This is a genomic window from Agarivorans sp. MS3-6, assembly GCF_054112545.1.
Window position 1 is genome coordinate 2,145,001 of sequence record NZ_CM134202.1, and the last position, 115,343, is coordinate 2,260,343.

Below are 115,343 nucleotides of genomic sequence, written 5' to 3' on the forward strand. Positions count from 1 at the left end.
GCTTCGCTTTGTAGCGCTGCGTGCCGTGTCAGTGGAGTCGCATTATAGGGATCCGCGTTTTCAGTGCAAGCGTTTTTTGAAGAAAAATTAAAATAATTGAGTTTATGACCAAAAAAAGCGCTAAAGGCTCAAAATTCACACTTTTCCAAGCTGATTTAGGCCTAATTGGCGAGGATAAACCTAGAAATGTTTAAAGCAGTCTCACGTTTAAGAAGAGTTGAAGCCCATGATTGAACGTTACTCTCACTCCAGCTCGTTAATTAGTCGTAATTTCGTTTGTAGGACTGATTAGTTTCTTTGTATTAATAAAAGGATGTCGTAAGCTGAAACCTTAATTGAAGATAACACCACTTTTGGAGAACCGACATGAGCGTAAAATCCTTTTCCGGCTTTAGTCCTATTTTAGGTAAAGAAGTGTGGGTTGATCCTAGCGCTGTTTTATATGGTGAGATTAAATTAGGCGATGACGTCAGTATCTGGCCTCTTGTGGCAGCCCGAGGCGATGTTAATCATATTCAAATTGGTGCCCGCAGCAACGTGCAAGATGGCAGTGTATTACATGTTACCCGCAAGACTGAGAATCCACCGCATGGTTACCCATTGATTATAGGTGAAGACGTCACGATTGGGCACAAGGCAATGTTACACGGTTGCACTATTGGTAATAGAGTACTAGTAGGTATGGGCGCCATCGTTCTGGACGGAGTCATCGTAGAAGACGAGGTTATGATTGGCGCCGGTAGTTTAGTCCCGCCTCACAAACGCTTGGAGTCTGGTTATTTATATATGGGCAGCCCGGCTAAGCAAGCGAGGCCATTAAACGATAAGGAACGCGCCTTTTTGAGTGAATCAGCCGATAATTACGTGCGCTTAAAACAAAAATATATAGAGCAGCAGACTTAAACCACAATATCACCGTTTTCCTCAAAGTCTTCTTGTTGTAGTTTTTGCTCTAACAGCTCTTCGATATCAAATTGAACACTGTGATAAGCCTCGAGCATTTTGTCGTCATTATTTAGCGGTAAACCGACTAAATGTTCGAGGGTTGCTTTTCGCACCGCACACTGAACTTTAGCGCCCATCACTTGGGCACTAAACTCGATTCGTTGATTGACAGCCTGCCAGCGCTGATCATCACTAATAATAATGGTTTGATTCATAAGCTACTCCAACATTAACGGCTTAGTTGTATTTTCTAGAGACTATTCTTAAAGTGTTGTCATTGAACAGACAAACTGCAAGTGGATAATCAATGATTAAATGGCAATGGTTGCGTTTCGAACAGCTTTCTACTGAACAGCTTTACCAAATTATTGGCTTGCGTGAAGCCGTGTTTGTGGTTGAGCAAAATTGCCCCTATCAAGATGTGGATGGTCGAGACCAAAACGCCTGGCATCTATTAGGCACTCAAAGCAATCAGCTACTCGCATACGCCAGAGCATTTGAACCGACCGAGCTAGATTCGAGTATTGGTCGAGTGGTTACTGCCGCTTCTGCTCGCGGCCAAGGTCTGGGCCAACAACTTATGCAGCATGCCATCCACTTTTGCCAAGCGCAGTGGCCTAAAGCTAATATTCATATATCAGCCCAGCGCTATCTAGAGAATTTCTATCAAGGCCTAGGTTTTGCTGTTTGCAGCGAACCTTACCTTGAAGACAACATTCCCCATATCGGTATGGAAATAGTGGCAAAACGCTAAATAAATTGACCAGATTAAATACTGGTCTTATCTAGCAATAAACACTAACAACTGAGGTTACGGCGTAACTCTCGCAATACTTGACGAGCACCAGGGCGAAGACCACGCCATACCGTAAAACTCTCTGCGGCTTGGCCCACCAGCATACCTAAACCATCGACCACTTTAGCGGCACCATGTTGTATTGCCCACTGATTAAAAGCGGTAACATCAGCTGAATAGGTCATATCGTAACAACGGGTATTGGCTTGAATCAGCGTTGATTTCACCGGTGGTAAATCACCTTTCAATCCTGCTGAAGTAGAGTTGATAATAATGTCGAATTCGCCAGCTAAGTCAGTAAATGAACTCGCTCTGATTGGTCCAAACTCAGCAAAACGTGCTGCTAGCGCTTCTGCTTTGCTAACCGTTCTATTCGCTATAATCAACTCATTGGGTTGTGCGAGTAATAAGGGATGTAACACTCCGCGCGCTGCGCCACCAGCCCCCAGTAACAAAATGCGTAAACCTTTAAGCTCGCCAAAATTGGCCACCAGATCAGCGACTAAACCCGCACCATCAGTATTGTCTCCCAAAATCACACCATCATCGGTCAGTTTTAAGGTATTCACCGCACCCGCGAGTAAGGCCCGCTCGGTGTGTTGCTCGGCAGCCTGATAAGCCTGCTCTTTAAATGGCGCAGTAATGTTACAGCCTTTCCCGCCCTCGCGCCAAAACTGTGAGAGGGCCTCAGCAAAACCATTGTCTGCTGGCTCAATTGCGGTATAGGTCAATTTCTGTTGAGTTTGACGGGCAAAAAGGGTGTGAATAAAAGGCGATTTTGATTGGCTAATTGGGTTGCCAAATACTGCGTATAAATCCATTAGGTGCACTACTTAAAACAAAAACAATAACGCACCTTAACAAGGCTTTAAGCAAAAGCCAAAGTACAAAAAATAAAAAGCAGCCTGCGCTGCTAATTATTAATCATCGTCATCCAGTTCTGGTGCATCATCGTCTAAATCGCTAGTGTCATCATCGTCACTATCAACTACTTTTGCAGCTAGCTTAGGCGGATTACTCACCAAACCATGAAAGGCCTTACGACCGGTAAGCTTTTTGTATTTTAGCCAAAGCTTTTGCTCGGCAGTTTCTGGCTCGGCGTCACCGCGGCACACCGACACAAATTCAGACTCAATCTCATCGATTGGCTGACGCAAGGCTTCGTCGAGCTCTTTAAAAGCGCTGCCACAACGCTCAAGTAACTCGGCTTCTTTTATCGTAAAGGCACCACTGCGAGAAAAGCCGCGGCGAAAGTTTTTATCATCGAAAAATCGACGTGTTGCTGAAAACGATCCATTCATAGCGCAAGACTCAACGATTAAAAATCATTAATATTATTTGTTAGGTATTCGCTACCAATGAGTAGCCAACAAATAAAATATTTAATCCATAGCTGGGATTGTTGCAAGAAAATAAGTCATTTTTTTTACAGCCGCTACATCGATTGATTTAACCAATCGCGGGGGACCAAATAACGTTGGTAAAGCTGCTCTTCTAAACTACCGACTTCAGGCCGCCAATTGTAACGCCATTTCACTAACGGCGGCAAAGACATCAAAATCGACTCAGTACGGCCACCCGATTGCAAGCCAAACAAGGTGCCACGGTCATACACCAAATTAAACTCAACATAACGACCACGTCGATATAGCTGAAAATCACGCTGCGCCTCAGTGAAAGGAATACCTTTGCGACGCTCTACAATGGGTAAATAAGCCACTAAGAAACCGTTGCCTACTGCTTGGGTAAAAGCGAAGCTTTGCTCAAAGCCATCTTCGTTTAAATCATCAAAAAAAAGTCCGCCTACACCACGGGTTTCATTACGATGTTTTAAAAAGAAATAGCGGTCACACCACGCCTTATAATTAGCATAAACTTCTTCACCAAAAGGCTGGCATAAGTCGGCAGCCGCTTGATGCCAAGAAATACAATCTTCATCAAAGCCATAATAAGGTGTTAAATCAAAACCACCGCCAAACCACCAAATAGGCGCTTCTCCTTCCTTTTCTGCGACAAAAAAACGCACATTGGCATGCGAGGTGGGCACCATTGGATTGTTGGGGTGAATAACCAAAGAGACCCCCATGGCCTCGAAATGCCTGCCCGCTAATTCAGGCCTCTGAGCGGTAGCTGAAGCGGGCATTTGCTCACCACAGACATGCGAAAAATTGACCCCCGCTTGTTCAAAAACTCGACCATTGGTTAATACTCGAGTACGGCCTTCACCGGTTAAGCCTTTATGTTCCGCAGGATCGCGTTGCCAATCATCGTGTAAGAAACGGGCTTGACCATCTTGTTGTTCCAATTGCTGACAAATAGTTTGCTGTAGTTGCAGAAAAAATTGTCGCACGGCTTCGATGTTTACGTCTTGCATGTTAGTTCCTTGAATCAATGTTATGCACGAATCACAGCACCAGTGAAAATGTCTTTAATTTGGCTCGTTTGCGTTGCCCCACCCAAAGGACCATCTAAGACTATATCTACACCACTGAGTTGGGTGGCTTGGTTCGCAGTGACCGCAGGGGGTTCTCCACTGTAATTGGCCGAAGTAGAGACTAAAGGTTTACCCCATACATCACACACAGCGCTCACTACGGGATGAGAGGTTAATCGCACCGCAACACTGCTAAATTGACCACAAATCCATTTAGGTGTTAGCTCTGACACCGGCACTAACCACGTGGTGGGACGCGATTGCGGGGTAATCAATAATTGTCGCTGCTCGGCACTTAGCGCCGCATACTCAATATATGGCAACAGCTGGGCTAAATCTGAGGCTAACAAAATCAACCCTTTTTCAACTGGCCGATGTTTTATTTTCAGGATTTTTTCCACCGCACTTTGCTGGTCAGGATCACAACCTAATCCAAACACCGCTTCGGTCGGGTAAGCCAATACCTGGCCTTGTTTTAATGCACTTATCGCCGTTTCGGCAACAGTAGTAATTGCTACTGTTTGAGAGTGAGAATGAGTCATTATTTTTGCACTTTAACTAAACTATGGATCAATACAAACTGTAGAGCGGCACACACCACCACTGAGGGCCCTGCAGGCGTATCTTGATACCAAGATAAACACAAGCCTAGCACCACCGATATAGCACCAAACACAATAGCAAATATAGCCATTTGCTCAGGTGACCGGCTTAAGCGTCGCGCCGTAGCCGCAGGAATTAATAACAGAGAGCTAATAATTAGCGCACCGACTATTTTCATCGCAATAGCAATCACCACCGCCAGCAATAGCAATAACAAGGCCCGCATAACAGCAACGTTCACTCCTTCAACTTCGGCGATTTGTTCATGTACCGTTGCCGATAGCAGTTTGTTCCACTGGCTCAGTAAAATAGCCAGTACGACTGCACCACCGCCCCAAATCCATAACAAGTCTTGTTGAGTTACCGCTAATAAATCACCAAATAAGTAGGCCATCAGATCGATGCGAACATTATCCATTAACGCCACAACTACCAAACCGAGGGACAAGGCTGAATGCGCCATAATGCCTAACAAAGTATCACTCGCTAATTGCTTATAACGCTGTAGCGACAACAAGATAATCGCCAACATCACACCGCTAAACACCACCGCGATTATCGGGTTAATTTGTAGCCACAAACCTAAGGCAACCCCCAGTAAAGATGCGTGCGCTAAGGTATCACCAAAATAGGCTAAGCGCCGCCACACCATGAAAGAACCCAGCGGGCCGGCTAATACAGCGATACCTAAGCCAGCCAATAAGGCATTGATTAAAAAGTCATCCATGATTTAGTTAATCTCTTGAGTACTTGGCTGATTATGATGATGCTCATGGTCATCACATACGTGATGATGGGTATAAACGGCTAACTGCTGACGTTCATTTTGAGCAAACAAACGCGCGAATTCAGGATGCTGAGCAACACTCTCTGGTTCGCCATGGCAGCATACATGGTGATTTAAACAAATCACATGGTCCGTGCCCGCCATCACTAAGTGAAGGTCATGAGAAACTAACAATACTCCACAATTAATCTGTTGCGCGATATCGGCAATTAACTGATAAAGCTCAATCTGTCCGGAGATATCAACACCTTGTACCGGCTCATCTAGTACCAGCAACTGCGGTTCACCTAATAAGGCTCTTGCTAATAATACTCGCTGCATTTCGCCACCCGATAAACGCACCATTTGCCTTGTCAGTAAGCTATCAATGCTTAATTGACGAATCACTTTAGCTAAACCTTGCTTAGATGAGCGACGCGCTAATTTTAAGAAACGCTCAACCGTCAAAGGAAAGGATTCATCTAAACTGATTTTTTGCGGTACATAGCCAATACGTAACTTTGAGGCCTTGGTGATATTACCTGAATCTGCCGAAATCAAACCTAGGATCACTTTAATTAAGGTGCTTTTACCCGCGCCATTGGGGCCAATCAAGGTGGTAATTTGACCTCGATTTAGCTCTAGCGAAACATGGTCTAATACCAAGCGCTGATCGAAGCTAACGCAGATGTTGCTTAATGACAGTAAGGTGCTCAATCTCAGCTTCCTATTGAAAAATCGTTTGTAAAAACCCAGCGAGTTTTACTTGGGGGCGCTATTCTACACTAGATGTTACACTATCGTATTATTTAACCAAATCACCCCAAAAAGTCTTTATGCGTAAACTGTTCTTTGCTTTATTGTTAATAGCCGCACCTAGTTGGGCAAGCAAGCCTAACATTTTGGTTAGCATTAAACCCCTTCAGCTAATTGTTACTAGTCTAACGGAAGGCCAATTAGAGGTGGATTATTTAATTAGTCCTAACGTATCCCCCCATGATTATGCATTGCGTCCATCTGACGTTCGACGTATTCGCCAAGCAGACCTGGTCATTTGGGTAGGGGAAGAGCTAGAACCTTTTTTAACTAAGCCACTCAGTCAAACCAATACCCTTCAACTCACCTTACTTCAATTAAAAGGCTTAAATTTGATTGAAGGTCAAGAAGGACACGACCATCATCAACATGGCGATCATCACCATGAGGTTGACCCTCACATTTGGTTAGGCCTTGCTGAAACTCGCGTTATCGCCGCTGCCATTAGTCAGCAGTTGATGGCCTTGCAGCCACAATCAAAAAAACTATTAGAGCAGCAATTAGCTCGATTTAACCAACGCTTGGACAGCTTAGAACAAGAGATAATGGAGCAGTTGGCGCCAGTGAAGCAACAAGGATACTTTGTCTTTCACGATGGCTATAGCTACTTTGAACGCCAATTTGGTTTGAATCGTTTAGGTGAGTTTACCATCAACCCGCAACGCCGCCCTGGGGCAAAAACACTGCAAAGTATTCGCCAACAACTAGAACAAGGTTCGGCTCGCTGTATTTTTGCTGAACCGCAATTTGATGGTGCCTTACTAGAAAACATAAGTAAGGATAGTGGCGCCCAAATTAGCCTACTAGACCCTTTGGGTATTAGTGTCGAACAAGATGCGCAAGGTTATTTTGCGCTACTAAGACAACTGGCTAATACCTACCATGAGTGTTTGAGCAACTAACAACAAGCGGAGCCTAAGCTCCGCTTTGTTAAATCACTCTTGAGAACTGCTGCCGCCGTGCTTGAGTGCGGAAGTACACATCAAAACACATACAAATATTGCGGATCAGCAATCGCCCCTTATTCGTCACAGTAATCGCTGCTGTGTTGATGGTGACGAGGCCATCTTCGACAAAAGGCTGTAGCAACTGTAAGTCTTCAGCAAAATAGTCGTGGAAGTTAAGGGTAAACTGCTGCTCTATATCGCTAAATTGCAGCTGGAAGTTACATATTAATTTTTTGATTAATTCACGACGAATCAGGTCGTCTTGATTTAAGGCTATGCCTTTCCACTGGGCGTGACCTTGCTGGTCAATTTGTGCGTAATAGGTTTTTAAGTCTTTCTGATTTTGGCTGTAAGCATCACCCAGCATAGAAATCGACGACACGCCTAAACCCAGCAGATCGGCTTCACCTTGGGTGGTATAACCTTGAAAGTTACGGTGCAACTCGCCTTTGTTTTGCGCGACGGCTAATTCGTCATTTGGCTTGGCAAAATGGTCCATACCTATAAACTGATAACCGTGGGTTGTGAGAAACTCAATACTGTCACGCAAAATACCTAAGCGCTCATCACTGCTTGGCATGGCAGATTCATCAATTTTACGCTGCGCAGCAAAACGACTAGGTAAGTGCGCATAGTTAAATACCGAGAGGCGATCTGGGTCTAGATCGATCACACGAGTTAATGTTTTGCTAAAGCTGTTGCGACTTTGATGGGGTAAGCCATAGATTAAATCAATGTTGACCGAGTTAAAGCCCACAGCTTTGGCCCGTTCAACCAAGGCAAAAATAAAGTCTTCGTCTTGCTCACGATTTACCGCTTGTTGCACTTGCTTATTAAAGTCTTGCACCCCTAGACTTAAACGATTAAAGCCTAACTCAGCCAGTAAATCGATAGTCGATAGCGCTATCTCGCGAGGGTCAACTTCAATACTGATTTCAGCATCTTCAGCAAAGCTAAACTGCTTAAACAGCTGGCCAGTAAGACGCTTTAGTTGTTCGGGTTCTAGATAGGTTGGGGTACCACCACCCCAATGCATTTGACTCACTTTACGCTGCTTAAAGCGCGGTGCTTGCAACAAGATTTCTTGCTCTAAGTAATCCAGATAAATATCGGCCTTATGTTGATGACGAGTAATCACCTTATTGCAGCCGCAGTAATAACAAAGCTTATGACAAAACGGGATATGCAGATACAGTGATAAGTCCCGTTCAGGGAATTTTTCACTTGCCACCTTAAATTGGGCTTCACCAAACTCTTCGCTAAACTCTAGCGCGGTTGGGTACGAAGTATAACGCGGCCCTGAGTAGTTGTACTTCTCGATCAGTTGTTGATCCCAATCTACACCAAGTAGTGACATGTGAGTGTTCTCCTAAAGCGTATCTAGATTCAGTTGGGCGATAACAGCGGCTTCTTGCAAGATTTGCTCGGCCAAGGCTTTCTCTTCAGCTTCACGTTCGAGATCTTGACGCATCCGCTGTTGCAAAGGCAGCGTATTGCGCGCCTCATGAGTGGGCAATTCTTTAACCGCATTATATAACTGAAACACAGACGGAAATCGCTGCGCCCAATCAATCACAGCAGGCGTTTGCAGGGCAATTAACAAATTACAGAGACGGATCACACCTTCTGATAAGCCACAGCGGTCCTCTTGCATCGCTTTCGCAATATAGCGAATATCGGTAAGTAAGTGTTGGTTACGCTTTTCAACAGCCTGTTTAATGACCTTACGTTGTCCAAGCAAACGCCCCACTAATACTGCAGCGTAAATAGCTAAAACCGAAATAATAGCTAGCCCTGCCAATACCCACCAAAACATACGACTTAATCCTTATATTGATCTAGAGAAGAGCTGTTGAGTGAACGCCATAACTGTTCGTCTTCATCTAATGCGTCAACTTCTTCAGCTTCTTCTGATAAACCTAGCTCAGCCAACAACTCTGCATGTCGGGCAAGTTGTTGATCAACCCACTGCTGCTCTTGCTTACTGATTTCAGCGCCCTCATCTAATAGGTCAATCAGGTTTTCCAAACGAGTGTTGGCCTCTAACAACGCTAACTCTTTCTCAGGAGTAAGTGGCTGCTTGGCTTTTACCGGTTTAATGTCTTTCTTAACTGCTGGTTTAGCCACACCCAAAACAACCGGTGTTTTACTGCCTAAACGCGGATCTTGCTTCTGTTTAGCGCCAGCCTGATTGGTGACCAGTTCAGCTTCTTGCTGACGGCTACCAGAGCTATTACCTTTACCTTTGGTTACACGATCGGGAACGGCAATACGCTTTGCTTTAAAATCTGGATCTTTACGTACCCCAATCAAACCACCTTTACGATTCTTTTTTCTAGCCATGTTAATTACCTTCACCTCTATGGAATAGCGCCACGTCGGGACCCACTATGTCCAATCTAATCTGATAACGATCGGCTAACCAATGCAATGTTTTATCGCTATAAAACACCACATGAGTCGGATCGTTTTTATAATGCCAATGGGGAAATACATCCATTCCCCAATGGCGCTTAGTCATTACGGCTAGCAAACCAGGCCTCTGCAACAAGTCCATTAAGCACTGCCAAGCTTTGGCCGGGTAGTTAAAATGCTCAACGACTTCAGTACAAGTTATAAACCGATACGTCTGCTGTAAACGCTGCTCATCTGGGTAGTATATTGGATCATAGTTCAGTAACTGATGTCCTGCTTGTGCTAACAAATGGCTTAACGCGGGCCCAGGACCACAACCAAAATCTAAACCAATAGCTGGCTGTTTCAAGGCAGCAATCACAGGCTCACTCACTCGTCGCAAAAAGTTTAAATATGCTTGATCTTGCGGGTCGTTATTATGCAAGTTGTAATGGGCGTGTTCAGCAGCAGCACTTAGCACATCATTCGGATCAACAAATATCAAATCACATACTGCACAATGCCAATACTGACGCGCTTTGTTACGATAAAAATCGTTGGGTGATGGGGTACTACAGAGTAGACATTTCACCGATCAACACCTTGCCGTATTTTTAGGGGCGCAAGTGTAACACTTAGAGCATCGATGGCGAATAATAAATCAAGCAGATATGGGCAGCCTGAGCTGCCCATTTATGTCTTAGTGCAATCCACCAAGATATTGCGACAAGATTTCAATGTCTTTATCGCTTAGCTTACTCGCAACATCTTGCATCATGCCATTCATATCGTTATTTCGTTCGCCACTGCGGAACATTTCTAGTTGCGACTTAATATAACCAGCATACTGCGAAGAGATACGCGGGAACTTAGCCAAACTTTGGCCTACACCTCGTGGCCCGTGACAAGCAGTACAAGCCGCGATGCCGCGTTCTAAATCGCCACCCATGTATAACTTCTGACCAGCTTCCACGTATTCTGGCGCAGTGGTATTTGGGCTCATAGCTTGCGCTGAGAAGTAAGCCGCTAAATCTTCCATGTCTTGTTCAGATAATGGCATTGCCATACCACCCATCACGGCGTTATTTCGGCCTTCAGTTCCACCGCTAGTCATAGCGGCTTTAAATTCTTGCAACTGTTTAACGAGGTATCCGGCGTGCTGGCCTTCTAATTTCGGATAGCCTGCAGCTTCACCTTGCTCGTTGTGACAAGCTTTACACGTTGCCGCTTTCTGCTCCCCAGCTGCTGCATCTCCCTTTGCCCATACTGGACTGGCTAAACCCGCCATTAACATTAAAACTACGGTAAGTTTTTTCATGACATTCCATTTATTAGTATTATTCCAAACCACACACTGGTGCCCCGTGATACACTTAGCGAGTCCAGTAACGGCATTATTTTACACAATTTTGCCAAAAACGTAATGTATTACCCTAATTTCCTTGTGGAGCTCAACATCACCATGGCGCAATATCATTTTCAAAACACCCACTTTATTACCAGTGCGCCCGATATTACGGCCATGCCGGAGGATAGCGGGATTGAAATAGCTTTTGCAGGACGCTCAAATGCTGGTAAATCTAGCGCATTAAATACTTTAACTCGCCAAAAAAGTTTAGCGCGAACCAGTAAAACACCTGGACGAACCCAACTAATTAACGTTTTTGAGATAAGTGAAGGCTTTCGTTTAATCGATTTACCCGGCTACGGTTTTGCCCAAGTTCCCGAAGAGGTTAAAAAGAAGTGGCAAAAGTCACTCTCTGAATACCTACAAGATCGCCAAAGCTTAAAAGGCATTGTGGTGTTGATGGACATTCGTCATCCATTCAAAGACACCGACCGCGGCTTAATTGAATGGGCAGTAGATTGTAATTTGCCAGTACTGGCATTACTCACTAAGTCCGACAAACTTAAGCAGGGCGCACGTAAAGCCGCTATTTTAAAAGGCCGCGAAACAGCCTCCGAGTTTGGCGGCAATGTCCGTGTAGAAGGTTTCTCATCGTTAAAACGAACTGGCTTAGACTTACTACAAAATGCGCTAGTGGCTTGGTTTGACCAACATCAGCAAGATAGTGACCCAAGCGAGACATCTGCCGAAGAATGACAATGACAGGCTTGTCGTTTTTCTGCAGGCCTTAACTTTCCCCTAAGCAAGCAATACTCCATTTAGTTACAACCACTGCTTTCGCTCATTTTCATCTGCATGCCGCCTCTTCATCCGCTTTTCACAGCTGTGAGCTGTGCGCTAGCTCATAAATTTATGAGAAACATCGTCTAGTGATAAATTTTGCAATTGAGCTACAGAAGAACGTAAAGGTTATGCCAAGCCAGACCATTATACTGAGCGCAAAACTAAATGAGGAAACAACATGAGCGTGAATGACACGACCAAAGCCAATGCTCTAGAGCCTAGTGAACTCAGTGATGCAGAAGCCGTAACCGCAGCAGACAAAGCACGAGCCGATCAATTAAAGCCAATTAGCGGCGCGCTAGTCACCCACATGTACACCGCCGATCCTTCTGCACACGTATTTAATGGCAAAATTTATGTTTATCCTTCGCACGATGTTGATAATGGCCAACCCTTAAATGATAACGGTGACCATTTCGATATGCGTGATTATCACGTATTTTCTCTAGACCGTCCGTTTGGGGTTGTGACAGACCATGGCAATGCGCTAGACGTTAAAGACGTTGCTTGGGCTGAGAAACAAATGTGGGCACCAGATGCTGCAGAAAAAGATGGCAAATACTATTTGTACTTCCCAGCACGCAACTACGACGGTATTTTCCAAATTGGAGTGGCGGTGGGCGACCAACCTGAAGGGCCATTCACACCACAAGATAAAGCGATTGAAGGCAGCTTCAGCATTGACCCTGCGGTATTTAAAGACGACGACGGCAGCCACTATATGTACTTTGGTGGGTTATGGGGTGGTCAGTTACAAAATTGGCGCAATGGTGAATTTGGTGAAGATCAATTCCCTGCCGATGATCAACCTGCGCTTAAACCACTAGTAGCAAAACTGACTGACGACATGTTGGAGTTTTCTGAGACGGTTAAAGAAATCGACATTGTTGACGAAAATGGCGAGCTACTGCTTGCTGGCGATAACGAGCGCCGTTACTTCGAAGGGCCTTGGATGCACAAACACAATGGCCGCTATTACTTCTCTTACTCTACAGGTGATACCCATAAAATTGCCTACGCAAGCAGTGATTCACCTTATGGGCCATTCCGCTATGAAGGGGTCATACTTGAGCCGGTATTAGGTTGGACCACCCACCACTCAATTGTTAAGTATCAAGATAAGTGGTTCTTGTTCTACCATGACAGTACCCTTTCTGCTGGTCAAACGCACTTACGCAGCATCAAAATGGCTGAGTTGAACATTGATGATAATGGCAAAATTGAAGTGATTGAGCCTTACTACACATAGGCCAACATTTTTAGCCAGTAGAACGCCACAACCGTGGCGTTTTTTGTGTCTGTAATAAATGTTCCGCTCAGCGCATAGTGACCAATCTACTGCACACCGAAATCCAGACAAAAAAAAGCCTCATCGTCCGATGAGGCTTATAAGAAATGAAATTCTTAAAACTGAAAGCACTATTCCAATTGCTTTAATTATGACTCGCAGAAAATGAATTAGTTCACAAAGTTTTTCAAAAAAATGCGTTTTTATTTCATGAGCTTTTCAAAATGTGTTTATTCCGCTGGCTTAACCTAGCAAAACAGACTTGCAAAGCTTCAATTTCAGAGGGAAAGCACTCAATAAAATGTAATTTAACAACTCAAAAAGAGAAATAAAGCAACAAAATGAGAGAGGAATAACGAAGAACGGATAAAAATCACAAACCCACAAGATCAACTGGGCGTATCCACTTAATTTTAAACAAAAAAACGCCCCGACAGATGACTGTCGAGGCGGCAAAATAGCCTGTTTCAACTACGTGAAATAAAGGTCTGAAAGATAGAACATCTTACCTCTGTACCCTACAACGGTTACTCTAGAGTATCACTGCTGAAAAATAAAGCACTTTTTGTAAGGGAATTTCATTTTTTAGGGCTAGGCGAGTTTTTAAATTACGCGAAAAGGTTTTCAAAATTACCATGACTAGACTCGAATTTTTGGCACAAAAAAAGAAGGCCTAAGCCTCCCTTTTGCCAACACCGCGATAACTTAGTGGGCTTCATCCCAATTGTTACCAACACCAGACTCAGCAACTAAAGGTAAATCTAAACTTACCGCTTGCTCCATCAGTTGAGTCAGTTTAGGCACTATACGTTCTATTTCACTTTCCAATACTTCAAACACTAATTCATCGTGCACTTGCATTAACATGTTGCAATGCTCGCTGGGCTGGGTGTCTAACCAAGCAGCCACCGCAATCATCGCCTTTTTAATAATATCGGCGGCGGTGCCTTGCATCGGTGCATTCACCGCTGCACGCTCGGCAGCTTTCTTACGCATACCATTACGTGAATTAATCTCAGGTAAATACAAACGACGGCCAAACACCGTTTCAACATAGCCGTGTTCTTGGCAGAAATCTCGTGTACTGTCCATGTAGTCTTGAACAGCAGGGTAGCGCTCAAAATATCGATTCATATAGTGTTGGGCGTCAGCACGGCCAATACCTAATTGCTTCGCCAAACCAAAGGCACTCATGCCATAAATCAACCCAAAGTTAATTGCTTTAGCACTACGGCGCTCATCACTGCTAACTGCCTCAAGTTCTTTGCCAAATACTTCCGCGGCAGTGGCTTTGTGAACATCTTCCCCCGCGGCAAAGGCTTTCAGTAAACCAGGATCCTGCGAAAGGTGCGCCATAATACGCAATTCAATTTGCGAGTAATCAATCGCCACCAATTTATAGCCATCGGCAGGGACAAAAGCCTGCCGAACTTTGCGCCCTTCTTCATGACGAATAGGGATATTTTGTAAGTTAGGATCAGTAGACGAAAAACGCCCCGTAGCCGTTACCGCTTGATGATAAGAGGTATGTACTCGACCAGTACTTGGCTCCACCATTTTAGGCAATTTATCGGTATACGTAGACTTAAGCTTAGATAAACTACGGTATTCTAAAATCACTTTAGGCAGGGCGTAATCTAAGGCTAATTCTTGTAATACTTCTTCCGCCGTTGAAGGGGCACCTTTTGGCGTTTTCTTAACGACTGGCAGTTCCATTTTCTCAAATAAAATAGTTTGTAACTGCTTAGGCGAGCCCAAATTAAATGGTTCGCCAGCCAACTCGTGCGCTTGCTTCTCTAAGCCATCAATGCGTTCGCCTAAAGACAAACTATGCGCCGCTAAACGAGAGCTGTCGATGCGTACACCTTGGCGCTCGGTTTGCGATAATATACTGACAAGCGGCAACTCAACATCTTCAAACAAGCTTTTCAGCTTAGGTTGCTGCTCTAATTTTGACCATAGGGTTTGATGCAAGCGTAAAGTAACGTCAGCATCTTCTGCCGCATAAGGCGCGGCGACTTCAAGTTCAATTTGGTTAAAGGTGAGTTGCTTAGCCCCCTTACCCGCGATGTCTTCAAATTTAATGGTTTTATGCTGGAGGTATTGTAATGACAGTGAATCCATATCATGACGAGTCAAGGTGCTGTTAAGCACGTAAGACTCTAACATGGTGTCGTACTTGATGCCTTTCAGGGCAATATCATAACGCGCTAAGACGCTAGCATCGTATTTTAAGTTTTGACCGACTTTAGCTTTGTTAGGATCTTCCAACATCGGCTTCAGTTTCTCGAGTACCCAATCGCGGTCAAGTTGCTCAGGGGCATTAAGGTAGTCATGAGCAACCGGTAAATAAGCAGCTTTACCCGCTTCTACTGCAAACGATAAACCGACTAACTCAGCCTGCATATAGTTTAGCGAGGTGGTTTCGGTATCAATGGCAATCAGTTCTGCGCCCTCTAATTGCTTAAACCACTGTTCAAAATGTTGCTCAGTTAAGATGGTTTCGTATTCACCTTTCAGTTCAACGACAACCGCTTCAGCGGCATCACTCGTCTGCTCCAGTTCACCACCTGTGGGCAATGCTAAGCTAGATTGATTGCTCAAAGCCTCACTTAACCAGCGTTTAAATTCTAATTGACCAAACAGCTTAATTAAGGCGTCTTTATCCTCAGGGCTGCGCTGCATGTCATCCATGCTAAAGCCAACATCGACATCACATTTGATGGTTGCCAATAGGTAAGACAAGCGGGCATCTTCGCCATGTTCGCGAAGTTTTTTCGGCATGGTTTTAGAACCGCGAAAGCCCAAGGGGGCAACCGCATCAGGATCGGCAAGCAGCGCATCAACACCGCCAATACCTTGTAACATAGCCAAGGCTGTTTTTTCGCCCACACCGGGTAAACCAGGAATGTTATCTACCTTGTCACCCATCAATGCTAAGTAATCAATAATTAGCTCTGGCGGTACGCCAAATTTGTCAATTACACCCGCACGATCCATCACCGTATCGGTCATGGTATTGATCAAAGTGATGTTCTCATCCACCAACTGAGCCATATCTTTATCGCCAGTACTGATCACCACCGCTTTGTTTTCAGCGGAAGCTTGTTTGGCTAAGGTGCCAATCACATCATCAGCTTCTACGCCTGGCGTTGCCACCAAGGGCAGCCCCATGGCTTTAATAACCGCATGTAAAGGCTCGATTTGACTGCGCAAATCATCAGGCATTGAAGGACGATTAGCCTTGTACTCTTTATAGATGTCATCTCGAAAGGTTTTCCCCTTGGCGTCAAACACCACCACTATGTGCTCTGGCTTAAATTGCTTAAGCAAACTGCGTAGCATGTTAATTACGCCATAAACGGCACCGGTAGCCTCACCTTTTGAGTTAGTCAAATGTGGCGGAGAATAGTACGCGCGGTACAGATAAGATGAGCCATCAACTAATACCAAAGGCTGCTCGGGGAGGGTTGCCATAACCGTGATCCATAGTTCTGATTTTGATTGCGCTCGATGATGCCACAGCCACTCTAAATGCACCAGAGCTAAGCGATTTAGCTATCGATAAATTGTGGATAAGTCTGTTGACAAACAGCAGTGATTCTCTCGCGAAATATTCACAAGCTTATTAAAAATGCATTAACATTATTTATTTCAACAACTTACAGAAAAAGAAAGGCAACAAGTAGGGGCAGCAAACACTTTCCTTATTGTGGAAAACATCATTCCATGACATTGCTTTTCGGGCCTAGCTGAACAATTAACAAACAACCCAAGCTAGGCAGGTGGAATAATATAGAAGATTATACTGGGGGAAACCTTGGAATAGATCACATTTTAATCAGCCTAAAAATTTAATTTCGTTTAACTAAAACTGGCATGTTTTAGTGCTGCCAGTAATGATGGGTAACTGGCCTGAAAATGTTCACTATTGGCGCATTCAAACCAAGTACTTTCGCTTAAGCCATCGAAACGCCACCACCATAATTGTGGGCCAAGATAAAACCCTAAGACTTGCCAATCGGCGCCTTGTTCAGTCACTGAGATTGGCCAAGATTGCTGCTCAACAAACTGTTTAGCTTGAGCTAAAAAATGCGCCTCACTAAACACTAGATTAAGTTTAATAACCGCATGTTCTTCAAGAATGTCTACGCGACCACTTAACTGCTGCATGATATTTCCAAACACTTGCCCCAGCTAGGCGGCGTTTCGGCAAAACGTTGCATATCTGCTTGCTGACTAAAAGGCTGGCTAAGCACCTTATGTAGCAATTGTAGATTCGCATAATCGCCGCCTTCAGCTTGCTCAATCGCGTGTTGCGCTAAATAGTTACGTAATACGTATAAAGGTACGTGCTGCTGAATATGTTCGATACGTTGTTGCTGGCTCAGCGTGCTATGCTGACAACGCGCAGTATAAAGCGTTAACCAAGTTTGCCATGGCTCAGCTAAGCGCTGCGGTAATTCTTCTAAGGGCTGCGCTAGGGCGCGTAAGCTTTGATGATAGTCGGCTTTTTGCTCGGCCAAGAGTTTAAGCAATTGCGCCAATAGTGCTTCGTCTCCATCCTGCCAAACCTGCAATCCCAATTTATTTAGCATCAAGCTTTGGTAATGTTGATTAATCTTCTGTTGATACCGCACCCACAGCGGTTCTGTTTGGTGGCTTGGTATGCAATCAGACAAAGCCTGCGCTAAACGCTGTAAGTTCCACAACCCTATTCCCGGCTGCTGATTAAAGGCATAACGACCATAGTGATCGCTGTGATTACAAATATGTAACGGGTCGTAATCATCAAGGAATCCATAGGGGCCGTAATCCATGGTGAGCCCTAGTATCGACATATTGTCAGTATTCATGACGCCATGACAAAAGCCTTCAGCTTGCCACTGGGCAATCATCAAGGCGGTGCTATCTACAACTTGTTCCAGCATTGCTAATACGGGGTTTGATTGTTCAAGACAATCGCTAAAGTAATGCTCCAAGCAAAAATCAACTAAGCGCTTTAAGGGCTTAGTTTGCTGCTGGTGATAAAGGTATTCAAAATGACCAAAGCGAATATGGCTGGGTGCCATACGCACCAACATCGCTTCTTTTTCAAAACGCTCCCGTTGCACTAGGCCAGAACCCACCGTTAAACTCAAGGCTCGCGTAGTAGCAATCCCTAAAGCCGCCATGGCTTCACTAGCCAAAAATTCACGTATGCTAGAGCGTAATACCGCTTTACCATCACCTTGTCGTGAAAAAGGGGTTAATCCAGAACCTTTTAATTGCAGCTCCCAGTAATCACCTTGCGGCGTTTTCACTTCACCGAGCAATAAGGCTCGGCCATCACCAAGCTGCGGTGAATAACCACCAAACTGATGCCCTGCATATACCGTAGAAGCAGGTTGCATACCATCAATCAATAGCTTACCAGCGCTTAAACCCAAGGCCTGCGGGCCTGCCATAAAACCGCTGTCTAAGCCAATTAACTGAGCCGCATCGTGACTAACAATGGCCATTTCAGGATCTTTTAGTGGCGTAGGTTGCTGCTGATGGCATAGATCCGGTAATTCAGTGGCAAAACGATTCACAAATTCCATGTGTGACCCTTGATTAGCAAATGATAAGTACTTAGCTTGCCTGATATTGATCGATAAGGCCCAAGAATTGATACCCATATCGTTCTAGTTTCTTTAAACCCACACCACTAATGGCCAACATTTCATGTTGCGTTTGCGGTTGTTGCTGCGCCATTTCAATCAATGTCGCATCGTTAAAGACCACAAATGGAGGTACCGATTCTTCATCAGCCAAGCGCTTTCTTAAATTACGTAGCAAAGCAAACAAACGTTTATCATAAACCCCATAACTGGCGGTTTTTTTGCTTTGCTTGGTGGTATTTAGGCGCGGTACCGCCAACGATAATGGTTGCTCACCCTTGAGAAACGGTCGTGCGGCTTCGGTAAGTTGGAGCACAGAGCTACGAGCAATGTTTTGCTGTAACAAGCCCAAATGGATCAATTGACGTAAAATGCTCATCCAATGCTCATGACTGGCACTTTTTCCGATCCCATGCGTAGACAGTTTGTCATGACCTTGTTCAAGTATGCGCTGTCCCATACTGCCACGTAATACTTCGATAACGTAACCAATACCAAAGCGCTGACCTAAGCGATAAACGCAAGATAGTGCCTTTTGTGCATCTTGCAGACCATCATATTGCTTAGGAGGGTCTAAACAAACATCACAGTTACCACAAGGTTTAGCGAGATACTCACCGAAATAATTCAACAATACTTGGCGACGACAGGTTTGTGCCTCAGCAAAGGCCACAATGGCATTAAACTTATGGCTTTCCACTCGCCGCTGTTGCTCGTTTTCATTTTCTTCAATCATCCGCCACACCCAATTCGCATCGGCAGGATCATACAAAAATACCGCTTCGGCTTCGGTGCCATCTCGCCCTGCGCGACCGGTTTCTTGGTAATAAGCTTCAATATTTCGTGGAATATCGTAGTGAAATACATAGCGCACATTGGGTTTATCAATGCCCATTCCAAAGGCGACTGTGGCAACCACCACTTCTATTTCATCCCGCTGAAACTGTTCCTGCACCAACTGGCGTTGTGCTATTGGCAAGCCCGCATGATAGGCAGCACTGCGCAAACCTTCTGCGCTCAGTTTCATCGCCAACTCTTCGACGCGTTTACGGCTACTGCAATACACAATACCGCTGTCTTCTCGGCGTCGTTTTACATAATCACTAAGCTGCTGCCAAGGGCGATATTTTTCTTGTAAGGTATAACGAATATTAGGGCGGTCAAAACTAGATATATGGGTGAAGGCTTCACCCAGCCCCAATCGCTGAACAATATCTAAGCGTGTTGTATCATCGGCGGTCGCGGTTAAAGCGACCAAGGGTATGTTAGGAAAATTCTGTTTGAGGCAACCCAGCGCATTATATTCAGGCCTAAAATCATGACCCCATTGCGAAATACAATGCGCCTCATCAATGGCAAACATAGCCAAAGGCAATGCTTGCAAGCGTTGTATAAAGTCACCATTAATCAATCGCTCGGGCGAAATATACAGTAATTTCAGCTCACCCTGCTGGAGGCTTCGGTAAACTTGGTATTGCTGATCACGCGCTAAGCTAGAGTTTAAGTAGGCTGCATTCACACCATTATGCTGCAAACTGTCTACTTGATCTTTCATCAACGAAATGAGTGGTGAAATGACCACTGTTAAACCTGACTTAACTAAAGCAGGAATTTGGTAACACAAGGATTTTCCACCGCCCGTAGGCATAATGGCAAGGCAATCTTGGTCTGCCAACAAACGCTGAATAACCGCCGCTTGCCCGCTTCTAAATTCGGCAAAACCAAAAACATCTTGTAGAACTTGCTGGGCGCGCTGCATTCGGGGTGAAATCCAAAACTGTGTTGTTGGCTAATCGGTCGGCTATTGTAATCAAGCGCCACGGTCTTGTCTTGGTTTGCCTTTATTCTTTTCTCGCTATATTGTATTTAAACAGGCGTTTAACTTTTAAGGATTAATGATGACCACCCTACGACAACAAAAATGGCGTAAAGCCATCGCCGACACCTTCATCAATCAAATGCCTTTTAATCAATTACTTGGTATTGAATTGGTAGAATACAGTGCTACCGGAGTCACCCTAAAACTCGCCATGGCCCCCAAATTAATCGGTAACCCCATTCACGGCATCTTACATGGCGGAGTCACTGCCACTATTTTGGATGTAGCCGGAGGAATGACCGCGGCCGCAGCGGCAGTACAACGTTTAGAAAACCTATCCAGTAAAGAATTGTCAGTACGGATGAGCAAAACCGGTACCATAGATCTGCGCATTGATTACTTACGCCCGGGAGTAGGAGAGCTATTTTATGCCTCTGCAGAAGTGATCCGTTCAGGCAATAAAGTGACAGTAACTCGCATGGAGCTACATAACCAAGAGGGTACCCATATTGCTTTTGGTACCGGTACTTACTTAGTTGGCTAGTCCAGTTCGCTTGCCACTGGGTAACTATTTTCTCATTTTCCTTAAGTAAATATTGATATCTCACTGTCAGTTATGACTATACTAAGGACATTAACTCTTCTGTTAAATAGGCTATCAGGCTAATGAGCGCTCCGACTATTTCGCCCAGTGTAATCAGTTTACTACAAGCTATTCTGCAAACCGTGCGAGAACACGCCCACAGCTTAAGCATAGAAGATATCGATCAATGGTTAGAGCACGAGCTTGAAGGGTACGGTGATTTTGCTCACTTCCCTGATTACCGAATCGTAGAATGTAAACTGTTCGGCATTTTTAAGAAACCGGGCCAAGAGTTGCAGCATTTTGAGCAAATTCACGATGACTGTCTAAATGAACGAGACCGTTGCCAACTCCGTTATTTGCACCTTCAGTTATCGTTAAGCGACTGCTTAAGCACAGAGGAAGAAATTCAACGCGCTTGGCCTACTCGGCTTTTAGCCAGCTATGCCGAGGATATTATTCCCGGCTACCAGTGTGTACGTGCTTGGCAAAGTTTCCATGCTCCACTAAATGAACGCTTAATTAGTGGTGTGCTCGGCCATTTAATTCACTTGTTACTGTTATCTGATAACCCCAAAGGTGCGGTACTCATCGCAGAGGTGGCTGAGCAGTGTAAGCAACACCCCCAACTAGATTTGCTATGGGCTAAACTTTACAAAGATGCCACCTCAACCGCATAAACAACTTGAGTCAATCATCCTAGCAACCGCGCAATTGAATATATGGCTGCATATCCATTCACCTGATACACTACACTGACTTTCTCGCCAAACTCCCAACTTAATGCCTAATCAAACCACTAAGCACGGTGTAATCTTTGCCCTTGCCGCCTATGTTATGTGGGGCTTTGCTCCCGTATATTTTAAAAGCCTGACTCAAGTACCTGCCTATGAAATTTTAGCGCATCGCGTCATTTGGTCTTGTGTATTTGTGGCAGCCTTGCTCGGTTTAGGTAAGCAATGGGGGGCGGTAAGTGCGGTTATCAAACAACCCAAGCAATTAGCTACGCTAGCACTAACCTCAGTGTTAATAGGCTTAAATTGGTTGATTTTCATTTGGGCGGTCAATAATGACCGCATGTTGGACGCTAGTTTGGGTTACTACATCAACCCCTTATTTAATGTTGTGTTAGGCATGCTGTTTTTGGGGGAGCGCTTTCGTCGCGCTCAATGGGTTGCGATTGGTTTAGCCCTCAGCGGCGTGTTAATTCAGGTTATAAGCTACGGCTCTCTGCCGTGGATTGCGATCAGTTTAGCGGTGAGTTTTGGCTTTTATGGTTTACTACGCAAAAAAGTCAACCTAGCAGCCTTGCCAGGATTATTTGTGGAAACCCTATGGTTATTTCCGCTAGCGCTGGCTTATCTAGGGTTATTTGCCGATTCAGCTACCAGCCATTTACTCGGCAATACTAGCAGTTTAAATATATTGTTATTAAGTGCAGGCATCGTCACGACCCTGCCCTTATTGTGTTTTGCTGCGGCCGCTACGCGCTTACGCCTGTCTACTATTGGTTTCTTTCAATACATTGGCCCCTCGCTGATGTTCATTTTAGCCACCAGTGTATATGGCGAAGAGCTAGAGCCCATGAAGCTACTCACCTTCGCTTTTATTTGGCTAGGTTTAAGCGTATTTACCTGGGATGCCTTACGTAACCAACGCAGACAAAAAAAAGCAGCCAAATAATGGCTGCTTAGACCTTACCCATTAGATTTTTTCGAGTCGGGCGTAAGCGAGTACCAGCCATTTCGCGCCCGCTTCTTCAAACTGCACTTGCACCCGACTTTGTTGCCCAGAGCCTTCATAATTCAACACGATACCCGCACCAAATTTAGGGTGGGCAACTCGCTGCCCTAAACTAAAACCACTATCATCAAAGGCTGCTTGTTGTATTTGGTGAGAAAAGCGTCCTTGTTGCACTGGTCGGCTAACAGCGGTATTCAAGCGGATTTCATCCAAGCATTCACTGGGTAGCTCACGCAAGAAGCGTGAAGGCGGATGAAAAACCTCTTTTCCCCACAAACGACGGCTCTCAGCATGGCATAAATATAATTTTTGCATGGCTCGGGTCATGCCCACGTAACACAGTCGGCGCTCTTCTTCGAGTCGTCCAGACTCTTCCGCCGACTGCTGGCTTGGGAACATGCCTTCTTCGACGCCCACTAAAAACACCACTGGGAACTCTAAGCCCTTGGCACTATGCAAGGTCATGAGCTGCACCGCCGCTTCATCAGCTTCAGCTTGATTGTCACCCGCCTCTAAGGCCGCATGTGATAAAAAAGCCACCAGAGGCGAAAGATCTTGGTCTTCTTCCATTTGCGTGAATTGCTGGGTGGCGGTGACCAGTTCATCTAAGTTTTCTACACGAGCTTGGGCTTTTTCGCCCTTTTCAGCTTGATACATCGCTAGTAGACCAGAGCCCTTAACTACGTAGTCAGTTTGCTCGCCTAGGGCCATTTCTTGAGTTTGTAACTTAAGCTGTTGTAGCAACTGTACAAATTGACTCACTGCATTGGCCGCACGCCCCGACAGGGCATTTTGTTGCAAACAATAGTCTACCGCTTGCCACAGGCTTAACTGCTGCTCACGGGCAGCTTGACGCAGCAACTCAATGGTTCGCTGCCCAATCCCACGGGTAGGGGTATTGACCACACGTTCAAATGAGGCGTCATCGTGAGGATTACTGATTAAACGTAAATACGCCAAGGCGTCTTTGATTTCTTGGCGCTCGAAGAAGCGTAAGCCACCATAGATGCGATAAGCCAAACGCTCTTGCATTAGCGCTTCTTCCAATACCCGCGACTGAGCATTGTTACGATACAAAATGGCACAATCAGCGAGGCTAGCGCCATGCTCTTCAACACGCTGTTGAATACGCGCCACCACAAAGCGGGCTTCGTCGATATCATTAAAAGCGGTGTAAATAGAAATCAACTCGCCATCTTTATCATCGGTCCAGAGACTTTTACCCATACGACCTTGGTTGTTTTCGATAAGCTGATTAGAGGCTTTTAGAATATTGGCGCTGCTTCGATAATTTTGCTCAAGACGAATAGTATTCACCTTTGGTACATCTCGTTCGAAGCTTTGAATATTTTCAATTTTAGCACCACGCCAGCCGTAAATAGACTGGTCGTCATCGCCTACGATAGTGATGTTATTGTGGTCGGTAACCAACATTCGTAGCCAAGCATATTGAATGGTGTTGGTATCTTGAAATTCGTCCACCAGAATATGGCGAAAACGCTGTTGGTAATGGTGCAAGATATGCGGCTGTTTTAGCCACAATTCGTGGGCGCGTAACAACAATTCAGCAAAATCGACCAAACCAGAACGATCACATGCCTGCTGATACGCTTGATAAATTTCTAACTGCTGACGCTCAATGGGATTGTTACTGTAGTCTACATGTTCAGCCCGTTGGCCCTCATCTTTACGCGCATTGATATACCATTGAACTTGCTTGGCGGGCCATTGTTTCTCATCTAGATTCATCGCCTTGATTAAGCGACGCAATAGGCGATATTGATCGTCAGAATCGATGATTTGAAAGTCATCGGGCAGGCCTGCATCACGAGAGTGGGCACGTAATAGGCGATGCGCCAGCGAGTGAAAGGTCCCCATCCACATACCTTGAAAGCGATTGCCGACTAATTTCTCAACCCGTGAACGCATTTCTGCTGCCGCTTTGTTGGTAAAGGTGACCGACAAAATTGATAGTGGAGAAACATTTTCCACCTGCATTAGCCATGCAATGCGATGCACCAAGACACGCGTTTTACCGCTACCAGCGCCCGCGAGTAATAACATATTGCTAGGTGCAGCGGCGACGGCTTCGCGCTGCTTATCATTGAGGCCGTCTAACAGCTCAGAAATATCCATGGTGCTCTCTTGAGGGGTAAAAACACCTGTATATTATAACAGGTATTGAAGTTGTGCCAGTTGGCTTATCTCGATATCGGGTAAAGCGGTCAGTTTTCTTGGTTGTTGGCTATTTTGATTAAGCCAAATAGAGCGGTAACCCGCCTTAGTGGCCCCCGCAACATCGGTAATGCAGTGATCGCCAACGTGAGCAATTTGCTGCGGTGCCAACTGTAACTGTTGACTGGCATAGTGGTACATATCAGCCGCTGGCTTGGCGCTAAACTTGCCACCAGCCTTTAGCTCTAGCTCGAACAATCCACCTAAGCCAATTTGGAGAATATCAACATTACCATTGGTGATCGCGACGAGACGATAGCGGCTGGCGAGCTGTTGCAGTAACGCCAAACTGGTTGGCGGCACCACAAAGTCACTACGTACCGCTAAGAACTGCTGAAATATTTGCTCGGCTAAGTGACTCGCCGCTACTTGCTCCAGGCCGTGCTCAACAAAGGCCAAGCGCAACCAAGCTATACGGCAGGCGCTCACATCACCTTTCAATTCTGGATTATTCTTAATAATACGGCGTTTATACTGCTGCCACTGACTCGTGGTCAAATGTGCAGTGGCATGCACTTCAGATTTAAGATAATCCATTAACCACTGTTCGGCGCGGTGAATATGCGGCCAGTTATCGTATAAAGTATCATCTAAGTCGAAAGACAGCGCCTTTACAGGTGACCAACTTCGGTAAAAAATCATCTGCTTACTCGCTTAAGGTTTACGTTTAGCACGTGGGTGAGCCGCATCATAAGTACTCGCCAAGTGGGCAAAATCTAGATGGGTATAAACTTGGGTAGTGGATAAGTTAGCGTGCCCCAATAACTCTTGAACCACACGTAAGTCACCACTACTTTCTAATAAATGCGTAGCAAAAGAATGGCGCAACTTATGAGGATGAAGGGTGCTGCTTAGTTGCATTTGCTGCGCCCAGTGTTGCAAACGCTTTTGCACAGTGCGGTGGCTAATTCGCTGTTGGCGAACACTAACAAACACCGCCGGCTCCGCTTCGTCCATGACCAATAAGCGCCGCTGCTTAAGCCAGTGTTTTAGTGCTTGTTCCGCTTTAGAGCCAAAAGGCACCAAACGCTGCTTGTTACCTTTACCGGTGACCAACAACTGCTGTTGTTCAAAATCGATATCCGAAACATTTAAACTCACTAGCTCAGCCAGTCGAATACCGCTGGCGTACAATAATTCCATCATAGCTAAATCACGGCAACTGACTAAATCACTGCTATCTAAAGACAATAACTGCTCAATAGAATCAATGTCTAAGTTCTTGGGTAATGGCTTGCTTTGCTTGGGAGCAGAGATACCAATCACCGGATTGAGCGGGACTATTTGTTGACCCAGTAAATAGTTAAAAAAGCTTCGCAAGGCCGACAATTTATTCGCCATAGAGCGGGGCGATAAGCCGGCTGTTTTTAGTTTAACTAACACGCCACGCAAGATCTGAGAATCAACCGATTGCCATGACTGGCAACCCAGTTCATTTAACAGTTTTTGATGTTGTAGCAAGCTACGTTGGTAGGAGCTAATGGTGGCGGGGCTATAGCGACGCTCAACCTCTAGGTAGTGGAGAAAAGCGTCAATATCATCCTGCATATAACGCTTATGGCTCTTGTTTCAATGGCACTAAACGTATCAATAAGCTGGCGATTACCTGGCAGAGTTGGGTAAGTAATAAACTATCCATACCAGCCACGTAGTGGTCTGCATCGCGGCTCGCCGCAATGAAAAAGCCTAACTCAGCATTGTGGCCTAACGGCATCATTGCCACTGAGGCTATATCGTCAGTGTGCTCAAACAATAGCTCCAATTCTCCTTTAGTCATACGACCAAAATAGTGAGGCTGATGACTTAAACGAGTTACCCGTACTCGCTCGATTTGCTCATGCTCTAAACCATATTCATCAGTTAAATCACCCGACGCAAACAAGCTTTTACTCAAGCGTAAAGACACTCTTTCTACACCTAAGTCATCCACAAGCGCACGGCTTAAACGATGCTGTAATTCGGCAAAAGAATCACAGGCCATTAAATCCGGTAATAAATCTACATATACGTTGTAAATGCGTTCATTAAGACTAGCGACGGCCATTAAGTCGGTGATTTCTTGTTCGAGGTTGAGCACTTTGTCGCGCAACCGCTGTACTTGTAACTCGACTAAAGACACCGCCCCTTTCTCTTTATGTGGCAAACGCAATTGCTTTACTAAGCTGGGGTGACGCATAAAGAAATCAGGATTATCTAATAAGAACTCCACCACCAAGGTTTCGTCAATTAGCAAGGGTTGAGACAGATCGAACTCACTCATAAATGCACCTGACCATCAAACACCATGACTGCAGGGCCAGTCATTTTGACTGGTTTACCTTCTCCCTGCCATTGAATGCGTAAGCGTCCACCGGGTAAATCAACATTCACATTTTCAGCTAATTTACCTTGCTGACGCCCAACAACAACCGCCGCACACGCTCCCGTACCACAAGCAAGCGTTTCACCAACACCACGCTCATAAACACGTAGTTTAATGTTGTTCTCGTCGATAATTTGGCTGAAACCTACATTCACTTTTTGCGGAAATCGCTCATGTTTCTCTAGGCTTTTTCCTAGCGTGTCTAAAGGCGCTTGAGTGATGTCATCGACATCGATAACACAATGTGGATTGCCCATAGAGACCACACCGGCAAAAACGGTTTGCTCTTCACCCCTTAAGATGTAGGTTTTTTCTGCTTTTTTAGCGCGAAAAGGGATTTTACTTGGTTCAAACTCTGGCACCCCCATATTCACGGTGATCTGGCCATCACTCTCGACATGCAAGACGATTTTCCCCGACTTGGTACTCACCCCAATACTGCGTTTATTAGTAAGGCCTTTACTCACCACAAAGCGGGCAAAACAACGGGCGCCATTACCACACTGCTCAACTTCACTGCCATCGGCATTAAAAATTCGATAGTGAAAATCTAAATCTGGATCATAGGGTGGCTCAACCACTAAAAACTGGTCAAAGCCAATACCAAAATTACGATCTGCCAGACGGCTAATCACTTCTTGGTTAAAAAACACATTTTGGGTGACATTGTCGATAACCACAAAGTCATTACCCAAGCCGTGCATTTTAGTAAAGTTTACTAACATTATTTTTATCCTTTAGGCAACAGCGTTTCGCCGGCCCAAAGAGACTCGAGGACTTCACGCTCACGCACAATATGCGCGCTATCACCGTCAACCATCACTTCGGCTGCTCGACAACGAGAGTTATAATTTGAGCTCATGGTAAAGCCATACGCGCCAGATGAGCGCACTGCGATATAGTCGCCCGCTTCAATGGCTAATTCGCGGTCTTTACCTAAGAAATCGCCAGTCTCACAAATAGGCCCCACCACATCATAGCTAGTCGCGATAAGTTCAGGACGCTTAATCACTGGCACAATACGTTGCCAAGCGCTATATAAAGACGGACGCAACAAATCGTTCATCGCAGCATCAACAATGGCAAAATTTTTACTGTCTGACATTTTTAAGAATTCAACTTTAGACACTAAAATACCCGCATTGGCCATAATGGCACGGCCAGGTTCAAACAGTAGCTTTAATTTTCGGTCACCTAAGCGTTCAGCTAGAGCGCTAGCATAATCTGCAGGCTCGGGTGGGGTTTCATCGTCGTAATTAACGCCTAAGCCTCCACCAACATCAAGGTGCTCAATCACAATGCCCTGCTCGGCAAGCTGGTCGATTAAAGCCAGTAATTTATCGATAGCTTCGACAAAGGGCGATATTTCGGTTAGCTGCGAGCCAATATGGCAATCTAGACCTACGACATTCAACGACGGTAAATCCGCGGCATAAGCATAGGCGGCGGCAGCTTTTTCAATCGCGATACCAAATTTGTTTTCTTTTAATCCGGTAGAGATATAAGGGTGTGTGCCAGCATCAATATCTGGGTTAATACGTAATGAAATAGGCGCTACTTTGCCTAAACCTTGAGCCACTTTACTGATTCGATCTAGCTCAGGCTCAGATTCTACGTTAAAACAGTAGATACCGTGATTGAGCGCATCGGTAATTTCTTGCTCGGTTTTACCCACACCTGAAAAGACCACTTTAGCAGGATCACCCCCCGCCTTTATGACTCTTGCCAGTTCACCACCAGATACAATATCAAAGCCAGAGCCCATTCGCGCCATCACATTAAGTACCGCTAAGTTTGAATTAGCCTTTACTGCGTAACAGATCATGTGTGGACGTTTACCCGCCGCTTTGTCAAAGGCTTGCCAATGACGCTCAATCGTGGCGCGTGAATATACGTACAAAGGTGTACCGTAAGTGCTGGCTAAGTCAGCTACCGAGCATTGTTCTGCGTTTAATTGCTCGTTTTGATAACTAAAGAAATCCAATGATCTGTCCTTTTTTGTGTTGCAGTGCTTACTCTGTAGGTTCTGCTTGTGCGGGGGCCGCCGGGGTATTTTCCGGTGTCGCTTGCGGGTGAGTAAGAGGTCCTTTTTGACCGCAAGCACTAAGCCCAATACTCAGCAAAATAACAGCTATTGCCTGTTTGTTCATGATAAAGCCATGATTCTTTTTTGAATGCCCTCTATAATCCGCATTCGAAGCAAGAAAAGCAATAGGACAGGATGATTGTGATGAATGATAGTCAATATCACCAACTGGTGGATAATGCCTTTGAAAAGATCGAAACGACCACGGATAGCGATGACTTCGATATTGAATGTGATGTTAATGGTGGCGTGCTTACCTTAGAGTTTGAAAATCGTTCTAAAATGGTAATCAACAAACAAGAGCCATTACATCAGCTTTGGTTGGCGACTAAATTTGGTGGCTTCCATTTTGAGTGGCATGAAGAGCAAGGCTTGTGGATTTGTAATAGGAGCGGCGTAGAGTTTTGGTCATTCTTAACTGAATCGATTACTAAGCAGAGTGGCGAACAGCTGTCTTTCTAAGCATGCGACCCAGTAGCAGCACAATTAATTGTTAGCTGCTACGATATGACTTAACTTGCCACTGCCCTTCGACAACAACAATGTCGTAGAACTGAGGCAAGTTAAAGTTTATCACCTCATTACGAGTACCATATTGCTCTCGAGAAGAGGTGTAAAACCGATTAATTCCTTGCACTAATTCTTCTTTACTCCCTTCAAAATCTTGATACATCTCAATACGGTTGTGTTCATCAACAATATAGATGTTAAAACCAGTATTAAGATTTTCAAAGAAGTACTGTACCAATCCTTCGCTAGCATGCGCTTCTACAACGTTAGGTACTTTTTTGGTGTTTCCCGCGTTTAACTGCAAAGGCATACGTTGTAGTTTGTTATTAGAAAGCTGACGATAAAACTCTACGCCATTTTCTAATTTTTTAACCGATACGCCACGGTCTTCAATGAACAAGCCGTATTTGTCTCTACCTAATACAATGGTTTTTACAATGCGTTTATCCAAGGGTTGTAAGCGACTCTGAATACTCTCAACTAACAAGGTTTTAAAGTTACTACATATCTGTTCACGCAAGTTTTCACTGTAGCAAAATACGTCAATGTGTTCGGGAACATTGGCATCGCGATGCATCTTGCCCAATACGGTCGTTAAGGCATCAACCACCGCACTATCCCCCTTAAAATGCAGGGTTCTAATCTCATTCCAAGTATTGCGGTAGACCAGATCAACTGAGCCCACTAAACAATCAGAGTCTCGACCAAAACTAAATACGTCAGTAGCAGTAGCATCAAACTCGATCACTTTACCCGCCCATTTAGCGGTAGGATCTTTCTCTAAATTGATGAATACCCCTAAATGGCGTATTTCACAAGGACGCGTTAAGGCCGTATTACTGGCCGCATCAACATTGACTGGAAAAGCTCGGCGTAAGTCTTCAGCAAACTGTTTTAGCGTCTCAAGATTCAAATCACCTTGGTGTTTATGCAAACTTAACTGGGTTTGGTCGGTTTTAAGTTGATTAAAGTAGCTCCAGGCCATCAATTTAGAAATATAGCTGGCGTGCTCAAGTGGAGCTTGTCCGACAATCGATAAACCAGTAAGAGGCTGTTTATATAAGTACCAACCTTCAGCGCAGCTTCGCCCCTTGGGAACATGAATAAAGCTGAGATTTTCCTCTGATAAATCGGGAGAAATTTGCGGATTAATCAGGGTCACTTTGCCCGGCAAGCTTTCAAAGGCCGCATACAACTTACGTGACAATATGCCGATATCTTCAGGGTTAATTGACTCACTAATATCGTTACGGCGGGCAAAGCGAATCAAGTTTCGGTAACTTAGCATGAGTGCGTCGAGTAATTCACTGTGCGCTTGGCGAACATCTTGTACTTTCCAAGCACGGCGCAGATTAAGGTGCTCAATTTTATGTTGTGGCCAATCCCATTGCTTAACGAGCTTAGCCATGAAGCGCTGTTGCCAAGTTAACGAGCGCACGTCAACTAAATCACTCGGTAAGGGACTACATTCGCAGTTTTTCAGATAGAAACAGCGCCTAACCAAATCCAAGCGGGCGCTATCTTTAATTGATTCAAGATACTTGGTTACCTTATCCAACATCAGATAGTAAGCATCATGTTCTAGTGCAAAGGTTTGGTCTTGCTGCATGAGGCGTTTGGCTTCTACCGCCAATAAACTTGGCCTTGGGTAATCCGCCGAATACGCTTCCATTAGCAATGTTTTTAATACCGCTTTATAGGGCGAGTCGATACCCTTGTAAAGTTGCCATAAGCCAGAGCCAAAATACTCTTCTGCCGGAATGGTATCTAAGCCACCTAAATCTAACCACTCTTGATGATTAAATACACCTAACTCGAACTGAGCAGCCACAAAACTCTCATAGCTCTGCTCCAAATTAGTGGGGACGGCAAACCAGACCAACTGTTTACCGGCAAGCGGTAACGCGGTGCGATAAAATTCATCCAGCAATAACAGGTGTTGAGCACTGCCACAATTGTCTTTAGACAGCTCGCTGATAGAACCGGTCTTAAATTGGTTTTCTTCAACCATGAAGAAATTAAGCTCAACCCCTTGGTGGGCGGCCCAAGAAGAAATCTGTGCGCACTTTTCAGTGAGTAAGGCGACGCGTTCCACTGCTAAGTCGGCATTGTGACAAACCCAAATATCCAAATCGCTTGATTCAGTTTGCCCCACCGTGGCGGTACTCCCCATAGAGTACAGGCCTAAAATTTCACACTGATTAGGTTGTTCAGGGCTACATAAGAAGTGTTGCTGTAAATAAATGGCGTGCCGAGCACTAGGCTCAAATTGACAAACACCACTAGGTACTTGCCCTTCAATAAACCCAGGTACGCAAGGATGCGAATAATGCAGCATCAACGGCAACAGCTCAAATACCTGCTGAACAGCGGCAGGCATGGTCTGCAATGCGAGTTGCTTACGGTGCTGATTTGATCGCGTCACCTTCTCTAATAGAGAGGCAATTGTTTCTTGCAAAGTTTTTATTACCTGTGGCTTAGTGGGTTAATATTGACTGAATTTCAGTGATAACAAAATGTGATCATCTTAACAGTTAGTATAATACCGGTAAATACAAACGCACAATTTTTGTGCGTATATTTAGACTAGTACTAATTGTTGTAACTCAAAGAGATAGTCTTTACTCAACCATCCCTGTTAGTAATGCTTGCTTGGGCTAAAAACTATCCAGTGGTACTATTTGTTACCCAAATCAAGAGGTTTATTCCAGTGAAGAAAGTGAGAATCGCAACTCGCAAGAGCCCTTTAGCTATGTGGCAAGCCCACTTTGTTAAATCAGAGTTAGAGCGTCACCACCCCAGTTTAACCGTTGAACTTTTAGCGATGAGTACTCGAGGCGACAAGATTCTAGATACTCCCTTAGCCAAAATTGGTGGTAAAGGACTATTCATTAAGGAGTTAGAGGTGGCCATGCTGGATGGCTTGGCCGACATAGCGGTGCACTCGATGAAAGATGTACCGATGGAATTTCCGCAAGGTTTGGGCTTGCATTGTATTTGCCAACGAGAAGATCCTCGTGATGCCTTCGTCAGCAATCACTACGCCACCTTAGATGCATTACCACAAGGGGCGATTGTTGGAACCTCTAGCCTACGTCGTCAATGCCAACTCAAAGCGCAGCGCCCAGACCTAACCATTAAAGACTTGCGTGGCAATGTGAATACTCGCCTAGCAAAATTAGATGCCGGGGAGTTTGATGCCATCATTCTGGCCAGTGCCGGACTGATTCGCTTAGAAATGGCCGAACGGATCAGCGCGTATATCGAGCCCGAGCAAATTTTACCTGCCGGCGGACAAGGCGCTGTAGGTATCGAATGTCGCAGTGACGATAGCGAATTACTCGCTTTGCTTGCCCCGCTAAATCACCTAGCTACTGCAATGAGAGTGAGTGCTGAACGAGCAATGAACCGTCGTTTAGAGGGGGGATGTCAGGTGCCTATTGGTTGTTACGCCGAGCTAGAAGGTGAGCAATTATTTGTTCGCGGTTTGGTCGGGGCGATAGATGGCTCTCAAATCATTGAAAAGCAGCTTCGAGGGGCCTGTAAAGACGCCGAGCAGATCGGTTTAGCCTTAGCTGAAGAACTATTAGAAGCCGGTGCCGCGCCCATCTTACAGGCGGTCTACCAAAAATAAGGATGCCTTGTGCAAGTACTTGTTACTCGACCTAAGCCGCACAACCAACAATGTGTCAAAACGCTTCAAGCTTTTGGCTACTCAGCGATTGCGGCTCCTATGGTAGATATTAAAGCCAGCCAACAACTGGCTCAATTAAACACGATACTTGCAGCTGACAGTACTGTCGACTTAGTCATTGCGGTCAGCCAATATGCGGTTGAGTCCTGCCAACAGTTTGTCCAACAACAGCGACTAAATTGGCCAAGCTCATTACAATATTTAGCGGTTGGAAAAGCCACCGCTGAATGTTGGCAACAATATGGCGTTAAGGCCTTAGTTCCTGCACGACAAGATAGTGAAGGTATGTTGCAACTGATTGACCAACAATTGCAGGGGGTGACTCGAGCCACTATCTTACGTGGACAACAAGGTCGCGAATGGCTAGCGCAAAAACTACAAGCCAAAGGCATAGAGGTGAGCTATGTTACTTGTTACCAAAGAAATTTAATTAGTTACTCAGAGCAACAACTTGAACATTGGCGCTCACAGATCAACACTATAATTGCTACTAGTGGTGAAATTTTGAAACACCTTACTACCCTTACTAGTACACCAATGCAACGAGCTTGGCTTAAAGGCGTTACTTTATTGGTGCCAAGTCAGCGTTTGCTTGAATACGCGAAGAGTTTGGGTTTTGTGCACATTGTATTGTGCGAAGGCGCATCAGATATGGCTTTTATTAACGCATTAGCGCAGATATCGTCATCGGCAAGGAATAAAAATGACCAAAGATAAACAATCAGATAGCCAAACCAAGGCTACTCCCTCTAATGATTCAACGGCCACTAATACCCATGCCGCAGCGCCTGAGCTAGCGTCCCCTGCAACATCGAACGACTCAGGAGACAAAACAGCTAAACTACTGGCGATTATTGCGATTATTCTTAGTATTGCAATGGCCATAGGCTTATATTGGCATGGCCATCAGTTCCGCGAGCACTCAGAGACCCAAATTCAGCTAATGAAAACCAGCCTAGCGGCCAAAGAGCAAAATTTAATTAGTGGTGTGAGTTCAAATAAAAGCCAGCTCAGTAATATCGATGACAAACTGGCAGAGCAGCAACAAGCCTACGTTGCTTTGCAAGCTCAGTTAGCATTAACCGAGCAAAACCGCAAAACCATTGAGCGCCAATTAGCACTGCTGAATATTAAAGATGCTAATCATTGGCGACTCAATGAAGCCAACTACTTACTAAAGTTAGCCGCACACAAGTTATGGCTAGAACAGGATCCCGCCACAGCCATCGCTCTGTTGTTAGAAGCCGATAGCAGTATTAACAACGCCGATGACCCTCATCTGTTGCCGCTTCGTCGTGCCATAAATAACGATATTCAATTGCTAAAAGCGATACCTTTGGTCGATAAAGATGGTATTGCCTTTCAGTTAGAGAGCATTTTGCATCAAGCCGAAAACCTCCAGCTAGCAGAAATTGAACTGCCAGAAGCCGTACAACAGCAGAATAATGAACTCAGTGCCGACAGTGCCGATTGGCAGGAAAATTTAAGTAAAAGCTGGCGCAAGTTTAGTGAAAACTTCATTACCGTGCGTCGCCGTGACGGCCAAGTTGAAGCCTTAATAGAACCTCAGCATGCTTGGTACTTAAAAGAGAACCTAAAGCTACAACTACAACAAGCCGAACAAGCGCTATTTCGTTCCCACGGGGAGCTCTTCAAAGCTAAGCTGCAACGCGCTGAACTTTGGGTGACGGATTTTTTCATTCAAAACAGTCAAGCTCAAGCGATGATTGCAGATTTGCAGCAACTGCAGCAACTGAACATTGTCGATAAGTTACCGGAACAACTCTCTAGCTTAAGCGCAGCCGAGCAAGCCATTAAAGATCGCCAACAACGGCTATTACCTTCTTTAGGGGAGGGCGAGTAATGTTTAAAATACTTATCCTGCTAGTGTGCATTGCCATTGGCTTATCCCTCGGCCCGCAACTCGCGGGAAATAAAGGATACGTACTGATTGCCTTTGACAATTACACCATCGAAATGTCGGTAACCAGTGCTATTTTCCTCAGTTTTATCTGTTTCTGTGTGTTGCTACTTAGTTTATGGTTGGCTCGATGGTTATGGCTAAGTGTCTCTCGCAGCGGCAACTGGTGGGGCCAACGACGCAAACAAAAAGCCATTAGTAACACCCAACAAGGCATGCTGGCGATGATGAGAGGTGATTATCAAAACGCAGAAAAATTAGTCAGTAAAGGGGCCAGTTTTAGTGATGCTCCTGCATTAAACTATTTAGCCGCCGCCGAGGCAGCTCAGGAGCAAGGCCAAGATAAGAAGCGCGACCAATATTTGGAGCAAGCCAATAAAACATCAAACAATGAGTCGGCAGTACTGATTACGCAAGCTCGCCTGCAAATCAAGCAGCAAAACTTCCAAGCTGCGCTGAACAGTATCGAGCAATTACCACATGAAAGTATCAAGCAAGCGCCAGTAAAACGTATGCTGTTACAAATATTGCCCCAATTATCGCTTTGGCAACGCTATATTGACTTGTTACCGCTTGCCGCCAAGGCAGAATTGATTGACGCGGCCCACTATCACAGCGAGCTATCAACCAGCTATCAAGCATTATTCTTGCAGCTGGCTAATAGCAGGGGCTCAGAGGCCGTCGCTGAGCATTGGAATACCATGCCACGCAAGCAGAAAAAATCGATGACCATTGCGGCTGCCGCATGCCAAGCCTTAATTACCTCTGGTGATAACACAGCTGCGTATCAATTACTCGGTGATTTACTGAATAAACACGCCGATAAAGAACTACTAGCAGTGGCTGCAGAATTACATTTAGCTGATCCTCATCCGCTACAACAGCAACTCAGCGGCTTGCTTCGTAAACACCCTAATAATACAGCGCTATTAAACCTTATTGCTCAGTTACATATGCAACAACAACAATGGCAAGAAGCGAAAAAATACTATGAAGAGAGTATGCAAATAGCAGCCACTAGCGAGTGTTATAAAGGCTTAGCTGAAACCTGTCGCCAATTAGACGATCCTGAACAGGCAATTCATTACTACCGCCAAGCGTTGGCCATTTAGCAAGGGCTTAGCGAGACGACGTAAAGGTGTGGCAAAGATAAAAAAGCAAAATGGCGAGCTTAGCTCGCCATTTTTATACCCGCGAAGGTGCAGTAATGAGTGATTCAAATTACAACATTCACAGCACTATTCGCCTCTATTTTCGCCCTTACAATACTGAGCGAATAAGTGGCAAAGTATTAGATGAACTCGTAAGCATCACCATGTAATTGGTCTAAGGGTAAACCTTGCTGAGTAAAAGCAGTACGCGCTACATCGGCCATCTCAAAACGACCAGCAATATAAACCTCTAAGCCACTCATATCGGCAAAGTCTTCTAATACCGCTTCATGTACTAAACCTTTTTTCCCTGTCCACTGTGGCATAGCTTGTTCAAGCACAGGAACAAAAGTGACTTGATCAAGTTCAGCCCATTGATAGGCAAGTTCGTGTAAGTACAGACCGCCTAAATTACGGCCGCCCCAATACAAATAGATCTCGCGATCTTGTTCGCTATCCACAATATGTTCAACGATAGACTTAGCGTAAGAAAAGCCGGTTCCACCAACCATAATTAGGATCGGCCGTTGGCTTGATTCATCAAAACCCGCATGACCAAAAGGCATTTCCACCTCAATTTCACCGCTAATTTTTAACTTGTCGATGACTTGGCGGGCATAAGGGTTGCCTTCGGGGGCGCCAATATGTAATTCGTAAACCCCCGCCTGCTCTGGCGAACTGGCCAGAGAAAATGGTCGTTTATCATCTTCAGCCATTACTATCTGTAGATACTGGCCCGCCACAAATCCTTGTGGCTCAGATGGCTCTAATTCTACATTAAAAATGTCATCCAAGATCGGCGAGACCGATGCAACCTTGCAACTAATGCGCTTCATACTTTCACCCTTCTAAACTGATATAGAGATCTGTTTCTGCACTCGCTAAGCAGGCCGCAAACCATCCTTGGGTTTGCTCGGCTTCGCTTAGCATTGGCGCCATTCCATGGTAACTCACTGTGCCTGATATACATCGGGCTAAGCAGCTTAAGCAAGCACCTTGACCACATCTATATGGCCATTTTACTCCCTGCCTTGTCGCTGCATTTAGGAGTGTTTCTTGCGGTTCAACCCAAAAAACGGTTTGCCCCATTTCGACTTTATAGCTCTTTGCCACTAGTCTATGCCTAATTGCTGCCAAATACTATCCACTCTCTGCTTCACTTCTGGAGCCATTTCAATCACTTCCCCCCACTCTCGATTAGTTTCACCGGGCCATTTATTGGTCGCATCGAGACCCATTTTTGAACCCAAGCCAGACACCGGCGAGGCAAAATCTAAATAATCAATGGGAGTATGGTCTATTAACGTAGTATCTCGGCTAGGATCCATACGTGTGGTGATAGCCCATATTACATCCTGCCAAGAACGCGCGTTGATATCATCATCACAAACAATAACAAACTTGGTATACATAAACTGGCGTAGATATGACCAAACCCCAAGCATTACCCGCTTAGCATGACCAGGGTATTGTTTCTTAATCGTTATCACCGCCATCCGATAAGAACATCCTTCGGGTGGCAAATAAAAATCAACAATTTCTGGAAACTGCTTTTGTAGAATTGGAACAAATACTTCATTTAAGGCAACGCCCAATACAGCGGGCTCGTCGGGCGGCCGCCCCGTATAAGTACTATGGTAAATAGGGTCTTTTCGCATCGTCATATGGGTAATCGTAAACACCGGAAATTCGTCTACTTCGTTATAATAGCCGGTGTGATCACCGTAAGGGCCCTCGGGCGCATTTTCATTCGGCTCCAAATATCCCTCAAGCACTATTTCAGCACTCGCTGGTACTTCCAAATCATTACTAATACACTGCACGGTTTCGGTTCTTCCGCCCCGTAATAAACCGGCAAAAGCATATTCTGATAAGGTATCAGGGACCGGAGTTACCGCCCCCAAAATAGTGGCAGGATCAGCGCCCAAAGCAACCGCTACAGGGTAGGGTTTACCTGGGTTAAGTTCTTGAAACTCTCGAAAATCAATAGCTCCACCACGGTGTGACAACCAACGCATGATAAGTTTGTTTTTAGCCAACTTTTGCTGTCGATAGATACCCAAGTTTTGGCGTTTCTTATAGGGGCCCCGAGTAATAGTCAGCCCCCAGGTAACCAGTGGTGCAACGTCTCCAGGCCAGCAGTGTTGAATAGGCAATTTGTCTAAATCAACCTCCTCGCCACTCCATACAATTTCCTGGCATGGCGCCGAACGCAGCTTTTTAGTGGGCATATTAAGAACTTGTTTGAATATAGGCAGTTTTTCCCACAGTTCTTTCAAACCTTTTGGTGGCTCAGGCTCTTTTAGGTAAGACAGCCAAGTACCCACCTCGCGCAAGGCTGATACAGAGTCTTGCCCCATCCCTAAAGCCACGCGTTCTGGAGTGCCAAAAAGATTGCCCAACACCGGCATGCTGTGACCTTTAACATTTTCGAACAATAAAGCAGGGCCACCCGCTTTTAAAGTTCGATCGCATATTTCGGTCATTTCTAACTCGGTAGACACTTCAACGGTAATACGTTTTAGCTCTCCGCGCTTCTCCAGCAAGCCAATAAAGTCTCTTAAATCTTTATATTTCATTACATTAACCCAAGGTCGATTGGTCTTTCTTTCACCGCTGCGGTGAAGTCATTAATAGCTTTTAAACAAGACGAAAATGAAAAATATGCTTATTCTACATCAATATAGAACAACGCTGCAGACTAACCAAGGGTTCACTAAGCCTAATGAATAGCGCCTATGCGGTGCCTTTAGATTACCGAGATTGCATCTCAATCATCACAATTGCAGCCAACTCTTTATGCTCAGAATCACGGAATTGCTCCAAAATAAACTGAGCAGCGGGCGGGTAAACTCTGCCTAAGCGGGCAATCGCGCTATACGCAAAATAGAGTAATTCTGGATTATCCGCTGCATCCATGAGTATCTCAAAGGCCAGTTCAGGCGGCATTTGTAAACGCACCCACTCTAGCAACGAGACACTGTATTGATCCATAGGTAAGCGCAATACTTCGGCAATAGCTTCAGGCGTAGCGATACCCAAGGCTAACGCCACCACCACACTGTTATCAGGGAAAAATAACTTCCCTGGCATTGCTTTCTTCACATAGTGTAACTGTTCAGAATTCAATTGCGAAAAGGCTCTCTTTAGATCAAGCTGCTGCGCTAAAATAAGGGGGTTATTCCGCCTGAACACCAAAGACCACTGGAAATCATCACGCAGTAATTCGGTTAAATACAGTTGAGAGCGTTCCGCTGAAACTTGATTGAGAATTAAGCTTCTGGCTAAGGCCGGATAATCATAACTAGGTCGAATCACTTCGTAACCATCGATCACCGCAGCTTCTCTTACCAATGGCCGCTCTGAAGCTAACTCCAATAACCAATTTTTTAAAGTTTGGTCTGGAATATGCTGATTTAAATGCAAGTAGCGCAAGCTTTCAAACAGCAAGGCTTCACGGTGTTCAGCTCTTAAATTGGGAAGTAAGTCGATGACCCAGGCGGGTTGGTTTTGCATTAAAGCATCAACACTGCGCCGTAAAATCATGTTTGGCACTTGCTGATCGATAGCGTCGGCAGGCAGATTGGGACCTTGCTGCTCAGAATGAGCAAACAAGCTTAAGTTTAAACCTAAAACGAGTAGAAGATATTTCATCATCAGAAATAAAACTGGCCGTATTAACGGCCAGTTTAAAATTATTTCTTCTGCGCTTTCATCGCATCAAAAAAATCATCATTGGTCTTACTCATAGAGAGTTTATCAATTAGGAATTCCATCGCGCTGGTTTCATCCATTGGATGAACAATCTTCCGCAATATCCACATTTTCTGCAGTTCATCGGCACTAGTAAGCAACTCTTCGCGACGAGTACCAGAGCGATTAATGTCGATAGCTGGGTAAACACGTTTTTCTGCAATCTTACGGCTCAAGTGCAGTTCCATGTTACCGGTACCTTTAAACTCTTCGTAGATAACTTCGTCCATTTTTGAACCGGTATCTACCAACGCGGTAGCAATAATGGTTAAACTACCACCTTCTTCAACGTTACGGGCCGCACCAAAGAAACGCTTTGGACGGTGTAAAGCGTTAGCGTCTACACCACCGGTTAATACCTTGCCTGAAGAAGGAATAACGGTGTTGTAAGCGCGCGCCAAACGAGTAATAGAATCAAGTAAGATGATAACGTCTTTCTTGTGTTCAACTAGACGTTTAGCTTTTTCAATTACCATTTCTGCCACTTGAACGTGACGGCTAGCGGGCTCATCAAAGGTCGAAGCAATCACTTCGCCGCGAACCAAACGCTGCATTTCAGTCACTTCTTCAGGGCGCTCATCGATCAGCAATACGATAAGCTCACACTCTGGGTGATTAAATGCCACGTTTTGCGCAATGTTTTGTAGCAACATGGTTTTACCCGCTTTTGGCGGAGCAACAATCAAACCACGTTGGCCTTTACCAATCGGAGAGGCTAAATCTAAAACACGAGCGGTAATATCTTCGGTAGAACCATTACCACGCTCCATACGCATACGCTTGGTTGCATGCAGTGGAGTGAGGTTTTCAAATAAGATTTTATTACGCGAGTTTTCTGGTTTGTCGTGGTTAACTTGACCGATTTTTAATAAAGCAAAGTAACGCTCGCCTTCTTTAGGTGGGCGAATTTTACCTTCTACCGTATCACCGGTACGTAAGTTAAATCGACGGATTTGGCTAGGCGAAACATAAATATCATCAGGACCAGCTAAGTAAGAACAGTCGGCGCTACGTAAGAAGCCAAAACCATCCTGCAAAATTTCCAGTACACCATGACCAAAAATCGCTTCGCCGCTTTTCGCGTGAGCTTTTAAGATCGAAAAGATAATATCTTGCTTGCGCAAACGTGCCAGATTTTCTAAGCCCATTGATTCACCTAGGGTAATCAATTCATGGACCGGGGTATTTTTTAGCTCAGTTAAATTCATAATGATGGGGTTTCAGTTTTTATCGAAAAAGGCTGACGGCAGCTTGAGTGAGATAAAATAGAGATGCTTACTCGACTGTCTAATCGGCCAAGGGATAGCCTATAAAAAAACGGGCGTAGGAAAATTCGAAAATAAAATTAGCACTATTGTGGAGAAAGATCCAGCAAAAGCAGGCAACGAATGTCGACCTGCTCACATAGTTGTTACAGGTTTTCGTCCAAAAACGCGGTCAACTGCGCTTTAGACAAGGCGCCAACCTTGGTCGCCGCTACTTTGCCATCTTTAAATAACAACAAAGTTGGGATGCCTCGAATACCGAATTTTGGCGGTGTGCCCGCATTTTGGTCAATATTCAATTTGCCCACTGTGACTTTACCGGCATATTCGTCAGCAACTTCATCTAGGATCGGTGCAATCATTTTACACGGTCCACACCACTCAGCCCAGAAGTCAACCAGTACAGGTGTGCTTGCATTTAGTACGTCTGCCTCGAAACTGTCGTCGCTCAGCTGAACCAATTTGTCGCTCATGTCTTACTCCAAATATTTTCTGCTATCTATATAGATAATTTACCTGACTATTTGAAATCATCCGACCAATGAATGCAAGCCCAAGCTCATTCCAAGGGAATCTAAGCTAGCTTCAATTAACATAAGTAATTGAAGCAAGCATTAAAAGTAAATCTGGTACTGGTAGTGCAACTTAGCTGTGATATGCTTACGCAATGAGCAAAGCACATTTAACTGAACTACGATTCGCCGAATTAGGACTGCAAGATAAGGTATTAGAAGCCTTAGAGCAGCACGGCTATCACAATTGCACCCCGATCCAAGCGCAAAGCCTTCCCATCTTAACCACAGGTAAAGATATTGCAGGCCAAGCCCAGACCGGTACGGGGAAAACATTAGCCTTTTTAGTTGCCACGTTTAATCACCTGCTAATCACAGAAGTGCCCGAAACGCGCCAACAAAACCAACCAAGAGCGTTAATTCTCGCCCCGACTCGCGAACTGGCGATTCAAATTCATAACGATGCCCGCCTGCTAGCTAAAGCTACCGGCTTAAAGCTGGGTTTAGTTTATGGGGGAGAAGGTTACGCTAGCCAACGCGCCACTTTAGATGAAGGTGTTGATATTCTAATCGGAACAACCGGCAGAATGATTGACTACTTTAAGCAGGGCGCATTCAGCCTAAACAGTGTGCAAGCGCTGGTATTGGATGAAGCTGATCGAATGTTCGATTTAGGCTTTATTAAAGATATCCGCTATTTAATGCGTCGCATGCCAGAACCAAAACTACGTTTGAACATGCTGTTTTCCGCGACCTTATCTTTCAAAGTTAAAGAGCTCGCGTTTGAACACATGAACGAGCCTGAACATGTCATTGTTGAACCAGAACAAATGACGGGTGTTCGCATTAAAGAAGAACTTTTTTATCCTTCTAACGAAGATAAAATGGCCTTATTGCAAACCTTGGTTGAAGAAGATTGGCCAGAACGCGCCATCATTTTCGCTAATACCAAACATCGCTGTGAAGATATTTGGGGCCACTTAAGTGCCGACAAACATCGTGTAGGCCTTCTCACTGGTGATATTCCTCAGCGTAAACGCGTACAAATTCTAGAGCAATTTACAGAAGGTAAGTTAGATATTCTAGTCGCTACTGACGTAGCCGCTCGTGGCTTGCATATTCCTTCGGTAACGCATGTATTTAATTACGATTTACCCGACGATGCTGAAGATTATGTACACCGTATTGGTCGTACTGGACGCGCAGGCCTAAGCGGTCATGCCATTAGTCTTGCTTGTGAAGAGTATGTATTTAATTTGCCAGCCATTGAAGAATACATCAAACATACAGTGCCCGTTAGTCAATACGATAGTGAAGCATTGATCAGTGACTTACCTCGTGCCCAACGTATTCATAGAGCTAAAAATATGAATAACCGCAATGGCAGCAAAGGGCATAGTCGCAGTAATAGTAAACATTCGCATCAACGCCGCCCTAGGCAGCATTAAATAGACGCAAAGGATCTCCGTGTCAAAAGCTTCGCCCCTATATGCAGCCATTGATTTAGGTTCCAACAGCTTCCACATGTTAATCGTGCGGGAGCTGAGTGGCAGTGTGCAAACTATCGCTAAAGTGAAACGCAAAGTTCGCTTAGCGGCTGGTTTAGATGCGGACGATAAATTGGACCAAGCCGCGATGGTTCGCGGCTGGCAATGTCTCAGCTTATTTGCTGAACAGCTCCAAGACATTCCAGACGCCCAAATAAAAATAGTGGCTACAGCAACCCTGCGCCGAGCAACTAACGCCGAAGAGTTTTTGCTACAAGCAGAAAAAATCCTCAATCACAAAATCCATATCATTAGCGGTGAGACTGAAGCCAAAATTATTTATCGAGGGGTCGCGCATACCAGTAGCGGCAGCGGAAAACGTCTAGTGATAGATATTGGCGGCGCCAGCACCGAGCTCGTCGTAGGCGAACAAAGCGAAACCTTATTGCTAAATAGCTTAGATATGGGCTGCGTCACTTGGTTAAAGCGCTTTTTTCAAGATCAGCTCAGCGAGGCAAACTTTGTGCAAGCCATTGCCGCAGCCAAGCAAGTGATAGATCCTGTGCTAAGTGATTATCGGCGCCTTGGCTGGCAATCTAGCTTAGGCGCGTCAGGCACCATTCAAGCACTACTAGAAATAGTGACCGCACAAGGCCTCGATGAACGCATCACTTACCCCAAGCTAAAAGCGATTCAGCAACAAGTCATCGATTGTGGCAGCGTGGAAAAACTCGAAATTCAGGGCTTGGGCGATGAGCGCAAACCAGTATTCGCTTCTGGTTTAGCCATTATTTTAGCTTTATTTGAAAGCTTGCAGATAGAAAGCTTAACATTAGCTGGAGGCGCTTTACGCGAAGGCTTGGTTTACAGCTTATTGAGCCAAAAAGAAACCAGTAGCGTTCGAGCTCGTACCGCTGAAAGCTTCGTAAAGCGTCACCGCATAGATAATGAACATGCAGAGCGAGTGGCCCATTGCGCCCTCAATATGGCCCAACAAACTAGCCCAAGTTTAAGTAATCGCGGTTTAAGTTTGCTGAAGTGGGCAGCGATGTTCCATGAAGTGGGTTTGAACATCGAGTTTAAAAAAGCACCTCAACATGCAGCTTACATTATTGACCATTCTGATTTACCGGGCTTTACCAGCGCTCAAAAACACTTTATATCAAGCTTATTATTGAATCAGCGTGGTGAGTGGCAAACTGGGCTTTTAGCTCAACAAAATGCCTTGGAAAACGCCGAAGCTATCGTATTAGCCAGATTACTGCGCATCGCTATCATTGTATGCATGCGACGAACTCAAGGCAGCGTACCTAAAATCACTTTGCTACAAACACAAGATAACTGGCAACTTTGCTTCCCGCCGACTTGGAACCAGCAACATCCGTTACGTGCAGCCGAATTGCAACACGAAGCAAAAGTTCAAACAGAAGCGGGCTACCCGTTGGGTATTATTGAAGCCTTATGTTAAACCCGCTACTTCGGTGTAGCTAAAGGTATCACCACCCGCTTACGATAATTCAGCAAATCAAAATCTTCTCGCCAAAATTCTTCAATCATTTTGTCCATTAAGCCACTATCAACCGCTTTTTCTAATGCTTGTTCTAATATGGGGGCTAATGTAGGGTCTTTACTACTCACATAAAACTGAAAATCTCGCTGATAATTTAACAACAAGTAGGGCTCAATCGCTAAGTAAGGATGCTGCAGAGACTCATTAATGATTTCAGTAAAGCCACGTGAAAAATAATCAATGCCACGCTTTTTATTCGCCACCATTTTGTATAAACGGCGCCACTCGCCGTCAACTTCGACTGTTGCTAACTGGTTGTGCTGCCACACCGCAACATCGAACCAATTTTTACCAAAGCCGCCGGTTTTATCTAGCGCTTTAAAATCATCTAAGTTAGACACAAAGCGATAGCTATCTACATCCGACTTCGGCACGAGTAACAGACGATGACCAATTAGGCCGTTGGTCAAACCAATTTTAATTGGGGTGAAGGCTGGATCTTGATTTCGCTCCTCGGTGGCCAACAGCCACACCAAGCTCAATTGTCCATTGCGCAACATTGATTCCGCTCTCTTTTGCGGCAAATTAGACGACAAGATAATCTGCGGCTGATGACCCGCGTCCAATAGCGCTTGCTCTAGCAGCTCGTGGTAATAAATGTGTGAGTCATCGGAGTAAACCGGTAAATGCAATTCAACCGTTGCTGCGTATAAGGACTGAGAGACCAAGAATAGTAAGCCAACAATACATCGCATAATGCCTCCTGCATAAATAAGATTACTAGCTCCAGCTAGTACTCCACGCTTATTTAAAGATAGCCTATTTAGATGACATAAAAAGATCAGCCAAACACAAATTTTGCTGAAAATAGAGATAATGGCCTTTTAACTTATAATTTGGTCACTTTTAAGTTCAAGCGTTGCGCTAATATTGACCTTAGCAGGCGAGGCTGGCACACTGCGCCCGCGAGCAGTCAACATTTCGGTTACTGCCATAAAACGTGTTACCACTGTGCTATTTAAGTCGAGGAGAATACAATGCCACAACCACAAGTTGCCATCATCATGGGGTCAAAAAGCGATTGGCCAACCATGGAAAACGCCGCCGAAGTATTAGAACAATTAGGCGTAGAATTTGAGGTTGAAGTAGTTAGCGCTCACCGCACTCCCGACAAACTTATGGAATTCTCGGCCAACGCGGCTGACCGTGGTATCAAAGTGATTATTGGTGGTGCAGGCGGTGCAGCCCATTTACCAGGCATGGTTGCGTCGAAAACCCGTTTACCGGTATTAGGTGTTCCGGTTCAAAGCAAAGCCTTAAATGGCATGGACAGCTTACTGTCAATTGCCCAGATGCCTAAAGGCGTAGCAGTTGGCACCTTAGCCATTGGCACTGCGGGTGCTTATAATGCTGGCTTGTTTGCCGCGCAAATCTTGGCAACAACTAACCCACAACTAGCAGAGCGTATTGAAGCATTCCGCAGTGCGCAAACTGAATCGGTGTTAGCCCACCCAGATCCACGTGTAGCCGAGTAAGTTAGGTGAGTACAATGAACAAAATTTGGATCTTAGGTGCAGGTCAATTAGGCGCCATGCTTAAACATGCCGCTCAACCACTGAATATCGAGGTTCGTCCAGTGGAAACTGACGAAACCGACACCTTTGCTATCGCCAGCAACGACATCATTACGGTTGAGCGTGAGCACTGGCCCGTTACAGCAGCCACCGAGCAACTCACTCAGCACCCAAGTTTTCTCAATGGGCCTGCACTGGCGCAGTTAGCCGACCGTGCCAGTCAAAAGAAGCTCCTTGACTCTTTAGGTTTAGCCACCGCGCCGTGGGTTGATGTGAAACAAAAACACAGCGCCGAGCAACTGTTTGCCGAGCTCGGCGAGCGGGTATTGTTAAAACAGCGCTCTGGCGGCTACGACGGAAAAGGCCAACATTGGCTTAAGCAACAAGGTAGTGCCGAGCAACGCGCGATACCGCAAGAATGGTTAGACCATTGTATTGCCGAGCAAGCGATTAACTTTGACGAAGAAGTTTCGTTAATTGGCATGCGCCATGCTAATGGTGATACTGCTTTTTACCCTCTGGCTATTAATCAGCACCATGAAGGTATTTTGCTCGCTACCGTGTCACCTGTTGCTAGCAAAACGCCGCTGCAAGGCCAAGCAGAAACGATGCTTGGCAAGCTAATGGACGCGCTCGACTATGTCGGGGTGATGACCATGGAGTGCTTCCAGGTAGGTGATAAGCTATTAATAAACGAAATCGCGCCACGCGTTCACAATAGCGGACATTGGACTCAAGCGGGATCTAGCTTAAGTCAGTTTGAAGCGCATATTCGCGCCGTAGCAGACTTGCCCTTGGTTCAGCCCCTAGTGAAAACCCAAAGTGTAATGCTCAATCTGATTGGTGTTGAATATAATCAGCAATGGTTAAGCGTGCCGGGTATCGAAGTTTTTTGGTATGGCAAAGAGGTTCGCCCTGGTCGAAAAGTCGGTCATATCAACATTAGTATTGCCGACCGCCAGCAATTACTCACCAGCCTAGCGCAATTAGAACCGCTAATGACGCCTGTATATGCTGACGCGATAGCATGGCTAATTAATCACTTAGATTAAGCATTTGGCGGTGTAATTAGCGTTACACCGCCATTGACTGAGGCCACTAAGCAGCAATAGTCGGCAGTTTAAGCGGTTTCACATTTGTTTCACTTGATGTCTTATACACTAAGCATCTATTAAGTCGTAACTGTAAGGATCACGGTTGCTCAATAACATTCTCAACATTGGTACCCGTAAAGGACAGCGCCACGCCGTTCGCATGACCAATCTTTTCATTGTTATTGGCCTGCCTTTGTTGATCCTCAACGTTTTCGTACAAGCGCTCGAATTCAACATTACAGCCACTGAATTTTGGCTGATTAACGGCATAGTCATACTCGCTTACTGCGCCACTCTTTTGCTGAATTGGCTAAATCAAAATGAATTAGCACGCGCCTGGATGATCACGGTATTTGTTCTGGATATTACCCTCGCCTCAACCCGCTGGTTTGGCATTGAATCTCTTATATTCTTCCATCTGGTAATATTGTATCCGGTTGCCTTCTTACTTTGGCAAAACAAACCGTCCATTCGCAATGCTTTACTCGCCTTGATTAGCGTGGCCTTTTTTGCGGTATTTTACTGGCCAAGTGAGCCTATGTATCCCAGTAACATCGAGCAAAGGCATAGCTCAATGGCTTTGGTGTTTATCAATTGCGCCATTTTACTGAGTCTGGTTGCAAAACTGTTTTCTGTCGATACACAACGGGCACACAACCATCTGGCAAAACAAGCACGAATTGACCCTTTGACTAACATTTTGAATCGCCGAGAGCTAGAGCGACAACTTGAGCAAGCATGCAGTTCTGTAGCGAGCATGGCCGTAATGTTGTTTGATATTGACAAGTTCAAAGCCATTAACGACCAACATGGCCACCATGCAGGCGACGAGGCACTAAAACACGTAGTGGCCACTATTCAAGAGGTGTTGCCCGAAGAGCTGATGTTCGCCCGCTTTGGGGGAGATGAGTTCTGTATTTTGTGGCCTAATTGCAAGCGGCCACAAGCACAGTATTTAGCGTTACAACTAGTTCAGCATGTCGCGAGTAAACCCTGGCAGCATCAGCAGCACCGGCACCGGCACCGGCAGCGAATGACCATCAGTATGGGGCTCGCCTTTGACACACAGAGCCAACACCTTTCAAAATTGCTCATTGAGGCTGACCACGCCATGTACGCAGCCAAAGGTAAAGGGCGTAATACTTTTGTGGCAGCTTGGATTAAGCCTAAACACTCTGTACCCGCCTAGTGCCCTGCCAATGCTCTTTCTATATTTGCGATTAGGCCGCCACTTTGAACTATGAATGGTTAGCTCTATTAGCCGCAGCATTGTGGGCTTTTACTAGCTTAATTTCGGTGACACCAAGCCGCCAATTAGGCGCGTTCGCCTATAGTCGTTGGCGCATGGGACTGGTGAGCATCATGTTGCTTAGCGCGGCAGTTTTCAATAATCAGTGGCAAATGATTAGCATCGAGCAAGCTGGTTTATTCGCGCTGTCAGGCTTTGTGGGGGTATTTGTTGGCGATACCGCGTTATTCGCCTGCATGAATCGACTAGGGCCACGCCGCGCCAGTTTGTTATTTGCCTGCCATGCCGCTTTTTCGGCTTTTTTAGGCGTATGGTTATTTAACGAAGCGTTGTTTGGCTGGTCGCTACTCGGCGCAGCGTGTTTATTTTTGAGCGTAGTGCTGGCAGTCAGTTTTGGTCGCAAATCAGAGCAACACAGCTGGGAGACCATATCAGGCCCGGTGAGTATTGCTGTCGCTCTAGGTTTAACCGCTGCGCTTTGTCAAAGCATCGGCACGGTCATGCTCAAACCCATGATGAGCAATCCTGAACTGGCACAAATTGACCCCGTTGCAGGCTCCGCTCTGCGTATGACCAGTGCGTTTGCTGCCCACTGGCTATTATGGCTCAGCGGTCACAAAATGGCGCGAGCGCAGGCCCCGCTAAGCAGGCCCTTGTTTTTAATGATAGCGAGCAATGGCTTTCTAGCGATGGCTGTCGGTATGACCTTAATGCTCTATGCTTTGCGCTATGGCGACTTATCTGTGGTAGCGCTATTGTCTTCTACCTCTCCGGTATTGGTGCTGCCGTTGCTTTGGATAGTGACTAAACAAGCCCCCACGCGTTCAGCATGGCTAAGTGCTAGCTTATGCCTTTTAGGGAGTGCCTTGCTAATATTTGCTTAGTCTTTTGGCGATTTAAAGGCCGCTAAATGAGCAATTCGCTGGTCAATAAAAAACACTTTTTGCTGGTATAACTCCGAACTGGTGGAGCCGTATACTTGGCTAAACTGTTGTTCACTGATGCCTTCGGTAAGATCGTCAATTCGAGGGAAAAAAGCCTCCTCTGAATGAGCATGACGCATGACCGACAAAAACTGCTGGGCTTTATCGGCATTTCTCGCCGTTTCGGCGAACATAATGCCAGTGCGGTCTGCCGCTAGATCTGCAAAACTAAAACCACTGCCACCCTCAAGCGAGTCAAATAGCTCTTTAAACTCACCAATGGAAGCACTAAAACCTCGCTCTGCGGCTAAGCTCAAACCTGCTGAATATACAAAATGCAGCAATAGGTCTCTTCGCCCTGCAAGGGTTACGTTAGTGGGTGCAGCTTCTAAAATTATAGGCTGATCAAAGCGCTGCACCATCAGTTGCTGGAACGCCCCTTGACTAAAAAAAATGGCCATCGCCCACACTAAAGCTTGCTGCTCAGCGAGCACTTCACCTTGTTTCCCGCGGATTGCCGCATCAAAACTTAAAGGATACAAATAATCATAGAGGGAGATAGCTTGCCGCTGACCATATTGCCGCTTTAGCGTTGAAAGTTTTTGGTAATACACATCAACCGGTAAGTGATGACTGCTAGGGTTTTGCCACTGACTGATGTTTTTGTAGACACTCGCTACCCGTAAACCCAAATTGGCCATGGGTTGTAAAGTGACATCCAATTGCTGAGGGTTGACTTTAACACTAACAACACTGGCTAGTAGTTCTGCCACTTTTAGCTCAGGAAACAGGTGGGCTAATGCACCAGTAGCCAAAGACTGTGCAAAACTCCCCGGCAGCCGTAAACCGCCCAGCTGCCAGTCGCCTAAGCGCAACCCGTCTGCTGAAGACAATACCGTTATTTGGCTATTAATATAAGCACTGAAGACAGAATTAGGCAGGGCTAAACTGGCGCTAATCAGTAACTGTTGTGACTGGTATTCCGCTTCGGCATTGAGCCCCTTAAGCGCAGTAGAGGCCAAAGCTAATAAGCCCTGCATTTGCTGCTGGTTTAACTGTACCTCAATCACTTGTTGAGCACTGCGGTAGTGTGCAAGATTGGTTTTTAGCCACTGTTTAGATTCAGCAACCTGCCCAGCACTAACCGAAGCAGGGGCGTATACAGTGGCTTGTTTAGATAACGTTAACGCCAATAGCAACAATATACCCAGCAACAAAACCAGCGCTAAACCCAACAACGCAGCTAACAGTTTTCTCATAATGGCAAAGCCAAATCCCAAGCAGTGTTAATAGTGATCAATGAGGACGTTAACTACTTATCTTCGCTTAACCACTGCGCGACATCTTTAGCGAAGTAGCTCAAAATCCCATCGGCGCCAGCACGTTTAAAGGCCAACAATGATTCTAATACAACGGGGCGCTCAGCTAACCAGCCATTTTGTATTGCCGCTTTATGCATCGCATACTCTCCGCTCACTTGATAAGCAAAGGTGGGCACGGCAAAGGTATCTTTCACTTGGCGCACCACATCCAAATAAGGCATACCAGGCTTAACCATCACCATGTCAGCCCCTTCTTCAATATCTAAGGCCACTTCATGTAAGGCTTCTTGACCATTAGCAGGGTCCATCTGATAGGTTTTCTTATTGCCACCTTTTAGGTTAGCAGAGCTTCCCACGGCATCGCGAAATGGGCCGTAATAGCTAGAAGCATACTTAGCCGAATAAGCCATAATCAAGGTGTTGTGAAAACCCGCCTCTTCAAGCGCTTCACGAATTGCAGCAATTCGCCCATCCATCATGTCAGATGGAGCAACCACATCGGCTCCAGCTGCTGCGTGGGACAAGGCTTGCTTGACTAAAATTTCAGTGGTGATGTCGTTTTGCACATAACCTTGCTCATCAATAATGCCGTCTTGACCGTGGGTGGTAAAGGGATCTAAAGCGACGTCAGTCATTATACCCAGCTCAGGAAAAGCCTGTTTAAGGGCTCGAACGGCCCGTTGTGCAAGGGCATCAGCAGCATAAGCTTGTTCAGCTAACAGTGATTTTTGCTCGAGCGGCGTCACCGGAAACAGGGCAATCATTGGCACCCCTAAAGACACTAATTGCTCTGCCTCTTTCAGTAGCAAATCAATACTAAAACGATATACCCCAGGCATAGAAGCCACGCTTTCAGTCTGATTGTCGCCCTCAATAACGAACATAGGATAAATGAGGTCATCCACTGTAAGCTGATTTTCACAGGCTAAACGGCGCGAAAAGTCATGGCGGCGAATACGACGCATGCGGGTAGCGGGGAAAGTTCTTGTTACGCTCACAAGGCGCTCCTTGGATGAGAAAAAATAGCTAGCGCTACTTTAAGCGGCCAAACACACATCGGCAAGCCTCGCTGAGCGATTTATTCAATATAATCGTTCACCAACAGCCTGAGTTAAGCGCTCCAAAACGCGCAGTTTATCCCTTCTACTGACAATCGCTACAAAGGAAAACGTTTCCACTTTTACGCTACATTTGCTAGATTGAATGGATACATTGTAGTGGGTGCCTAGATTAACGCACTTGATACAGCCTCGCTAAATAAAGACCTAGGCTTAACAACACAATTAGCTTGTTTATGGAGAGCAAATGGCCACAATTAAAGACGTAGCTGCCGCCGCTGGCGTGTCTGTTGCCACGGTATCACGAGTGGTAAATAATGGCCCAAAAGTAAGTGCTAAAAACCGCGACTTAGTAAAAAAAGTAATGTTAGAACTCGGTTACCGGCCTAACGCTAATGCGCGCGCTTTGGTGACTCAAACCAATCCTACTTTAGGTTTAGTATTTAGTGAACTCACCGACCCATTTTTTGCCACCCTAGCAGGCGGAGTAGAAAAGGTTACCCGCAACAACAATATCCAATTGCTCATTAGCAACGGTTTAGTGAGTGCCGAAACAGAAAAACGAGCTATCGAAACCTTATTAGAACAGCGTTGCCAAGCCTTGGTGGTACACTCTAAAGCCTTGAGTAATCAGGCGTTAATTGACTATGCCGAAGCAGTGCCCGCAATGGTATTGATCAACCGCTATATTCCCGAAATTGCCCATCGCTGTGTATGGTTAGACAACCAGGCTGGCGGTGAAGCAGCAGCGCGTCATTTATTATCCTTGGGCCATAGCAACATCGCATGTATAACCAGTAACTACGATATTGAAGACCCCCGCTTACGCTTGCAAGGGGTTAAAAATGCCCTCAGTGAGCATGGCGCGCCCTTGGCAGAGCACGCTATCGCTTCGTCTGAACCCAATGAGATTGGCGGTGAGATAGCAGCCCAAAACCTCCTAGCTAGAGGCTTAGATTTTACCGCACTGATCGTTTATAACGATTCCATGGCATCTGGGGCAATCACTGTGTTATGTGATAATGGTTACCGAGTTCCAGAAGATATTTCAGTCATCGGCTTTGACGACGTATTGTTATCACGCTACTTGCGCCCCAAGTTAACAACAATGCGTTATCCAATAGAGATGATGGCCATGGAAGCGGCTGAAATGTCCTTGGCTTTAGCCAGCGGAGGGACCGTCGCCCCGCTACACAAATATGTGCCCACCCTAGTTAAACGTGATTCGGTGGTGGCGCAGACCAAAACCGTTAGCGTTTAAACCAAACAGGGACCCCCCAGCCACAAGGCCCAGCCAAGTGGCTAAATCCCCAACTTATCTCGCAAATTGTAATACACCGCCCCTAATGCGGTGAACGGCACTTGCAAATGACGCCCTCCTGGAAAGCGATAGTGGTTTAACGAGGCAAATACATCAAAACGTTGAGATTGCTCGCTGATGACTTCAGCCAATAATTTACCCGCTAAATGGGTGCAAGTAAGACCATGCCCACTGTAACCTTGTAAGTAATATATGTTGCTGTCTAAGCGACCAAACTGCGGCATACGCGAATAGGTCAATAAAAAATTACCGGTCCAAGCGTAATCAATGCTGACTTGCTTTAGCTGAGGAAACAAGGCTTCAAATTTGGGGCGAATTTGTCGCTCAATAGAGGCTAATGGCTTCGCCCCATAGACTACGCCACCACCAAAAAGCAGTCGCTTATCAGCCGTTATACGGTAGTAGTCGAGCAAATAGTTACAGTCTTCCACACAATAATTTTGCGGCAATAGCTGTTGGCATAGCTGATCACTCAAAGGCTCTGTCGCTACCACTTGAGTGCCACAGCGTATCGCCTTGTCACTCAGCTTAGGTTCTAACTCACCCAAATAGGCATTTCCAGCAAACAGTAAATAGTTAGCGGTAACACTGCCATGTTCTGTGGTGACTTTAGCGGGCTCGCCACTTTGGTATTCAATCACCGCCGATTGCTCGTAGATTTCACCGCCTAATGCCAATATGGCCTCAGCTTCACCTAAGGCTAAATTAAGCGAGTGAATATGGCCGCCTTTCATATCTAATAAACCGCCATGATAAGCGCTGGTGCCTACTACTTTTTCTAGCTGAGCTTTATCTAACAATTCCAGCTGATGATTGCCAAAGCGTTCCCAGTTAGCTTTTTGCTCGGCTAAACCGGCTAATTGCTTAGCATTGAACGCAGCGAATACTCCGCCTTGTTGGTAATCACAATCAATGTTGTAGTCGGCAATTCGTGAGCGAATGATTTCGCCGCCTTCAAAAATCATTTCATTTAACGCTTGCGCAGTATCTTTGTCATAACGCTGCTCGATGACATCCACGTCGCGGCTGTAGCTATTTACGATTTGCCCACCATTACGTCCAGTCGCACCAAAGCCAACTTTGACACTTTCAAGCACCACCACATGAAAGCCTTTCTCAGCTAAATGTAAGGCTGAAGATAGTCCGCTAAAACCACCACCAACAATACATATATCACAGCGTAGATCTGCCTGTAGTTGCGGAAATTGACGGCTGTTATTTGCCGTTGCCGCATAATAAGAATCGGTGTGTTGTTGCATAGCCCCCCCTAAAGTAATGGTGTCGCTTATGGCTGATGCTGTTGAGCTGCTTGAACAAAATGCCCAAAAATAGCTTGCGAGATAAGATTGCTTTTAGCTTGCCACTCGGGGTGCCACTGCACCGCATAAAAAAATGGATGTTCGGCCAATCGATAGGCTTCAACCAAGCCATCTTCAGCTTGAGCTTCTATAATTAAGCCGTCAGCTAAACGCTTCACGCCTTGATTATGTAGAGAGTTAACGTCGGCAGTATGACTATTTAGCCATTTTGCCAGCCAACTATCTGTGGCTAGCTTGAGGCGATGCTGATCAGCGTATTTTTGATTAAAATCTTCGGTATCGGGTTCGCGATGCTCAATGCTGCCTTCTAGCTGATAAACCTTATGGTGTAAGCTGCCACCTAAGGCGACGTTCATCTCTTGAAAACCGCGGCAAATACCCAGCACTGGCAGAGCGTGCTGTTTAGAATATTCAACAATAGCAAAAGCCAGACTATCTCTGCCGGCGTCTAATCGTGGTTCCAAATGGCTAGCCCCATATAAGCTAGGGTGCACGTTAGAATGACTACCAGTTAACAATACTCCGTCAAGCTGAGCGAGCACTCGGCCTAAGGTATCTCCACTTAGCTGATGAGTTAGTAGTACTGGGCTAGCGCCATATTCGCTTAAGGCATTTAAGTAAAAATCATTGACACTTTGAACCTGATAAGCACCCTGTGGCTTATGACAAGTAATCACACCGATTAACGGTTGTTTAGCGCTAGTTTCCATTAACGTCCTCTTCACCCTTGATCCTAAACAGATTAAAACTAAGGTGGCATAGAAAAAGCCAAATGTAAAATATAATTAACACCCAGTAATAAAGTGATAATTAGTTGCACCTTCGAACCACCAGCAAACGGGCAGATAATCGACGCGCGCAAATGTCAGTATCAGTGGACCACTCTTCGCTAAGGCTTTTGCTAAACAGTTAAAGTAAATCGCAATGAATAGACTAAGCGCCATTAGTGCTAATCTGGCAAATCAATGGCGGCTCCGCTCGATAATAGGTAAAATCAGCTCGTAATACATTAGGAGTATGGGGCACACCCTCAATCATGGCAGAACAAGTACGCATTAAGATCCAAGTCAACTCAGTAGCTACGCCACAACAATCGTCAGTAAATAAAGTACTCGCACCTAAACCCCCCTTTGATTTAGGTAAGATTTTTGCCGCTCTCAGCATACTCATCCTGTTAGTTGGCGTACTTATTTATCGCTTTTGGCCTGCAGAAAGCCCAAGCTCAAGGCTAATTGCAGCGCCTAACGAAGTGGCGATTGATGACTCTAGCTCAAGCGCCCCCCTTGAAACAACGGCAATAAGTTTGCCCGTTCCGGAGCAAACACACCCGCAACCAAACAGTATAGAGAAGGCTTCAAGCAAGGCAGTACTAGACCCACAAGCTTTAAATCAAGCGACTGCACAGGCTAGCTCAGACACTCCAGCGTTAGCTCAGACAAACCCTAATCAAGCTACCTCTGAGACAACCACGTTAAGTCAAGCAAGCGCAACGCAAGCTGCCTCTGAGACAACCACGTTAAGTCAAGCAAGCGCAACACAACCCGCCACTGAGACAACCACGTTAAGTCAGGCAAGCGCAACGCAAGCCACCTCTGAGACAACCTCGTTAAGTCAAGCAAGCGCAACACAAGCCGCCTCTGAGACACCCTCGTTAAGTCAAGCAAGCGCAACGCAAACCGCCCCTGAGACAACCTCGTTAAGTCAAGCAAGCGCCATTCAAGTTGTCTCTGACGAGCAACGTTCAAGCGAGGTAAACACCTCTGAACAACTATTGATTACTGAGGAAAGCGAGAGATTAACAACTGAACCCACATTGGCTAAGCAAGCGCCAAGGTGGATTGATCAACAATTACCGCGGGCGCAGCTTACCAGTGGCATTAGCCGACGCGAGCCACTCGATACACTCACGCGTATTACGCTTAGCGAGCAAAATGTTGCCTATCTCTTTTTAGAGCTACGCGGTATGCAGGGGCAGCAAGTGCAGGTACATTGGTATCAAGGTCAACAATTACGTGCCAGTGTAGATTTAGCGATTGGCGGGCAACGCTGGCGTACTAATTCGAGTAAACAGTTTGATATGAGTAGTCGTGGCAATTGGCGTGTCAGCGTCGTCAATCAGCAGCAAAAGCTTATTTTTGAGCAAGAATTTACCGTGGATTAAGCCCCATAACTTGCAGCACCGCTAAGTCATGGTAGATTTAGTAGTAACTTTAGACCATCAAAAGGTGATTCGGTGGAGCTTGATTTAATTCGTAGCGCCCTTGGCTGGGGAGCGCTTATCAACGTAGCAGTGCTTTTGTATTGGTTTGCTTTTTTAACCTTAGCCCACGATTGGACGTATAAATGGCATTCTAAGTGGTTTAACCTTAGCGTAGAAAAATTTGACCGCTTTCATTACCTAGGGCTGGCACTCTATAAAACGGCCATTATTGCCTTCTACATCGTGCCGTATATTGCCCTTACCATCGTCTTAGATTAGTCGGTATATAACACTATCGACTTAGGCTCAGTGATCGAATATCCGACGGTGGCCACACCCTCAACGTCTTGAATTTGGGTATGAATGGTTCCTTCAACCCATATGGGTTCCCACAAGTCTTCTAATTGTAAACCCTGCTTATAAGTCACATAAACAATTTGGTTAGGTGGCGGTGGCGGATAATGCAAACACGCGCCAAAGTAGGGTACCAACAAAAACTCGGTCACTAACTCCCCCTCACTGTCTAGAGGCACAATGAAACCCGGAATACGGATCGGTGTGCCGTCTAAGTCTTGATTAACGCTAACATTGAGGTTTTGCTGACCCGCTTCGTTCATCGGCGCGTTATGGTCAACCTCAGGCATACTCATTTGTCTTTCATTTTCGGGTAATAGCTGGTCCCAAACATCTACGCCATCAGCCTGAGCATTCACGCTCAACAGCACTAGGCCAACCAGGTAATAAGCAAGTTTCATCATCGCTCCTATTTAAATTTTTATGCTCATGCCATCGCTAAGCGAATAACGATAAGCACGCCAAGCAGGCAGTACGCCTGCAATAAAGCCAATCACCACTACCGCCAACAATAAATACCACTGCTCTAGACTTGGCCAAGTCAATATTAGGTAGAAGCCAAATTGATTAAGTAAGATAGGCTTTGCCGCAGCCAAAATTAAATACATGCTAGCTAGGCCCATTAGGGCACCTAGTCCACTCAGCAATAAGGCCTCAATCAGTAACAAACCAAAAATATGTCTCGGTTTAGCCCCTACCGAACGCAAAATAGCCATTTCTCTGCGGCGCTCTTTTAAGCTCACCATTAAGGTGGTTAACATACTCATTAAACCGGTAATTACCACACAAATAGACACTGCTAGCAGTGCGCTTTCAGCGATGCTTAAAATGCTCCACAATTCTTGCAAGGCTACGCCCGGCAATATCGCTAACAAAGCCTCATTCTTATACTGGTTTATTTGCCGCTGTAGACTAAAAATTTGTAACTTAGACTGAGTCCCTAACATCATGGCTGTAATGCTAGACGGCGTAAGCTGTTGCGCACTGTAGGGTTCGCTTTGAGGCGCTAAATGAATAGCTTCAATCCCCGCTAAAGTAGTGATAACCGTGCGATCAACTGGCGTACCGGTTGGTTTTAATATACCGCTGACCACAAACGGGTATTGATCATGATTAACAAAGCTAACTGCGGCAATACCATGGGCAACCACAATCTTATCACCCAGTTGATAGCCTAACTTGCGGGCCACTTCAGCCCCTAGAACCACCTCGAAAGTATCATTCAAGGCCTGCCCTTTTGCAAAGCGTAAAGGCTGTTTATTGGCATATTGGTAATGGTCAAAAAAGCTATTGGTTGTGCCCATGACTCGATAACCGCGATGTGAATCACCCAGCGAAATAGGAATCGACCACTTCACTGAAGACTGACCGGCGATCTCTTGATAACTGTCCCAGCTAATATTATTGGTCGCGTTACCAATGCGAAATACTGAATAGAGAAGTAGTTGAGTAGGACCACTGCGCGCCCCCACAATTAAATCGGTACCCGAGATGGTCGAGGCAAAACTCGATTTAGCTTGGGTACGCAGATTCTCTACACCAAGGAGTAAAGCAACACTTAAGGCAATGGTAAATAAGCTTAATAAGGCGGTACCACGCCTTGCCCAAAGGCTATGTCCGGCGAGTTTAAGCAAGCTCATGCTGGCCTCCTAAATTAAGCGCCGGTAAATCAACCACTTGCTCAAAACGTTCAGCTAACTCATGATCATGGCTCACCAATAATAAACTACTGTCACAGTGTTTTAGTTCAGCCATCAACAAGTTCATAAAGTGTTCGCGGTTAGTTTTATCTAAAGCAGAGGTGGGTTCGTCGGCAATAATAAGCGCCGGTGAGCCAATCATGGCACGCGCGGCAGCTACCCGTTGCTGCTGGCCAATGCTCAGTTGGCCTACCGGCTGCTCGAGTTGTTTGTCGGGCAATTGTAGATGCGCCAGTAAGCGCCGCGCTTCTTCAAGCACCGTGGCTGAGCGACTCAAGGCGCGCTGTTTACGTAGCCTAGAAAACTGACAAGCCAAAGCAACATTGTCTAATACGGATAAATAAGGCAACAAATTAAACTGCTGAAATACATAACCAATATTGTCAGCGCGTAATTGGTCTCGCTTCGCAGCAGACAGGCTGGCGCAGTCCTGTCCCATAAATTCAAGCCGCCCGCGCTGTGGGCTTATCACCCCAGCTATTAAGCTCAATAGGGTCGACTTACCACAACCGCTAGGCCCATGGATGAAGGTATGACTGGCAGCTTGAATGTTTAAATGGGGAATGTGAATGGCCGGGTGCTGTTCACCCGGCCACGCAAACACCACTTCATCTAAACGCAATAGAGAAGCAGAGTGAGTCATTTTATAGCTTCACCTTATTTTGATTGGGTTTAGCGTCAAGGGCGGTTTGTCCGCTATCGCTAACCCCTTGCACATGAAACACTTGGATCCGTGGGAAGGCCTCAAACCACTGAAGCTCAAAGCCATTTAATGTCGATAATTGATGGCAATGGAACTGATAACTCAAGCGCACATCTTGATGGCTGGAATGATCGTGGCTATCCGGTTCTGCGAGCTCATTGTGCTGCTCATGCATGGCTTCATCATCTTGATGCTTAGCATGGTCATGAGCATCATGTTCTTCCGCTTCACTATGATGGTCGTGTTTATCATGCTCATGATGTTCTTCCTCTTCATCATGATGACCATGTTTATCATGCTCATGATGTTCTTCCTCTACATCATGATGGTCATGTTTATCATGCTCATGGTGTTCTTCCTCTTCATCATGATGGTCATGTTTACCATGCTCATGGTGTTCGGCTTCTAACGCCCCCCAGTCCTGAGTCACTTTTTCTAACTCACATTCGCCACCATCAAATGTAAACAGTTGCATCGCTTGCGCCACCTGCAATTGTGCATCACTCAATAATTGCTGTTGCTGCTCGTTAACTGGAACATGCTCAAAACCCAACAAGTTATCGGCGGGTGAGTGAATGTCGATATCTAATTGTTCGCCTGAAGCGGCGAAAAATAACTCTGCAACCCCATGTTGATGGGCAGATTGCGCATATACTGCGCAGCTAAGCAGGCTTAGGCCCGCGACAAAAATAGGCTGTAACTTCATTGTGTATATCCATGATTAACTAAAAAATTAAAGGTTTCTTACGGTTAGTTTCATGGAGGGAGGGGAGCGCGCACTCGCGGTAACCGCATCAACATTTTGATAGCGGTAGTGGGATTTAATAGCACTCACTGCACCACTGAGCAATGCGGTAATTAGTGCACTACAAGTGATTGCAGTTGCGAGTTTTTCTAAATGATAACAAAGCTGACAATGTACCTCAGAATGGGCCGGGTCTAAGCGCTCCAATTGATGTTCACCCCACGCCAAGGCAAGCGCGAACACTGATAAAATCAGTATCCAAGTTAACCTGTTCTGGGAGCGGGGCGTTGTCATCTAGTTACCTATTGGTGATTCATTGAGCGCCAAAGCTACTCAGCTAAAGACTCTAACAATTTCACTTGGTAAGAGCCAAACTTACGGATATTTATCACACCATTGTTAAAGATTAAATACTGGCCCTTTATTCCTTGTAATTCACCTTGTACTAGAGGGTCTTTGTCTAGGTTGAAACTAGCAATTTTTGAAGGATATTGCTGAACCGGAAAGTGTAAATCTACCACTTTCTCATCGGGCAAAGCCGTTACCGCGTCGAAACCAAAGCGCTCCGACAGCTCGGCTAAGGCCTCAGCAATTTGCGGCAACAAGCGCTCACGCTCAGCCTCTAAGTCTAGTGCGATGGCATCACCTTTTAACATTGCGCGCCAGTTGGTTTTATCAGCCACTAACTTAGCTAACTCAATCTCAACAAGGCCCGACAACTGGCGAGTCGCCACTTTAAAAATAGGTAGCGCTTGCGTCGCACCTTGGTCTATCCATCGAGTGGGTATTTGGCTATGGCGGGTAATACCCACTTTAAGGCCTGAAGTATTAGCGAGATAAACGTAATGCGGGATCATACAGTGCGTATCACCCCACTCAGGCTCCCTGCAAGTTCCTTCAGCATAGTGACAAGTTTCTGGTTTCATGATGCACATGTCACAACTCGCGAGCTTGCGCATGCAAACAAAGCAATGGCCTTGCGAGTAGCTTTTTTTAGTTTTTTTTCCGCAGCTACGGCAATTAATACTGCCGGTAAATTCGAAGCCAAAGGACTTACCTATAAGCGGGTTCAGATGTAATTCTTGGTCGCCAATGGGCAAGTAGTACTGTACTTGCTCTGCCAATTCGGCGCGCATTTTAGAAAGGTGTCCTTGCATCATTGGTTACTCATGGGAAACATTAAGGCTGAGCAGTCTAAATCAAAGCAGGCAGCTATCCAAGAGAGTATCCGGTAGATAGTTAATATGGGTAATCCACATCGCTATCCACTTGGTCGATCATTATTTGATGTAACTCGCCACTTTCGATAAGCAAGGGCATGACTTGCTCAAACTGGCTAAGCAGCTCAGCCCCCTTATCAGTGGCAGCAAAGCAAAAGGTGGACCCGTAGCTTAAGACCGAATCAATGATGGCAATACCGCCATCAAGCTCAGGGGCCAGCGCTAACAGCGCTTCTATATCGGCCCGATAATCTAAAATCGCGTCAACCCGCCCCTTTTTCAATAACTTAATCATCTGAGTTAAATCAGAATATTCACTATACTTAGTGCCTTCGGGTAGCGAGTCGGCCCAATCATAACCAAGATGAGACACCACGCGTTTCCCCACTAAATCATCAAGTGACATATAGCTATCGTAAAATGCTTCTGACACCAGCATATCTGTTACATCGGCCTCGACGATATAACTAGAGCAATTGGCATTATCAAATTCATCTTCGGAGGCACCAAAGACCAAATCTACTTGTTGTTTTTCGAGCATAGCAATTGAGCGAGGATAGGGCATAAAATGAAAGGCATACTGGTGTTCAGGAAACACCCGCTTTAGCAAGGCGAAGTAATAACCGGTGCCATCTTTGTTGCTATAGTCTTCCCAAAAATCGGTGGCCACAGAGATATTACTAGCAACAGATGTAAAAGAATGGATAAGCAAATAAACAATGACAATTATTTTCATCTACCTAGTTAAATCCTTGAGTCATCTTTAGGCTAATAGTAGCAGAGTGACCTGCTTAGCGCTAAAGCACGCCCTCAAGGATTCCGCTCTTTTTTGCCAAAGCACTCTTGGTAACATCACCAGACACCCGATCGGCCCCTCGCAACATGGCATCAATCAGTTCACCCGCATCAAACTTGGTCAACGCTTCATCAGCGCCCACTTGGCTGGCTCGGTCGACACTGATTTCACTCGATAATGAGGTATGCAAAATAATATAGGCTTCGGCTATACCGGGGTCACTGCGCACTTCAAAGGTGAGTTCGTAACCATCTAATCCCGGCATCTCGATATCACTGACCAACACATCAATCGGGTTACCACTGGCAGCGGCCTGTTGCATCATTTTAAATGCGGTGGCGCCGTCACTGGCCATTTGATAATCTATTTCTATGCTGTCTAGCGCGCTAGATAACTGCTTACGCGCCGTGGCAGAATCATCAACTAATAAGATTTTAAGCTGACTCAAAATAGCTTGGTCGGGCAAACTTACCGATACCCTCACCCGGTCTTCATCATCAGGAAATACACTGGCAATCAGTTTTTCAATATCGAGTAACTGAACCAATTTATCATCAACCCGGGTCACGCCAGTGACATAAGCATCTTTACCTAAAGAGCTAGGTGGTGGATCGATGTCACGCCAGCGACATTCGGTGATTTTCTCAATACCTCTCACCAAAAAGCCAACCGTCTGCCGACTTACGTCGGTAATAATGATCGAGCAACTTTCTCGCTCATCTTCACCAATCGGTCGATAACCTACCGCAGCAGCCATATCGATAACCGAAATGGTTTGCCCGCGTAATGACGCCGAGCCAAGTACGAACTGATGAGAGTGAGGCAGTGCAGTTAGCCGGGTGTAAGGTACAATTTCACGCACTTTTAAGGTGCCAATTGCAAATAACTGACTTAATGACAGTCTAAAATGCAATAAACCTTGGGTTTGACTAGTGGCGCTACTCATACAGCATCCTTACTTATGTTAAAAAGGCTAACTAAGCACAACGTCGCTTAATTTGCTCTGCACTTGCTGGTCAGCAAGACGAAATTGTTCACATATTTTTTTTAGGGTCGGGCGATTGCAAGCCAAATGAGGCTTGGTAGCGCTAACCACTACGATATCAATTGCCGGCAACGGCGGCATTGTTTCAGCGCACATTTCTTGCAATTCACCTTTGCTAGAACGGGCCATGGCTGCTACAGCCAAACCCTGCGCAACTAAACCATACAAACCACTATGGTTAGCACTGGTCGCCATCAAGTGATAGGCAATCTCCGCTTTATCTAAACCATCAATCGCACTGCTGTGAAATTTGCAATCGGTTTCATATAAGGCGAGTGGTAATGGCCGTTGCTGGCAAACATCTTTGGTGGCGGAACTGACCCAAATACCTTGGTCGTGACGCAGTAATAAACCCTCATCACTATCGGGGGGACGAGTAAGTATGGCTAAGTCTAGTTCCCCCAGATCAAGCTGCTCACGCAGCTGATAACTTGGTCCAGCTCGGAGTCGTAAGTACAAATTAGGTATCTGTTGCTGCAGTATCTCGGTAAATAGCGGCAAAATCGATAAACTGTAATCATCAGGACAGCCTATACGCAGCTCAACTTTAGCCTTGCTGTGTTTAAGCTCGGTCACGGCTTGATCATGTAAACTGACGATTCTACGGGCATAACTCGCCAAAGCTTGCCCTGCCGGGGTAAGTACTAGGCTACGCCCTTCTTTTTCAAACAAAGGGCTATCACTTTCTTGTTGCAGCTTTTTCATTTGCGCACTAATCGCTGATTGGGTGCGAAAAGTTTGGCTGGCGGCACGGGTAAAACTGCCACTTTCAACAAAAGCCACTAAGCTGCGTAAAGCATCAATATCCATGTTCACCCATTAACAAGACTGATAGTTGCCATCAAAAATAATCGTTATTCAAAGCACAAGCAACTTGCCACACTAAATACCTATTCGTTAAGCAAGGAACAGCAATGATTTTGCACGACTACTTACCTTCGGGAAATGGCTATAAAATTCGATTATTACTCAGCCTGCTAGGGCAAGAATTTCAAGTGAAGTGCTACAACATTGTTGCAGGAGAAACACGCACCGCTGCGTTTTTGGCACTGAATCCAAATGGCAAAATCCCCGTCTTGCAGTTCGACGACGGCCGCTGCCTAGCGGAGTCTAACGCCGTATTATTTTACCTCGCGCAGAATAGCGCATATTGGCCACAAGATAGCTGGCAACAGGCACAAGTATTAAAATGGATGAACTTTGAGCAGTACAGTCACGAGCCTAATATTGCCTCGGTACGCTTTTGGTTAGGTCACGCCGGTATGAACGACACACGCCAAGCCCAATTAGAGGACAAGATGAAACAAGGTTATGCCGCGCTGGACGTGATGGAGCAAACGCTCAATCAGCAAGACTTTTTTGTTGGAGAGCAAATGAGCATCGCTGATATCGCTTTATACGCTTATACCCATGTAGCCGAAGAGGGTGGCTTTGAGCTAAACGCGTACCCCGCAATTAGAAAGTGGTGCCAGCGTATTAGCCAATTGGACAACTATTTGGCGATTGATGATGAATCTGTAGTGATGCATTGAGTTTAGCTGAGTAAAAAAAGGACCAAGCCGCGAACGGCTTGGTCAAACGCTTACATTTGCTCTTACAATTGCGCTTACAACTTCACAATTAACTTGCCTTGGTTTTCACCGCTAAACAGTAAATTAATACCATCAATTGCTGATGCTAAGCCGTCTAATACATGCACTCGGTATTGCAATTTACCGGCTTGTAGATAGCCGCCGACTTGCTGCATAAGTTGTGGCGCGCGGTCAAAGTGGTCAGGCATGGTAAAACCCTGAATTGATAAACGCTTTTTAACAACGCTGATCCAATTAGGTCCCGCTGATGGGGTTTCGTTGTTGTAATCGGCGATCATCCCACACACCACAATGCGCCCAAAAGCATTCATATTATCAACCGCGACTTGTTGAATTGCGCCGCCAGTATTCTCAAAATAAATGTCCACGCCATCTGGCGTTAACTCTGCCACTCGCGCGGCAATATCATCGGTTTTGTAATTCACAGCGCCATCAAAACCTAGTTCTTCCACCAGCCAGCGACATTTCTCATCGCTGCCCGCCACGCCGATAACGCGTAAGCCCTCAGCCTTGGCTATTTGACCAACCAATGATCCCACTGAGCCAGCCGCGCCACTCACTAACAAGGTTTCGCCGGCTTTGGGTTTTGCTATTTCCAACAAACCTTGCGCAGCGGTCATACCCGGTAAAGCAAGAACCGCCAATACGGCTTCAGCAGGCAAGCCTGGTGGCACAATGTTCACACCAGTGCCATCGCTAACCGCTTGCTCTGTCCATCCAAACATTCCCATAACGCTTGCGCCTACAGGAAAGTTAGCATTATTTGATTCAATCACTTCAGCGATACCGCTAGCCCGCATCACATCACCCAGTGCAACAGGAGGAATGTAGCTATCGGTATCAGCACTCATCCAACCACGCATCGCCGGATCAAGTGACATATGAGTTTGCTTAAAACGAAACTGCCCCTCAGCTAAAGCGTGAGTAGAATGCTCGCGAAGCTCAAAACAACTCGCTTCAATATGCGTAAGCGGGCGCTGAACTAAGTGAATTGATTGATAGCTAGACATAAAACTTCCTTAACATTGAGAGGCCGAAGCCGATTATTTTTATCGAAATCATTATAAATAGACCTCCCACTTGGAATAAATAGCCTATTTAGCTAAACTTTATTGTCTTTTTAGCAAAAATGGTCTTTATGGATAAGCTCAGAGCACTACATTATTTTGCCCATTTGGCCGAATCTGGCAGTTTCACCCAAACCGCGGAGGCCTTTTCTGTACCTCCTTCTTCGGTATCACGGCGTATTTCTGATTTAGAAGCTTTACTCAAGCAGCAGTTATTACAGCGTAGCACTCGGCAAGTAAAACTGACTGAATTAGGTGCGCTGTACTACCAACAGATATTACCCGCACTGCATGGTTTGAGTGATGCTGAAGACTTGCTAAAGCAACAGCAGCAACACCCAAGTGGGATGCTATCGATCAGCGCCATGCCCAGTTATGGAGAGCTTTGTTTAGCCCCCGTACTCAATAAATTTTCACAGCTATACCCCGATATCATCCTTGATTTACATTTTAGCGATCAGCTTAGTAACTTACGCCGTGACCAAATAGATATCGCGATTAGAGGGGGGAAAGCCCCCGACGAGCGGATCGTCGCTAAACGACTATCGGAAAACCGCTTTGTACTCTGCGCGTCTCCAAAGTACTTGGCATTACATGGCCAACCCACCAGCCCCGAAGAGTTAAACCTGCACCCTTGTTTACGCTATCGAAGTCCAGAGTTGGTGCTGCCTTGGTTATATAAAGCCCAGCAACAATGGCAGGAGTTACAGCCGCCCATTCGCTTAATCAGTAATCATGGTGCCACTCTGGTTAATGCAGCTCTGGCCGGAGAAGGGATCGCCTTACTCCCCGAGTGGGGGATCAGTGAACAATTAGCCCAGGGTAGCTTAGTTAAATTTGACGTAGGCCAAGATATTAGGGTCTCTAAAGCCGACTCAACCGGAATTTATCTTTTATACCAAGGGCTTAAATACCAGATCCCCAAAATAAGAGTAGCGGTGAACTTTTTGCTGGAACAGTTACCCCAGTACTAATTGTTAAAATATCAAGTTTTCAAAGCCAAGCCATTTTTTAGACTAAGCTTTACTCTCTAGCTAGTTCATTGTGCTACATGTACCGGTAAGCAGTTCAAAATTTGCACTTTTCTCTAGCGTTTTATTTGTTAGGCTAATGTTAATAGAAAACTTGATTACTTGGTCTACTTTAACAATAAGCTCTCGGCAAAAGGATCTGTGTATGAGCGAGCTGGTCAACGACCAACAATATGTGCGCTTTGTTGATGTAAAAAAAAGCTACGACCAACGCAGCTTAGTAGTAAAGAATTTCAATTTAGATATCCGCAAAGGTGAGTTTGTCACCCTATTAGGACCATCGGGCTCAGGTAAAACCACCTGTTTGATGATGCTGGCTGGCTTTGAAGATGTCACTAGCGGACAAATCTTAGTAAACGGCCAAGCCATTACCAATGTTGCGCCATATAACCGCAATATTGGCATGGTATTTCAGCACTACGCCTTATTTCCGCATATGACGGTGGCCGAAAACCTCGCTTATCCTTTGGTGGTGCGCAAGCTGCCTAGCGAAGAAATAAAACGCCGAGTGGCAGAGTCTTTAGCCTTAGTTGAATTAGACAGCTTTGGTAATCGTTATCCCGGCCATTTATCTGGCGGGCAAAAACAACGGGTAGCCTTAGCCCGTTCACTGATTTTTGAGCCCTCAATAGTCTTAATGGATGAGCCACTTGGCGCGCTAGATAAAAATTTACGCGAACAAATGCAGCTAGAGATAAAACGCTTACACGAATCTATCGGTTTCACTGCCATTTATGTTACCCATGACCAAACCGAAGCGTTGACCATGTCTGATCGGATCGCAGTATTTAACGATGGCGTGGTCCAGCAATGTGATGCCCCCGATGTGCTTTACGAGCGCCCCAAAAACGCTTTTGTCGCCGACTTCATCGGCGAGAATAACCATCTAGCAGGCAACGTTATCAAGCGCAGCGAAGGCGTCGCCACAGTAGAGCTAAGTGACGGCAGTGTCGTAAAAGGGCAAGCAATGGATTGCCCTGAAGAACAACAAGCTTGTTTACTGGCGGTACGACCAGAAAATCTATTTATTCTCAGTGACAAACATCAATTTGAGAATGTTATTGAGGCCGAATTTATTACCCGCCTCTATGTCGGCGACTTTATTCGCTACTTTTTTAAACTTCGTGACAAAACTGAGCTGATGGTAAAAGTGCTCAACGATCACGACGCGCCTACAATGGCTGCAGGCGCACTCACTCAACTAACGTGGTCCGTAACTGACGGGTTAGCTTTTGATACACCCCCGAAATCTTAATGGTAAAGGATGGAACCTATGAAACGTTTACTCCCGATTGTTGCACTTGCCACGGTTTGTAACCTTGCTAGCGCTGAACAGTTAACAGCAGTGTCGTTTGGTGGCGCCTATGGCGCAGCGCAACAAAAACACATGATAGACCCTTTTGTGGCGGAGACAGGCCACAAGATACTCTTTGAAAACTACTCGGGCGGCATTGCCGAAATCAAAGCTCAAGTAGAAAGTGGCAACATTCTTTGGGATGTCATCGATATTGAAGTTATCGATTTAGAACGCGCTTGTTCTGAAGGGCTACTAGAGGTCATTCCTCACGATACCTTACCGCCAGGAGATGACGGTACGCCAGCTGCAGAAGACTTCAGTGAAGCGGCATTATCCAACGAATGTGGCGTAGGCAACATCGTGTGGACTGTATTGTACGCCTTCAGCAACGATACCATTAAGGGAGGACAACCTAGTACTATCGCCGATTTGTTTGACACTAAAAAGTATCCGGGCAAACGGGCACTACGTAAACGTCCACAAGTAAACTTAGAGTGGGCATTGATCGCTGATGGCGTGCCTAAAGAGCAGGTATACGAAGTACTAGAAACCGAAGAAGGACAAGCCAGAGCCTTTGCCAAACTGGCCACCATCTCAGATGACATCATTTGGTTTGACAGCTGGTCACAAGCACCACAACTGTTAAATGACGGCGGTGCGGTAATGGTTCAATCGGCTAATGGTCGTATTTTTGATGCCATTCAAAGTGAAGGTAAACCTTTTGAAATGGTATGGGACGCCCACCTTTATGACCTCGATGTTTGGGCCATCGTAAAAGGCACCAAGAAAAAAGAATTGGCAATGGAATTTATTCGCTTCGCTACGGGCTCTAAGCCTTTAAGTGGCATGCCAGAAGTCGCTTACGGCCCAACCCGTAACTCTTCTTATGCCTATGTTGATAAAGCTGTAATTCCTAAGCTACCTTCTTCTCACCTTGATGAAGGACTAAAAGCCTCAGGTGAATTTTGGGCTGACTATGGTGAGTCTTTAGGTGAAAAATTCAACGAGTGGTTATTAAAATAACCCAACTGCGAAGGGCTTTGCCCTTCGCCTGTTAAACCAGAGGTGAAGATGGAAACTAGCAGTAGTCTTAGCGTTGAGGAGATCCTCTCCAGTAAGCGTGTACTGAAACGTAAAAAACGGCTGTTGCTGTTGTTTACTACACCGCTATTAATTTTTGTCTTCATCACTTTTATTGCGCCCATTGCCACTATGTTATACCGGAGTGTTTATCACCCCACGGTCAGCCAACTGATCCCCTTAAGCTTAAGCCAAATGAAAAACTGGGACGAGACTCAGTCCGCACTGCCAGATGGAATGGCATTGCGCGAATTTAGCCTTGAGTTGCGATCCTTAGCCGAACAACGTTTATCCGGAAAGCTAGCCGAAGAAATCAACCGTCTTAAACCTGGTAGCTCCAGCTTAATTAAATCTACCGCTAGAAAACTCAGAAAACAAAAGCCTGAGCAACTGCAACTAACCGGAGACCAGTTTCTACTCGCTAGCCATAAAAAATGGCAAGACATCGAGCTATGGCGTGCCATTAAACGAGCAGGTCAACCGTTTACCGATAGCTATTATTTAACCACCTTAGATTTAACCCGTAATTCGGCAGGAGAGATAGAACAGCGCGATACCCAAATCTACCTCAAACTGTATTGGAAAAGCCTTAAAATAGCCTTAATCATTACCCTATTGACGGCGATTTTTGCTTACCCGCTGGCTTACTATCTCGCCACCGCCCCCAGTAAAATAGCGAATCGCTTAATGGTATTAGTGCTATTACCATTTTGGACCTCACTATTAGTGCGCACCACCTCTTGGATTGCGATTTTACAAACCAATGGCGTGCTTAACTCAAGCTTGCAAGCCTTAGGCATAATCGACCAACCCTTTGAGTTGTTGTATACCGAATACGCCACCATTATCGCGATGACTCATATCTTATTACCGTTTATGATTTTGCCGCTATATAGCGTTATGAAGAATATTGACCCTAGCTATTTACGGGCAGCCCTCTCGTTAGGGGCGAGGCCTATACCGGCGTTTTTTAAAATCTATTTGCCCATGACCGTGCCTGGCGTCAGTGCTGGTGCGCTGTTGGTGTTTATTATTTCCATCGGCTACTACATTACTCCCGCCATTGTGGGGGGGACAGAAGGACAAATGATTTCAAATATTATTGCCTTTCATATGCAGTCATCAAACAACTGGGAGCTGGCTGCCGCTTTAGGTTCGTTGTTATTGGCACTCATTCTTGCGCTGTATTGGGTCTACGACCGCTATGTAGGCGTCAACAATATTAAGTTGGGCTAAATATGAGAAACTATCCAAAATATTTCACTTTTTGGCACATCGTAGCCCACTATGGTTTGCGCGTTTGCTCGCTATTAGTTCTGGCTTTTTTGATGCTGCCGATTATCGTCATCATCCCACTGTCGTTTAATGTGGAACCATTTTTTAGCTTTACCGAAGGCATGTTAGCGCTGGATCCCGAAGCCTATTCGCTAAAATGGTACGCCGAAATTTGGAATGATGACAAATGGCTGCTAGCCATTAAAAACAGTTTCATTATTGGTATTTTTGCCACACTTATCGCCACCGTATTAGGAACCTTAGCAGCGATCGGCTTAAGTAACCCCGCCATGCCTTGGCAGAAACTTTGGATGGCCATTTTATTGTCACCGATGATTGTGCCGCTGATTATTACAGCCGCTGGTATGTATTTCTTTTATAGCCAACTCAATTTAGCAGGCTCCTTTTTGGGGGTGATCTTAGCGCACGCAGCACTCGGAACCCCCTTTGTATTAATCACCGTAAACGCAGCACTCTCAGGCTTCGATTACTCTTTAGTTAACGCGTCCCTAGGCTTGGGCGCCCGCCCTACAATGACTTTTTTCAAAGTGATTATGCCCTTGATACGCCCCGGTGTAATATCGGGGGCCTTGTTCGCCTTCATCACCTCTTTTGATGAAGTGGTGGTGGTTCTTTTTCTCGCAGGTCCAGAGCAACGAACCATTCCAAGACAGATGTTCTCGGGTCTACGTGAGCAAATTAACCCCACCATTTTGGCAGTGGCTACCCTACTGATCATTATTTCAGCGATGCTACTGTTTACCATTGAATACCTGCGTGCTCGGAGCGAACGTATTCAAAGTGGTGAATTAGACAGTGAATAAACTGGTTTCATATAAAAACAATGTAAAACAAATGTTTAAACCTATGCCTTTCGAAGCATAGGTTTGCGCTATAACAACTTTTATCCAAATAACGGTAGTAAACCCTCCCCACACTAACTGTTCGACAACTATGCTAGTGCTAGTTCAGTTTCAATAAAACCTATTGAAAGGTTTAATCTATTATTAAAATAGATTCAATCACTTTTACTTATCAAAAGGAAAAGTTGATACTAGCTACATCAAGTAATCAAACACCAGTTAACAACCTTGTTGGAGAAAAATATGTTAGAGAATCGCGAAGGCCAAACTATTCCAAGTGTTACTTTTCATACTCGCCAAAACGATGCATGGGTAGACGTGACAACCGAACAACTATTTAAAGACAAAACGGTGGTGGTTTTTGCCTTACCAGGCGCTTTCACCCCTACCTGCTCGTCAACCCATTTACCACGTTACAACGAACTAGCTGGCGTACTTAAAGACAATGGTGTAGACGACATCGTATGTTTGAGTGTCAACGACACCTTTGTTATGAACGCATGGTTAGCCGATCAAGAAGCTGAAAACATCACGGTAGTTCCTGATGGTAATGGCGAATTTAGCCAAGGTATGGGCATGTTAGTAGACAAAGCTGACTTAGGTTTTGGCAAACGCAGCTGGCGCTATTCGATGCTAGTTAAAAACGGCGTGATTGAAAAAATGTTCATTGAAGCGGATGTTGCTGGCGACCCGTTTGAAGTATCAGACGCCGATACCATGCTTAACTACATCAATAGCGATGCCAAGAAACCAGCTGCGATTAGCGTCATTACTAAACCAGGTTGTCCTTTCTGCTTAAAAGCTAAAGAGCTGTTAAAAGCGAAAGGCTTAGCCTTTGAAGAGGTGGTTCTAGGTACCGATGCAACCAGCGTTAGCCTAAAAGCCCTAAGTGGCCAGAGTACCGTACCGCAGGTATTTGTAGACGGTAAGCACATTGGTGGCAGTGAAGACTTAGAAGCTTACCTAGCTTAAGCAGCACTACCCAGGCGAGTTGTTCTGCTCGCCTGAATCCCCAAGCTCTCGTGTACAAGGCTTATCTATTAGGCCATTTTTTTAAAGATCGTTAAAAGGTAGTTACGATGTCAAATCTAGATATTAAGCAAACTGTTGATGTGGCCATTATTGGTGGTGGAACTGCAGGCTTGGCAGCCTATCGTGCTGCAAAAGAACATACAAATTCGGTATTAATGATAGAAGCAGGTCCCTATGGCACCACCTGTGCACGAGTGGGATGTATGCCCAGCAAACTACTGATAGCTGCCGCCGAAAATGCGCATCAGTACGAGAAATCAGCCCAGTTTGGCGTAAATCTAGGTAAACCACACATTGACGGCCGCGCAGTCATGCAACGGGTGAAATCTGAGAGAGACCGCTTTGTTGGTTTCGTATTAGAATCTGTTGAAGGTATTGACGCAGAGCACAAGCTTGACGGTTATGCGCAATTTGTCGACCAACACCATCTACAAGTGCAGCACACCAATGGTGAAACCAGTATGGTTCATGCTAAACGTATTGTAATCGCCACAGGCTCACGCCCAGCCTACCCTGCAGCTTGGAGTGACTTAGGTGACCGACTATTAGTAAACGATGATATTTTTGAATGGGACACCTTGCCTGAGTCAATCGCCGTATTTGGCCCAGGCGTTATCGGCCTCGAACTCGGTCAAGCACTACATCGCCTAGGCGTAAAAGTATTGATGTTTGGTGTAGGCGGTGCGGTGGGTCCACTCACAGACCCGGCATTAACTGACTATGCCAATACCCTTTACGCCAAAGAGTTTTACTTAGATTCTGACGCCAAAGTGGAATTGATAGAGCGCAGCGAAAACGGCGTAAAACTACGTTACCTAAATAAACAAGGTGACACAGTAGAAACCGAAGTGGATTACCTGGTGGCTGCCACAGGGCGTAGAGCAAATACCGATAAACTTGGTTTAGACAAACTCAACATTGAACTCGACCCAAGAGGTGTGCCCACCGCCGATCACTACACTTTACAAACTTCGCTTAGTCATATTTTCATTGCTGGTGATGCGAGCAACCAAATTCCTTTACTGCATGAGGCCGCAGACCAAGGAAAAATTGCTGGTGACAACGCAGGGCGAGGTAAAGACATCAGAGCCGGATTGCGCAGAACCAGTATTGCCGCTGTCTTTAGCGACCCGCAAATTGCCATGGTAGGTGAAAGCCATCGCCAGATTGAAAAACGCTTGGGCAATTGTGGTTGCTTCGAAATCGGTGAAGTGAGCTTTGAGAACCAAGGCCGCAGCCGAGTGATGTTGGTCAATAAAGGTATCGCTCACCTCTATGGTGAACAAGGTACTGGGCGCTTTTTGGGCGCTGAGATTATTGGCCCCAATGCCGAGCACTTGGCGCACCTGCTAGCATGGGCACACCAAAGCCAAATGACCATATCGCAGATGCTAGATATGCCTTTCTATCACCCCGTCATTGAAGAAGGCATTCGTACCGCTTTACGAGACTTAAATGCCAAACTCCACCTTGGCCCAGAAATGATTGATGCCTGCATGGAATGTGGTGTCGGTAGTTAAGCAGCCTTAGAATAACTGAATTAAGTCACTTCAGTGTTAAAGGCCCCATGAATAATCTTCAGGGGCCTTTTCTTTTTAAATGATAAAATACATAATAAAAGCAATAAACAGCGAAACAATTGATAACGGGCTTATCATTAGCAATGATTTACTCTATGCTAACTGGAGTTTTGTTGGTACAAGGATGGTCGATACAAACACTTATGTCTGCTTTTAGATGTTTACTCACGCTCTGTGTTACTTTTTTGTTGGCCTATATGCCTTTGGCAGATGCCGCTGGGCTAAGCACTAGCTCGCAACAAATCTATTTTGCAGAAGACCAGCAAGTATTACCTCATCGTTATAGCGATGTACCTCATTGGCTAAATAAACTGAGTAAAGTAGATCGGGTTGATTTAACTGGCGGCAGTTATTGGCTTGTGAAAAAACTCAGCATCAGCGAACCCAGTCAATGGATAGCCAGTGTAGATGGGCCGATCATTGAAAATATTGATTACTACTTATACTCAGAGGGTAATCAGATCCGCCATCTTAGTAGTGGCTATTCACACCCCTATGAATACCTATTTAGTTACGCAAGACATATCGATACACCCACGCTAGGGGGTTACTGGCTGATAACCCGGATTTCAAGCCAGTACTACTCTGAGCAACCCCAATTAAGCTTTGGCCAAAAAGCTAAAATGACCCATATCTATCATTGGCGAGCAAGTATCATCACCTTATGTTTGGGGGGGCTATTTATTCTTGCTTTATATAACGGTGCCGTTAGCTTAGTACAACAAGACCGAATTTTTGGCTACTTTAGCGCTTACTTGTTTGCCGTTACCTTATCCTTAGCACTTGTTTTTCATGTTGGGGCTCACCTGTTTCATTTCACTGTACTCAGTGTTCAAATGTTACCGGTGCTTGGCATTCCAATATTTAGTGTACTGTTTTACTGTCGTTTTCTTAACCTGCCCAACTATGCGCCGCGCCTATGGCAAGCCAGCCGCCTACTCGTGGTGGTAAGCTTAGTTGCTATTCCTGCGGCGGCCATTTGGGTGAACTATGCGGTGGTGTTAATTTACAGCGTCGTATTGATTTGGGTAGCCCTAGCCTTTAGCTGCGGCATACAATGTTGGCGTCAGGGCGCTAAACAAGCCCTGCTCTTTATCTTATCTACCCTAATGCTATTAATCCCAGCGATACTGCTAGCCATGTCGACAGTGCCTAAAAACAGCAGCACCCTATTAGCGGCCGACGTTTCCGTTTTACTGAGTTGCTTGCTCAGCACTTTGTTTATGTCACTCACCTTACATTACAAGTTCAGAAGGCTGACCTTAGAGTCTTTGCTGGTCAACGAGCAATTAAATCTAGAACGTGACGCGGCAAGACTAGATGCTTTAACAGGCTTACAAAACCGCTACGCCTTCAATGAATACGTAAATAATATCGAATTTGAGACTGAGCCATTCACATGCCTGTCTTTGATCGACATTGATTATCTAAAATCAGTTAATGATCAAGCGGGTCACCAAGAAGGGGACAAGCTCATCAAGCTCGTGGCCGAGGCGCTAAACTTAGTGCTCAGTGACAAAGTACAATTGTTTAGAATTGGCGGCGATGAATTTGCAGTATTTACCTCCAAACTAAGTAGTGATGAACTTCGCGATAAACTCGCTATCGCTGACAAGGTGATTCAACTAAACGGGTCCGCTCAAAGCGGTATCAGTTTTGGTTGCTCCACCACCGATGAGTGTGATGATGCAGAGCAATTGTTTTATCGAGCAGACATGGCGATGTATCAACAAAAAGCGCAACGCAAGCGAAAAATTAAGCTGATAGCCGTTAGCGAACAACCGCAACCCCATCAGGGCTGAGCGCACACTCGGCAAAACTTTCTGTTGATCAATCCAAATAGGTTACACTCTTCTGATACCGCCCATTTCAGGAGTTCACATGTTAATTACCCCCCAGCTCAGTGGCAATATTGCGCGTAATTGTCATCCTATAGGCTGCCAACAATACTTACAGCAACAAGCAGCGTACATTGCCCAGCAAGGCAAAATTAATGGCGCGAAAAAAGTACTCATTCTGGGGGCGTCATCTGGATTTGGCTTAGCTTCTCGTTTGGCTTTATCAATAGCCGGCGGAGCAGACACCATTGGCGTATCTTTTGAGCGAGGCCCATCTGAAAGAGGCATCGGCAGTGCTGGTTGGTATAACAACATCTATTTTCGTGAACTGGCCGAAAAACAGGGCTTAACCGCTAAAAACTTTATTGGTGATGCCTTTTCGCCACAGATGCGCGACCAGGTGCATCAACTATATCAAACAGCATTTTGGTGGTCAGGTTGACCTTGTCATTTATAGCCTAGCGACAGGCAAAAGAACCACTCCATCTGGGCAGTGGCAATCGGTGCTAAAAACCACCGATGAACCGCTGCATGGCTTCAGCATTAACCTGGAAACTGAACAATTAGAAGCCCAATCGGTGGCGCTGGCAAATGCTGCTGAAGTTGAAGCAACCACCAAAGTAATGGGTGGAGACGAATGGCGTAACTGGATAGATGCGCTGCAACAAGCCAAGGTGCTAGCTGAAGGCTGTAATACCATCGCATACTCATATATCGGTCCAGAACGCACCGCAGCGGTCTACCGTGATGGCACCATAGGCAGAGCGAAACAACACCTGCACGCTACCGCCACCGAACTAGACGCTCAACTCACTAAGCACTTAAATGGACACGCTTATGCCTGTGTATGTAAAGCATTGGTCACCAAAGCCAGTGTCTACATTCCGGTAATGTCTCCCTATATCGCCTTGCTTTATCAAGTAATGAAGGAACAGGGGAATCATGAAGAGTGTATTGAGCAGGCTTATCGTTTATTTAGCCAGCATTTATATCCTGTTGATGGTCAAGTAAAACTCGATAAGTTAAGGCAAATACGCATCGACGACTATGAGTTAAGCCCTCAAGTACAGCAACAGATTGACCAACGCTACGCCAGTATTAGTCCGGCTAACTTTAAACAGCTAACAGACTTTGCAGGCTACAAGTCGGCGTTCTTACGACTGAATGGCTTTGCGGTGGAAGGCGTCGATTATCAACAAAACCTCGACATTAATGCGTTAAGTAAGCTGCAACCATGATAAAAATTACCCCAATAGATGCCGAACAAACTCTTCGCATTCGCCAACAAGTGCTGTGGCCAGCGTACAGCCAAGACTTCTGCCGAGTCGCTGAAGACCAATCAGGCCAACACTTCGGTGCTTGGTTAGACGGGCAGCTCATTATGGTGGCGTCTCTGTTTATTCAACAAGATAGCATTAGGCTGCGGAAATTTGCTTGTTTACCGGCGTTTCAAGGGCGGGGTTATGGTAGTGCGATGCTCAAGCATTTACTTCACTTACAACAAGCGACCTCTCTTAAGTGTTTTTGGTTTGATGCCCGCTGCAGCGCCATAGATTTTTATCAAGGTTTGGGCTTTAGCGTTGATAGTGCGGTGTTCGAGAAACATGGTGTTGAGTATGTAAAAATGTCACGCCAACTTCAGCGCTAACAATCAATAGGCAAAAAAAAGGAGAAGCTATGGCTTCTCCAGTTTTTCTGTCGGTCAACAAAGGTCAGATCTTATTTCTTTCGTTATCGCGCCAATCCTTGGAGCAATGGAAATAGAGTAATGATAGCGTTTTCTTGATGCAAGTGTTTTCCCTGCTAAACATAAGAAACTAGATCAAGCTCACTTAAATTCGACCTAAATGTGACCTAGATCAATGAATATCCATTAGCAATAAAGGGCTTCTATAAGCACCTGTTTTTATTAGCTAATATTTTTTAGCGTGATATTCACTTAAGCACAAAACAAACTATAGATAGGCTTAAACTTGAGGAATATCAGGCATTAAAGGTCTTTTTTAGGCAGAATATCCCCGATAACGTAGCGCTGGATTAAGCCACTAGATCAGCGAATAAATATCGAAGCGGTGAGTTTTCGTTGTCAGTTGATGATGGCTTACTTTTCCTGCTAAGGGCTCCGCATAACTTGGCCGTTTCACTACAACCCGTTTACTTGCCACCAATAATGCATGCTCTAATAGCTGGTCTGCGTCTAAATCTGCGCCAACTAAATGTTGAAAAATACGCATTTCTTTTTTTACCTGAGCAGATTTTTTTCTATGCGGATACATAGGGTCGAGATAAACCACTTCAGCCTCAAGGCCAACTAGGCTATCGATACTACTGGCATGCACTAAACGCATTCGCTCACTAACCCAAGCGCCAATCTGTGGGTCAGCTTTAGCTCGGCGTAAACCATCCTCAAGCAAGGCTGCAACCCAAGGTGAACGCTCAACCATTGTGACTTGGCAGCCAAGATTAGCCAATACAAAAGCGTCTCTGCCTAAGCCAGCAGTGCCGTCTATCACCGTTGGGCGCTGGCCTTTCTTAATACCAATCGCTTTACTAACGGCCTCTGCACCACCATATTGACGACGATGGGCACTTCTTCCTGCTAGAAAGTCCACAGAAATGTCGCCAAGTTTAGCTTCTTCACACCAACGTAAAGCTAAACCATCGGCGCTCAAAACCAAACAAAAACCCTGTTCGGGTAATTGCTCACAAATTTGTAGCTTAAAGCGGTTACTGAGGTCTTCGGCATATTCGGCATATGTCTGGTTTTCACAGTAAATACGGGGCTGATTAGCGCTCACCCTAACACTCTCCAATAGTTGATTAAGGTCTCAGTTTACCAGCTTTAATTAAGCACCAACATCTCGATAGGGACAGGTTTACCAAAGTGGTAGCCTTGGGCGTAGTCAACCCCAATATCTAGCAGTATTTGATTGATTGCATCGTTCTCAACAAACTCAGCGATAGTCTTCTTACCCATAACATGTGCCATTTGATTAATGCTACGCACAATAGCGGCATCCATATGATCGTTTTCTAAGTCACGAATAAATATGCCATCAATTTTAAGATAATCGATAGGTAAGTTTTTCAAATACCCAAATGATGATAAACCCGAACCAAAGTCATCTAAGGCAATTTTACAGCCAAGTTGTCGTACTTTATTAAAGAACTCGGTGGCCACATTTAAGTTAGCAATAGCCACGGTTTCGGTGGTTTCAAAACATAATTTACTTAGTGGTAAGGCACTGTCTTCAAGGGTGGTTAATAACCACTCAACAAATTCAGCATTACCCAAAGATTGCCCCGATAGGTTCATAGAGCACATATTCAAGCGGGTTAAATGACCAGGATTCTCGGCCAGCCATTGCAAACTCTTAGCAATAACCACGCGATCAATTTGATCGGCCAAGTTGTAGTTTTCGGCTGCAGGAAGAAAAGCACCAGGCGGTACAATTCGACCATCTTCATCAATCATTCGCAACAGTACTTCATAGTGAAGGTAATCACTATCGCCCGCGGTTACTGGCACAATAGCTTGTGCATAAAGCAAAAATCGCTCTTCACGCAAGGCTTTTTGAATGCGAGTAACCCACTCCATTTGGCCCTGACGCTCCAACAAAGCTTGGTCGTTGGTTTGATATAAATACACACTGCTTCGACCTAAAGACTTAGCAGTAAAACAGGCATTGTCTGCTTGCGCCATCACTTGCTGAGCCGAGCCTTCTTGCTGACTAAATAGAGTCACGCCAATGCTACAGCCAAAACTAAACATGCGGTCATCACGCACATAGTGGGTATCATTCAATTTGTCGATCACGACATTGGCGAATTCAAGGCTAGCTTGCTGCTGGGTATGCTCTAATAAAATCGCAAATTCATCACTGCCTAAACGGGCCACAATCGCCGATTCAGGAATCAACAATTCTAAAACATTGGCCACTTGTTTAAGCGCTTGGTCTCCTGAACCGTGACCAAAAGTATCATTGATCACTTTAAACTGGGCTAAGTCTATAAACAATAAGGCATGCTCACCGCTGCTAGCTTGTCCTTGCTGCAACAGCAGATTTAACCTGCGCTCAAAGTAACCGCGATTATAGATGCCTGTAAGCAAATCAAAGTTTGCGTGGAAGTCTAATTCTCTCGCCAAATTAATGGTGGCTGTAACATCCTCACACACCACCATAAAGACATCTTCATCTTCTATTTTGACCATTGACTCTTTAAACCACAGCTGCTTTCCTTGGCGGGTTTGGTAGGCAATCTCACGGGTTGCCTTCGCCACACTCTGGCTATTTAAATACTCCATTATTGATAACTTTTGCTCGCTATCACTATACAGGTTGCGCAGCTGGGAAAGGTCAAGGTGCTCTCTAGCAAAGCCTAAATGCTTAGCCAGTAAGTGATTGCAACAAACAATAACCCCTAAACGGTTGACTAACATCAACATGGCGGGGCTTTGGTCAAACAGCATACGATAGTGCAGCTCACTTTGACTAAGTTGGCGCTGCCGTTGTTGCAACAAACTTAAATCGCGCAGCTCTATAAGCACTTTTTTCACTTGCTTACGGTCATTTAATTGCGGGCTAATTGAAATGTCGTATAAACACGATTGTGATTCTAGCTGTAACTCTGCTTGAAATTTAACCCGCTCACCCGTTAAGCACTCGGCAATGCCATTTCTTATTTGTTGTTTTAACTCAGGCTGATGCTGCCAGATAGCACTATCCAGCAAGGAGTTACCCACTAAATAATCCGCTCTATCACCTAATAGAGCCCTAGAGGCTTGATTTAGTACCAGTACGTGTCCATTTTCATCAAGCAGGCCGCAGGCCTGATCGGTAAAATCAAATAACGAAGACAAATACGCATTTTTCTCATCCAGTTGCTCAACAACCTTACGCTTAGAACGAAAGCCCCAAATAATCAGCAACATTGCTGCTAATGCGACAATAACGAGGGCAAGCACAACTTGATAACGCTGTTGCCAAGATTGAAATATCCGCTGATTGAGGAAGCTGGCATTTTCGTCCAAATTCGACAACGGAATCTTCCAGCGCTCTAGTTGCGCATAATCAAACAGGTAAGTTTGCGGCTCTCGCGCACTTATCGCTATATCACGCACATCGGTGCCTTGTAATACTTGCAAGACCATCGAGCCTGTAGCCTTTCCTAACTGCTCAGGCAAAGTAACAAAACCACCCACCGCACCATGACCAATAGCATGTTGCCACAGGCTATAAATGGGGGCGCGAGACACCTCCGACAAAGACGCTATCTGTTGCTCAGAAAGAGCGATATTGCTGGCTAAAGATTGCTGTAATACTCCAAAAAGAATCGCATCATTTGGATTAAGTATCGACGTTTTGGCTTTTATTTCCTCGTAATCTTGGTTGTGCCAAACGGTATAAGTGAGCGCAAATTGCTTGGCCAATTGAGCAAACTCGCTAGCAATCCGCTTACCATTTGACGAGCTATCAACCAATAAGTGAATTGATTCAAGCTCGGGGCTGAGCTGGCGAATCAGCAATAGGTTTTCACGCAAGGCTAAGTGCTGGTGCACCCCGGTAATATGCCGTTCTCTCGGCTCCATATACGCCGTTAAATCTGCGCCAGCTGCCACAATAGGGGCTCGAAGTACGCCAGCATCTTGTAATGATGTGGCAATATCTAAAGCTTGTTGGCCTAGCGCTACAATCAAGTCAAATTGATAATGCAGCACTACTTCATTGAGTAAGTCGATTTGCGCCGAAGCATAACTGTCGTCATTACGCGGTGTTGATTCCACCCTATGGTTATAAAACCACACGGAGTGTTCTCCCACTTCTTGGCGTAAACCTAAATCAAAGCTAGCATCCCACTGTAAGCCAGCCTGATAGGAATTTAGCAATAAAACTCGAGCGGTTCGTGCTTGCGCTTGCCCAGTCACGAGCAAGGTTAGCACCACAAACAGTCCCATTAGATGCTTGATGTACCCTAACAAAGGAGTTGTTTTTTTTGATGACTTACTCACAAAAATCTATTACCGCCTTTAATCATTATTAATCACAAACCAAACACTAAATCAGACCTTCACACATTGACTAGGCGTAACCAAGTCAGTTCTGTAGAATATGTTATCAAACAACAGCAAGGTCTCTCATCTTTATGAATATTTTGATGGCTCTATCACAACTCGAAGTAACCGGAGCTGAAGTATACGCTACTCAAGTGGGTGATCGCCTCACTCAGCGAGGACATCAAGTATTCTATGTATCAGATACCTTAACTTGTCCTCATCAAGGGCCACATTTTAAGCTACGTTTTAATAAACGTAGTCTGCTACGCAGAGTATGGCATGTATTCTATCTAATCTATCTGATTATTAGATATAAAATTCAATTAGTTCATGCCCATAGCCGAGCGTCTGGCTGGTCTTCCTATGTGGCGTGCAAAATCACCAATACACCGATGATTACCACTGTACATGGTCGGCAACCGGTGCATCGCTCTCGCAAAAAATTCCATGCTTTGGGCTTTCATGCGGTAGCCGTATGCGAAAATATTGCCCAGCAAATCATTCGCGATCTCGGTGTGCCAAAACAACAAGTTAGTGTGGTGCGCAACGGTGTAAATAGCCAACAATTTAGCCCATTAGCAAAAGCCAATAACTCAAAGCCCATTATTCAAATAATCGGTCGACTAACCGGCCCTAAAGGTGAGTTGGTATACCAACTGTTAAAACAATCTATTGACCTAGGCGCCAACCACGTGCAAATCATCAGTGGTAGCAAAATAGCTGACCGTTTTACTGAATTTGAAGGCCAAGTGGAATTTTGCGGCTACAGCAAAGATATACGCCAAACCATAAGCCAAGCTGATCTCGTTATTGGTGCAGGTCGCGTCGCCATGGAAGCATTACTCTGTAAAAAACCGGTGTTTGCCGTAGGAGAGGCCAAAGCCTTAGGCTTAATAACTCTCGATAACCTACCAGCGGCCTTAGCCAGTAATTTTGGTGATGTCGCTGATGACGGCAAAACTGAACTCGATATCGATTTTTCACTACTGGCTCAACAGCTAGTCACCGCGACTACAGAGACTGAAGTCAGTGATCAATTGGTCAGCGCAATTCGCGCTGAGTATGACTTAGACGAAGTGTGCCAAAAGCTAGTGAGGCTTTATCAAACGGCGTATGTCTATACCAAGCAACGCGAGGTGCCTATCATTATGTACCACCGTGTTACTCAAGATGATAGCCAAAAAGGTGCCTACGGAACCTATATAACGCTAGCGCGCTTAGAACAACATTTTCAAACTATAAAGCGCATGGGCTTAACTCCCATCACCTTTACCGAATTAGCCCAAATAGGCTTAGAGCACCGTTTTAATCACGGCAAGCGCTACATTATTCTAACCTTTGACGATGGCTACCAAGACAACTTTGACTTGCTATTACCGCTACTTAAAAAGTACCAATTTAAGGCGGTTATCTATGCGGTAACAGGCACTGACCACAATCGCTGGGACGTGGAACACCCCACTAAACCTGACCAACGCTTTGAGCTGATGAGCCACCAAACCATGCGCCAAATCGACCAAAGCGGTTATGTTGAAATTGGCGGACATACGCTTAACCACCCTAAATTGGCAGAGTTGAGTGAAGTAGAACAACAACAAGAAATTGAGCAAAACAAAGCTGAATTAGAAGGTTTATTAGGGCGCAAACTCAGTACCTTTGCCTACCCATACGGCAACCATAACGACAAGACTAAACAGCTCGCCAAACAAGCCGCTTATACCTATACCGTTGCCACCGACTCAGGCCCAGTGGGTATGCATCAAGATCTGCAACAAATAAGACGAATCGTCATGTTCCCTAGCACCACAAAATTCGGCTTGTGGCGGAAGATTAAAGGCAACTACACTTATAAAAAAACGAGAAAACACCATTAATGAGCTCAAACAGCGCCCCTAAAGCCTCTGTAGTAGTGGCTTTTTATAATAATATCAAGGCATTAAAGTTAGTTCTTAGCGCATTAGAAGCGCAAAGCATGACCGACTTTGAAGTCGTGATTGCCGATGATGGCTCTAATGATGCTTCGGTTGAACAATTAGAAGCCTTACAGCAACACAGTGCCTTACAGATTCAACATGTTTGGCATGAAGATAAAGGATTTCGTAAAAACCGTTGCTTAAATTTAGCGGTGCAAGCAGCTCAAGCTGAATACTTGATTTTCATTGATGGTGATTGCGTTCCGCAAACATACTTTGTAGAAGACCATTTAAGCGAAGCCCAATTAGGCCGCTGTTTAAATGGCCGTCGCGCTGATTTATCGCCACAAATGACTCAGCAATTGCAGCTAACTCAACACCCTGCAAATTTTGTACAGTCGCATTTTTGGCCTCTAGTTTGGGGCTATATCTTAGGTCGCGGTAAAAACATCGAAAAAGGAATACGAATTCCATCTAACAAAATTAGACGATACCTGCAAAAAACCAATAAGGGTATTGTGGGCTGCAATTTCTCACTACACAAAGCGGATCTATTACGTATTAATGGTTTTGATGAGCGCTACGAAGCAGCCGGCACTGGTGAAGACAGCGACCCGGAGTTCCGACTAAGGTTGTTAGGAATCGATATCCATCCCTTATTCTATAAGGCGACGCAAGTACATATTTATCATCAGGAGCTGCCGCGCTCTAGCGAGAATGATGCATTGTTTAAAGCCGTAAAACAGCAACAGCAGGCTTGGACTGAATTTGGGATTCGTCAAAAACGATAAGGATGGAGGCAGCGCTGAATCGTTCAGCGCAGCTTATCGCTAAAACCTCAGTCACTATTTATTAAGGCCTAATTTTCTTTTGAACCAATAACCATAGTTAATCCAGTTACAGGCATATTTATCACGGTATCGATAATACTCTCGGCGAATGCGCCTAATAGTGCTAATACGTTTTCGCTGAGTATTATCGTCAATAGTTTGTTTAATATCTGAATCTTCGCCGCGTTGAAACACATAGCGCGGCTCCACACCAAACTGAAGTACTTTGCTGAGATGCTCTTTATCCATGTAGTCATCTACTGGAAAAATCCAGCGGCTGGCATTATCAACAAACCGTTTAGCAGCATCTGGGGTTAAGGCGTAGGCATGAGCACAATCGGTTTGGCGCATGTATTTAACTATCTTTAACCGCCCTAAGGGTTGCTCTTCTACAAATTCACCCACCGGCCACAGCGAGCGCAATCGGCCCCGACCTAATTTAATATATTGGTAGCGCGGTAATACATCATCAAGCAAAGAGAATATTTGAGAGAAATCATCCGGGATCAGCACATCATCTTCAAAAACCAGTACAGGTTCGTTTAATTCTATACATCTTTGCCATATTAAAAAGTGACTAGCAAAACAGCCCAACTCTCCAGCGTTTAAGCCCGACCCTCCTTGCCATTTCGCCCTTTTTTCATCGTATTTATCAAACAAAGGATGATAGCCTTTAGCACCATCAACGGCATCAAAAAACTCAAACTCAAGGCCAAGCTTACTAAACTCCTGAGTTATACGTTCTCTTCGTTGGGCTGAACGCTCCAAGCTTATGACGAGTATTTTCATCTACCAATATCTCACTGTGTGTTCTGCAATAAGTCATTAATCTTGAGAAGCAGCTCATTTAGGTCAAACTCACCCACATTAACTTCTTCTAGTTTGTTCACCGCGGCTCTGGCAAAGATAGCTTTTGTGGGTTGGTAGTTGGGTGCCCACATGGCAAAGTTTTCAGGGTCTTGACGATAGATGGCAACCATTGGGGTATTGAAACAATGCGCTAAGTGAACAGTTGCGGTATCTACGCTAACAAACAACTGACTAAACTTGATTAAAGCTGCATTCTGTTCAACAGTTGTTGTATTACTAAGACAAAAAACGTGATCAACCTCGGCGACGACTTTATTAACCAATTTCTGAGTCACCGGCGAGCTCAATATAACCAGTGGATACTGGGGAAATTCATCTCGTAGCGCTGCGATAACCTCCCGAAGGCGCGCTTCGCTGAAAGAACGTTTTTGAGTATTACCAAAAGCATTTAAAGCAATATAACGTCCTTTCTTGTCCCCTAGAAATGCCAATATGTCATCTTCAATGGCTTGGGATAAGTTAAACCTATAGCTCAAGTCTTCAACGTCTATTCCCAGTTGCTTAGCCGCTTCGACAAAGTACTGCTGACTATGTTGCCCGCTCACTTTCTCTGCAATGTTGCAATTAATCAAGGCTACATTTTTTGCTACACCAACATTGGCCCTGGCCTTCAAGCAACGTAACATCAAAAAATCACGCGCTTTTAGTACTTCAGGCAAAAAAACCACGGCATCATAATGCGGTAACGCCCCGATAAGCCGGCTAACTTGCCATAATTTAGGCCGCTTAGGGTAACAATGTACTTGGTCGATGAATGGGTCGTTATTAAATAAATGCTGCGAGTTAGCGGTGCATAATACGCCGATGTTGAGCTCAGGCTGGTGCTTTTTTATTTCTCGATAGAGAAATGAAGATACGATGCTGTCACCAATTTTGCCATCACCACGAATTAACAATAGGCTTTTGATTGGCGTACTGACATCAAATTTGTCTACCGATTTATCAAACAAGTACTTTCCAATAATAAAATTCAAGCTATCCCTAAACTTAAACAATCGACCAAGCGTATTATCTTTAAGCAAGCTGTAAACCTTCTATTAGCGCAAACTCTGAGTAATCGTTGTATTATATCTCACTAGACTTCCTTAAGCCTCTCAATCAGAGCTAAAATTTTATAATCGTCACTTTTAATAAGCAGAGTAAAGTATGAAAAAGATAGGTTACACCACTGGCGTGTTTGATATGTTCCACATTGGGCACCTCAACGTTTTACAGCGCGCTAGGTTAGAATGTGACTATTTGATAGTCGGTGTTACCACTGACGAGCTTTCAATTGCAGCCAAAGGCAAAAAGCCGATCATTCCCTTCCAAGAGCGCCTAAAAATTGTTGAGTCAATAAAATTTGTCGACGAAGTCTCTCCGCAAGTGAACTACGACAAAATGGAAGCGTGGAACAACTTAAAATTTGACAAAATGTTTGTTGGCGATGACTGGAAAGGCACCGAGAAATGGACAAAATTAGAAGAGTCATTTAATGAAGTCGGTGTTGAAATTGTTTACTTCTCTTATACCGAACACACTTCGAGCTCGATATTAAGAAAAGTACTAGAAAACATGTATAAAGAACAAGCTTAACGCTTCTCTGCGCTATTAACGCTGGTTAATAGCGTTAAAAACTCGCTCACAATTGTTCTGATCTTGAAAACTGAAGTACTGTTTAACCTTGTCTTGGTGGGCGGGCAGTAGCGCAAATCCATCGGCGAATACTTGGGCAATTTGTTGCTCTAATTCTGCGGGTGTATTTGCCACGTAACCCGGTAGATCATGTCTAATATCGATAAATGCTTTGTTTTTTCTAGCCCCAATAAACTCTTCATAATCAAACTGATAGGAGATAAATGGTTTATTCATATACACAAAGTCAAAGAACACGCTTGAGTAATCGGTGATCAATAATTTGCCCATTCTTAATAATTCAGTAACCGAATGCTGTCCCTGCCTAACAATGTGAATACGCGAAGAAGACAAGCTATCAAAGTACTGTGAACAAGCTTGAATATTTTGATGCAGGTAGACCGCAATATGAGCATCATTCTGTTCTAAGTGCTGCTTAAAACTATCACTTTTTAACAGTGCTTCCGTGTGTTTAAAAAGCTCAGTTTGGGTAAAGCCATCACCTAAATGTTGTTCGTTGTCCCGAAAGGTCGGCATATAAACAATCAGATTAGGCCACTTGGATTGAGCACTTAAATCAGTCATTCCGTCAAACCGAGGGTAACCAGCAACCTTTACCTCACTATCATCGTAGCCATACTCTTCGACAAATATTGCTTTATGTTTTGGTGATAAAGCCATGATTTGATTATTTAAGGGGAACACCGTCTTATGGTAAAACTGTTTGCCATTTTTCAGGAAACCCACGCCATGGTTTAACATGACTCGCTTAGCTTTTAAGGTTTTACTGGTCAGTTTTTTTAAAATACCTAACTCATCAGGAATCATCCATAAGCCGTGAGTAGAAATAATGGCTTCTGCATGGTACATGTAGAACAGCTGCTTTAATGAGCCTAGAGCTAGCCACTCCTGTTCAGATAAAAACTTATCAATCGAAGGGGAATCACGTTTAATTACATAATAGGCATCGATCTCTGGTTTGTTTTCTCTTATCCAACGAAACAGTTCATAGCCATTTTCTTGGGCTTGGCTGGCAGTCTCACAAAGTAACCAAACTCTTTTTTTCATAAAAGGTTTGGTTACAAAATAGGCGAGGCGAGTAACTTCTGCCGCAACCGTTGCCGAAATAACTTTTACCAAATTAGCCACAAGCACCCCTAATTAATACAAAAACAAGCTTCGCTCACCAATAGATTAAAGACAAACCATTACTCTAGGTCCAATCTAAAATCACCTTACCACTTTGCCCAGAGCGCATCGCGTCAAAACCTTGTTGAAAATCATCAACTGAATAATGGTGAGTGATAATGGGACTTAAATCGAGGCCAGATTGTACCAAAGATGCCATTTTATACCATGTTTCAAACATCTCTCGGCCATATATCCCTTTAATCACTAAGCCTTTAAAGATGACTAGGCTCCAGTCGATGCCCATATCACTGGGCGGAATGCCCAGCATCGCCACTTTGCCACCGTGGTTCATTAACTCTAACATCGAGCTGAAGGCACTGGGCACACCCGACATTTCTAGCCCAACATCAAAGCCTTCGGTCATTTTTAACTCGCTCATGGTGTCGCTAAGCGATTGTTTAGCAACATTAACGACCCGAGTTGCGCCCATTTTTTTGGCTAAGTCTAGCCGATAATCGTTCACATCGGTAACCACTACATGGCGGGCACCTACGTGCTTACATATCGCTGCCGCCATTACGCCAATTGGCCCAGCACCGGTGATAAGCACATCTTCACCCACTAAATCAAACGACAAAGCACTGTGAACAGCATTACCAAAAGGGTCGAAAATGGCGGCTAAATCATCACTAATTTCATCAGGTAACTTAAATGCATTCACCGCCGGTATCACTAAGTATTCAGAAAAACAGCCGGTGCGATTAACGCCCACGCCTACGGTATTGCGACATAAATGAGTACGGCCACCGCGACAGTTTCGGCAATGCCCACAAGTTATATGGCCCTCACCAGAGACCCGATCACCAATACTAAAACCTCGAACTTCTTGGCCTATATCAACCACTTCACCGGCATATTCATGGCCTATCACCATTGGCACTGGAATGGTTTTTTGCGACCATTCATCCCAGTTGTAGATGTGCACATCGGTGCCACAAACGGCGGTTTTGTTTATTTTAATCAGCAGATCGTTATGACCCAATTTAGGCATCTCAACTTGAGTCATCCATATACCTGGCTCAGCCTTGGTTTTTGCCAGTGCTTTTATGCTCATGCAATGACTCCTAGCTCTTTACCTACCTCGGTAAACGCCGCTACTGCATGGGCTAACTGCTCAGGAGTATGTGCTGCCGATATTTGAGTACGAATCCGTGCTTGGCCCTTAGGCACCACAGGGAAAGAAAAACCAATCACGTAAATGCCGCGTTCTAACAACTTATCAGCAAAAGTACTGGCAAGCTTGGCATCCCCTAACATGACCGGAATAATCGCGTGATCGGCGCCCGCTAAGGTAAAACCAGCCTTACTCATCTCAGTTCTGAAATAGGCAACGTTGTCCCATAACTGTTTACGCAGGGCATCACCGTCGGCTAACAGCGCTAGTACTTTTAACGACGCCGTCACTATCGATGGCGCCAATGAATTTGAGAATAAATAAGGGCGTGAGCGTTGGCGTAACCAATCAACCACTTCTTTCTTTGCAGAGGTAAAGCCACCAGAGGCGCCACCCATGGCTTTACCCAAGGTGCCAGTGATAATGTCTACGCGATCCATCACTTGGTGGTACTCGTGGGTACCACGGCCGTGTTGACCAACAAAACCTACGGCATGCGAATCATCTACCATCACCATGGCATCGTATTTATCTGCTAAATCACAAATACCCGGCAAGTTAGCGATAACCCCGTCCATTGAAAATACACCGTCGGTAGCAATCAGTTTAAAGCGCACACCTGCAGCGTCGGCGTCTTTTAAACACTGCTCCAACTCAACCAAATTGTTGTTGGCATAACGAAAACGCTTAGCTTTACACAAACGAACACCATCGATGATCGAAGCATGATTCAAGGCATCAGAGATAATGGCATCTTCAGGGCCTAATAGGGTTTCAAACAAGCCGGCATTGGCATCAAAACACGATGAATAAAGAATGGTATCTTCCATTCCTAAAAATTCACTTAAGCCTTGCTCTAAGCGTTTATGTATATCTTGAGTACCACAGATAAATCGTACTGAGGCTGCTCCAAAACCATGGCTATCTAAACCTGCTTTAGCCGCGTTAATAAGGGCTGGCGAGTTGGCTAAACCTAAATAATTGTTGGCACAAAAGTTAACCACTCGGCCTTGTTCAACAGCAATCGAAGCTTGCTGTTGCGAGTTAATCACGCGTTCATGTTTATATAAACCGTCATCTTTAACTTGTTGCAGTTGCTGTGAAATGAATGTTGAAAAAGCCGCCGTCATACCAAACCCTATTAAAAACCAGAACAATCGCTGAATTATAGTGTTTTATTTGGCAAATACAGCCTTTTATCTAAATTAATAACTGTTAGCTATGTTCAGCACATTTTACATAGTGATCGTACAAACGATGATAGATGCTCATCGACTCTTCGGTGAAATAAGGGCGCAGAGTAAACAGTATTTTTAATACTCCCTGATACAACCGTGGTTTAGTGATTTCTCCACCTTTTAACTGAGCGCTTTGGTAGCCAATCCATGCACCAATAATGAATTTAACACTGTCAGCTAACTCCACCATGGTGGCGTCATCGCCACTAATGAAGCGGCTGTCTCTCAGCTGTATCAATATGTCACTACTCCAAGCTGATAGTTCGAGTTGCAAATCTTGATATTGCGCTTCTAGTTCGGCGTCTCTCGCCAACAGCTCTAACAAATTGGCGAATAAAAAACGGAAGCGCCACATTAATTCAAAACTGGCATCCAAATATTGAGTTAAATGATCAAGGCTTAGCAACTGATCGGCGTGTGGACGAAAACTGCATTCAAGCTGCTCAACATAAAGCTGAAAGATACTGCGTATAATTTCTTGTTTATTGCTGAAGTGGTAATACAGATTACCGGGGCTAATACCTAACTCTGCGGCAATGTGATTGGTCGTGATCTGGCGTTCGCCTCGTTCGTTGAAGAGCTGCAAAGAGGTGTGGATAATTTTATCTTTAGTTTTCATTTGGCTAAAAAGTTCTCCGTTATATTACTGTGATACCTGCAAACGCTGCCAAAATCCAGTTTTTCTTCGCTGCATTCCACTGCCCAGCCAATTGCTATTCGCTTCGTCACAGCATAAAATCCTTAGATTAACGGCAATTTTGGGAATGGTTGAATTATGATTATCGTAACAGGCGGGGCGGGCTTTATTGGCGCCAATATTGTAAAGAGCTTAAATGAGCAAGGTCATAACGACATCATCGTGGTCGACGACCTAAAAGACGGCACTAAATTCGTTAATCTAGTCGATTTAGACATTGCCGACTATCTCGACAAAGACGACTTCATTGCCCGCATTGTATCCGGTGAAGACATCGGCGCTGAATACGGTCAAAAAATCGAAGCCATTTTCCATGAAGGCGCATGCTCTGCTACCACTGAGTGGGATGGCAAATACATGATGGAAAACAATTATGAATACTCAAAAGAATTACTTCATTACTGTTTAGACCGCCGCATTCCTTTCTTGTACGCCTCTTCTGCGGCCACCTATGGTGATACCGATACCTTTATCGAAGAGAAACAATACGAAGGCCCACTGAATGTTTACGGTTATTCAAAGCTGCAATTTGATAACTACGTGCGCCGCTTATTGCCAGACATTGACTCGCAAGTCGTTGGCTTCCGTTACTTCAACGTATACGGTCCCCGTGAACAACACAAAGGCAGCATGGCAAGTGTTGCCTTCCACTTGAATAATCAAGTTAACGATGACCAAAACCCTAAACTATTTGAAGGTTACGACGGTTACGGCAACGGCGGCCAAAGCCGCGATTTCGTTTACGTCGGCGACGTAGTCAAAGTGAATCTTTGGTTCTGGAAAAACCCCGATCAAAGCGGCATCTTCAACCTAGGGACCGGCCAAGCAGAACCATTCCGCTCTGTGGCTGAAGCGGTCATCAATCATCACCAAAAAGGTGAAATTGAATATATTCCTTTCCCTGATCATCTGAAAGGCCGTTACCAAAGCTTTACTCAAGCTAACATCGACAAACTTCGCGCAGCAGGCTACGCCGAACCGTTTAAAGACGTCGCCCAAGGCGTTGCCGAATACATGGCTTGGTTGAATAAATAGCTCTCAAATAAACAATGGGGACTCAACGGTCCCCTTTTATTTAGGTACACGATGAAAATTTTGGTGGTGGGCCCGTCTTGGGTCGGTGACATGGTGATGTCACAAAGCTTATATAAAACGCTTAAGCAACTGTATCCACACGCTCAGCTTGACGTACTCGCCCCCGATTGGTGTCGCGCGTTATTAGAACGTATGCCTGAAGTCGACAACGCGCTGCGTATGCCGCTTGGCCATGGTGATTTACAACTCGCTGTTCGCTGGGCGTTAGCGAGACAACTAAAAGAGCAACATTATGACTGGGCAATCACTCAGCCCAACTCACTAAAATCAGCTTTAATCCCCTTATTTGCTGGGATTAAGCGCCGAACAGGCTGGAAAGGTGAAAGTCGCTATGGCTTGCTCAACGATCTACGTAGCAACAAACAGGCCTTCCCCTTGATGGTAGAACGCTATGTTTCGCTTGCTCATGACAAACACCAAATGGGCTCTGCCAAAGACCTACCCAGCTATGCTCACCCGGCCTTAACCGCCAACGCCAATAACCAACAGGCCGCACTTCAACAGCTGCAACTGAGCAACCAGCAGCCAATACTCGCGCTATGCCCTGGGGCAGAATTTGGCCCCGCTAAACGTTGGCCAGAACAGCATTATGCCACCGTAGCTCAACACTGGATCGAGCAGCGTCATGGCCAAGTGTGGATTTTTGGCTCCGATAAAGACCAGGCGGTCGGTGAGCAAATCATCGCTAATTTACCCGCAGAGCAACAAGCTGACTGCTACAACCTTGCGGGTAAAACTCAATTAGCAGAAGCCATCGACTTAATGGCCTTAGCCAGTTTAGCCGTTAGTAACGATTCAGGTCTGATGCATATTGCTGCTGCCCTGCAACTACCATTAATTGCCGTATATGGGTCTTCGTCCCCACAATATACGCCGCCGCTCAGTGAAACGGCTGAAATACTGCACACCGATATTGAGTGCCGACCTTGTTTTAAGAAAACCTGTAAATTTGGCCATATGAAATGTTTAAGTGAACTAGCGCCAGAACAAGCCATTTCAGCTATGGCTAAACTTCTCAGTTAGCTACACTTTTAATATTTAAACGGTTTAAAGGAATCATATGAGTACTAACACTCCTGTTATCTCGATAGTTTGCCCCTGTTATAACGAACAAGACACGGTAGGTTTATTCATCGACACGATGATTCCAGAATTGGACAACACTCAGCTGAGCTATGAAATCATCTTTATCAACGACGGTAGCAGCGATCAGACCCTAGAGAATTTGAAGACACTACAAAGCCAACATGCAGGGCTTCGAGTGGTCAATCTTGCCAGAAATTTCGGCAAAGAGGCCGCTTTAACCGCCGGTATAGACTTATCTAAGGGAGAAGTGATTGTTCCTATCGATGTTGATTTGCAAGACCCACCAGAACTTATCCACGATTTTCTGCGAGAATGGAACAATGGCTACGATGTTGTAGTAGCCAAACGTATCGACCGCACCAGTGACAGCCTTGCTAAAAAACTCAGCGCCGAATTGTTTTACAAATTCCACAATAGAATCTCCCACGTAAAAATTCCGGAAAATGTCGGCGATTACCGCTTAATGACCCGCCGAGTGGTGAGAGCCATTCAGCAATTACCCGAAAACCAAAGATTTATGAAAGGTATTTTTTCATGGGTAGGTTTCAAAACCAAAGTAGTTGAATATAAGCGCGACCCACGAATAGCCGGAGAAACCAGTTTTAATGGCTGGAAGTTATGGAATTTTGCCCTAGAAGGTATCACCAGTTTTAGCACCGCACCGTTACGGGTATGGCTATATGTGGGTATGCTAATATCAGTATTGGCTTTTGTATACGGCAGCGCCATCGTAATGAAAACCCTCATGTTTGGTATTGATGCGCCGGGTTATGCTTCATTGATTACCATTGTGCTATTCCTAGGAGGGGTGCAGTTAATCGGCCTTGGCGTATTGGGGGAATATATCGGTCGGCTATTTATGGAGTCAAAACGTCGCCCTATATATATCATTGAAGATGACAACTAGACGATGGCACAGCTCATCAACAGATTGCTTGCATTAAGAATAGTTAGATATGCTCTTGCCGGCGGCGTGGCGACTCTTATTCACTTTAGCTTGGCGTTAATAATACTCGAACTATGGCCCTTGGCGTTTATAGTGGCCAACCTAGTGGGGTTTAGCTTAGCGTTTATCTTTTCTTACTTAGTACAAACACTGTGGGTATTTGAAAAAGAGCTGGCGATTAATAATGCACTGCGGTTTTTTGTGGTGCAATTGGGCGCATTAAGCCTATCGGTTTGGTTATCATCACAATTAACCACCTATCCAAATTTTTTAAAAGTAAGCTTAGTGATTGTATTACTACCCGCCATCACTTTTGTTATTCACCGCTTCTGGACTTTTGCGCGCGCAGAAGCCTCTTAAATCAATTAAGCTAAACATAATGAACTCAACCGTATCTTTGCATCAAACCTTAGAAAAACACTTTAACGGCATCTACTGGCTGGTATTTCTCAGCGCAGTTGCCCTCTCGTTGATATACGCTTCAAACCAAATCTTAACCGGCGACCAAACTCAAATGCTGATTAAGGGCTATTTGGGGGCCTATCAAAACAACTGGCTGAGCTACGGCAATGCTGCCAGTGTAGTGGGTAACGTACCCGGTTCTTTATCAACCTATATTGTTGGTATTCCCTTATTAATATGGAATTCCGCATGGGCGCCGATGCTATTGTTGCTTGCATTGCGGGTGGTGTCGTTTCTACTGTTTGATTTAGTCATTAAACAGATATTTAGCCCCGTAGTGAGGTTAAGCTTTTTGGTGCTTTACTTGCTTAATCCTTGGTTCTTATTTGATAGCTTAATTTACAACCCTGCCTACCTATGTTTCTTTGCTGCGCTGCATTGCTGGTCAGCCTTTAACATGAGCCAACAACGCTCTTTTATTTTTAGTTTTCTAAATGTCATCGCCATTGGCTTTGCCATGCAATTACATTACTCATGGCCAATATTAGCCGTGATGTCTGCTTACCTGTTTTACCGTCGACTCATTCATGTGCATTGGCTAGGGATCATCTTTGGTTGTGCAACTATTTTCGTTTCATTAATCCCTTACCTCATTGAATTACAAGCCAATCAAGCAATACAGGGGCAAGAGTCAGATCGCTACATTGGTTGGGGCGGAGTACATGTCTATCCTGTATTAAAGTCGGTACTCTACTGGCTACGTTACAGCTCTTTCTTATTTTCTAACCGAATAATTACCGACGCCGAATTTTTATGGCTAACAGATATTAATTGGTTACGCATGGCAATTAATTATCTGTGGCAGGCTGTTTTATATGTGGTTGGGGGCTTAACAGTGATCGTATCTTGGGGGATTAACCAAAGAGTTTGGCGAAGAATAAAGCCACATTGGCGCTCTCGTAAGGCTTTAAACCTATCGAATCAAGATTGGTTAATACATTACGCATTTTCAGCCGTACTCGGTATTATTATCTCTGCCATTTTGTCGCCTATTATCTTCTCATATTGGCATCTAATCATTACCTTTGGCTTTGCTCTATTTCCAGTGTTATACCAAGCACAGCGCTGGCAAAACAGCCAACCAGAACGTCTCGCTAAAATCATAATGTTGGTGGCAGGCTATTTTCTGGTGGTCAACTTGGTAGCCAGTCATGATAGTAATAAGTTTTCTTATACACACAGTTTTGCCGAGCAAGAGCGCCAATTTTTAATTGATAAAGGCCTGGCGGTTCAGTCCCCCCTAGACACCATTAGGTGATGATTGTGCTAATGAAATTACTCTACAATTTACTGCTCATCCCCTTATTGCCTTTGGCTATGTACAAACTGTACTGGCCCAAAGCAGGCAAGCCTTCGGTAGGCAAGCGCTGGGTAGAGCACTTTGGTTTTAGTAAAAAAGTGACCGGCGTAGATTTATGGTTACATACCGTATCAGTGGGTGAAGTTATCGCCGCAACACCACTGATCAAGCAACTTAAACAACAGCAACCTGAACTTTGCATATTAGTCACCACCACCACCGCGACGGGTGCAGAGCAAGTTGCCAATAAACTCGGCGAGCTGGTGGTTCACCGTTACGCCCCCTTCGATTTATGGCCGTGTATCAGTCTATTTATTCACAAGCATCAACCCAAAAAGCTATGGATAATGGAAACCGAACTGTGGCCAAATTGGCTAAGCATTTGCAGTAAGAAACAGATCCCGGTGTCCTTGATCAACGCCCGCATGTCACAACGCTCTTGCCAGCGTTATTTGCGCTTTAAAACATTTAGCCGCCAGTTGTTTTCAAAAATTAACTTAGTATTGGCCCAACACCAAGATGACGCTCAGCGCTTTAATCTATTAGGTGTCGATGCCGCAAAGCTAATGGTAAGTGGCTCAATCAAATATGATTTACCCAATACCGAAACCATCCAGCAGCAAGCGGCCTTGCTTCGTCGTCAATTATTTGATCAGCGTTTAGTGTGGATAGCCGCCAGTACCCATAAAGGTGAAGACGAGCTGATACTAGAGGTTATGCAAAAAGTACGAACGCAACTGCCCGACAGTGTGTTGATTTTAGTCCCGCGCCACCCAGAGCGTTTTGACCACGTGGCAGAGCTAATTGCTGAGCGCGGTTTATCCTGCGCTCGGCGCAGCTTACAACAAACGCCTAGCGTTGAGCAGACCGTCTACCTAGCCGATACCATGGGCGAGATGATGCTAATGTACGGCTGCGCTGATGTTGCCTTCGTTGGTGGTTCATTGGTGAAAGTAGGGGGGCATAACTATTTAGAAGCAGCAGCAATGCGTTTACCTTGCGTAGCCGGTGAATACGATTTTAATTTCTCCGATATTAGCCAGCAGCTACAAGCCCAAGGGGCGCTAAAACTGAGCTCTGATACCGAGCAACTCGCTAACTGGTTGAAAGCTTGGTTGAGCGACAGTACCGAGCGAAAACAAGCCGGTGAAGCCGGTTTAAACATCGTTAAACAAAACCAAGGCGCGTTAGCTCGCAGCCTTAACGCTTTATTGGCTGAGCCTTAAAGTGGTTTACTCAGGGCAAATCTTTTAGCGGGTAATTACACCAATGATTCGCCCTGATAACTAGAGCGCATTTTTATAGGCGGCTAGCATATACTGCCAATCAGACTCCAACCAATGACAATAGCCTGGCTTAGTTTGCTCTTTTTCTAAAGAACGGTACAAACGTGCAATATTGGCTTGTTGCCACTTTTTACGGGGCCGACACAGTCGACCACTATCAAAATCTATCAGCCACACCTTTTGCTGGTCGTCTACCATAATATTACGCAAGTTGAGATCGGCGTGATACACCCCCGCTTTGTGAAATAAAGCGATGGTTTCGCCCACTTTTTGCCACAAAGACAAAGGCAAGCGGCGCTCACTAAGTAGCTGGGCTAAATCTTTAGCACCATCAATACGCTCCAATATCAGGTCGGCTTGAAAACTCATACCACTGCGTTTAATGCGCCCGGCAATGGCTAATGGAGCCGGCAATTGCAGCGCTTTCAGGCTCATCAACAGTGAAAACTCACGCCATACTCGCGTCCGCTTGAGGCTGGTATACAAATAGCGATCGTTGCTCAGTTTTGAGACTAAACCACCACGATGATAATGGCGTAATACACACTCACGGTGCTGAAAACGGAAAAATATGGTTTTACCTCGACCCATTGCATGGCCCACTACGGCTCGGTTTTGTTGCCAATGGCGGACCTCAAAATAAGCATCACTCACGTGATCCCACACCGCAGGGTTGAAGAATAGATAGCCATCTTCCGTTTTTTGTTTTTCTATCTGCATAAATACCGCTTACAAAACATATCCCAACAATTTTACATCGCGGGCAGCAAAAAGCATAATACTTAAGAAAATCCGCCACTTTTGCCAAAATGACCTCAACTCAAGCCATTCAAAAAATCTGCATCCTTCGTTTATCGGCGATTGGTGATGTGTGTAACGCCCTAGCGGTAGCGCAACAACTGCAACAGGCGCTGCCTGAAGCAGACATTACCTGGGTTTGTGGTAAAGCCGAAGCACACCTACTGGCACTATTTACCAATATTAACGTGGTGATATACGACAAACGTGACGGCTTGCGGGGATTGCTATGCCTAAAGCGTCAACTTAAGGCGCAACAGTTTGATGTACTCTGGCACATGCAGGCCGCCCTGCGTGCTAGCTTGGTCAGTTATTGTATTAATGCCAAACGGCGGATAGGCTTTGACCGAAGTCGTGCCAAAGACGGCCAGTGGTTATTTACCAACGAAAAAATATCACCCGCAAATTCGCCCCACGTATTAGATGGATTTTTACAATTTTTAAACCAGCTAAATATAGCGCCGCAGCCAGTTAAATGGCATGTTCCGCTCAGTGAGCAAGACCGTGATTACGCAAAAACCTTGCTCAACACAGATACTAAGCAACTACTCATTTGCCCAGCCGCAAGCAAAGCCTACAAAAATTGGACCATAGAAGGTTATGTCGGCATTGCCCTATATGCCCTCAACCAAGGTTACCAAGTCAGCCTCATCGGTAGCCCAGCCAACAATGAAATGGCACTATCTGAACAAATAAACCAAGCTTGTAACGGTAGGCTAAACAATCTGTGTGGTAAAACCAGCTTGCCACAGCTGTGGGCGCTGATTGACCAAGCAGATATCTTGATATCGCCCGATACCGGGCCGGCTCACATGGCAGTGGCGGTTAATACACCGGTGCTAGGCTTATATGCTCACCATAACCCACAGCGCACAGGGCCTTATCAATATCGCCACTATGTAGTGAGCGTATGGCAACAAGAAATAGAAAAAGAACAAGGCAAACCTGCCAGCCAATTAAGTTGGCGCAGCCGAGTGAAAAACCCCGATGCCATGCAACTGATTACCCTCGATGCGGTGATCGATATGTTTGAAACGATTAAACAAGAGCAGCAACTATGAGCGCGAATAAAGCCAGCATTACCGCCATCATCATCACTAAAAACGAACAAGATAGTTTAAAGGATTGCTTGGAAAGCCTCACTTGGGTAGACCAAATAGTGGTTGTTGATTCAGGCAGTAGCGACGGCACGGTTGAGCTAGCAAAACACTATACTCAAGATGTATTCACTAATGACAATTGGCCAGGCTTTGGTAAACAAAAACAATTGGCCCAAAGCTATGCCAGCAGTGACTGGATCTTAGCGGTAGATGCCGATGAGCGTATCGACGCCACCCTGCGTGACAACATCCAAAAAATGTTAGTTAATCCGCCCAGTAATACCGTATTCAACCTGAATGAATTAACCTGGGTATTTGGTCGTTTCCTTAAACATTCTGGTTGGTATTATCGCCATATTCGTCTCTATCCACGGCAACTAACTCAGTATAACGATAACTTAGTGCATGAATCGGTAATCGTGCCGGAAGGTTGCCAAGTCGCTGAATTAGATGGCGATATTCTGCATTACTCCTACCGCAACATTGAGCACTATTTAGTGAAGTCGGCCGGTTATGCCAAAGCTTGGGCAGATCAACGTGAAGCGCGAGGCAAACGCGCCACCTTAAGCCAAGGCGTATTACATGCCATTGGCTGTTTTGCCAAAATGTATATTTTAAAACGGGGCTTTTTAGATGGCAAAGCGGGCTTTTTAATCGCGCTGCTATCGGCACATTCCACCTTTGTGAAATATGCCGATTTATGGGCTAGGCAGCACGACCGTCACTATCGAAAGTAGTTTAATCTAAGCCTAATTCGGCGAGCAACGCAGGGGCCTGAATGGCATCTAAATCGGTCACATTAACAACGTGCTCGCCCAAACAACCGTATTGCGCCACATTGGTCACAGTGAACAGCCCAACACAGTAAGCTCCGGCCGAGCTAGCTAAGTGCAACGGGCCTGTATCTCCGCAGAAAAACAGCGGAACTTGCTGTAAAAATGCAGCAAGTTTGCGCAAGTCACCATTTGAATAGCTAAAGTCGGCTTCCGCTAAGGGGCGGGTAACGTCTGGGCTTAAAATTTCTATAACGTTAACGTCACCGGCATAGTGCTGCTTAAACTTAGCCAATAATGCCTGCCAGTCTTTATCGGCAATCACTTTTGCCCCACGCGCGCCTCTAAAATAAGCAAGGCAAGGCTTGTTGTTTTGCTCTCCCAGCAAGAGCTTAAGTTCATCGGCGGCACATTGTTTCTCTGAGTCACTTAATACTAAACGTGCACTCGCTTGCGCGGGGGCTGGCAGGCCTAACTGCTCCAATAACTCAATGCAGCTTAGCGCGAAATGCTTATATTTGGCTTGGTATTTAAACGTGTGGCTGCATACCGCAGCATCTGCGGCGCCATAAAAAGCGACCACATTCTTACCATTCAGCATGGCGGTCACAATACGATCGCTCGAGCCCCCGTAAGGCAATAAAATGAGATCGTATTGTTGTTTCTTAACGCTTGATATTGTGCGGAAAAAATCAAATATGCTTTTAACGCCAAATTGGGAGTAATAGACATTTTTCAAACCCAAGTTATCAAAAATAGTGCCTTGCCAAGGCTCACTTAATAACAAATCAAACTCTGCGTTGGGGTACAGTTCTTTAGAATAATTAACAAAAGGGAGTAAGAAGAACATATTACCAATGCGCTTGTTATTACGCACAATCAGCACCCGCTTTACCTGCTTAGGTTCGAGCAATTCTGGTTGGCGGCCTTTACCCCGCACTAACAATTTTAACAATCCGACTTCTAAAGCTATCGAATGATTTCTGCGCTTGGCGTCAAATTGTCGTAGGGCGGTTCGTATTTTTTTAACTATGCTCATCGCTATTGTTCTACTTCTGCTGCTGGCTGCAGTTTCTGCCACCATAAGTTAATTTTTACCGCTGAATCACTCACATTAATTAAGCTCATATCTTCTTGGGTCATTTCGCCCGCTGGCGGAGAAAAAGCAATATGTCGGCCCTGACTATTTAGGGGCTGCCAACGCAAAGGCGTCGCGCTGCGGCGGCTCGGGAAGAAACCCACTGTAGGCACATCAAGTGCGCCGGCGATATGTAGTGGGCCAGTAGAACCGGCAATAAATAAATCGGCACAAGCAATCACTTGGCAAAACACCGCTAAACCCTGCTCAGAGAAATATAAACGGTGATCAATCTCTGCCTCAGCCAATTGCTCGGTCAGCTCTTGGGCAGCAACCAGCTCACCGGGGCCTGCGGTAATAACAAAACAAGCCTCAGGCTTAAGCTTAGCCAAGCAATCGATCAAACTGAAGTACTGCTCTACGCTCAAATTATTGGCCGAACCACCACTTCCAATATGCACCATAAACAAAGGTTGGTCTTGCTGCTCAGCAAAATCACTGCGCTTGCGCCCAGCAAGTTGCTCTGGCTTAACGCTAAAGTACGGCGGTGTTGGCTCACTGACGCTAACCTTATGGTGAATCAAAAACGCTCTGGCAAGATCCATATTGTATTCAAATTCAGGCTTACGAGATTGTGAGCGGCGTTGCTTTACACGCTGAGTAAATAAAAACTGCGCCAACTTGGTGGCTGGTGCGCAGCGCTGTTTAATCCCCGCTCTCGCGCCTAACCAGGCGTTACGCATATTGGAAAATAAACACAAATAGCCATCAAACTGCTGCTGTTTAACCTGCTTGAGTAACTGGCTTTGCGCAGCCGAATCCCCCTCAGCCCCGCAATCAACAATCACCTTATCAATCCACGGACATAACTGCGCCAACGGAGCGGTATAACTAGGGACTAAAGCCGTTATTTCGGTATCAACTAGCGATTGCTTCAACAACGCGAAACTGGGCCAAGCCAGCATAAAATCACCAATTTTGTCATTTCGCACTACCAACAGCTTTTGCATTATCTATTACCCTAATTATCAAGCTTGCGCATTGTGACTAATCTTGTCAGCTTGCTCAAGAAGTTTCCCAACGCTTTGAGCCGCTTACTATAAATACCGTTCATCTCGCTTACAATGCTACCCAGTAGACGCATTTTCTGGGCCGCGCATTTCAGTGCACTTGCGGTTATAATCCAGCTAACAATCATTATCGGTAAATTTTTATGACAACTAGGGTTATCTATCCAGGCACCTTTGACCCTGTGACCAATGGGCACACCGACCTCATCCATCGCGCCGCTCGAATGTTCGATAAGGTAATAGTAGCAGTGGCCGCTAGTCCTAGTAAGCAACCGCTGTTTAGTTTAGCTGAGCGGGTGCAACTGTTAGAGCAAAGCCTCGCCAATACTAAAAACATTGAAGTGATTGGTTTTACCGGTTTGCTGGTCGATTTAGCCAAACAACAAAATGCCAATGTACTATTACGTGGCCTACGTACTGGCTCTGATTTTGAGTATGAGATGCAACTGGCCGATATGAATCGCCAATTAGACCCTAATCTAGAAAGTGTCTTTCTCACCCCTGGCGAAGGGGTGTCGTTTATCTCTTCAAGTTTGATTAAAGAAGTGGCTAAACATGGCGGCGACATAGCGCGCTTTGTAGCGCCTCACGTTGCCCAAGCCGTCAGTAATAAGCTGCCCAAGGTTTAGCGCTGGCAATGCGGACAGAAAAAGGTATTACGCTGGCCTATGCGTAATGCCTTAATCAGCTCACCACAGTTATCACAGGCTTCTCCCTCACGGCCATATACCGCCAAGGTTTGCTTAAAATAACCTGGCTTGCCGTCTGCATTGGTAAAGTCTTTTAGGCTAGTGCCACCTTGCTCAATGGCTTCGGCTAACACCTGCTTAATGTTGCTGGTGAGCGCTTCAAGCCGATGCTTACTCACCTTATTAGCAGCCCGTTTAGGATGAATACCGGTTCTAAACAAGGCTTCATTGGCATAGATATTACCCACCCCCACCACCACTTTGTTATCCATAACAAACTGCTTGATAGCCACACTGCGTTTAGCCGCTTGCGCGATTAAATAGTCACTCGAAAAGTCTTCTAGCAAAGGTTCTGGGCCAAGCTTGGCTAATAAATTGTGTTGCTCAATAGGTAACTGGCTAAACAATACACAACCAAAGCGGCGCGGATCATTCAAACGCAGCGCCTTGCCACTGGCTAATACTATATCCACATGGTCATGTTTTTCTGCGGCCACCGCCTTATCAACAATGCGTAAACTGCCCGACATGCCTAAGTGAATAATAATATGGCCCGCTTGCGTCTCAATTAACAAGTACTTAGCCCGCCGACTGATCCCCAAGATGGGTAAACCCACACAACACTGGATTAACTCTGGCACCGGCCAACGTAATTTAGGCTGGCGTACAATCACCGCCGCAATGGTTTGATCTTGTAGGTAAGGGCTAATGCCACGGCGGCTGGTTTCTACTTCCGGTAACTCTGGCATTAAGGGGCGCTCGCTGTTGGAAATAGGGCTTGATAACTGTCTGGGTCTACCGATAACAACTGCCCTTGCCAATTGGTAATAAAACGCTGCTCGGCCAGTTCAAATAAGGTTAATTCAAGCGGAGCCGCCGAGTTAGCCAAATACACCTGGATAACTTGGCTGCTAGCAGCGCCGCCAACGGCATTAGGCCAAGGAACCAAGCTTGCGTGTAACCAAGCATCAATAACCGCAATAGAACGGTCTACAGGCGGTTCACTGCGCCATTGGGTTCCCATACGCTCAATCACTAGAGTGGGTAACTCTAAGCGTAAAATGGTGGCGCCTTGTGGCAGCAGTAAACCGTCTGCCACCTGCTCAGAACCCATTTGCTGATCATTGAGCTCAACGTATTTAAAAATCAATATCATTGAGGCAACAGCAAATATGATGATGTTGTTCCAGCCTCTGCGGCTCATTTTCATTGACGTTCTCCCTTCTTATCAGGCCATCATAAGCGGGAAGTAATTAGCGAGTAAAGGGTTAGGCGAATTGGAAGAGGCTAAAAAAAGGCCAAAAAAAAGCCCAGCCTAAGCTGAGCTTCTTTATACATTAAAGCCAAAATCTATTTGATTTTGCCTTCTTTGTACATAACGTGCTTGCGTACAACGGGATCAAATTTTTTGATTTCCATTTTTTCAGGCATGTTACGTTTGTTCTTATCAGTGGTGTAGAAGTGACCAGTGCCAGCTGATGAGTTCAAACGAATTTTCTCGCGAATACCTTTAGCCATTATTTAGCTCCTTATACCTTCTCACCACGACCACGCATCTCAGCTAAAATAGCGTCGATACCTTTTTTGTCGATGATGCGCATACCTTTAGTAGATACGCGTAATTTAACAAAACGTTTCTCACTCTCAACCCAAAAACGGTGAGAATGAAGATTAGGCAAAAAACGACGACGTGTGCGGTTTTTTGCGTGTGATACGTTGTTACCAACAGCTGGTTTTTTACCAGTAACTTGGCATACTCTAGACATGTCAGTCTTCTCCAAATATATACTTCTGCTCGAGCATCTGTTCATGCCCCGTTAGGCCGTCGCCCGGGACGACAGAAAGGCCGCATTTTATACAGGAAATAGAACCCTAGATCAACTAAAAATTGAACAAAGATCAGATCCAACCACGTTCGGCAAAAGACATAGTCTCTCCATAACCGATTACAATATGGTCTAAAACTCGCACATCAATCAGCGCTAAGGCCTTGATTAATTTAGTAGTAATTTGCTTATCAGCCTGACTCGGCTCGGCCACTCCCGAAGGGTGGTTATGGGCAAATATTACCGCAGCGGCATTTTTTTCTAATACACGCTGTACCACTACCCGTGGATAAACACTGGCAGCATCAATCGTTCCGAAAAATAGCGGCGCGAATTGTAACACTCGATGCTGATTATCCAATAGCAATATCGCAAATACTTCGCGTTGTTGGTGAGATAATTCCATAGAAAGGTAGTTTTTGGCCGATTCAGCGCTATCTACCACACTTTTTTCACTGATGTCGGCCAATAAATAACGCCGACTCATTTCAATGCTGGCTTGTAATTGAGCGAATTTTGCACAACCCATGCCGCGTTCAGCACAAAAAGTCTGCTGATCAGCCGACAATACCGCCCGCAACGAGCCAAAATGTTGCAGTAAATGCTGGGCTAAACTTACCGCGTCCATTCCGGCGCAGCCAATGCGCAAAAAAATAGCCAGTAATTCAGCATCACTTAGGCTGTGGGCACCTTTAGAGAGGAGTTTTTCTCTAGGCCGCTGATCGGCTGGCCAATCTGATATCGACATACACTTAATAATAGATAACTCAATATAATAAGAGTAGATCAATCTGTCGACTTGTCTATGCGGAGCGCTTAAGTTTTATGGTAGGCTTGCCGATATTAAACGGTGATTAATATTTCGGTATCAGCATGTTAACGGGAAAGAAAATACTGCTCGCCATTAGTGGCGGCATCGCGGCATATAAAATGCCTGAATTAGTTCGTCGCTTGAAAGATCATGGCGCAGAAGTAAAAGTGGTGATGACCGAGCACGCCACCAGCTTTATCACTCCGCTTACCTTGCAAGCTGTATCCGGTGAGCCAGTGGGGCTGAAAGTGGTAGACCCCACTCAAGAAGGCTCGATGGGGCATATCGCTTATGCCAAATGGCCAGACTTAGTATTATTAGCGCCCGCCACCGCCAACGCTATCGCCAAGTTTTGCCACGGTATCTCCGACGACTTAGTGAGCACCCTGTTACAAGCCACTGGCGCCCCCGTTGCGGTAGCGCCAGCGATGAATCAACAAATGTACCTAGCAGCCGCCACGCAAGCCAACTTAGCGGTGCTTAAGCAACGTTCTGTGCCCATCTGGGGGCCAGCTCAAGGCGAGCAAGCCTGCGGAGACGTAGGCCCAGGCAGGATGCTAGAGCCCGCCCAGTTACTGGCGAATATTCAGCAGCATTTTTCCGATGCTAGGCAACCACCGCTATTAGCTGGTAAACATGTGGTGATTACCGCAGGGCCAACCCGCGAAGCGATAGACCCAGTGCGTTACATTAGCAACCACAGCTCTGGTAAAATGGGTTTCGCTTTAGCCCAAGCGGCTAAACAACTAGGCGCCAAGGTGAGTATAATTTCTGGCCCAGTAAACTTAACCACGCCAGCAGGTATTAATAAAATCGCCGTCACCAGTGCGCAGCAAATGTTAGACGCCTCACTCGCAGAAGTCGCTAACTGCGACATATTTATTGCCTGTGCCGCGGTGGCAGACTACCGAGTAGCCAGCGTTGCTGAGCAAAAAATTAAGAAAACCGATGAAAGCGATGATATGCAATTACGTTTGGTTAAAAATCCAGATATTGTTGCCACCATCGCGGGCTTAAACAACAAACCTTTTACCGTAGGTTTTGCCGCTGAAACGCAAAATCTAGACAATTATGCCCAAGATAAGATGGCGCGAAAAAACCTAGACATGATCGCCGCCAACGACGTATCAAAGCCCGACCAAGGCTTTAATAGTGAACAAAATGCCCTAAAGGTATTTTGGCCAACTGGCCATCAGCAATTAGACCTCGCTGATAAGGCCGATTTAGCTCAACAACTACTCGCACTAGTTGCCAAGCAATACGCTTTACAACAATCAAAATAAAATAATGACTCAAATAGCACTTAAAATACTAGACCAAAGAATTGGCACTACTTTTCCAATCCCAGAATATGCTACGCCAGGCTCAGCAGGTATGGACTTACGTGCCTGCCTCGACACAGCCATTGAACTCGCTCCCGGACAAACGGAGCTACTTCCTACTGGCTTAGCCATTCATATCGCCGATCCATCACTGGCTGCCACAATATTACCGCGCTCAGGCCTTGGCCATAAACACGGCATAGTATTAGGCAATTTAGTGGGCCTTATCGATTCTGACTACCAAGGACAACTAATGGTGTCTTGTTGGAACCGTGGGCAAACCCACTTCACCATTCAACCCGGTGAACGGATCGCGCAATTGGTTTTTGTGCCAGTAGTACAAGCTAGCTTTGAAATTGTAGAAGATTTTAACGCCAGTCAGCGTGGTGAAGGTGGCTTTGGCCATTCGGGTACCAAATAAACGCTTTTCACCGCAGTACGCTAATAGACTATAAAAAGGATAATTATAAAAATGGCGGGAAAACCCAAAAGCAATCGCCGAGAACAGATACTTCAAGCACTGGCTAGAATGTTAGAAACTAGCCACGGACAGCGCATCACAACCGCAAGTTTAGCCAAAGAAGTAGGTGTATCGGAAGCCGCTCTCTATCGTCACTTTCCAAGCAAAGCACGGATGTTTGAAGGGCTAATAGAGTTTATTGAAGAAACCTTACTATCGCGCATTAACCTGATTCAAGAAGAACAAAAAGACACCCTTAATCGTTGCCAACACATATTAATGCTATTACTCGGCTTCTCTGAACGTAACCCAGGCTTAAGCCGCATTCTTACCGGCGACGCCTTGCAGGGCGAACACGAGCGTTTACGCGCTCGAGTCAGCGTGTTGTTTGACAAAATAGAAGTGCAACTCAAACAAATACTACGCGAGCGTCGTTTGCGTGAAGGGCAGGGCTTCTTAATAGAAGAAAACAGTTTAGCCACCTTGCTGCTAGCCTATACCGAGGGCCGCATTAGCCAATATGTGCGCAGCGAATTTAAACTGGTGCCCACAGCCCAGTTTGATGTGCATTGGGGTTTCTTAAAACAACAATTAATACAGGGATAAAGCCCACTTTTTTTACTTAAACGCCCACAAATGATTACTTGGGCGTTTTTTATTCAATTGTAAAAAAAATGGACACTTGTTTGTATTGAAAAAACTGCTAGATTTGTAGCAACTTTCACATAGATAGGTCTAACAAACATGGACGTACTCGATCAAGGCACCAGCTGGTTAGAAAACAACCAAGAATTACTACTGCAATATGCGATTAACATTGGCGCTGCAATAATTGTACTCGTTATAGGTATGATAGTAGCGCGCGTTTTAGCATCAAGCGTTGAAAAACTAATGAACGCCCGTAACCTCGACTCTACCATTAGTCACTTTGTAGCTTCGATGGTGAAATACGTGATAATCGCCTTTGTGATTATTGCCGCTCTTTCACGTATTGGTATTCAAACCGCCTCATTTGTCGCCATTATTGGTGCTGCAGGTTTAGCGGTGGGCTTGGCCTTACAAGGTTCACTGTCTAACTTTGCTGCAGGCGTACTGATTATTGGTTTCCGCCCATTCAAAGCCGGTGACTTCGTAGAAATTGCCGGTACTGCTGGCTCGGTAGCCTCAGTACAAATTTTTACTACGGTATTAAAAACCCCCGACAACAAACAAATTGTAGTGCCTAATGGTTCGGTATTAGGTGGCAATATTGTCAACTACTCTACTCACCCAACCCGCCGTGTTGATCTGGTGGTAGGTGTTAGCTACAACGCAGACTTAGCCCAAACTAAAGCGATTCTACGCGAAGTATGTGAAGCTGATTCTCGCGTGCTAAAAGATCCAGACATCACTATTGGTGTAGTAGAGCTAGCCGACAGTTCGGTAAATTTAGTGGTTCGCCCATGGGTGAACAGTGCTGATTACTGGGGTGTATACTTTGACCTAAACGAAAACATCAAAGTTGCACTAGACAATGCCGGTATTGAAATTCCATTCCCACAAATGGATGTACATTTGGAAAAAGCCGCTAGCTAATAGCCTCTCTTCAAATGCAAAAGCACAGCCTAGGCTGTGCTTTTTTATGCCCGAGAGTAACTGAATAAGCTCGGCTTGATGAAGGCGAGTGAGTATTCGCTGCCGCCCTAGGGCTAAATATCGTCTAAGCGGTGAGTAGCATGCACCATTTGTTGCTGACGCTTTTCTTGGTGTTCAATTAAGTTACCCAAAAATTGCCGAGCGCCTAACATGGTTAAGGCGTCTTTAGCCATGCGCAACAACGCTAAAGATTGCTCACTCAAATCTAAGGCTAGGGTGCTCACATCGTCACTGCTCATATTGGCTGGCAGGCTTAATTTAGCCATTTTCTCTACTAAATCTTGCTCGGCGCGAATGTCTGTCCAGGTATCGAGTAACTCAGGCTTAGCTTGATGAATGAAGTCTTTTAAATGGGCCGCATTGTCTTTTTCTTGATGCTGCAAATAGGCCAACAACATTCTTACCCGTTCAGAGTCGGCATTGAGCTCTAAACGTCGATATAAAGGCAACATGGCTTCTCGGCAAGCAACAAAGTGCTCTAATAACTGCTTAAGTTGATTAAAACGCATGGTAATGACTCCAGAACAGACTCTTTAATAACTATAGTAGAGCGCCAATCGCTGAATGGCTAAGTTAAGCGCCGGCAGCTTGATATACATCAAGCTGCATTGGCAGTTTGTGTAGAGCTTGCGATCCAGCTCAAAAAGTCTCCGCTTTGCACAATTGGCAAGCAGCCAAATCACAGATTTGCTATGGTAGTAAGTATAGGATTAATGTAAGGAAAACCGATGAAAAAGCTGGTGTCGTGGAGCGAAAAGAATAACTTTATTTTTCTTACCGCTGCCTTAATTGGTTACATCTTTCTGGCTGCCTGCCTTGATCAGTTTTGGCAAGGCGACGGCTTTAAGTTTCTCCAAGCCGCCATGGTATTAGTATTAGCCGGTGGAGTATGGCAAGCCAAGGGCAAACGCCTTTGGTATGTTACCGGCCTAGGCTTTTTACTCACCACCACTACGCTGGCTTTCTTTAGCTTTTGGTTTGAAGCCGAAGGCCTCGTGAGCTTATATTTGGCCATTGTGTTTTGCTACTTAGTCATGACGACCTGGACAGCCCTAAAACAAGTGCTATTTACCGGCAACATTGATACCAACAAAATTGTGGGTGCTATCTGCATCTTCTTGCTAATAGGCCTAGGCTGGGCGCATTTGTACACCATTCTTAACTTCTGGTTTAACGATGCCTTTAACGGTGTACCCACCGAGCACTGGAGTACTCAGATGACCGATTTCATCTACTTCAGCTTTGTTACGCTCACAACCCTCGGTTATGGCGAAATCACACCTAATACCCCCATCACGCGCTTCTTCACCTATAGCGAAGCGGTATTTGGCCAGTTTTATATGGCGATATTGGTCGCCAGTTTAGTAGGCGCGCGTATGTCAGAGCGAGAGTCTTAAACTCTACCCATAAAAAAGGCGACCCAATGGTCGCCTGTTACGGTTTTAGCACTCAAGTACTAGGCAATGCCGTATTGCTCACGGTAAGCACTGACTGCAGCCAAGGCCGTTTGATTAGTGCCTTGCTCTTCTAAGTAAGTGATTAAATCTGCCAGCTTAACAATAGAGATAACCGTGGCATTGTAGTCACGCTCAACCTCTTGAATCGCCGACAGCTCGCCTTTACCTTTCTCTTGGCGATCTAGCGCAATCAGCACACCCGCAAGCGCTGCGTTATGGGCATTAATAATGTCCATAGACTCACGAATAGCGGTGCCCGCGGTAATTACGTCGTCAACCAACATGACCTTGCCAGCCAACTCAGACCCTACCAAACTACCGCCTTCGCCATGGGTTTTAGCTTCTTTACGGTTAAAGCAATAAGGCACATCTTTACCGTGGTGTTCGTCTAAGGCCACCACCGTAGTCGTCGCAATAGGAATACCTTTATAAGCAGGGCCAAACACTAAATCGTAATCAATGTTTGAGTCTTGCAGCGCGGCTGCGTAAAACTTACCTAAACGGTTTAAATCACGGCCGGTGTTAAACAAACCCGCATTAAAAAAGTACGGGCTAGTACGGCCAGATTTTAAGGTAAATTCGCCAAACTTTAGGACGCCTTTGGCTAAAGCAAATTCAATAAACTCACGTTGATAAGCTTTCATCATTCTCTCTCAAATTAACCCGCTAGGGCTTCACGTTGGGCCGCATTAATTTGGGCAATACCATCTTTAGCAAAGGCTAACATGTCTAACAGTTCTTGGTGGCTAAACGGTGCGCCTTCAGCCGTGCCTTGCACTTCAATCATGTTGCCGTCTTCACACATGACTACGTTCATGTCGGTTTCAGCTACGCTGTCTTCGGTGTACTCAAGGTCACACACCACTTCACCGCCAACAACACCTACCGATACCGCAGCAATAAGCTGTTTCAGTGGGCTAACTTTAAGTTTCTTCTGCTCTATCATCCACCAAATGGCGTCTTGTAATGCCACACATGCGCCAGTAATAGCCGCAGTACGGGTACCGCCATCGGCTTGAATAACATCACAATCAACCACAATGGTGTATTCACCCAAGGCTTCTAAATCAACCGCCGCACGTAGCGAGCGGCCAATTAAGCGTTGGATTTCTTGAGTACGACCACTTTGCTTACCACGCGCCGCTTCACGCCCCATACGGCTATGCGTAGAGCGAGGCAACATGCCGTATTCAGCAGTAATCCAACCTTGGCCCTTACCTTTTAAGAAACGTGGTACACCATCGTCTACCGAGGCATTACATAACACTTTGGTATCACCAAACTCGACCAATACCGACCCCTCGGCATGTGCCGTGTAGTTACGAGTAATAGTAATAGGGCGCATTTGTTCAACAGCTCTTCCGTTAGGACGCATGGTAGTAACCTTTAAATAGAAAATTCGCGGCTATTATATACAGGTTCTACTGCAAAGTGCAGATTTCAGAGCAGCCTGAGTAAAACCCATTCACGGCGTATTGTTAAAATAATGGTGGCCAGCTTAAAAAAACACGGCAAGCCCGAAGTGGATTGGCTGGGCGCTTTGGTGACGTGGATTTAGCGGCTTTTATCGCACTTGCTCACACCCACACTGACGAAGCGCTGAATAACCGCTATAATCGAGCAAATTTATTGAGGGTATTCAACTATGATCCACAGCATGACAGGCTATGCACGCCACCAACTTAAAGCCGATTGGGGCAGTGCAACATGGGAAATTCGCAGCGTAAACCAACGTTACTTAGAAACCTACTGGCGCATGCCAGAGCAGTTTCGCGCCCTAGAGCCAGTATTGCGAGACAAGATCAGAAAAGCCCTACAACGCGGTAAAGTAGAATGTAACCTACGCTTTGACGCCGACCAAGCCAGCCGTGGCGAACTACAACTAAACCAAGCCCTGGCCGAGCAACTGATTAAAAATGCCGAGTGGGTTCAGCAGCAAGCTGGCGGTCAAATTAACCCGGTAGATATATTGCGCTGGCCGGGCGTAATGGAAACCCCAGAGCAAGACGCCGACGCGATTAGCAAAGAGCTATTAGCCGGTTGGCTAGTGGCCCTAGAGGCCTTTATTGAAAGCCGTGCGAGCGAAGGGGCCAACACCGCCACCATGATCACCACCCGCCTAGAGAAAATCACTCAGCAAGTGGCCTTTGTACGTGAGCAAATGCCCGCCGTAATGCAATGGCAGCGTGACCGCTTAAACAATCGCCTAGCCGAAGTAAAAGACGAGTTAGAGCCACAGCGCATTGAACTAGAAATGATCATGGTCGCGCAGAAGATAGACGTAGCCGAAGAGCTAGACCGCCTAGACTCGCACGTCACTGAGACGCAAAAAATTCTTAAAAAGGGCGGCGCTTGTGGCCGACGCCTCGACTTTATGATGCAAGAGTTTAACCGCGAAGCCAATACTCTAGCGTCTAAGTCTATCAACTCAGAAATCACCCAAGCAGCGGTAGAGCTTAAGGTGTTAATTGAGCAAATGCGCGAGCAGATCCAAAACCTAGAATAGCCACATTATTAAAACTAAAAAGGGCGATATAGTGGTTTAGGACGATAAACAATAACTTGATAGTTGTTTAAAACTATCCCTAGATCGCCACTTTTAGGTGAATGAGTTAGGCACTAAAAGGCGCTGATGATTTAAAATGACTCTGACTCCTTTATTGATTGTTTATCAATTGATCGTCAACCCCACACTTTGCCGCAGGATTGGTTTACGAAAACGCGCCTCTCGTTTAGTCTACGTTCAGATTGTGATAATCAGGCAGTTGATGTGGGGTGACTTTATAGCATGAAGGTAATCACATTATTCTTAGTTGCCTTAGGGCTTGTCTGGTTAAGCCTAAGCTTAAAGCCAGCCCAAAAAATTCGAATGAAGACTAGAGATGTTGGTTGGACACTCCTTTCGCTGCTTATCACCTCTTTTTTGCTTGCCTATGTAGCATCATTCCTCTACGTTTTCTCCCTTCAAGAGTTCAATAATGCCTATCTTGCTTATGGTATGTTACTCGCAAGTGGCGGAGCTTTTGTCTTCTTTGTTACTCGTTACTCTCTCATTAGCATTCTTGAACATGAACATCAGGCCTCGTGTGATCGTATAACGAACTTGAAAAACAGGCACTCCTTTACGAAATCAATAGAAGATTTAGTCGAAAATTCAATATCATTTTATATCATGTTGATTGACTTAAATGGCTTTAAACAATTCAATGACGCTTTTGGCCACCCATTTGGTGATGCTCTTCTAAAGCAAGTCGCAAACAGAATTTCGTCAGTACTCCCTGAGCATTGCCAGCTTTATCGTGTAGGTGGTGATGAGTTCGCCATTTTGGGAATGGATGGTGGTAAGCCTTACTTGGACAACGATATTCAAACGATTCAAGACTTATTTTCGCAAACTATAACGGTTCAGAATCAAAAACTCAGCATAGGTATTAGCATCGGTATCTGTATATATCCATGCTCTATCAAAAGTCCCTATGAACTGATCCAGCAGGCAGAGCAAGCATTATACTCTTCCAAAAGCAGCAAGGGGCATTGGGAGATTTTTTCAGAAGATTTAAACAAAAATATATTAGAGCATCTGGAGATCGTAAATCAGCTCCAGCATGCTTTAGAGCATGATTGCTTTTCTCTTTTTTATCAGCCCATTATCAACACTTCTAACAACTCAATGCATGGCGCTGAGGTGTTAATTCGTTGGCCGCAAAACAATGGAGACTTTATTCCGCCCGACAAATTCATTCCTATTGCAGAACAAAGCACATTGATTCACGACATCACTTGCTGGGTGTTCAGGAAAGCAATAGAGGATCTCAATGTTCTCAATAGCAGTGGTTTTTTGGGTTGTCTGCATATAAATTTATCGACAAAAGATTTACATAACAACAGGTTGATAT

Annotated in this window: 117 protein-coding genes (1 of these 117 running past the window's edge); 53 read left to right on the plus strand and 64 right to left on the minus strand. The window is 45.3% G+C overall.

What is annotated here, in order from left to right:
- Positions 1 to 366: 366 nt before the first annotated feature.
- On the plus strand, positions 367 to 903 hold the full coding sequence (locus tag ACVFI8_RS09790) for a gamma carbonic anhydrase family protein (protein ID WP_248713407.1): 537 nt from the start codon (positions 367 to 369) through the stop codon (positions 901 to 903).
- On the opposite strand, the gene ACVFI8_RS09795 is transcribed toward ACVFI8_RS09790, so the two are convergent.
- Positions 900 to 1,160 (minus strand): DUF1488 domain-containing protein, encoded by a 261-nt coding sequence (locus ACVFI8_RS09795; protein WP_457873715.1) that lies wholly within the window; start codon positions 1,158 to 1,160, stop codon positions 900 to 902. The genes ACVFI8_RS09790 and ACVFI8_RS09795 overlap by 4 nt on opposite strands.
- A gap of 92 nt (positions 1,161 to 1,252) precedes the next feature.
- Here ACVFI8_RS09795 and ACVFI8_RS09800 point away from each other — a divergent pair, with 92 nt between their 5' ends.
- The gene (locus ACVFI8_RS09800) at positions 1,253 to 1,699 is read left to right on the plus strand and encodes a GNAT family N-acetyltransferase (RefSeq protein ID WP_248713409.1); all 447 of its coding nucleotides are present in this window, start codon (positions 1,253 to 1,255) and stop codon (positions 1,697 to 1,699) included.
- Positions 1,700 to 1,743: 44 nt separating this feature from the next.
- Here the strand turns inward: ACVFI8_RS09800 and aroE are convergent, their stop codons facing one another.
- The 6 genes from aroE to znuC form a co-directional block, all read right to left on the minus strand.
- Positions 1,744 to 2,562: a shikimate dehydrogenase gene (aroE, locus tag ACVFI8_RS09805; protein ID WP_248713410.1), complete on the minus strand. Its 819-nt coding sequence runs from the start codon at positions 2,560 to 2,562 to the stop codon at positions 1,744 to 1,746.
- 99 nt (positions 2,563 to 2,661) lie between these two features.
- Positions 2,662 to 3,042, minus strand: a complete 381-nt coding sequence (gene maoP / locus ACVFI8_RS09810) for a MaoP family protein (RefSeq protein WP_248713411.1) — start codon at positions 3,040 to 3,042, stop codon at positions 2,662 to 2,664.
- Positions 3,043 to 3,176: 134 nt separating this feature from the next.
- A complete protein-coding gene (gene hemF / locus ACVFI8_RS09815; RefSeq protein ID WP_248713412.1) occupies positions 3,177 to 4,115 on the minus strand; it encodes an oxygen-dependent coproporphyrinogen oxidase in 939 nt (312 codons plus the stop codon).
- Between the two features lie 20 nt (positions 4,116 to 4,135).
- The gene (locus ACVFI8_RS09820) at positions 4,136 to 4,717 is read right to left on the minus strand and encodes a Sua5/YciO/YrdC/YwlC family protein (protein ID WP_457873716.1); all 582 of its coding nucleotides are present in this window, start codon (positions 4,715 to 4,717) and stop codon (positions 4,136 to 4,138) included.
- Entirely contained in the window at positions 4,717 to 5,505 is a 789-nt protein-coding gene (gene znuB / locus ACVFI8_RS09825) for a zinc ABC transporter permease subunit ZnuB (RefSeq protein ID WP_248713414.1), read from the minus strand. The genes ACVFI8_RS09820 and znuB overlap by 1 nt, the downstream gene beginning before the upstream one ends.
- A 3-nt stretch (positions 5,506 to 5,508) precedes the next feature.
- Entirely contained in the window at positions 5,509 to 6,261 is a 753-nt protein-coding gene (znuC, locus tag ACVFI8_RS09830) for a zinc ABC transporter ATP-binding protein ZnuC (RefSeq protein ID WP_248713415.1), read from the minus strand.
- A 119-nt stretch (positions 6,262 to 6,380) separates the two neighbouring features.
- On the opposite strand from znuC, the gene znuA reads away from it, so the two are divergent.
- A complete protein-coding gene (gene znuA / locus ACVFI8_RS09835; RefSeq protein ID WP_457873717.1) occupies positions 6,381 to 7,262 on the plus strand; it encodes a zinc ABC transporter substrate-binding protein ZnuA in 882 nt (293 codons plus the stop codon).
- Between the two features lie 28 nt (positions 7,263 to 7,290).
- Here znuA and hemN read toward each other — a convergent pair whose 3' ends face one another.
- The 5 genes from hemN to ACVFI8_RS09860 form a co-directional block, all read right to left on the minus strand.
- Positions 7,291 to 8,664, minus strand: a complete 1,374-nt coding sequence (gene hemN, locus ACVFI8_RS09840) for an oxygen-independent coproporphyrinogen III oxidase (protein ID WP_457873718.1) — start codon at positions 8,662 to 8,664, stop codon at positions 7,291 to 7,293.
- A 12-nt stretch (positions 8,665 to 8,676) separates the two neighbouring features.
- Positions 8,677 to 9,123: a DUF2489 domain-containing protein gene (locus ACVFI8_RS09845; RefSeq protein ID WP_248713417.1), complete on the minus strand. Its 447-nt coding sequence runs from the start codon at positions 9,121 to 9,123 to the stop codon at positions 8,677 to 8,679.
- A gap of 5 nt (positions 9,124 to 9,128) precedes the next feature.
- Entirely contained in the window at positions 9,129 to 9,650 is a 522-nt protein-coding gene (gene yihI / locus ACVFI8_RS09850) for a Der GTPase-activating protein YihI (RefSeq protein ID WP_248713418.1), read from the minus strand.
- Between the two features lies 1 nt (position 9,651).
- Positions 9,652 to 10,293, minus strand: a complete 642-nt coding sequence (locus tag ACVFI8_RS09855; RefSeq protein WP_457873719.1) for a methyltransferase domain-containing protein — start codon at positions 10,291 to 10,293, stop codon at positions 9,652 to 9,654.
- A gap of 108 nt (positions 10,294 to 10,401) precedes the next feature.
- On the minus strand, positions 10,402 to 11,019 hold the full coding sequence (locus ACVFI8_RS09860; protein ID WP_248713420.1) for a c-type cytochrome: 618 nt from the start codon (positions 11,017 to 11,019) through the stop codon (positions 10,402 to 10,404).
- Positions 11,020 to 11,163: 144 nt separating this feature from the next.
- Here ACVFI8_RS09860 and yihA point away from each other — a divergent pair, with 144 nt between their 5' ends.
- Entirely contained in the window at positions 11,164 to 11,805 is a 642-nt protein-coding gene (gene yihA, locus ACVFI8_RS09865) for a ribosome biogenesis GTP-binding protein YihA/YsxC (protein WP_248713421.1), read from the plus strand.
- Positions 11,806 to 12,070: 265 nt separating this feature from the next.
- Positions 12,071 to 13,141, plus strand: coding sequence for a glycoside hydrolase family 43 protein (locus ACVFI8_RS09870; RefSeq protein ID WP_457873720.1), 1,071 nt, complete (start codon positions 12,071 to 12,073; stop codon positions 13,139 to 13,141).
- Positions 13,142 to 13,885: 744 nt separating this feature from the next.
- On the opposite strand, the gene polA is transcribed toward ACVFI8_RS09870, so the two are convergent.
- The 4 genes from polA to recQ form a co-directional block, all read right to left on the minus strand.
- Positions 13,886 to 16,657 (minus strand): DNA polymerase I, encoded by a 2,772-nt coding sequence (polA, locus tag ACVFI8_RS09875; protein ID WP_457873721.1) that lies wholly within the window; start codon positions 16,655 to 16,657, stop codon positions 13,886 to 13,888.
- 387 nt (positions 16,658 to 17,044) lie between these two features.
- Entirely contained in the window at positions 17,045 to 17,353 is a 309-nt protein-coding gene (locus tag ACVFI8_RS09880) for a hypothetical protein (protein WP_248713424.1), read from the minus strand.
- Entirely contained in the window at positions 17,341 to 18,762 is a 1,422-nt protein-coding gene (locus ACVFI8_RS09885; RefSeq protein WP_457873722.1) for a protein adenylyltransferase SelO, read from the minus strand. The genes ACVFI8_RS09880 and ACVFI8_RS09885 overlap by 13 nt, the downstream gene beginning before the upstream one ends.
- Before the next feature lie 31 nt (positions 18,763 to 18,793).
- Positions 18,794 to 20,581, minus strand: a complete 1,788-nt coding sequence (gene recQ, locus ACVFI8_RS09890) for a DNA helicase RecQ (RefSeq protein ID WP_457873723.1) — start codon at positions 20,579 to 20,581, stop codon at positions 18,794 to 18,796.
- A gap of 139 nt (positions 20,582 to 20,720) precedes the next feature.
- Here recQ and ACVFI8_RS09895 point away from each other — a divergent pair, with 139 nt between their 5' ends.
- The 3 genes from ACVFI8_RS09895 (at position 20,721) to rarD (ending at position 22,907) form a co-directional block, all read left to right on the plus strand.
- Positions 20,721 to 21,185 carry a thioesterase family protein gene (locus ACVFI8_RS09895; protein WP_457873818.1) on the plus strand — a complete coding sequence of 155 codons (465 nt, stop codon included), beginning with the start codon at positions 20,721 to 20,723 and terminating at the stop codon, positions 21,183 to 21,185.
- A 122-nt stretch (positions 21,186 to 21,307) separates the two neighbouring features.
- The gene (locus ACVFI8_RS09900) at positions 21,308 to 21,904 is read left to right on the plus strand and encodes an AbiTii domain-containing protein (RefSeq protein ID WP_457873724.1); all 597 of its coding nucleotides are present in this window, start codon (positions 21,308 to 21,310) and stop codon (positions 21,902 to 21,904) included.
- A gap of 103 nt (positions 21,905 to 22,007) precedes the next feature.
- Entirely contained in the window at positions 22,008 to 22,907 is a 900-nt protein-coding gene (rarD, locus tag ACVFI8_RS09905; RefSeq protein WP_457873725.1) for an EamA family transporter RarD, read from the plus strand.
- Positions 22,908 to 22,928: 21 nt separating this feature from the next.
- Here rarD and uvrD read toward each other — a convergent pair whose 3' ends face one another.
- Genes uvrD through lptM form a run of 7 tightly spaced genes read right to left on the minus strand, consistent with a single transcriptional unit; the run spans position 22,929 to position 29,714 of the window.
- Positions 22,929 to 25,103 carry a DNA helicase II gene (gene uvrD, locus ACVFI8_RS09910; protein ID WP_248713429.1) on the minus strand — a complete coding sequence of 725 codons (2,175 nt, stop codon included), beginning with the start codon at positions 25,101 to 25,103 and terminating at the stop codon, positions 22,929 to 22,931.
- A gap of 33 nt (positions 25,104 to 25,136) precedes the next feature.
- The gene (locus ACVFI8_RS09915) at positions 25,137 to 25,844 is read right to left on the minus strand and encodes an HAD-IA family hydrolase (protein ID WP_248713430.1); all 708 of its coding nucleotides are present in this window, start codon (positions 25,842 to 25,844) and stop codon (positions 25,137 to 25,139) included.
- A gap of 12 nt (positions 25,845 to 25,856) precedes the next feature.
- A complete protein-coding gene (xerC, locus tag ACVFI8_RS09920) occupies positions 25,857 to 26,750 on the minus strand; it encodes a tyrosine recombinase XerC (protein ID WP_457873726.1) in 894 nt (297 codons plus the stop codon).
- Positions 26,751 to 26,757: 7 nt separating this feature from the next.
- On the minus strand, positions 26,758 to 27,462 hold the full coding sequence (locus tag ACVFI8_RS09925; RefSeq protein WP_248713432.1) for a DUF484 family protein: 705 nt from the start codon (positions 27,460 to 27,462) through the stop codon (positions 26,758 to 26,760).
- Positions 27,459 to 28,289, minus strand: coding sequence for a diaminopimelate epimerase (gene dapF, locus ACVFI8_RS09930; RefSeq protein WP_248713433.1), 831 nt, complete (start codon positions 28,287 to 28,289; stop codon positions 27,459 to 27,461). Before dapF ends, ACVFI8_RS09925 begins: the two co-directional genes overlap by 4 nt.
- 5 nt (positions 28,290 to 28,294) lie before the next feature.
- Positions 28,295 to 29,548 (minus strand): diaminopimelate decarboxylase, encoded by a 1,254-nt coding sequence (gene lysA, locus ACVFI8_RS09935; RefSeq protein ID WP_248713434.1) that lies wholly within the window; start codon positions 29,546 to 29,548, stop codon positions 28,295 to 28,297.
- Positions 29,549 to 29,576: 28 nt separating this feature from the next.
- A complete protein-coding gene (lptM, locus tag ACVFI8_RS09940) occupies positions 29,577 to 29,714 on the minus strand; it encodes an LPS translocon maturation chaperone LptM (protein ID WP_248713435.1) in 138 nt (45 codons plus the stop codon).
- A 74-nt stretch (positions 29,715 to 29,788) separates the two neighbouring features.
- Between lptM and cyaY the strand changes: the two genes are divergently transcribed.
- Positions 29,789 to 30,112 (plus strand): iron donor protein CyaY, encoded by a 324-nt coding sequence (gene cyaY, locus ACVFI8_RS09945; protein WP_457873819.1) that lies wholly within the window; start codon positions 29,789 to 29,791, stop codon positions 30,110 to 30,112.
- 31 nt (positions 30,113 to 30,143) lie between these two features.
- On the opposite strand, the gene ACVFI8_RS09950 is transcribed toward cyaY, so the two are convergent.
- Positions 30,144 to 32,618, minus strand: coding sequence for a class I adenylate cyclase (locus ACVFI8_RS09950; protein WP_457873727.1), 2,475 nt, complete (start codon positions 32,616 to 32,618; stop codon positions 30,144 to 30,146).
- A 252-nt stretch (positions 32,619 to 32,870) separates the two neighbouring features.
- Between ACVFI8_RS09950 and hemC the strand changes: the two genes are divergently transcribed.
- The 4 genes from hemC to ACVFI8_RS09970 are packed head-to-tail and all read left to right on the plus strand — an operon-like array spanning position 32,871 to position 36,887.
- Entirely contained in the window at positions 32,871 to 33,794 is a 924-nt protein-coding gene (hemC, locus tag ACVFI8_RS09955; RefSeq protein ID WP_371923097.1) for a hydroxymethylbilane synthase, read from the plus strand.
- Between the two features lie 9 nt (positions 33,795 to 33,803).
- Entirely contained in the window at positions 33,804 to 34,571 is a 768-nt protein-coding gene (locus tag ACVFI8_RS09960; protein ID WP_457873728.1) for a uroporphyrinogen-III synthase, read from the plus strand.
- The gene (locus ACVFI8_RS09965; RefSeq protein WP_248713439.1) at positions 34,558 to 35,718 is read left to right on the plus strand and encodes a uroporphyrinogen-III C-methyltransferase; all 1,161 of its coding nucleotides are present in this window, start codon (positions 34,558 to 34,560) and stop codon (positions 35,716 to 35,718) included. Before ACVFI8_RS09960 ends, ACVFI8_RS09965 begins: the two co-directional genes overlap by 14 nt.
- Positions 35,718 to 36,887, plus strand: a complete 1,170-nt coding sequence (locus ACVFI8_RS09970) for a heme biosynthesis HemY N-terminal domain-containing protein (RefSeq protein ID WP_248713440.1) — start codon at positions 35,718 to 35,720, stop codon at positions 36,885 to 36,887. The genes ACVFI8_RS09965 and ACVFI8_RS09970 overlap by 1 nt, the downstream gene beginning before the upstream one ends.
- 179 nt (positions 36,888 to 37,066) lie before the next feature.
- Here ACVFI8_RS09970 and fre read toward each other — a convergent pair whose 3' ends face one another.
- The 6 genes from fre to trxA all read right to left on the minus strand — a co-directional run bounded on the left by fre (position 37,067) and on the right by trxA (position 42,417).
- Entirely contained in the window at positions 37,067 to 37,762 is a 696-nt protein-coding gene (gene fre, locus ACVFI8_RS09975) for an NAD(P)H-flavin reductase (RefSeq protein WP_248713441.1), read from the minus strand.
- A gap of 4 nt (positions 37,763 to 37,766) precedes the next feature.
- Positions 37,767 to 38,039: a 2Fe-2S iron-sulfur cluster-binding protein gene (locus tag ACVFI8_RS09980; protein ID WP_457873729.1), complete on the minus strand. Its 273-nt coding sequence runs from the start codon at positions 38,037 to 38,039 to the stop codon at positions 37,767 to 37,769.
- Positions 38,039 to 39,505, minus strand: a complete 1,467-nt coding sequence (gene ubiD, locus ACVFI8_RS09985; protein WP_248713443.1) for a 4-hydroxy-3-polyprenylbenzoate decarboxylase — start codon at positions 39,503 to 39,505, stop codon at positions 38,039 to 38,041. The genes ACVFI8_RS09980 and ubiD overlap by 1 nt, the downstream gene beginning before the upstream one ends.
- A 175-nt stretch (positions 39,506 to 39,680) precedes the next feature.
- Entirely contained in the window at positions 39,681 to 40,583 is a 903-nt protein-coding gene (locus tag ACVFI8_RS09990) for a hypothetical protein (RefSeq protein ID WP_248713444.1), read from the minus strand.
- Between the two features lie 38 nt (positions 40,584 to 40,621).
- A complete protein-coding gene (gene rho / locus ACVFI8_RS09995) occupies positions 40,622 to 41,887 on the minus strand; it encodes a transcription termination factor Rho (RefSeq protein WP_248713445.1) in 1,266 nt (421 codons plus the stop codon).
- A 203-nt stretch (positions 41,888 to 42,090) separates the two neighbouring features.
- Positions 42,091 to 42,417 (minus strand): thioredoxin TrxA, encoded by a 327-nt coding sequence (gene trxA / locus ACVFI8_RS10000; RefSeq protein WP_248713446.1) that lies wholly within the window; start codon positions 42,415 to 42,417, stop codon positions 42,091 to 42,093.
- 194 nt (positions 42,418 to 42,611) lie between these two features.
- Here trxA and rhlB point away from each other — a divergent pair, with 194 nt between their 5' ends.
- Both rhlB and gppA read left to right on the plus strand, forming a co-directional pair.
- A complete protein-coding gene (rhlB, locus tag ACVFI8_RS10005; protein WP_248713447.1) occupies positions 42,612 to 43,904 on the plus strand; it encodes an ATP-dependent RNA helicase RhlB in 1,293 nt (430 codons plus the stop codon).
- 19 nt (positions 43,905 to 43,923) lie between these two features.
- Positions 43,924 to 45,411, plus strand: coding sequence for a guanosine-5'-triphosphate,3'-diphosphate diphosphatase (gene gppA, locus ACVFI8_RS10010; protein ID WP_248713448.1), 1,488 nt, complete (start codon positions 43,924 to 43,926; stop codon positions 45,409 to 45,411).
- Positions 45,412 to 45,416: 5 nt separating this feature from the next.
- On the opposite strand, the gene ACVFI8_RS10015 is transcribed toward gppA, so the two are convergent.
- On the minus strand, positions 45,417 to 46,208 hold the full coding sequence (locus tag ACVFI8_RS10015; RefSeq protein WP_248713449.1) for a type 2 periplasmic-binding domain-containing protein: 792 nt from the start codon (positions 46,206 to 46,208) through the stop codon (positions 45,417 to 45,419).
- Between the two features lie 282 nt (positions 46,209 to 46,490).
- Here ACVFI8_RS10015 and purE point away from each other — a divergent pair, with 282 nt between their 5' ends.
- The 4 genes from purE (at position 46,491) to ACVFI8_RS10035 (ending at position 50,254) form a co-directional block, all read left to right on the plus strand.
- Positions 46,491 to 46,988 (plus strand): 5-(carboxyamino)imidazole ribonucleotide mutase, encoded by a 498-nt coding sequence (purE, locus tag ACVFI8_RS10020; protein WP_248713450.1) that lies wholly within the window; start codon positions 46,491 to 46,493, stop codon positions 46,986 to 46,988.
- 14 nt (positions 46,989 to 47,002) lie between these two features.
- On the plus strand, positions 47,003 to 48,079 hold the full coding sequence (gene purK / locus ACVFI8_RS10025; protein ID WP_248713451.1) for a 5-(carboxyamino)imidazole ribonucleotide synthase: 1,077 nt from the start codon (positions 47,003 to 47,005) through the stop codon (positions 48,077 to 48,079).
- A 145-nt stretch (positions 48,080 to 48,224) separates the two neighbouring features.
- Positions 48,225 to 49,310, plus strand: a complete 1,086-nt coding sequence (locus ACVFI8_RS10030; RefSeq protein ID WP_457873730.1) for a GGDEF domain-containing protein — start codon at positions 48,225 to 48,227, stop codon at positions 49,308 to 49,310.
- A 44-nt stretch (positions 49,311 to 49,354) separates the two neighbouring features.
- Positions 49,355 to 50,254 (plus strand): DMT family transporter, encoded by a 900-nt coding sequence (locus ACVFI8_RS10035; protein WP_457873731.1) that lies wholly within the window; start codon positions 49,355 to 49,357, stop codon positions 50,252 to 50,254.
- Here ACVFI8_RS10035 and ACVFI8_RS10040 read toward each other — a convergent pair.
- Complete coding sequence (locus ACVFI8_RS10040) at positions 50,251 to 51,552, minus strand: hypothetical protein (protein ID WP_248713454.1); 1,302 nt, start codon at positions 51,550 to 51,552, stop codon at positions 50,251 to 50,253. The two genes, ACVFI8_RS10035 and ACVFI8_RS10040, sit on opposite strands and share 4 nt — an antisense overlap.
- A 53-nt stretch (positions 51,553 to 51,605) precedes the next feature.
- Entirely contained in the window at positions 51,606 to 52,613 is a 1,008-nt protein-coding gene (gene hemB, locus ACVFI8_RS10045) for a porphobilinogen synthase (protein WP_256469299.1), read from the minus strand.
- Between the two features lie 307 nt (positions 52,614 to 52,920).
- Here hemB and ACVFI8_RS10050 point away from each other — a divergent pair, with 307 nt between their 5' ends.
- A complete protein-coding gene (locus ACVFI8_RS10050) occupies positions 52,921 to 53,934 on the plus strand; it encodes a LacI family DNA-binding transcriptional regulator (RefSeq protein WP_457873732.1) in 1,014 nt (337 codons plus the stop codon).
- Between the two features lie 41 nt (positions 53,935 to 53,975).
- On the opposite strand, the gene ACVFI8_RS10055 is transcribed toward ACVFI8_RS10050, so the two are convergent.
- Entirely contained in the window at positions 53,976 to 55,253 is a 1,278-nt protein-coding gene (locus tag ACVFI8_RS10055; RefSeq protein ID WP_457873733.1) for an NAD(P)/FAD-dependent oxidoreductase, read from the minus strand.
- A 26-nt stretch (positions 55,254 to 55,279) separates the two neighbouring features.
- Complete coding sequence (locus ACVFI8_RS10060) at positions 55,280 to 56,023, minus strand: gamma-glutamyl-gamma-aminobutyrate hydrolase family protein (RefSeq protein ID WP_457873734.1); 744 nt, start codon at positions 56,021 to 56,023, stop codon at positions 55,280 to 55,282.
- A 326-nt stretch (positions 56,024 to 56,349) separates the two neighbouring features.
- On the opposite strand from ACVFI8_RS10060, the gene ACVFI8_RS10065 reads away from it, so the two are divergent.
- Both ACVFI8_RS10065 and ACVFI8_RS10070 read left to right on the plus strand, forming a co-directional pair.
- A complete protein-coding gene (locus ACVFI8_RS10065) occupies positions 56,350 to 57,474 on the plus strand; it encodes a DUF2914 domain-containing protein (RefSeq protein WP_457873735.1) in 1,125 nt (374 codons plus the stop codon).
- A 72-nt stretch (positions 57,475 to 57,546) separates the two neighbouring features.
- Complete coding sequence (locus ACVFI8_RS10070; protein ID WP_248713459.1) at positions 57,547 to 57,792, plus strand: DUF6868 family protein; 246 nt, start codon at positions 57,547 to 57,549, stop codon at positions 57,790 to 57,792.
- Here ACVFI8_RS10070 and ACVFI8_RS10075 read toward each other — a convergent pair.
- The 9 genes from ACVFI8_RS10075 to ACVFI8_RS10115 all read right to left on the minus strand — a co-directional run bounded on the left by ACVFI8_RS10075 (position 57,789) and on the right by ACVFI8_RS10115 (position 64,886).
- On the minus strand, positions 57,789 to 58,271 hold the full coding sequence (locus ACVFI8_RS10075) for a DUF3299 domain-containing protein (RefSeq protein ID WP_248713460.1): 483 nt from the start codon (positions 58,269 to 58,271) through the stop codon (positions 57,789 to 57,791). The two genes, ACVFI8_RS10070 and ACVFI8_RS10075, sit on opposite strands and share 4 nt — an antisense overlap.
- Before the next feature lie 9 nt (positions 58,272 to 58,280).
- The gene (locus ACVFI8_RS10080; protein WP_457873736.1) at positions 58,281 to 59,507 is read right to left on the minus strand and encodes an ABC transporter permease; all 1,227 of its coding nucleotides are present in this window, start codon (positions 59,505 to 59,507) and stop codon (positions 58,281 to 58,283) included.
- Positions 59,494 to 60,210, minus strand: coding sequence for an ABC transporter ATP-binding protein (locus ACVFI8_RS10085; protein WP_248713462.1), 717 nt, complete (start codon positions 60,208 to 60,210; stop codon positions 59,494 to 59,496). The genes ACVFI8_RS10080 and ACVFI8_RS10085 overlap by 14 nt, the downstream gene beginning before the upstream one ends.
- Position 60,211: 1 nt before the next feature.
- On the minus strand, positions 60,212 to 60,976 hold the full coding sequence (locus tag ACVFI8_RS10090) for a ZrgA family zinc uptake protein (protein ID WP_457873737.1): 765 nt from the start codon (positions 60,974 to 60,976) through the stop codon (positions 60,212 to 60,214).
- Between the two features lie 27 nt (positions 60,977 to 61,003).
- Entirely contained in the window at positions 61,004 to 61,309 is a 306-nt protein-coding gene (locus ACVFI8_RS10095; RefSeq protein WP_248713464.1) for a hypothetical protein, read from the minus strand.
- A gap of 35 nt (positions 61,310 to 61,344) precedes the next feature.
- Entirely contained in the window at positions 61,345 to 62,172 is an 828-nt protein-coding gene (locus tag ACVFI8_RS10100; RefSeq protein WP_457873820.1) for a DUF2797 domain-containing protein, read from the minus strand.
- Positions 62,173 to 62,254: 82 nt separating this feature from the next.
- A complete protein-coding gene (locus ACVFI8_RS10105) occupies positions 62,255 to 62,971 on the minus strand; it encodes a substrate-binding periplasmic protein (RefSeq protein ID WP_457873738.1) in 717 nt (238 codons plus the stop codon).
- A 61-nt stretch (positions 62,972 to 63,032) separates the two neighbouring features.
- Positions 63,033 to 63,977 (minus strand): chemotaxis protein, encoded by a 945-nt coding sequence (locus ACVFI8_RS10110; protein WP_248713466.1) that lies wholly within the window; start codon positions 63,975 to 63,977, stop codon positions 63,033 to 63,035.
- Positions 63,978 to 64,004: 27 nt separating this feature from the next.
- The gene (locus ACVFI8_RS10115; RefSeq protein WP_457873739.1) at positions 64,005 to 64,886 is read right to left on the minus strand and encodes a LysR substrate-binding domain-containing protein; all 882 of its coding nucleotides are present in this window, start codon (positions 64,884 to 64,886) and stop codon (positions 64,005 to 64,007) included.
- Between the two features lie 104 nt (positions 64,887 to 64,990).
- Here ACVFI8_RS10115 and ACVFI8_RS10120 point away from each other — a divergent pair, with 104 nt between their 5' ends.
- Positions 64,991 to 65,608, plus strand: coding sequence for a glutathione S-transferase family protein (locus tag ACVFI8_RS10120; protein WP_248713468.1), 618 nt, complete (start codon positions 64,991 to 64,993; stop codon positions 65,606 to 65,608).
- Positions 65,609 to 65,682: 74 nt separating this feature from the next.
- On the opposite strand, the gene ACVFI8_RS10125 is transcribed toward ACVFI8_RS10120, so the two are convergent.
- The gene (locus tag ACVFI8_RS10125) at positions 65,683 to 66,678 is read right to left on the minus strand and encodes an NADP-dependent oxidoreductase (protein ID WP_457873740.1); all 996 of its coding nucleotides are present in this window, start codon (positions 66,676 to 66,678) and stop codon (positions 65,683 to 65,685) included.
- A 128-nt stretch (positions 66,679 to 66,806) separates the two neighbouring features.
- Between ACVFI8_RS10125 and ACVFI8_RS10130 the strand changes: the two genes are divergently transcribed.
- From ACVFI8_RS10130 to ACVFI8_RS10180, 11 genes are all read left to right on the plus strand, one after another.
- Positions 66,807 to 67,709: a LysR family transcriptional regulator gene (locus ACVFI8_RS10130; protein ID WP_248713470.1), complete on the plus strand. Its 903-nt coding sequence runs from the start codon at positions 66,807 to 66,809 to the stop codon at positions 67,707 to 67,709.
- A 202-nt stretch (positions 67,710 to 67,911) separates the two neighbouring features.
- A complete protein-coding gene (locus tag ACVFI8_RS10135) occupies positions 67,912 to 69,021 on the plus strand; it encodes an ABC transporter ATP-binding protein (protein ID WP_457873741.1) in 1,110 nt (369 codons plus the stop codon).
- A gap of 18 nt (positions 69,022 to 69,039) precedes the next feature.
- Complete coding sequence (locus ACVFI8_RS10140) at positions 69,040 to 70,086, plus strand: ABC transporter substrate-binding protein (RefSeq protein ID WP_248713472.1); 1,047 nt, start codon at positions 69,040 to 69,042, stop codon at positions 70,084 to 70,086.
- A gap of 48 nt (positions 70,087 to 70,134) precedes the next feature.
- Positions 70,135 to 71,379, plus strand: coding sequence for an ABC transporter permease (locus ACVFI8_RS10145; RefSeq protein WP_457873742.1), 1,245 nt, complete (start codon positions 70,135 to 70,137; stop codon positions 71,377 to 71,379).
- Between the two features lie 2 nt (positions 71,380 to 71,381).
- Positions 71,382 to 72,242 (plus strand): ABC transporter permease, encoded by an 861-nt coding sequence (locus ACVFI8_RS10150; protein WP_457873743.1) that lies wholly within the window; start codon positions 71,382 to 71,384, stop codon positions 72,240 to 72,242.
- Positions 72,243 to 72,524: 282 nt separating this feature from the next.
- Positions 72,525 to 73,253 (plus strand): glutathione peroxidase, encoded by a 729-nt coding sequence (locus ACVFI8_RS10155; protein ID WP_457873744.1) that lies wholly within the window; start codon positions 72,525 to 72,527, stop codon positions 73,251 to 73,253.
- 107 nt (positions 73,254 to 73,360) lie between these two features.
- Positions 73,361 to 74,833, plus strand: a complete 1,473-nt coding sequence (locus tag ACVFI8_RS10160; protein ID WP_457873745.1) for a dihydrolipoyl dehydrogenase — start codon at positions 73,361 to 73,363, stop codon at positions 74,831 to 74,833.
- A 155-nt stretch (positions 74,834 to 74,988) separates the two neighbouring features.
- A complete protein-coding gene (locus ACVFI8_RS10165; protein ID WP_457873746.1) occupies positions 74,989 to 76,695 on the plus strand; it encodes a diguanylate cyclase domain-containing protein in 1,707 nt (568 codons plus the stop codon).
- Between the two features lie 79 nt (positions 76,696 to 76,774).
- Positions 76,775 to 77,173: a hypothetical protein gene (locus ACVFI8_RS10170; protein WP_457873747.1), complete on the plus strand. Its 399-nt coding sequence runs from the start codon at positions 76,775 to 76,777 to the stop codon at positions 77,171 to 77,173.
- On the plus strand, positions 77,103 to 77,969 hold the full coding sequence (locus tag ACVFI8_RS10175) for a bifunctional NADH-specific enoyl-ACP reductase/trans-2-enoyl-CoA reductase (protein WP_457873748.1): 867 nt from the start codon (positions 77,103 to 77,105) through the stop codon (positions 77,967 to 77,969). Before ACVFI8_RS10170 ends, ACVFI8_RS10175 begins: the two co-directional genes overlap by 71 nt.
- Complete coding sequence (locus ACVFI8_RS10180; protein ID WP_248713478.1) at positions 77,966 to 78,379, plus strand: GNAT family N-acetyltransferase; 414 nt, start codon at positions 77,966 to 77,968, stop codon at positions 78,377 to 78,379. Before ACVFI8_RS10175 ends, ACVFI8_RS10180 begins: the two co-directional genes overlap by 4 nt.
- A gap of 397 nt (positions 78,380 to 78,776) precedes the next feature.
- Here ACVFI8_RS10180 and ACVFI8_RS10185 read toward each other — a convergent pair whose 3' ends face one another.
- Together ACVFI8_RS10185 and ACVFI8_RS10190 are read right to left on the minus strand one after the other, a co-directional pair.
- Positions 78,777 to 79,529 carry a class I SAM-dependent methyltransferase gene (locus ACVFI8_RS10185; RefSeq protein WP_457873749.1) on the minus strand — a complete coding sequence of 251 codons (753 nt, stop codon included), beginning with the start codon at positions 79,527 to 79,529 and terminating at the stop codon, positions 78,777 to 78,779.
- 44 nt (positions 79,530 to 79,573) lie between these two features.
- Entirely contained in the window at positions 79,574 to 82,741 is a 3,168-nt protein-coding gene (locus tag ACVFI8_RS10190; RefSeq protein WP_457873750.1) for an ABC transporter substrate binding protein, read from the minus strand.
- Positions 82,742 to 82,875: 134 nt separating this feature from the next.
- On the opposite strand from ACVFI8_RS10190, the gene ACVFI8_RS10195 reads away from it, so the two are divergent.
- Both ACVFI8_RS10195 and ACVFI8_RS10200 read left to right on the plus strand, forming a co-directional pair.
- Complete coding sequence (locus ACVFI8_RS10195; RefSeq protein ID WP_248713480.1) at positions 82,876 to 84,660, plus strand: polysaccharide deacetylase family protein; 1,785 nt, start codon at positions 82,876 to 82,878, stop codon at positions 84,658 to 84,660.
- The gene (locus tag ACVFI8_RS10200) at positions 84,660 to 85,490 is read left to right on the plus strand and encodes a glycosyltransferase (protein ID WP_457873751.1); all 831 of its coding nucleotides are present in this window, start codon (positions 84,660 to 84,662) and stop codon (positions 85,488 to 85,490) included. The genes ACVFI8_RS10195 and ACVFI8_RS10200 overlap by 1 nt, the downstream gene beginning before the upstream one ends.
- 54 nt (positions 85,491 to 85,544) lie before the next feature.
- Here the strand turns inward: ACVFI8_RS10200 and ACVFI8_RS10205 are convergent, their stop codons facing one another.
- Positions 85,545 to 86,318, minus strand: coding sequence for a glycosyltransferase family 25 protein (locus ACVFI8_RS10205; RefSeq protein ID WP_248713482.1), 774 nt, complete (start codon positions 86,316 to 86,318; stop codon positions 85,545 to 85,547).
- An 11-nt stretch (positions 86,319 to 86,329) separates the two neighbouring features.
- Positions 86,330 to 87,373, minus strand: coding sequence for a glycosyltransferase family 9 protein (locus ACVFI8_RS10210; RefSeq protein WP_457873752.1), 1,044 nt, complete (start codon positions 87,371 to 87,373; stop codon positions 86,330 to 86,332).
- Positions 87,374 to 87,545: 172 nt separating this feature from the next.
- On the opposite strand from ACVFI8_RS10210, the gene ACVFI8_RS10215 reads away from it, so the two are divergent.
- The gene (locus ACVFI8_RS10215; RefSeq protein WP_248713484.1) at positions 87,546 to 87,974 is read left to right on the plus strand and encodes an adenylyltransferase/cytidyltransferase family protein; all 429 of its coding nucleotides are present in this window, start codon (positions 87,546 to 87,548) and stop codon (positions 87,972 to 87,974) included.
- A gap of 15 nt (positions 87,975 to 87,989) precedes the next feature.
- Here the strand turns inward: ACVFI8_RS10215 and ACVFI8_RS10220 are convergent, their stop codons facing one another.
- The 4 genes from ACVFI8_RS10220 to ACVFI8_RS10235 all read right to left on the minus strand — a co-directional run bounded on the left by ACVFI8_RS10220 (position 87,990) and on the right by ACVFI8_RS10235 (position 92,175).
- The gene (locus ACVFI8_RS10220; protein ID WP_457873753.1) at positions 87,990 to 89,162 is read right to left on the minus strand and encodes a CDP-glycerol glycerophosphotransferase family protein; all 1,173 of its coding nucleotides are present in this window, start codon (positions 89,160 to 89,162) and stop codon (positions 87,990 to 87,992) included.
- A 64-nt stretch (positions 89,163 to 89,226) separates the two neighbouring features.
- Positions 89,227 to 90,252, minus strand: a complete 1,026-nt coding sequence (gene tdh / locus ACVFI8_RS10225) for an L-threonine 3-dehydrogenase (RefSeq protein ID WP_457873821.1) — start codon at positions 90,250 to 90,252, stop codon at positions 89,227 to 89,229.
- Positions 90,253 to 90,254: 2 nt separating this feature from the next.
- Positions 90,255 to 91,448, minus strand: a complete 1,194-nt coding sequence (locus tag ACVFI8_RS10230; protein WP_248713486.1) for a glycine C-acetyltransferase — start codon at positions 91,446 to 91,448, stop codon at positions 90,255 to 90,257.
- Positions 91,449 to 91,533: 85 nt separating this feature from the next.
- On the minus strand, positions 91,534 to 92,175 hold the full coding sequence (locus tag ACVFI8_RS10235; protein WP_248713487.1) for a TetR/AcrR family transcriptional regulator: 642 nt from the start codon (positions 92,173 to 92,175) through the stop codon (positions 91,534 to 91,536).
- A gap of 156 nt (positions 92,176 to 92,331) precedes the next feature.
- On the opposite strand from ACVFI8_RS10235, the gene rfaD reads away from it, so the two are divergent.
- The 6 genes from rfaD to waaA are packed head-to-tail and all read left to right on the plus strand — an operon-like array spanning position 92,332 to position 98,368.
- The gene (gene rfaD, locus ACVFI8_RS10240; RefSeq protein WP_248713488.1) at positions 92,332 to 93,288 is read left to right on the plus strand and encodes an ADP-glyceromanno-heptose 6-epimerase; all 957 of its coding nucleotides are present in this window, start codon (positions 92,332 to 92,334) and stop codon (positions 93,286 to 93,288) included.
- Between the two features lie 51 nt (positions 93,289 to 93,339).
- A complete protein-coding gene (gene waaF / locus ACVFI8_RS10245; RefSeq protein ID WP_248713489.1) occupies positions 93,340 to 94,371 on the plus strand; it encodes a lipopolysaccharide heptosyltransferase II in 1,032 nt (343 codons plus the stop codon).
- Between the two features lie 37 nt (positions 94,372 to 94,408).
- Positions 94,409 to 95,341 (plus strand): glycosyltransferase family 2 protein, encoded by a 933-nt coding sequence (locus tag ACVFI8_RS10250; RefSeq protein WP_248713490.1) that lies wholly within the window; start codon positions 94,409 to 94,411, stop codon positions 95,339 to 95,341.
- Between the two features lie 3 nt (positions 95,342 to 95,344).
- The gene (locus ACVFI8_RS10255; protein ID WP_457873754.1) at positions 95,345 to 95,740 is read left to right on the plus strand and encodes a GtrA family protein; all 396 of its coding nucleotides are present in this window, start codon (positions 95,345 to 95,347) and stop codon (positions 95,738 to 95,740) included.
- Between the two features lie 19 nt (positions 95,741 to 95,759).
- Positions 95,760 to 97,100, plus strand: a complete 1,341-nt coding sequence (locus tag ACVFI8_RS10260) for a 3-deoxy-D-manno-octulosonic acid transferase (RefSeq protein WP_457873755.1) — start codon at positions 95,760 to 95,762, stop codon at positions 97,098 to 97,100.
- Between the two features lie 11 nt (positions 97,101 to 97,111).
- Positions 97,112 to 98,368: a lipid IV(A) 3-deoxy-D-manno-octulosonic acid transferase gene (gene waaA, locus ACVFI8_RS10265; protein WP_457873756.1), complete on the plus strand. Its 1,257-nt coding sequence runs from the start codon at positions 97,112 to 97,114 to the stop codon at positions 98,366 to 98,368.
- A 60-nt stretch (positions 98,369 to 98,428) separates the two neighbouring features.
- Here the strand turns inward: waaA and ACVFI8_RS10270 are convergent, their stop codons facing one another.
- Positions 98,429 to 99,148 carry a 3-deoxy-D-manno-octulosonic acid kinase gene (locus ACVFI8_RS10270; protein WP_248713494.1) on the minus strand — a complete coding sequence of 240 codons (720 nt, stop codon included), beginning with the start codon at positions 99,146 to 99,148 and terminating at the stop codon, positions 98,429 to 98,431.
- Between the two features lie 89 nt (positions 99,149 to 99,237).
- Between ACVFI8_RS10270 and ACVFI8_RS10275 the strand changes: the two genes are divergently transcribed.
- On the plus strand, positions 99,238 to 100,287 hold the full coding sequence (locus ACVFI8_RS10275; protein WP_457873757.1) for a glycosyltransferase family 9 protein: 1,050 nt from the start codon (positions 99,238 to 99,240) through the stop codon (positions 100,285 to 100,287).
- Positions 100,284 to 101,063, plus strand: coding sequence for a glycosyltransferase family 2 protein (locus ACVFI8_RS10280; protein WP_248713496.1), 780 nt, complete (start codon positions 100,284 to 100,286; stop codon positions 101,061 to 101,063). Before ACVFI8_RS10275 ends, ACVFI8_RS10280 begins: the two co-directional genes overlap by 4 nt.
- Before the next feature lies 1 nt (position 101,064).
- Here the strand turns inward: ACVFI8_RS10280 and ACVFI8_RS10285 are convergent, their stop codons facing one another.
- Entirely contained in the window at positions 101,065 to 102,138 is a 1,074-nt protein-coding gene (locus ACVFI8_RS10285; RefSeq protein ID WP_457873758.1) for a glycosyltransferase family 9 protein, read from the minus strand.
- Between the two features lie 2 nt (positions 102,139 to 102,140).
- Positions 102,141 to 103,187: a glycosyltransferase family 9 protein gene (locus ACVFI8_RS10290; protein WP_457873759.1), complete on the minus strand. Its 1,047-nt coding sequence runs from the start codon at positions 103,185 to 103,187 to the stop codon at positions 102,141 to 102,143.
- A gap of 203 nt (positions 103,188 to 103,390) precedes the next feature.
- On the opposite strand from ACVFI8_RS10290, the gene coaD reads away from it, so the two are divergent.
- Positions 103,391 to 103,876 (plus strand): pantetheine-phosphate adenylyltransferase, encoded by a 486-nt coding sequence (gene coaD, locus ACVFI8_RS10295; protein ID WP_248713499.1) that lies wholly within the window; start codon positions 103,391 to 103,393, stop codon positions 103,874 to 103,876.
- On the opposite strand, the gene mutM is transcribed toward coaD, so the two are convergent.
- The 5 genes from mutM to radC all read right to left on the minus strand — a co-directional run bounded on the left by mutM (position 103,873) and on the right by radC (position 106,510).
- A complete protein-coding gene (gene mutM / locus ACVFI8_RS10300) occupies positions 103,873 to 104,685 on the minus strand; it encodes a bifunctional DNA-formamidopyrimidine glycosylase/DNA-(apurinic or apyrimidinic site) lyase (RefSeq protein WP_248713500.1) in 813 nt (270 codons plus the stop codon). The two genes, coaD and mutM, sit on opposite strands and share 4 nt — an antisense overlap.
- Entirely contained in the window at positions 104,685 to 105,146 is a 462-nt protein-coding gene (locus tag ACVFI8_RS10305; protein WP_248713501.1) for a hypothetical protein, read from the minus strand. The genes mutM and ACVFI8_RS10305 overlap by 1 nt, the downstream gene beginning before the upstream one ends.
- 140 nt (positions 105,147 to 105,286) lie before the next feature.
- Complete coding sequence (gene rpmG / locus ACVFI8_RS10310) at positions 105,287 to 105,442, minus strand: 50S ribosomal protein L33 (RefSeq protein ID WP_285762680.1); 156 nt, start codon at positions 105,440 to 105,442, stop codon at positions 105,287 to 105,289.
- A 23-nt stretch (positions 105,443 to 105,465) separates the two neighbouring features.
- Entirely contained in the window at positions 105,466 to 105,702 is a 237-nt protein-coding gene (gene rpmB / locus ACVFI8_RS10315; protein ID WP_248713502.1) for a 50S ribosomal protein L28, read from the minus strand.
- 133 nt (positions 105,703 to 105,835) lie between these two features.
- Positions 105,836 to 106,510, minus strand: coding sequence for a RadC family protein (gene radC / locus ACVFI8_RS10320; protein WP_248713503.1), 675 nt, complete (start codon positions 106,508 to 106,510; stop codon positions 105,836 to 105,838).
- 125 nt (positions 106,511 to 106,635) lie between these two features.
- Between radC and coaBC the strand changes: the two genes are divergently transcribed.
- From coaBC to mscS, 4 genes are all read left to right on the plus strand, one after another.
- Entirely contained in the window at positions 106,636 to 107,856 is a 1,221-nt protein-coding gene (coaBC, locus tag ACVFI8_RS10325; RefSeq protein WP_371923099.1) for a bifunctional phosphopantothenoylcysteine decarboxylase/phosphopantothenate--cysteine ligase CoaBC, read from the plus strand.
- A 1-nt stretch (position 107,857) separates the two neighbouring features.
- On the plus strand, positions 107,858 to 108,316 hold the full coding sequence (gene dut, locus ACVFI8_RS10330; protein ID WP_248715683.1) for a dUTP diphosphatase: 459 nt from the start codon (positions 107,858 to 107,860) through the stop codon (positions 108,314 to 108,316).
- Between the two features lie 51 nt (positions 108,317 to 108,367).
- On the plus strand, positions 108,368 to 108,961 hold the full coding sequence (slmA, locus tag ACVFI8_RS10335; RefSeq protein ID WP_248713504.1) for a nucleoid occlusion factor SlmA: 594 nt from the start codon (positions 108,368 to 108,370) through the stop codon (positions 108,959 to 108,961).
- 138 nt (positions 108,962 to 109,099) lie between these two features.
- Positions 109,100 to 109,930: a small-conductance mechanosensitive channel MscS gene (gene mscS / locus ACVFI8_RS10340; protein WP_248713505.1), complete on the plus strand. Its 831-nt coding sequence runs from the start codon at positions 109,100 to 109,102 to the stop codon at positions 109,928 to 109,930.
- Positions 109,931 to 110,043: 113 nt separating this feature from the next.
- Here the strand turns inward: mscS and ACVFI8_RS10345 are convergent, their stop codons facing one another.
- The gene (locus tag ACVFI8_RS10345; RefSeq protein WP_248713506.1) at positions 110,044 to 110,499 is read right to left on the minus strand and encodes a hypothetical protein; all 456 of its coding nucleotides are present in this window, start codon (positions 110,497 to 110,499) and stop codon (positions 110,044 to 110,046) included.
- Between the two features lie 219 nt (positions 110,500 to 110,718).
- On the opposite strand from ACVFI8_RS10345, the gene ACVFI8_RS10350 reads away from it, so the two are divergent.
- The gene (locus ACVFI8_RS10350; protein WP_457873760.1) at positions 110,719 to 111,387 is read left to right on the plus strand and encodes a potassium channel family protein; all 669 of its coding nucleotides are present in this window, start codon (positions 110,719 to 110,721) and stop codon (positions 111,385 to 111,387) included.
- Positions 111,388 to 111,446: 59 nt separating this feature from the next.
- Here ACVFI8_RS10350 and pyrE read toward each other — a convergent pair whose 3' ends face one another.
- On the minus strand, positions 111,447 to 112,091 hold the full coding sequence (pyrE, locus tag ACVFI8_RS10355) for an orotate phosphoribosyltransferase (protein ID WP_248715684.1): 645 nt from the start codon (positions 112,089 to 112,091) through the stop codon (positions 111,447 to 111,449).
- A 14-nt stretch (positions 112,092 to 112,105) separates the two neighbouring features.
- Positions 112,106 to 112,822 (minus strand): ribonuclease PH, encoded by a 717-nt coding sequence (gene rph / locus ACVFI8_RS10360; protein ID WP_248713508.1) that lies wholly within the window; start codon positions 112,820 to 112,822, stop codon positions 112,106 to 112,108.
- A gap of 270 nt (positions 112,823 to 113,092) precedes the next feature.
- Here rph and ACVFI8_RS10365 point away from each other — a divergent pair, with 270 nt between their 5' ends.
- The gene (locus tag ACVFI8_RS10365; protein WP_457873761.1) at positions 113,093 to 113,953 is read left to right on the plus strand and encodes a YicC/YloC family endoribonuclease; all 861 of its coding nucleotides are present in this window, start codon (positions 113,093 to 113,095) and stop codon (positions 113,951 to 113,953) included.
- Between the two features lie 282 nt (positions 113,954 to 114,235).
- A protein-coding gene (locus ACVFI8_RS10370) for an EAL domain-containing protein (protein WP_457873762.1) crosses the window boundary here: on the plus strand, positions 114,236 to 115,343 show its 5' portion. Its footprint extends 458 nt past the window's final position; only the first 1,108 of its 1,566 coding nucleotides appear in the window; it begins with the start codon at positions 114,236 to 114,238; the stop codon falls past the right edge of the window.

Excerpts from the sequence above, each read along its gene's own strand:
- ACVFI8_RS09845 (WP_248713417.1), bottom strand. The coding sequence starts at position 9,123 with ATGTTTTGGTGGGTATTGGCAGGGCTAGCTATTATTTCGGTTTTAGCT.
- rhlB (WP_248713447.1), top strand. The coding sequence starts at position 42,612 with ATGAGCAAAGCACATTTAACTGAACTACGATTCGCCGAATTAGGACTG.
- ACVFI8_RS09790 (WP_248713407.1), top strand. The coding sequence starts at position 367 with ATGAGCGTAAAATCCTTTTCCGGCTTTAGTCCTATTTTAGGTAAAGAA.
- ACVFI8_RS10350 (WP_457873760.1), top strand. The coding sequence starts at position 110,719 with ATGAAAAAGCTGGTGTCGTGGAGCGAAAAGAATAACTTTATTTTTCTT.
- ubiD (WP_248713443.1), bottom strand. The coding sequence starts at position 39,505 with ATGAAATATAAAGATTTAAGAGACTTTATTGGCTTGCTGGAGAAGCGC.
- ACVFI8_RS10040 (WP_248713454.1), bottom strand. The coding sequence starts at position 51,552 with ATGAGAAAACTGTTAGCTGCGTTGTTGGGTTTAGCGCTGGTTTTGTTG.
- dapF (WP_248713433.1), bottom strand. The coding sequence starts at position 28,289 with ATGTTAGTAAACTTTACTAAAATGCACGGCTTGGGTAATGACTTTGTG.
- ACVFI8_RS09795 (WP_457873715.1), bottom strand. The coding sequence starts at position 1,160 with ATGAATCAAACCATTATTATTAGTGATGATCAGCGCTGGCAGGCTGTC.
- ACVFI8_RS09970 (WP_248713440.1), top strand. The coding sequence starts at position 35,718 with ATGTTTAAAATACTTATCCTGCTAGTGTGCATTGCCATTGGCTTATCC.
- ACVFI8_RS10095 (WP_248713464.1), bottom strand. The coding sequence starts at position 61,309 with ATGACAACGCCCCGCTCCCAGAACAGGTTAACTTGGATACTGATTTTA.
- waaA (WP_457873756.1), top strand. The coding sequence starts at position 97,112 with ATGAAATTACTCTACAATTTACTGCTCATCCCCTTATTGCCTTTGGCT.
- xerC (WP_457873726.1), bottom strand. The coding sequence starts at position 26,750 with ATGCAGGATGATATTGACGCTTTTCTCCACTACCTAGAGGTTGAGCGT.
- pyrE (WP_248715684.1), bottom strand. The coding sequence starts at position 112,091 with ATGAAAGCTTATCAACGTGAGTTTATTGAATTTGCTTTAGCCAAAGGC.
- uvrD (WP_248713429.1), bottom strand. The coding sequence starts at position 25,103 with ATGGATATTTCTGAGCTGTTAGACGGCCTCAATGATAAGCAGCGCGAA.
- rfaD (WP_248713488.1), top strand. The coding sequence starts at position 92,332 with ATGATTATCGTAACAGGCGGGGCGGGCTTTATTGGCGCCAATATTGTA.
- ACVFI8_RS10160 (WP_457873745.1), top strand. The coding sequence starts at position 73,361 with ATGTCAAATCTAGATATTAAGCAAACTGTTGATGTGGCCATTATTGGT.
- yihA (WP_248713421.1), top strand. The coding sequence starts at position 11,164 with ATGGCGCAATATCATTTTCAAAACACCCACTTTATTACCAGTGCGCCC.
- ACVFI8_RS10130 (WP_248713470.1), top strand. The coding sequence starts at position 66,807 with ATGGATAAGCTCAGAGCACTACATTATTTTGCCCATTTGGCCGAATCT.
- ACVFI8_RS10165 (WP_457873746.1), top strand. The coding sequence starts at position 74,989 with ATGCTAACTGGAGTTTTGTTGGTACAAGGATGGTCGATACAAACACTT.
- maoP (WP_248713411.1), bottom strand. The coding sequence starts at position 3,042 with ATGAATGGATCGTTTTCAGCAACACGTCGATTTTTCGATGATAAAAAC.
- ACVFI8_RS10180 (WP_248713478.1), top strand. The coding sequence starts at position 77,966 with ATGATAAAAATTACCCCAATAGATGCCGAACAAACTCTTCGCATTCGC.
- waaF (WP_248713489.1), top strand. The coding sequence starts at position 93,340 with ATGAAAATTTTGGTGGTGGGCCCGTCTTGGGTCGGTGACATGGTGATG.
- ACVFI8_RS10055 (WP_457873733.1), bottom strand. The coding sequence starts at position 55,253 with ATGCAACAACACACCGATTCTTATTATGCGGCAACGGCAAATAACAGC.
- ACVFI8_RS10290 (WP_457873759.1), bottom strand. The coding sequence starts at position 103,187 with ATGCAAAAGCTGTTGGTAGTGCGAAATGACAAAATTGGTGATTTTATG.
- ACVFI8_RS09990 (WP_248713444.1), bottom strand. The coding sequence starts at position 40,583 with ATGATGAAATATCTTCTACTCGTTTTAGGTTTAAACTTAAGCTTGTTT.
- ACVFI8_RS10170 (WP_457873747.1), top strand. The coding sequence starts at position 76,775 with ATGTTAATTACCCCCCAGCTCAGTGGCAATATTGCGCGTAATTGTCAT.
- ACVFI8_RS10285 (WP_457873758.1), bottom strand. The coding sequence starts at position 102,138 with ATGAGCATAGTTAAAAAAATACGAACCGCCCTACGACAATTTGACGCC.
- znuB (WP_248713414.1), bottom strand. The coding sequence starts at position 5,505 with ATGGATGACTTTTTAATCAATGCCTTATTGGCTGGCTTAGGTATCGCT.
- ACVFI8_RS10115 (WP_457873739.1), bottom strand. The coding sequence starts at position 64,886 with ATGGATATTGATGCTTTACGCAGCTTAGTGGCTTTTGTTGAAAGTGGC.
- purK (WP_248713451.1), top strand. The coding sequence starts at position 47,003 with ATGAACAAAATTTGGATCTTAGGTGCAGGTCAATTAGGCGCCATGCTT.
- ACVFI8_RS09895 (WP_457873818.1), top strand. The coding sequence starts at position 20,721 with ATGACCACCCTACGACAACAAAAATGGCGTAAAGCCATCGCCGACACC.
- ACVFI8_RS10255 (WP_457873754.1), top strand. The coding sequence starts at position 95,345 with ATGGCACAGCTCATCAACAGATTGCTTGCATTAAGAATAGTTAGATAT.
- hemN (WP_457873718.1), bottom strand. The coding sequence starts at position 8,664 with ATGTCACTACTTGGTGTAGATTGGGATCAACAACTGATCGAGAAGTAC.
- ACVFI8_RS10085 (WP_248713462.1), bottom strand. The coding sequence starts at position 60,210 with ATGACTCACTCTGCTTCTCTATTGCGTTTAGATGAAGTGGTGTTTGCG.
- ACVFI8_RS10060 (WP_457873734.1), bottom strand. The coding sequence starts at position 56,023 with ATGGAAACTAGCGCTAAACAACCGTTAATCGGTGTGATTACTTGTCAT.
- aroE (WP_248713410.1), bottom strand. The coding sequence starts at position 2,562 with ATGGATTTATACGCAGTATTTGGCAACCCAATTAGCCAATCAAAATCG.
- ACVFI8_RS09925 (WP_248713432.1), bottom strand. The coding sequence starts at position 27,462 with ATGAGTGAGTTCGATCTGTCTCAACCCTTGCTAATTGACGAAACCTTG.
- slmA (WP_248713504.1), top strand. The coding sequence starts at position 108,368 with ATGGCGGGAAAACCCAAAAGCAATCGCCGAGAACAGATACTTCAAGCA.
- radC (WP_248713503.1), bottom strand. The coding sequence starts at position 106,510 with ATGTCGATATCAGATTGGCCAGCCGATCAGCGGCCTAGAGAAAAACTC.
- yihI (WP_248713418.1), bottom strand. The coding sequence starts at position 9,650 with ATGGCTAGAAAAAAGAATCGTAAAGGTGGTTTGATTGGGGTACGTAAA.
- coaD (WP_248713499.1), top strand. The coding sequence starts at position 103,391 with ATGACAACTAGGGTTATCTATCCAGGCACCTTTGACCCTGTGACCAAT.
- lptM (WP_248713435.1), bottom strand. The coding sequence starts at position 29,714 with ATGAACAAACAGGCAATAGCTGTTATTTTGCTGAGTATTGGGCTTAGT.
- ACVFI8_RS09860 (WP_248713420.1), bottom strand. The coding sequence starts at position 11,019 with ATGAAAAAACTTACCGTAGTTTTAATGTTAATGGCGGGTTTAGCCAGT.
- ACVFI8_RS10080 (WP_457873736.1), bottom strand. The coding sequence starts at position 59,507 with ATGAGCTTGCTTAAACTCGCCGGACATAGCCTTTGGGCAAGGCGTGGT.
- ACVFI8_RS10100 (WP_457873820.1), bottom strand. The coding sequence starts at position 62,172 with ATGCAAGGACACCTTTCTAAAATGCGCGCCGAATTGGCAGAGCAAGTA.
- purE (WP_248713450.1), top strand. The coding sequence starts at position 46,491 with ATGCCACAACCACAAGTTGCCATCATCATGGGGTCAAAAAGCGATTGG.
- ACVFI8_RS10120 (WP_248713468.1), top strand. The coding sequence starts at position 64,991 with ATGATTTTGCACGACTACTTACCTTCGGGAAATGGCTATAAAATTCGA.
- ACVFI8_RS09900 (WP_457873724.1), top strand. The coding sequence starts at position 21,308 with ATGAGCGCTCCGACTATTTCGCCCAGTGTAATCAGTTTACTACAAGCT.
- mscS (WP_248713505.1), top strand. The coding sequence starts at position 109,100 with ATGGACGTACTCGATCAAGGCACCAGCTGGTTAGAAAACAACCAAGAA.
- ACVFI8_RS09915 (WP_248713430.1), bottom strand. The coding sequence starts at position 25,844 with ATGATTTTTTACCGAAGTTGGTCACCTGTAAAGGCGCTGTCTTTCGAC.
- rarD (WP_457873725.1), top strand. The coding sequence starts at position 22,008 with ATGCCTAATCAAACCACTAAGCACGGTGTAATCTTTGCCCTTGCCGCC.
- ACVFI8_RS10065 (WP_457873735.1), top strand. The coding sequence starts at position 56,350 with ATGGCAGAACAAGTACGCATTAAGATCCAAGTCAACTCAGTAGCTACG.
- trxA (WP_248713446.1), bottom strand. The coding sequence starts at position 42,417 with ATGAGCGACAAATTGGTTCAGCTGAGCGACGACAGTTTCGAGGCAGAC.
- ACVFI8_RS10205 (WP_248713482.1), bottom strand. The coding sequence starts at position 86,318 with ATGAAAATACTCGTCATAAGCTTGGAGCGTTCAGCCCAACGAAGAGAA.
- ACVFI8_RS09880 (WP_248713424.1), bottom strand. The coding sequence starts at position 17,353 with ATGCAGCAGTTAAGTGGTCGCGTAGACATTCTTGAAGAACATGCGGTT.
- polA (WP_457873721.1), bottom strand. The coding sequence starts at position 16,657 with ATGGCAACCCTCCCCGAGCAGCCTTTGGTATTAGTTGATGGCTCATCT.
- ACVFI8_RS10215 (WP_248713484.1), top strand. The coding sequence starts at position 87,546 with ATGAAAAAGATAGGTTACACCACTGGCGTGTTTGATATGTTCCACATT.
- ACVFI8_RS10260 (WP_457873755.1), top strand. The coding sequence starts at position 95,760 with ATGAACTCAACCGTATCTTTGCATCAAACCTTAGAAAAACACTTTAAC.
- ACVFI8_RS10175 (WP_457873748.1), top strand. The coding sequence starts at position 77,103 with ATGCCTTTTCGCCACAGATGCGCGACCAGGTGCATCAACTATATCAAA.
- ACVFI8_RS10140 (WP_248713472.1), top strand. The coding sequence starts at position 69,040 with ATGAAACGTTTACTCCCGATTGTTGCACTTGCCACGGTTTGTAACCTT.
- ACVFI8_RS10015 (WP_248713449.1), bottom strand. The coding sequence starts at position 46,208 with ATGCGATGTATTGTTGGCTTACTATTCTTGGTCTCTCAGTCCTTATAC.
- rpmB (WP_248713502.1), bottom strand. The coding sequence starts at position 105,702 with ATGTCTAGAGTATGCCAAGTTACTGGTAAAAAACCAGCTGTTGGTAAC.
- ACVFI8_RS10150 (WP_457873743.1), top strand. The coding sequence starts at position 71,382 with ATGAGAAACTATCCAAAATATTTCACTTTTTGGCACATCGTAGCCCAC.
- ACVFI8_RS09870 (WP_457873720.1), top strand. The coding sequence starts at position 12,071 with ATGAGCGTGAATGACACGACCAAAGCCAATGCTCTAGAGCCTAGTGAA.
- ACVFI8_RS10195 (WP_248713480.1), top strand. The coding sequence starts at position 82,876 with ATGAATATTTTGATGGCTCTATCACAACTCGAAGTAACCGGAGCTGAA.
- ACVFI8_RS09800 (WP_248713409.1), top strand. The coding sequence starts at position 1,253 with ATGATTAAATGGCAATGGTTGCGTTTCGAACAGCTTTCTACTGAACAG.
- ACVFI8_RS10145 (WP_457873742.1), top strand. The coding sequence starts at position 70,135 with ATGGAAACTAGCAGTAGTCTTAGCGTTGAGGAGATCCTCTCCAGTAAG.
- ACVFI8_RS10305 (WP_248713501.1), bottom strand. The coding sequence starts at position 105,146 with ATGAAAATGAGCCGCAGAGGCTGGAACAACATCATCATATTTGCTGTT.
- ACVFI8_RS10075 (WP_248713460.1), bottom strand. The coding sequence starts at position 58,271 with ATGATGAAACTTGCTTATTACCTGGTTGGCCTAGTGCTGTTGAGCGTG.
- mutM (WP_248713500.1), bottom strand. The coding sequence starts at position 104,685 with ATGCCAGAGTTACCGGAAGTAGAAACCAGCCGCCGTGGCATTAGCCCT.
- ACVFI8_RS10125 (WP_457873740.1), bottom strand. The coding sequence starts at position 66,678 with ATGTCTAGCTATCAATCAATTCACTTAGTTCAGCGCCCGCTTACGCAT.
- znuA (WP_457873717.1), top strand. The coding sequence starts at position 6,381 with ATGCGTAAACTGTTCTTTGCTTTATTGTTAATAGCCGCACCTAGTTGG.
- ACVFI8_RS10155 (WP_457873744.1), top strand. The coding sequence starts at position 72,525 with ATGTTAGAGAATCGCGAAGGCCAAACTATTCCAAGTGTTACTTTTCAT.
- ACVFI8_RS10235 (WP_248713487.1), bottom strand. The coding sequence starts at position 92,175 with ATGAAAACTAAAGATAAAATTATCCACACCTCTTTGCAGCTCTTCAAC.
- rph (WP_248713508.1), bottom strand. The coding sequence starts at position 112,822 with ATGCGTCCTAACGGAAGAGCTGTTGAACAAATGCGCCCTATTACTATT.
- fre (WP_248713441.1), bottom strand. The coding sequence starts at position 37,762 with ATGAAGCGCATTAGTTGCAAGGTTGCATCGGTCTCGCCGATCTTGGAT.
- ACVFI8_RS10135 (WP_457873741.1), top strand. The coding sequence starts at position 67,912 with ATGAGCGAGCTGGTCAACGACCAACAATATGTGCGCTTTGTTGATGTA.
- ACVFI8_RS09885 (WP_457873722.1), bottom strand. The coding sequence starts at position 18,762 with ATGGAATTTGTGAATCGTTTTGCCACTGAATTACCGGATCTATGCCAT.
- recQ (WP_457873723.1), bottom strand. The coding sequence starts at position 20,581 with ATGCAGCGCGCCCAGCAAGTTCTACAAGATGTTTTTGGTTTTGCCGAA.
- ACVFI8_RS10200 (WP_457873751.1), top strand. The coding sequence starts at position 84,660 with ATGAGCTCAAACAGCGCCCCTAAAGCCTCTGTAGTAGTGGCTTTTTAT.
- ACVFI8_RS10345 (WP_248713506.1), bottom strand. The coding sequence starts at position 110,499 with ATGCGTTTTAATCAACTTAAGCAGTTATTAGAGCACTTTGTTGCTTGC.
- ACVFI8_RS09965 (WP_248713439.1), top strand. The coding sequence starts at position 34,558 with ATGACCAAAGATAAACAATCAGATAGCCAAACCAAGGCTACTCCCTCT.
- ACVFI8_RS10110 (WP_248713466.1), bottom strand. The coding sequence starts at position 63,977 with ATGAGTAGCGCCACTAGTCAAACCCAAGGTTTATTGCATTTTAGACTG.
- hemF (WP_248713412.1), bottom strand. The coding sequence starts at position 4,115 with ATGCAAGACGTAAACATCGAAGCCGTGCGACAATTTTTTCTGCAACTA.
- ACVFI8_RS10090 (WP_457873737.1), bottom strand. The coding sequence starts at position 60,976 with ATGAAGTTACAGCCTATTTTTGTCGCGGGCCTAAGCCTGCTTAGCTGC.
- rho (WP_248713445.1), bottom strand. The coding sequence starts at position 41,887 with ATGAATTTAACTGAGCTAAAAAATACCCCGGTCCATGAATTGATTACC.
- ACVFI8_RS10270 (WP_248713494.1), bottom strand. The coding sequence starts at position 99,148 with ATGCAGATAGAAAAACAAAAAACGGAAGATGGCTATCTATTCTTCAAC.
- ACVFI8_RS10280 (WP_248713496.1), top strand. The coding sequence starts at position 100,284 with ATGAGCGCGAATAAAGCCAGCATTACCGCCATCATCATCACTAAAAAC.
- ACVFI8_RS10275 (WP_457873757.1), top strand. The coding sequence starts at position 99,238 with ATGACCTCAACTCAAGCCATTCAAAAAATCTGCATCCTTCGTTTATCG.
- ACVFI8_RS10050 (WP_457873732.1), top strand. The coding sequence starts at position 52,921 with ATGGCCACAATTAAAGACGTAGCTGCCGCCGCTGGCGTGTCTGTTGCC.
- ACVFI8_RS10250 (WP_248713490.1), top strand. The coding sequence starts at position 94,409 with ATGAGTACTAACACTCCTGTTATCTCGATAGTTTGCCCCTGTTATAAC.
- ACVFI8_RS10105 (WP_457873738.1), bottom strand. The coding sequence starts at position 62,971 with ATGAAAATAATTGTCATTGTTTATTTGCTTATCCATTCTTTTACATCT.
- ACVFI8_RS09820 (WP_457873716.1), bottom strand. The coding sequence starts at position 4,717 with ATGACTCATTCTCACTCTCAAACAGTAGCAATTACTACTGTTGCCGAA.
- ACVFI8_RS10365 (WP_457873761.1), top strand. The coding sequence starts at position 113,093 with ATGATCCACAGCATGACAGGCTATGCACGCCACCAACTTAAAGCCGAT.
- ACVFI8_RS10230 (WP_248713486.1), bottom strand. The coding sequence starts at position 91,448 with ATGACGGCGGCTTTTTCAACATTCATTTCACAGCAACTGCAACAAGTT.
- coaBC (WP_371923099.1), top strand. The coding sequence starts at position 106,636 with ATGTTAACGGGAAAGAAAATACTGCTCGCCATTAGTGGCGGCATCGCG.